Consider the following 113,350-nt stretch of genomic DNA (forward strand, 5'->3'; position numbering starts at 1 on the left):
CCGCGCCGGGCCTCGTAGCTGGCCAGCAGGGCGCGCTTCTCGTCGGCCCGCTGCAACTGCCAGGTGCCCAGCCAGAGCAGCACCGGCAGCAGGCCGAGGACCACCAGGGTCGGCAGCAGGCCGGGGCGGAACGCGCCACGCATGCTGCGTCTGTCATTGCGTCCGGCCTCCCCGAGGCGCTGGCTATACTGCATGAATCCCCCCATCGCCGGAGTCCCACCATGTTGAAAGTGGCGATCGTCCTGCTACTGCTGGCTACCCTGGTGAGCCTGTTCAGCGGCCTGTTCTTCCTGGTCAAGGACCAGGGCCATGGTTCCCGCGTGGTCAATTCGCTGACCGTCCGCGTGGTGCTCGCCGCGGCGACCCTGGCGCTGGTCGCCTGGGGCTTCTACAGCGGCGAGCTGAACAGCCACGCGCCCTGGCATTTCTGATTCCCCCGGTGGCGGTCAGATCACGTAGACGAAGATGAACAGGCCGATCCAGACCACGTCGACGAAGTGCCAGTACCAACTGGCGGCCTCGAAGCCGAAGTGGTGCTCGGCATCGAAGTGACCGCGCAGGATGCGGATCAGCATGATGCTGAGGATCAGCGCGCCGAGGGTCACGTGGGCGCCGTGGAAGCCGGTGAGCATGAAGAAGGTCGAGCCGTAGATACCGGCGCCGAGGGTCAGGCCCAGCTCGTTGTAGGCGTGCACGTACTCCTCGGCCTGCAGAATCAGGAAGGCGATCCCCAGCAGCACGGTCAACGCCAGCCAGGCCTTGAGCGGGCCGCGCTTGTTCTTCTTCAGGGCGTGGTGGGCGAAGGTCACGGTGAAGCTGGAGGTGACCAGCAGGATGGTGTTGATCAGCGGCAGCTTCCACGGCTCGATCACCGCGCTCGGCGGCGGGAACAGCTTCGGGTCCGGGGTCTGCAGCAGCGGCCAGCTGTACTGGAAGTTCGGCCAGAGCATGTGCGCCACGCCCTTGGCACCCTCGCCGCCGAGCCAGGGACCGGCGAAGTGGCGGACGTAGAACAGCGCGCCGAAGAAGGCGGCGAAGAACATCACCTCGGAGAAGATGAACCAGCTCATGCCCCAGCGGAACGAGCGGTCCATCTGCGCGCTGTAGAGTCCGGCGCGGCTCTCGCGGATGACGTTGCCGAACCAGCCGAACAGCATGTAGGCGATGATCAGCCCGCCGACGAAGAAGATCCACGGGCCATGGGACTCCTTGTGGCCGGCGGTGAGATCGTTGAACCAGGTACCCAGGCCGAACACCGTCACCAGCAGGCCGATGCTGGCGATGATCGGCCACTTGCTCTGGGCGGGGACGTAATAGTGTTCGTGGCTTGCCATGTTGTTCTCCTTATCGTCCCGCAACCGGTACGGGCGGCTTCCGCGCAGTGATATCGAAGAGGGTGTAGGCCAGCGTCACGTGCCGCACATCCTTGGGCAGATCGCGGTCGACGATGAAGCGCACCGGCATCTCGATGCTCTCGCCGGGTTGCAGCACCTGCTGGGTGAAACAGAAGCATTCGGTCTTGTGGAAGTAGGCGGCGGCCTCGGCCGGGGCGATGCTCGGGATGGCCTGCGCGGTCATCGGCTTGTCGCTCGGGTTGCGCGCGTAGAACACCATCTGGTTCACCGCGCCGGGATGCACCACCAACTGGTCGCCGGCGGAGCGGAACTCCCAGACCATGTCGATATTGTTCGAGGTCATGAACTGCACCTTCACCTCGCGCCCGACATCCACCTGCTGCTCGCCGCTGTAGGCGCTGCCGGCGGTCTTGCCGTTGATCCCCAGGGCGCGGCACATCACGTCGTAGAGCGGCACCAGGGCGAAGCCGAAGGCGAACATCAGCACGGTCACCAGCAGCAGGCGGCCGACCAGGCGGCGGGTATCGACCTTGGCATCGCTCATGGCGCGCTCCTCACTTGACCTCGGGCGGGGTGCTGAAGGTGTGGTAGGGCGCCGGCGAGGGGATGCTCCACTCCAGGCCCTCGGCGCCGTCCCAGGGCTTGGCAGGGGCCGGCTTGCCGCCGCGGATGCACTTGATGACGATGAACAGGAACAGCAACTGGGTGGTGCCGAACATGAAGGCGCCGATCGACGAGACCATGTTGAAGTCGGCGAACTGCAGGTTGTAGTCGGGGATCCGTCGCGGCATGCCGGCGAGGCCGACGAAGTGCATCGGGAAGAACGCCAGGTTCATGCCGATGAAGCTCATCCAGAAGTGCAGCTTGCCGAGGGTCTCGTCGTACATGTGGCCGGTCCACTTCGGCAGCCAGTAGTAGGCCGAGGCGAAGATGCCGAAGATCGCGCCGGGCACCAGCACGTAGTGGAAGTGGGCGACCACGAAGTAGGTGTCGTGGTACTGGAAATCCGCCGGGGCGATCGCCAGCATCAGTCCGGAGAAGCCGCCGATGGTGAACAGGATGACGAAGGCCACGGCGAACAGCATCGGCGTCTCGAAGGTCAGCGAACCCTCCCACATGGTGGTCACCCAGTTGAACACCTTCACCCCGGTGGGCACCGCGATCAGCATGGTGGCGTACATGAAGAACAGCTCGCCGGTGACCGGGATGCCGACCACGAACATGTGGTGCGCCCAGACCACGAAGGAGAGGAAGGCGATGCTGGCGGTGGCGTAGACCATCGAGGTGTAGCCGAACAGCGGCTTGCGCGCGAAGGTCGGGATGATCGCACTGACCGCACCGAAGGCAGGCAGGATCATGATGTACACCTCGGGGTGGCCGAAGAACCAGAACACGTGCTGGAACAGCACCGGGTCGCCGCCGCCGGCGGCGCTGAAGAAGCTGGTGCCGAAGTGGATGTCCATCAGCATCATGGTCACCACGCCGGCCAGCACCGGCATCACCGCGATCAACAGGAACGCGGTGATCAGCCAGGTCCAGACGAACAGCGGCATCTTCATCAGGGTCATGCCCGGGGCGCGCAGGTTGAGGATGGTGGCGATCACGTTGATCGCGCCCATGATCGAGCTGATCCCGGCCAGGTGGATGGCGAAGATGAAGAAGGTCACGCTGTGCGGGGCGAAGGTGGTCGACAGCGGCGCGTAGAAGGTCCAGCCGAAGTTGGGACCGCCGCCGGGCATGAACAGGGTGCTGACCAGCAGGCCGAAGGCCGCCGGCAGCAGCCAGAAGCTGAAGTTGTTCATCCGCGGCAGGGCCATGTCCGGCGCGCCGATCATCAGCGGGATCATCCAGTTGGCCAGGCCGACGAAGGCCGGCATCACCGCGCCGAAGACCATGATCAGGCCGTGCATGGTGGTCATCTGGTTGAAGAACGCCGGCTCGACGATCTGCAGGCCGGGCTGGAACAGCTCGGCGCGGATCACCATGGCCATCGAGCCGCCGAGCAGGAACATCATGAAGCTGAACCACAGGTAGAGGGTGCCGATATCCTTGTGGTTGGTCGTCAGCACCCAGCGCATCAGGCCCTTGGCCGGTCCGTGGTGGTGGTCGCCGGCATGGTGGTCGGGCGTATCGATCACAGCACTCATGGCGGTCTCCTATTGTTGTTTCTGCTTGTAGGCGACGACGTCTTTCGGGGTGACCATGTCGCCATCGTCGTTGCCCCAGGCGTTGCGCTCGTAGGTGATCACCGCGGCCAGGTCGACCTCGTTGAGCTGCTTGCCGAAGGCCGCCATGGCGGTGCCGGGCACGCCGTTGAAGACCACTTCCAGGTGGTGCTCCTTGGGCCCGGTGACGATCTTCGAACCCTTCAGCGCCGGGAACATCGGCGGCATGCCCTGGCCTTCGGCCTGGTGGCAGGCGGCGCAGATGGTGTGGTAGACCTTGTCGCCGCGCGCGACCAACTCTTCCTTGGTCCACTCCTTGCTGGTCAGTTCCTTGACCTTCGCCGCCTCTTCCTTGCGCTTGGCCAGCCACTGGTCGAACTCGGCCTTGGGCTTGACGTCGACCACGATCGGCATGAAGCCGTGGTCCTTGCCGCACAGCTCGGCGCACTGGCCGCGGTAGATGCCGGGCTCGTCGACCTTGGTCCAGGCCTCGTTGACGAAGCCGGGGATGGCGTCGCGCTTGACCGCGAAGGCCGGCACCCACCAGGAATGGATCACGTCGCTGGAGGTGATCAGGAAGCGCACCTTGGTGCCCACCGGCAGCACCAGCGGCTCGTCCACCTCCAGCAGGTAATGCTCGTCCTTCGCCTGCCGGTTGTGGATCTGGTCCTGCGGGGTGGCCAGGTTGCTGAAGTACTCGACGTCCTGGCCCAGGTACTTGTACTGCCACTTCCACTGGTAGCCGGTGACCTGCACGTCCAGCTCCGGCTCGGAAGTGTCGTAGATGTGGATCAGGGTGCGGGTGGCGGGCACCGCCATCACCACCAGGATCACGAACGGCACCACCGTCCAGAGGATTTCCACCGTGGTGCTCTCGTGGAAGTGCGCCGGCTGCTGGCCGGTGGAGCGGCGGTGGACGATCATCGACCAGAACATCGCGCCGAAGACCAGCACGCCGATCACCACGCAGATCCAGAAGATGGTCATGTGCAGGTCGAAGACGGACCGGCTCACCTCGGTAGCGCCCGGGGCCATGTTGACCGTCCAGGCGGCATTCGCCTGGCTGATCGCCGAGAGCAAAAGGAAGCCCATCCAGACTCGTGGATGTCGCAGCATTCGGGTTCCCCTTATCGTTGTTTTTATCCCGCCGGCAGACGCCAACGGCCAAGGGGTGGACCGCCAAGACAACGAACTTTGACCGTCGCACCTCGGCACACAGCAAGGCAGGCCGGGTTCATCAGGTTCAGCATTCGAGTGGGAGTATAGACAGCGGCTGCGACATAACAACGCAGCGTAAAAACGTCGCTGGAAAGTGCCGATTCTTCTCTAAAAGCCGCGAGCGGCGTGGCTTTGCAGGCGAATGGTGGCCGCCTGATATATCATCCTCGCATAACCACGAAGCGATTATGACAATCGCGTCTTAGCCGGCGCGCGCCGCCGGCTATGTTTCTCCTCTTCTTCACCATCCCCGTTGTATGGGAGAACCCATGAACACCGCCGCCCTCCGTGAACTCATCCAGCAGGCGCACCTCAGCGAAGCCCGCCACGGTCACCTGGCTGATCTGATAGCCAGCCGCCTGCCCCGCCTGCATCGCACCATCCAGCCGCAAGGCGAGAACACGGAAGACATACTCACCCGCTTCGTCCACGCCTACGTCGAACAGGTACCGGACCTGCTCGACGCCGCCAACAGCGTGGCCCGCGAAGCCGGCATCGAGGAACGGATCAAGCCGGTGCTGAAGGTCGCCGAGCAGTTCTTCCTCACCCCGCCGGCGTTGCTCGCCGGCCACGACGGCCTCGACGCCCTGCTCGACGAAGCCTACCTGGCGCACCGCCTGGTGGAAGAAGTGAACGACCGCTACATCGCCCACTTCGGCCAGGCACTGATCCCACTGGACACCACCGTAGCCAACCTGGTGGCCCACCAGTTGATCGGCGAGCCCTTCGCCAACCGGCTGGACGAAGCCGTCCACCATGCAGTGGAGAACATGCTCGACGCCACCACCTTCGACGCCGACTCGGCCCGCGCCTACCGCGAGAACCTGAAGAACCCGCGGGTGGTCGCCGCCTGGCAGCAGTGGCCGTGCCTGTCGAAGCAGCTCGGGGTGGAACTCAGCCTGGGCTGACCGCCCCGCCATTGCGCGCGCCGCCCAACCCGACGTTGCCGCGCAGGCGCCCTTCCAGGCGACGCTTCAAGGCGCGCGGTTCGATCACCAGGCGCGAGCCCTGCACCGGTGCCATCCGCCCCCAGTCCTCGAGCAGCTCCATGCAGGCATGGTCGACATAGCTGAGGTTATCCATCGGTACGTGCAGGGTGGTGCCCGGCTTGACCTCGTCGAGCACCCGCGACAGCGCCGGCACCTTGAGGAAAGTCGCGGCGCCGCTCAGGCGCAGCTCGGCTTCGTGGTCGCCGGTGTAGCGCAGGGCGATCTTCAGCCGCGCCGCCTTCAGCACCAGCTTCAGCAGGGTCAGGGCGAAGCCCACCAGCACGCCGGTCAGCAGGTCGGTGAAGACGATGGCCAGGGCGGTGGCCGCGTGCACCAGCATCGGCATCCGGCCGTAGCGAGAGAGGTTGCCGAGGGCCTTGAAATCGACCAGCTTGACCCCGGTATAGACCAGCACCCCGGCCAGGCTCGCCACCGGAATCTGCCGCAGCAGGCTGCCGAGCAGGAGGACGAAGGCGAGCAACCAGAGGCCGTGGAAGATCGCCGAGGCGCGGGTTCGCGCACCGGCGTTGACGTTGGCCGAGCTGCGCACGATCACCCCGGTCATCGGCAGCGCGCCGAGCAGGCCGCAAAGCATGTTGCCGACCCCCTGGGCGGACAGCTCGCGATCCATGTCCGAGCGCGGGCCGTCGTGCAGGCGATCCACCGCCGCCGCCGAGAGCAGGGTCTCCGCACTGGCGATGAAGGCCACCACCACCGCCGCCAGCAGCAGGGAGGGATCGGCCAGGGCCAGCAGGTCGGCCGGGCGTAGCCAGTCGATGGCCTCGCCGAGGTTGGCCGGTACCTCGACCCGCCGCACGTCCAGCGCCAGCCAGAGGCTGGCCAGGGTCGCCAGGCTCACGCCGAGCAGCGCGCCGGGTAGGAAGCGCAGGCGTTGCGGACGCAGCTTGTCCCAGCCCCACATCACCGCGATGGTGCCCAGCCCGAGCAGCGCCGCGTCGAGGCCGCTGTCCATGCCCAGCGAACCGAGCGCGGCGAACGCCGCCTGGGGGAATGCCAGCAGGTTGTCGAGGCCGGACGCCTTGGGCGCCAGGTCGAGCATCACGTGCAATTGCGAAAGGACGATGAGGATGCCGATGCCGGCGAGCATCCCGTATACCACCGCCGGCGAGGTGACCCGGAACCAGCAGCCCAGGCGCAGCCGCCCGGCGAGCAGCTGGATGGCGCCGGCGAGCAGCAGGATCGGCCCGAGCATGGCCACCCCGTAGGTACGCACCAGTTCGAAGACCAGCACCGCGAGGCCGGCCGCCGGGCCGCTGACCTGTAGCGGCGAGCCGGCCAGGAAGCCGACCACCAGGCCACCGACGATGCCGGTGAGCAGGCCCTTGGCCGGCGGCATCCCGGAGGCGATGGCGATGCCCATGCACAGCGGCAGGGCGACGAGGAACACCACCACGGAGGCCATCAGGTCCCGCGGCAACGTGTCCCGGAGGGACGGAAACACCTTTGAAACATGCATGGCACAGTTCTCCTGCGAATTTTTTCCACGACGAGGGAGCGACGCCAGGACCAGGCCCGGCGCCGGTTGTGTGTGCGCAGTGTGTTTTTTCTTGTAATAGCGACCCGTTCAGCCCCGGAACGGGGCTTCCCAGAGGTCGTCCATGGCAGGAACGGCGAAAGGTGACGCGAAAACGCTGTTGTTATCCGGCGGCCCGCACGGCCGCCGCTATCACGAGTTCAGGTAGCGCGGCGCGGGCGTGGCCATCGGCACCGGATGCTCGCCGTCGAGGGGCAGGAAGCGACCCTGTTTGGCGTCGTAGGCGCGGATCTGCGCACTCTCGATGTCGTACACCCAGCCGTGGATGAACAGTTGCCCACTGGCCAGGCGCGAGGCCACCGAGGGGTGGGTGCGCAGGTGATCGAGCTGGGCCACCACGTTCTCTTCGGTAAGCACCCCGAGGGTGTCGTGGCTGGCGCCGCAGTCGCAGTTGTCCGCCACCACCGTGCGCGCCACCTCGGCGTGCCGCAGCCAGGCCTTGACCGTCGGCATGCGTTCCAGGGTCTGCGGGTCGAGCACGGCGCGCATCGCCCCGCAGTCGGAGTGGCCGCAGACGATGATGTGGTGCACGCCCAGCGCCAGCACGGCGTATTCGATGGCGGTGGAGACGCCGCCGTTCATCTGCCCGTAGGGCGGCACCACGTTGCCGACATTGCGGGTGACGAACAGGTCGCCGGGGGAACTCTGGGTGATCAGCTCGGGAACGATGCGCGAATCCGCGCAGGTGATGAACATCGCCCGCGGCCGTTGGCTGTTGGCGAGCTTCTTGAACAGCGCCTGCTGCTCGGGAAAGACCTCCCGGCGGAAATGCTGGAATCCATCGACAATCCTTTTCAATGCGTCGTCAGCGCTTTCCTGCTCTGGAGAATCGGACTTAACGCCCCGCATACGGTCTGGCATGGTTCGGAACCTCGATGAATGGATCGATTGAATTTTCCCACGTCTGCCGACGCTTTCCCCATAGGAAAAAGGCACAACAAACGCAGAGCGACCTACGTGACCGACCGGTCACTTCTGGTGCTCAACGCTAATGCCCGAAGCTTAACCATAAATTAAAAAATCCCTCTATCTCGCACGTTGTCAGCTTTTTTCACGATATTTCCAGAGGATGTCGACAGGCTATCATGGCAAACGAGTGGCATTTCCATTCGTCCCGCATAAGTAGTGAAAGGTTTCAGTCAACCGGTTGGCTACGTGCAGGGAAATTCGTCGAATGGGAAAATCCGGCGCACCGCGCCAGCGGCCATGACCTGGCCGCCCGGCGCCAGCCAGCTATCAGAACAGGTCCAGTTGGCGGCGCACCGGCGCACCGGTGGGGAACAGCGGCAGGTTCGGCACGAAGCGCGCCAGCAGGCACGCCGCAGCCATTCGCTGGCGTTGCTGGCCGTCACGCAGGACCTGGCGGCAGCGCGCCTCGCCCAGAGGTTCGCCGAGCAGGTAGGCGCGCCCGGCGACGAAGCGTGCGCCGTGGTCCCGCCACCAGGCGGTAACCCGCGCCGCGTCCGGCCAGGTGAGGTTCTCATCGTCGTCGAGGGCGACGTCTTCGTCGTCGGGATCGTCGTTGGGGCCAGGGTCGTAGTCGGGCAAGGCCTCCAGCTCCAGGTCGAGCAGCGCCAGGTCGGCGCCGGTGATCAGGCTGAAGGCCTCGCCGGCGACCCGCGCCAGACTCTCGTCGCGCATCTGCTGGCTCAGCCAGGGCACCGCCACCGGATCGCCGAACAGGCCGGTGGCCTGGATGCCGATCCGCCGCGTGTCCGCCGCCTGCATCAGTTGGCGAATCCAGGCCATGCTGGTGTCGCGCGGCTGCCAGGCGAGCAGCACCCTGGTCGCCGGCAGCTGGAACGGGCCGGGCTGCCCGGCGAACGCACGCAATGGCCCTAACGCCTCCTCGTCGCCCATCTGCGCGGTGGCCCAGTTGGCCCAGAAGCGCAGGCTCGGGTCGTCGTGGGCGCGGTAGGCGCGGATATTCGCCATCAGGTCGCGCCGACGCAGCTCGCCGGCGGTGCGCGCGGCGCGCGCCAGCACCGCCGGGTCGGCGTGGCCAAGGGCGGACAGCAGCGCCGGCCCCGGGTCATGCCGGTGCATGCCGCAGGCGGCCAGGCCAATGGTGCGGAACAGCGGCTCGGGCGAGGCCAGCAGGCGCTCCACCCAGGGCCGCGCCTGGTCCCAGTCGAGCCAGCCGAGGGCTGCGGCGAAACCGCGCCGGGCTTCCGGAGACGCCGCAAGACAGGCGCGCATCCGTCCGATCAACGCATCGTCTCCTGCCTGCATGGCCAGCACCGCGAGGGCGAACGCCTCGCCCTGGGCGTGCGCGTCGAGTTGCTCGAGCAGGGCGTCATGGCCGGCCTGGCCGGCGATTGCCAAGCCGTCTAGGTGCGCCTCGATGCGCTGATCGAGTTCGGCCAGCTCCTCCAGGTCGTAGTGCGGCGCGCGCACGGCATAGTCGCGGAGCAGGGCGAGGAAGGCGGCTTCTTCGGCGTGCAGGGCGACCATGTCGCTCACGACGCTTTCCATCAGCCTTTCCAGGCGAACCGCTGGATCATATCCAGCACGCTGTATCCTCCCGCCTCGAAACAGCGCGGATCGTCATACGGCAGCGCCCACAGCTCACGCATGCGCTGCGCGCTCAACCAGGCCGAACGTACCCCGGTGATCGAGCCGGGCCGCCGACCGTGCAAGCTCATCTCGGGTTCGACCAGGCGCTGCAGCACCTCGTCCAGCTCGATACAGCGAAACCGGCCCTCGTCCTGAAGCAGGATGAACGCATCGGCGTCGACATGACGTACCACAGTCATGCAGACGGCCAGGAAGTCGCGCTTGACCTGGCCATCGAACTGGCCGCCGCTGCCATCCTCGAATTCATGGATCGCGGGATAGGCGCGGTCGCTGAAGTTGAACTGAAGGCCGCCGCGCTCCGCCTGCGCATCGACCGGAAAGCTGCACAGGGCGGCGAAATAGCGCCCCTGCCCGAGCCGAAGCTCCACTTCCAGCCGCAACCAGTCATAGCGCTGCAGGCATTGTTCCAACGACGCGCAATCGGTGGCGACGCTGCGGGTGTCGAGCCACTCCCCGGTGGCCGGGTCGACCACCAGCTCCGACACGCTTTCGCGCACCTGGGCGACCACCGCATGGCGGCGTCTCAAGGCCGCGACGACGGCCAACGCCTTCTCCTCCAGGGCCGCCCTGGGGAGCGATGGAAAGTGGATCGCGATCGGATACGAAAACGCCATGCGTCAGTGCTCCTGGATCTTTCCCGACATGTGTGCCTTGTTTTCCTTGCCGAACTTGCTTTCGAGATTGCCCCGCTGTCCCTTCGGAATTGCCACGTGCACCACGGTGCCCGGGCCGAATACATCCGACCGCTGCGCCAGCTGTTCTTCGCGCTTGAACTGCGAAAGCCCGACCTGGCCCCAACTGGCCTTGCACTCCTTGACCACGCCGTCGCGGGTAACCACATCGAACTCCTGGACCACCAGACCACAGTCGCGGCAGGTGATCTTTACCGCAACCTCTTTCGCCTGGGTCTGCTCGGCTACTTTCAGCTCGAAGCGCTCGCCCTTGATCAGGGTGTCGTAGGCCAACGCCGACTCGAACAGTTGTTGCTTCTGCGCTGGATTGCCAGCCTTGTCGGCTTCGTCCAGCATCCGGTCGAGCTTCTCCTCGTTGCGCTTCTGCACATTCTTCCGATGCTCGAGACGAGCCTGTTGATTGATCTCATGCTCCCCCTTGGGAGGATCGCGCTTCAGGTTGGCATGGGGACAGGAGGCGTCCTGGGCGACCCCTTCGGTAGTGGGCCCCGGAGGGGTCTGGGCCGGCATCGAGGCGTGGTTGTGCGTCGTCAGATCCATGTGCCGGTCGACGTTCTTCCCCTCGAACTTGACATCCATCGACCAGGAAACGAAGTACACCTTGCCCTTGATCCTGCTGGTGACGATGCCTTTCTTGGGCGCGTTGCCGGCTTCGTCGCCAGTGCTCTTCCGAAAGTAGCTCTTGTCCTTGAGCATCACTTCCTTGCCGTCGATCCGCACCGTCCGGCTGCCCCGCGTCATGTCCTTCGCGTAGCCGGTATTGGGATAGGGAATGGGTATCCCGGTCGGTGTCGCCGCAGTCTGCGGAGGCGTGAAACAGACGTCGGGAAACCTGGCGATCGACACCCCATCCCCCGCCTTGCAGGAAATCTCCCGATTGTTGGCGTACACCTCGTTGGCCATCAGGCAGCCCTCACCCGTCGATAGCTGAGCAGCGCGGCGGCGCGTTCGCCGGCGTCGTTGCCCAGGTGGCAGAACACGTTCGGCCCGTCGCCGTAGCCCTTGCGCGAAGCGGCCAGGGCCACGGCGAGCAACGCCGGGCCGATGGCCGCGCCGCATTCGCCGATGCAGTCGGCGGGGTGCCAGAGGTCGAACTTCGGCTTGCGCACGCGCAGGTTGCGGCTCAGGGCCAGCGAGGCCTCCTTGAAGTAGTACTGCTCGCCGGAAATGTCGCTGAGCCGGTAGTCCATCCGCTCCAGGCCGCAGCCGGCCTCGGCGAGGGCGGCGCGCACGGCCTGGGTCAGGCCGTCGGCGCGCAACGGCAGGTCCTCGCTCTCCACCGTGGCCATCTCGATGCCGAAGCCGAGGCCGATGCAGAGCAGCTGCGGCGCCTCCTCGTGGAGCGGCGCGGCGACCAGCACGGCGGCGGCGCCTTCGCCGGGAATGAAGCCGTTGGAGTTCTGGCTGCTCAGCAGCCGCTCGCGCGCTTCGTAGGCCGCCAGGGTCGGCCCGTTAAGGAAGGAGTCGACGCCGGCCACCAGGACCTGCCGGCAGCCGCCCTGGACCAGCTTGCGCGCGTTGAACAGGGCCACCGCACCACCGACCCGGCCACGGGCGATAAGCGCCGAGGAGGGGTGGAAGCGTCGTCCCAGCTCGTTTTCCAGGTCGCGCAGGAAGGACTCGTCGAGCCCCGCGCAGCGTCCGGGACGATCGCCCTCGGCGACGCAGAGCAGCAGCGGCAGCTCCGCGCAATCGAGACCGGGCTGGCCGTGCAAGGCCTCGTCGATGGCTCGCGCGGCCATCTTCAGCAGCTTGGCGCGGCCGCGCCAGGGCTGCTCCAGCGGCACGCTGGCGGCAAGCAACCATTCGCCGCCCTGGTCGATGAAACGGGTTTCCTGGAAGTTGTCCAGGGCGCAGCGGATCGCCGCGCAGCTGGCCGGCGCGCTGAGGCCGACCGCGCTGACCATGCCGGAGGCGACGATGCTCAGGACCTGGCTCATGCCTCGTCCTCCTCGGCCTGGCGGCTGCGTACCAGTGCGGCAAGCGAGGGGTAGTAGTCCTTGCCCAGTTCGCGGGCACGCCACCAGGCGCTCGACATGGTGCCTACCAGCACCTGGGCGATCTCGAACAGGTTGCGCCTCAACGGCCGGCGGATGCGCCAGGTGATTTCCACGCGACGGGCGTCGCAGTCCACCAGCAGGGTATCGATCCGCGCCTGCGCGGTTTCGTGGCCACCCTTTTTCAGGAAGAAGGTCACCGGCACCTCCCTGCGCGGCACGCGGAAGGCCGCGCGCTCCTCGCCGGTGAGGTTGAGCAGCAGGACCTCCTCGCCGCCGCGCAGATGGTCGGTCCACTGGTCGGCCGGCGCGGACTGGAAGTAACGCTCGTCGAAGTCGGCGGGCAGGAACGGGAAGCACTCGGCCAGCCAGGCGTCGTCGTAGCGGCCGGCAAAGCCGACCCGGGCCTGCCAGTGGCGGCCGAGCGGGCCGAGCGCCATCGGCGTGAAGCGGCCGTGGGGGCTGTCCACCGGCTCGCCGAGCTTTTCCGTGGCCGGCATCGGCGTGCCGACGATCGCGGCGGTGTCGGCGCTGCGCGGGAACCAGCCGCATCCGGCCGGATTGGCCATGTAGCAATCCATGAAACCGGGGTTGTCCGGCGAGGCGTGGCTGCCGCCGAAGGCACTGGCGTAGGAAATGTCCTGGCGCTGGAACGGCTGCGCGACGCCCGCGCCAGCACCGAGCAGTCCCGGTTCCCACTGGCGCGGCCCATGCACCGTCAGCGCCTTGCTGACCCGGCCGACACGGATGCCCGCGGTCAACTGTTGTACCGGCCGACCGCCGGGCGCCTGGGCGCTGCCCAGCACCAGCACGTCGCAGAACGGCTTGAAGGGGGCGAACTCGCACTCCCGGCGCGGTGCGGAAAGCCCCGGCTCGCCATAGAATTCATCGACCATCAGCAGCGCCTGCTGCTCGTCCAGCAGGCGTGCCTCGCGGCCGTCCAGCGGCAGGTCGAAGCTGCCCTTGGCGATCACCACCAGCGACTCCCGGCCCTCGGCGTCGAGCCCCTGGTTGTAGGCGGCGGCCAGCGGGGTGGCGTTCAACAGTTCCATGTCCGGCCCGCCGCGCTCAGTTGATCTGCACCGAACCGCCCTTGATCCGGTTGACCCCGGTGGAGCGGCTGGAGAGGTAGGCGCCATGGATGATCACCTTGCCGGCACGGGTCAGGGTGATGCTGGCCTTGCCGCAGCGCAGGACGATCTCGCGTTCGGCGCTGAACTCCAGGCGTTCGCCGTCCAGCCGGGCGGACGCTTCCTGCGGCAGGCGCTGGATACGCCCGATCACCAGTGGCTGGCGCGGGTCGCCGGCGACGAACAGCAACGCCACCTGGGCGCCGATATCGGCGCGGCCGAGCTGCGCGGTGGTGGTGGCGGCCAGGCCGTGCTCGCTGGGGCAGCCGGGGTAGGCGACCACCGGCGCGGCGGCGTCCGGTACGTCGAGGAGGATACCGATGACCACGCCGTCGAGGCGGGCGGGGAGGGCCGCCGTGACCCCAGGTAGATGGATTTCGACACTCATGCGCTGCACTCCCTGGCTCTGCGCCGCTTCAGTTCTGGAGAATCTTGCGACCCTTCACCACCACGTTCTTGTCCGCCAGGACGTTGACCTTGCCGGAACCATCGATGGTGATGTTCTTTCCGCTGATGATGATGGTCCCATCCTTCTTCAGGTGAATGCTCGCCGCGCCGGTCACCAGAGAAATGGCGTCTCCCGCATCGAGGCTGAAACTCCGTCCCACGTCCAGGCTGTCGGTCTTCGCCACCGAAGTATTGCGTCCCTGTCCGACACTGCGGGTCTCGCTCCCGCCGATCCGAGTGGTCTGGTCGCCGCCGATATCGATGGTCTCGTTGGCGCCCACCGACTCGCTGCGGTCGGCGCCGATGCTGATGGTTTCGTTGTTGCCCACCGACTCGCTACGGTTGGCGCCGATGCTGATGGTCTCGTCGTTGCCGACGTCCTCGGTGCGATTGGCACCGATGCTGATCTTCTCGTTGCTGCCGACCTTCTCGGTGCGGTCGACGCCGATGCTGATGGTCTCGTTGCTGCCGACGTCCTCGGTGCGGTTCGCGCCGATGCTGATCTTCTCGTTGTTGCCGACCTTCTCGGTGCGGTCGACGCCGATGGTGATGGTCTCGTTGTTGTCCACGGTCTCGGTGCGATCGTGCTTCACATGCACGGTCTCGTCGTGGTCGATGGTCTTGGTCCGGTCATGGCCGACCCAGTGGCTCTCGTCGTTCTCGACCTCGATGTCCTGATTCTTCTCGGCATGGATGAACAGCTGCTCGGCGCCCTTCTTGTCCTCCATGCGGATCTCGTTGAAGTTGGCCGGCGTGCCGCCCTTGCTCGAACGGCTCTTGGTGCCGCTCTGGGTGGCATTCGCCGGCAGCTCGTAGGGCACCGTCTGCTCGGCGTTGTAGACCCGCCCGGTGATGATCGGCCGATCCGGGTCGCCTTCGAGGAAGCTGACGATCACTTCCTGGCCGATCCGCGGGATCTGCACCGAGCCCCAGTTCTTCCCGGCCCAGGCCTGCGAGACGCGCATCCAGCAGGAGCTGTTCTCGTTCGACTGGTCGTGGCGATCCCAGTGGAAATGCACCTTGACCCGGCCGTACTGGTCGGTCCAGATCTCCTCGCCCTTGGGACCGACCACCACCGCGGTCTGTGGGCCGCGGACGATCGGCAGCGGGGTGCTCGGCAAGGGGCGGTAGGCCTGCCCGGCATCGATGCAGTCCAGCTCGCTCTCAAACTGCGCGCCCACCCCGCCGCCGCCGGTCTCGTAGAGTTCCTGGACCACCCGGTACTCGGCGCCGACCACCAGGTACTCGCGGTTCTGGTCCTCGCGCGGGTAGCCGCTGAGCTTGAACAGGTGGCCCGAACCCAGGCCGCGGGCGCGGCCGCGCAGGCGCACCCGTTCGTAGCGCGCCTGCAAGGCTTCGATACGGGTCCGCGCGTACTGCTCGCCGTCCTGGCTCTGTACGTATTCGCCGGGATAGTCGTACAGCGGGTAGTCGGCCGCCGCATGCGAACGGGCGATATTGGAGCGCACCTCCAGGCGCGCGCCGGGACGCTGGAAGTCGTAGTCGTTGAGGCTCAGCGAGCCGGACTGCACCTCGCGCGCCATGTGCCAGTCGTAGAAATGGTCGCGCTCGCGCTGCTCCAGGGTCGGCGGGTAGTAGGGCACGCTGGCGTAGTTCGGCGGGCTCTGGTGCGCGCCATAGGCGTCGGATAGAACCAGGATGTGCCGATTCCGCTCGTGGCGGAACCAGTAGTAGATGCCTTCCTGTTCCATCAGCCGGCTGACGAAGTCGAAGCTGGTCTCGCGGTATTGCACGCAGTATTCCCACTCGCGGTAGGAGCGGCTCAGGGCGTCCTCGAAGTCGGAGAAACCGAGGTCGCGAAACACCTGCTTGATGATGTCCGGGACCTTCTGGTTCTGGAAGATGCGGCAGTCGGAGGTGCGCGTCAGCAGCCACAGCCAGGGGCGCAGGGTGACCTGGTAGCTGGCGAACTGGCCGTTGCCGGAGCCCTGGCTGCAGGCGGCGACGATACCGTGGAAGAACCGTCGGCTGCCGTCGTGCAACTCCAGCGCCAGGCTGGTCGGCTTGCCCAGCAGCCCGTCGAATTGCAGGTCGGGGTCCTCCGAGATCAGCTCCAGCTCGTAGACGAATGGCCGGCCGAGTTCTTCGCGACCCTCCATTCGCTGCAATTGCAGGACGTCCGCGCCGAGCGGACTGTCCACCCGGACCAGGCGGTTTTGTTGCGCAAGTGCCATGAAATCATCCTTGATCCACGTACGGTCGGCGGTGCCGCGCACGCGGCTCCACCCAGCCAGCATAGGCGCTGATAGCGCGGGAAGGAGGGGTGCAAGGCACATATCCGACGAGCGCACGACCGACGGCGAGCAGGCAGAACGCCAGCATCCGGGCGTCCGCGCAACCAGTTAATCCTTGATTCCTCAGGAACATTCCTTGAAGATTTTCCCTCGCAACGACTCACGCAGAATCCTAGGGAAGGGGTTAACACTGTGACGCTCTATCGCCTCCACGAAGCCGATCTCGAGATTCCCGATGCCTGGCAGGACCAGAGCATCAACATCTTCAAGCTCCCCGCCAGCGGCCCCGCCCGCGAAGCCAGTTTCGTCATCAGCCGCGACGCCAGCCAGGGCGACGCGCCGTTCGCCGACTATGTCGCCCGCCAACTGGAGAACGCCGAGAAGCAATTGCCCGGCTTCAAGCTGCACAAGCGCTGGGACATCAACATCCACGGCCACGCCGCCGTGCTCCTCGACTACCAGTGGCAGCGCGAGGGCCGCGACCTGATGCTGCGCCAGGTGTTCATCGAGCGCCGCCCGGCGGTGCTGATCACCACCCTGACCACCACCCCGGGTGACCTGCCGCACCACGAGCCGGCCTGGAAGCAGGCGATGCAGACCCTGGTCCCGCGCCCGACCCCTAGCTGATTCGAGTGCCGACGCATGGATGCGCAAGCCGCCGCCCGACTGGGCGATGAGATAGCCCACGGTTTCGGTGTCGCCGCGATGGTCGCCGGAGCCGTGGCCGGAGCCCTGATCGGCGCCGCCGTGGTCGCCGCCACCGCCGCCACCGGCGGCCTGGCCGCGGTGATCCTGGCCGGCTCGATCGCCGCCGGCGGGCTGTCGATGTTCCAGATCGTCAAGGGCCTGACCACCATCTTCGAGCTACCCGAGCCGACCACCGGGGTGCTCATACGCGGCAGCTTCAACGTCTACGTGAACAGTCGCAACGCGATGCGCGCCGGCGACGACGTTTCCGCCACCTGCAGCGGCCTGCCGCTGAACCATCCGCTGTGGCCGTTCCCGGTGCTGATCGCCGAAGGCAGCGCGACCGTGTACATCAACGGCAAGCCGGCGGCGCGCCTGCAGAGCAAGATGGTCTGCGGCGCGCACATCAAGACCGGCAGCCAGAACACCTTCATCGGCGGCCCCACCGAGCGGGTGGCCTTCGTCCTCGATCTGGAGGAATGGCTGCACACCGGCCTCGAGGCGCTGGGCCTGGCGGCCCTTGCCGGCGGCCTGCTGCTGGCGGCGATGGCCGGGGTCGCGGCGCTGGTTGGAGTGGTCGCCATCGGCGGCCTGATGATGGGCGGCATGGCCCTGCTCGGCGACCTCGGCGACCGCCTCGGTCCCGGCTACCGCGACCTGTTCCAGGGCGTGGCCGGCATGGCGCTGCTGGGCTTCGGACCGAAGATGGCACGGCTCGGCAACGCACCCAAGGGCGCGCCGAAGACCCAGGTGCCGAAAGGCTTCGAGAAGGTCTATGGCAAGGCGCCGGCAGCCAAGGCCGAGATCGACGCGGTGGCCGACGGACTGGCGGCGAAGCACGGCGGCAGGGTCGCCAAGGCACCGATCAAGTCGCGCGAACGCGCCATGCAGAAGATCAACAACGACTACAAGGGCGATCCGACCAAGATCAAGGATCTGGCCCGCAACACCATCATCGTCGAAGGCGACAAGGTGAACACCGTTGCCGCCGAGCTGGCCAACCGCGGCGCCAAGGTCAAGGTGATCGACGGCAACGCCGACCCGCTCGGCTACAGCGGGGTGAACTCGACGATGAACACCAAGGCCGGGATACCCGGCGAGATCCAGGTCAACTCGCCGGAGATGATCTACGCCAAGGAGTCGGAGGACATGGCTCGCATCCTCCTCGGCAACGACACCTACGACGCGGTGGCGGCCAAGGCCGGCGTACCCGGAGGGCAGGGCCACAAGTACTATGAGGACTGGCGGGTACTGGATCCGAAGTCCCCGGAGGCCCAGGCCATCGCCGAGAAGAGCCGGGCGTACTACGACGCAGTGAGGAAAGGCAATGGCAATTGAAAAGGGCGAAGCGTTCGCCAGGCGCGATATCTACATCGACTACGACTTCGAAGACGTCACCTACCGCTGGGACCATCGGCAGGGCACGATCCACGTGCGCTTCTACGGCGAAGCCGAATCCCCCGAGCCGGTTGAGCACGACAACCGCCTGTTCAACGATGCGCTGCGTTTCGGCCGGGAAATCACCCGCGAGGAGTACGAGACGGGCTTTCCCAAGGGCTGAAGCGGCGCAGCCATGTCCCCCGTGAACTATGTCGAACGCGCCCTGGCGCTGGTCGCCGAGCGGCTGGCCCGGCATCCGCAATGCGGGATGCTGCTCTCCGTGGAAAAGCAGTTGCTGTACCTGAAAGCCGTGCTGCTCGACCGCAGCCTGGACCGTTCCGCGTTGCACCGGCTGAGCTTCGGCGGCATCGCCGGGAAAGAGTTCGAGGAGACCGACCCGGAACTCGCCAGGGCCCTCAAGGACGCATTCTACGTCGGCATACGCACTGGCCGCGGCCTGAAGGTCGATCTGCCCTGAGCGCAACACCATCGGTCTTGAGCGACCGCCGCTTCTGCCTGGCGAGGACATGCGCGAATCGTCAAGACTCCCGCGGCGTCCTGCCCAAGGGCGGGCAGCCAGGATGCCGCCGCCTCAGCCCTTCGCCGGCGGCGGAAACATCGCCTGTACCTGGCCGTCGATGGTGCCCTGCACGCCCTTGCCCTTGGCGTCGACCTCGCTGGCGCCGCCGGAATTGAGGTCGAGGCGGCCGCCGGTGTCGATGTTGCCGTTGCCGCTGGCGTAGAGGTTGAAGGCGCTGCCGGAGATATTGATGGTGCCGTCGGCGTTGAACTCCACCACGCTCTTGCCGCAGACCAGGCGGATCTGCGCGCCGGCCTCGATCAGGTAGGTGCCGGTGACGCTGTCGCTCTTCGCCCCGCCCACCAGCAGGGTGTCGTTGAGCTTCACCGCGCGGGTGCGGTTGTTGCCGATGCGCGCCAGCTCGTCGTGGCCGATGCTCTTGTTGCGGTCGTGGCCGACCGACAGCGAGGCATCGTTCTCGACCAGGTTGTCCTGGTTGCGCTCGGCGTGGATGTATAACTGCTCGGCGCCCTTCTTGTCCTCCATGCGGATCTCGTTGAAGTTGGCCGGCGTGCCGCCCTTGCTCGAACGGCTCTTCATCCCGCTCTGGGTGGCGTTCGCCGGCAGCTCGTAGGGCACCGTCTGCTCGGCGTTGTAGACCCGCCCGGTGATGATCGGCCGGTCCGGGTCGCCTTCGAGGAAGCTGACGATCACTTCCTGGCCGATCCGCGGGATCTGCATCGAGCCCCAGTTCTTCCCGGCCCAGGCCTGGGACACGCGAATCCAGCAGGAGCTGTTCTCGTTCGACTGGTCGTGGCGATCCCAGTGGAAATGCACCTTGACCCGGCCGTATTGGTCGGTCCAGATCTCCTCGCCCTTGGGACCGACCACCACCGCGGTCTGCGGACCGCGCACCACCGGCACCGGGGTCTGCGGCAGGAGGCGGAACGACTGGCTGGCGTCGATGCAGTCCAGCTCGCTCTCGAACTGCGAGCCGGCGCCGCCGCTGCCGGTTTCGTAGAGTTCCTGGACCACCCGGTATTCGGCGCCGACCACCAGGTACTCGCGGTTCTGGTCATCGCGCGGATAGCCGCTCAGGCGGAACAGGTGTCCGGCGCCGATCCCACGCACCACGCCGCGCAGGCGCACGCGCTCGTGCTGCGCCTGGATCGCCTCGATGCGGTTGCGCGCGTACTGCTCGCCGTCCTGGCTCTGCACGTATTCGCCGGGATAGTCGTACAGCGGGTAGTCGGCCGCCGCGTGCGGCCGGGCGATGTTCGAACGCACCTCCAGGCGCGCGCCGGGGCGCTGGAAGTCGTAGTCGTTGAGGGTCAGCGAACCGGGCTGGACCTCGCGTGCCATCTGCCAGTCGAAGAAGTGGTCGCGTTCGCGATGGCCGAGGGTCGGCGGGTAGTACGGCACGCTGGCGTAGCCGCCCGGGCTGCGATGCGCGCCATAGGCGTCGGAGAGCACCAGGATGTGGCGCTTCTGCTCATGGCGGAACCAGTAGTAGATGCCCTCCTGTTCCATCAGCCGGCTGACGAAGTCGAAGCTGCTCTCGCGGTACTGCACGCAGTATTCCCACTCGCGGTAGGGGCGCGTGAGGGCATCCTCGAAATCGGAAAAGCCGAGGTCGCGGAACACCTGCTTGATGATCTCCGGCACGCTCTGGTTCTGGAAGATGCGGCAGTCCGAGGTGCGCGTCAGCAGCCACGGCCAGGGCCGCAGGGTGGCCTGGTAGCCGGCGAACTGGCCGTGCCCGGCCACCTGGCTACAGCGCGCGACGATGCCGTGGAAGAAGCGCCGGCTGCCGCCGGGCAGCTCCAGCGACAGGCTCATCGGCTTGCCGAGCAGCTGTTCCAGCGGCAGGTTGGGGTTTTCCGAGACCAGGTGCAGCTCGTAGGCGAACAACCGTCCCAGTTCCTCGCGTCCCTCCATGCGCTGCAACAGCAGCACGTCCGGCCCCAGCGGGCAATCCACCTGGACCAGGCGGGTCAGTTGCATCAATCCCATCGACGACTCCTTCTACTGCGCTGCATGTCGCCGGCTGTCACTCGGTCTCGGCGAAGTCGTAGTGGAACTGGTTGTCGCGGCTACTGATGCGTACCCCGGCCAACGGCTTGCCTTCGAGCATGCGGGTGAGGAACTCGCGGCTCATGTCCGGCAACAGCGTGTTGGTGAGGATCGCATCGATCATCCGGCCGCCGCTCTCGGTCTCGGTGCAGCGCGAGACGATCAGCTCGACGACGCCCTCGTCGAACTCGAACGGCACCTTGTGGGTCGCCTCCACGCGCTTCTTGATCCGCCCCAGTTGCAGGCGCGAGATGGCCTTGAGCATGTCGTCGCTGAGCGGGTAGTAGGGGATGGTCACCAGGCGGCCGAGCAGCGCCGGCGGGAAGATCTTCAGCAGCGGTTCGCGCAGCGACTTGGCGATGGCTTCCGGCTCGGGCATCAGTTCCGGATCGGCGCAGAGGCTGGCGATCATCTCGGTGCCGGCGTTGGTGGTGAGCAGGATCAGGGTGTTCTTGAAGTCGATCACCCGGCCTTCGCCGTCCTCCATCACGCCCTTGTCGAAGACCTGGAAGAAGATCTCGTGGACATCCGGGTGGGCCTTCTCCACTTCATCCAGCAGCACCACGCTGTAGGGCTTGCGGCGTACCGCCTCGGTCAGCACGCCGCCCTCGCCGTAGCCGATGTAGCCGGGCGGGGCGCCCTTGAGGGTGGAGACGGTGTGGGCTTCCTGGAACTCGCTCATGTTGATGGTGATGACGTTCTGCTCGCCGCCGTACATGGCCTCGGCCAGCGCCAGCGCGGTCTCGGTCTTGCCCACCCCGGAGGTGCCGGCGAGCATGAACACGCCGATCGGCTTGCTCGGGTTGTCGAGGCCGGCGCGGGAAGTCTGGATGCGCTTGGCGATCATCTCCAGCGCGTGGTCCTGGCCGATGATGCGCTTCTTCAGGTGCCGGTCGAGGTTGAGCACGGTGTCGATCTCGTTGCGCGCCATGCGGCCGACCGGGATGCCGGTCCAGTCGGCGACCACCGAGGCCACCGCCTGGTAGTCCACGGTCGGCAGGATCAGCGGCTCTTCGCCCTGCAACGCGCTCAGTTGCGCCTGCAGTTCCGCCAGCCGCGCATGCAGCGCCTGGCGCTGTTCCTCGTCGAGACGCGCCTCGCCTTCGCCCAGCGGCGCGCCGCCGGCGTCCACCGCTTCGGCGGCGGCGCGCAGACGGGCGCGGGTCTCCAGCAGTTCGTCGACCAGGCGTTTTTCCTCGGCCCAGCGCTGCTCCAGGGCGGCCAGGCGCTCGCGCTCCTCGGCCAGCAGGATCTCGGCGTTGCGCTGGCGTTCGGCGGTGGCGACGCCGATGGCGCTCTCGCGGCGGATGATCGCCAGCTCGGTCTCCAGCGCCTCGATGCGCCGGCGGCTATCGTCGACCTCGGCCGGCACCGCGTGCAGGCTGATGGCGGTGCGCGCGCAGGCGGTATCCAGCAGGCTCACCGACTTGTCCGGCAGCTGGCGCGCCGGGATGTAGCGGTGCGACAGCCGGACCGCCGCCTCCAGCGCCTCGTCGAGTATCTGCACCTGGTGGTGCTTCTCCATGGTCGACGCGACACCGCGCATCATCAGGATGGCCTTGTGCTCGGACGGCTCGTCCACCTGCACCACCTGGAAACGCCGGGTCAGCGCCGGGTCCTTCTCGATGTGCTTCTTGTACTCGGCCCAGGTGGTCGCCGCCACGGTGCGCAGGGTGCCGCGCGCCAGGGCCGGCTTGAGCAGGTTGGCGGCGTCGCCGGTGCCGGCCGCGCCACCGGCGCCGACCAGGGTGTGGGCTTCGTCGATGAACAGGATGATCGGCTTCTCGGAACTCTGCACGTCTTCGATCACCTGGCGCAGGCGCTGCTCGAACTCGCCCTTCATGCTCGCCCCGGCCTGCAGCAGGCCGACGTCGAGGGCGCGCAGTTCGACGTCCTTCAGCGCCGGCGGGACGTCGCCGGCGACGATGCGCAGGGCGAAGCCTTCCACCACCGCGGTCTTGCCGACACCGGCCTCGCCGGTGAGGATCGGGTTGTTCTGCCGGCGGCGCATGAGGATGTCCACCAACTGGCGGATCTCCTCGTCACGCCCGACGATGGGGTCGAGCTTGCCGCTGCGGGCCTGCTCGGTGAGGTCCACGGTAAAGCGCTTGAGCGCCTCCTGCTTGCCCATCGCGCTCGGCGCCAGGGCGCCGCTGGCCTCGCCCGGGGCGGCGCCGACGTTGAAGCCGTCGCTGGCCGACAGGCCGTTCTCCGGCGAGGCGCCGACGTACTCGTCGAAGCGCTCGGTGAGCGCCTCGACCTTGAGCTTGGCGAGTTCCGCCGACAGCCCGGTGAGGGCATGGCGCAGGCTCGGCGTCTTGAGGATGCCGATCACCAGGTAGCCGGTGCGCACCTGGCTCTCGCCGAACATCAGGCTGCCATAGACCCAGCCGCGCTCCACCGCTTCCTCGACATGGGAGGACAGGTCGGTGATCGAGGTCGAGCCGCGCGGCAGGCGGTCGAGGGCCTCGGTCAGGTCCTTGGCCAGGCGCGCCGGGTCGATCCCGGACTGGCGGACGATCTGGTGCAGGTCCGAGTCCGGCAACTGGAGGATCTGGTGGAACCAGTGCACCAGCTCGACATAGGGATTGCCGCGCAGCTTGCAGAATACCGTGGCGGCCTCGATGGCCTTGTAGGCCAGGCTGTTCAGCTTGCCGAACAGCGCAACGCGACTGATCTCACTCATGTTCCTTCTCCTTGTGCTCGTGCGGCCGCGCAGTGGCGTACTGGCGGGCCAGCAGTAGATCCCTGGCGTCCTGGCCGGGATCGCCCAGCCAGGTGTTGAAACCGAGCCGCCCGCCGCCCTGCAGGCCCAGGGGGGGTACTTCGTGGCGTTGCAGGACCAGGTTGACGTCCCAGTCCAGCTCCTCGCCCAGGTATTCGGCGACCCAGGCGGCCAGCTCGACGAAATGGTCGCCGTCGGGCAGGAAGCGCTGGTATTGATCGAGGTCCAGCGGCCCCAGGCGCAGGCGGAACTTGTGCTGGCGGTCCCAGACGTGGGTGCCCAGGCAGACGTCCATGCCCAGGCTCGTCGAGTCGACGCCGAGGCGGCTGCGCTCGGGCAGCTCCAGCCACTGGCCGACGTATTCCTCGACCGCCACCGGGACCTCGAAATACTCCGCGAGGATCACCCGCAGGCCGTCCGGGTAGCGGGTCTGCGCGGCGAGGTGGCCGGTGTAGTAGTAGCGTGCGGTGTCCGCCAGCGGCTCGCGCCCCCGCAGGCTCGGCATGCCGCGCCCGGAGAGCGCGGCGAGGCGCGCCGACCAGTAGTCGTCGTCGATCCGGTCGTGGCTGACCTCCGGCCGCGCCTCGGCCCAGGCCCGGTAGAACAGGGTCAGCAGGCGGTGGTGGAAGACGTCCATGAAGCGCTTGAAGGTCGCGTCGTTGACGTTGCGCTGGCGTTCCCGGGCGTATTCGGTGAGGTGCAGCGGCAGCGGCCCGTTGGGGCCGGTGAGGCCGAAGAAGAACTGGTCCAGGCGCGGCGTCGCGGCGGTGCCGGCCTGGCTCACCGAGGCCAGGGTCGAGGGCGCGAAGGTGCAGTCGGGCTTCTGCCCGAGACGCAGCGGGTCGTCCGCCAGCCGCACCGAATGACCGAGGCGCGGCAGTTGCGGCGACTCGCACTCGATGCGCCGCAGCGCCTGGAAGAAGTCATAGTCCCAGGGCGCCGCCGCCATCCCGGCGAGCAGGTTCAGAGGTTCGGACGGCTGCCCGGCTTCGCCTGCCATCTCATCACCTCGCCCCGTTCGCCGGTGCGCAGCACCGTCTCGGTAAAGCTGTTGATCGACACGTAGCGTGCCAGGAAGCGCTCGAACACAGCGCCGAGAAGGAACACCCCGGTGCCGCGGAACGCGTTCTCGTCGAAGTCCAGGGTGATCTCCAGGCCACGGCCGAAGACGATCGGCCCGGGCATCGGCAGGCGCCGCGTGCAAGGCTTGCTGCTGACCTCGCGCAGGCCCTCGATCTGCAGTTGCAGCGCCGGATCGCCGCTGTCGCCGTAGAGCCGCAGCAGCTCGCGCAGGGCGGCGGCGCCCTGGCCGCGCTCGGCCAGCGACAGGTAGTTCAGCGACAGCTGGCTGATCAGCCGCCAGGCGCTGGCATCGTGGGCACGGCTGGCGCGCGGCCGGCTCGGTCCGGCGAGGCAGCGCACCTGCATGACCGGGGCGCTGTCCTCCAGGGTGAAGTCGCTCTTGTGCGCGCCGATCGGCATGAACAGCGGCAGGTCGCGGTTGGTGCACAGCGCGGCGATGCCGAGCTGGCGCAGGTCGTGGCGATAGGGCGCCTGGTTGGCGTCGACCAGGGCGACGAAGGTCTCGCTGCCGACGTAGGTCGAGCGCGGGCCCTTGCGCCGCTGCTTGCTGGACAGCACGCGCGGTTCGCGGCGCACGCTGAAGTAGGCCTGCTCGCGGCCGTAGCGCGCCGGGTCGCGCACCGCGTAGAACGGTTGGAAGGGTTGCTCCGGACCGCTGCCGTGGCCGCTCACCTGTTGCAGCGAATGCACCTCGAAATCCAGCGGACGGGTGCGGTCGACGATCACATGATGCTCATTGACCCGGTCGGACAGGTGGATGCGGTCGCAGCGGCGCGGGAACAGGTTGATCGCCGGGGTGCAGAACGGCACCAGTTGCTCCGCGTCCACCGTGCCCTCCAGGCGCTGGTCGTGCTTGCCGAACAGCACGACCAGTTCCAGCTCCTCGCCGTGGCATCGACGCAGGGCGCGGTTCAGGCCGGAGAACTCGACGAACAGGAAGCGCGCCGGCAGGGCGAAGTATTCCTGCAGCAGGCGGTAGCCCTGGAACGCCCGCGGCACCACCGGCAGCAGCGCGTCCTCGTCGTCGAAGCCACGCGCACGCAGGCTGCTCGTCGGCAGGCGTTCGACCCAGGCATTGTCCGGGGCGCGGACGAACACCGCGCAGGCGTTGCCGAGCAATTGTTCGTAGAGGCGGTAGGGTTGTTCGTCGGCGCCGTGCAGGTAGAGCGGCAGGGCGTCCAGCGACAGGCTGTCGAACGGGATACCGGCGCCGCTGCGCAGGCGGATGCGCAGGCCGGCCTTGGCCCGCGGCTCACTGGCGGCGAGGCGGCCGAGCACCGCGGCGGGATTGCCGAAGTAGTCGGCCTGGGCCACTTCCAGCGGCCACAGGGTCACCGGGTGGGCGGTGCGGTATTCGCAGGCGGTCTGGTCGTCGGGGCCGAGCTGGCCGCGCAGGGAGGCCCCGCGCTCGACGCTGAAGCCGCTGCTCAGGGCGCCTTCGTTGGGGTCCGGGCGCAGCTGCACCACGGTCATCGACGGAGTCGGCGCCAGGTAGTGCGGGTAGGCGATTTCCAGCAGGTTGTGGGTGAAGGTCGGGTACTCCGCGTCGAGCTTCAGCTGGACCCGCGCGGTGAGATAGGCGAAACCTTCCAGCAGGCGCTCGACGTAGGGGTCGGCGCACTCGAAGCCGGACAGCGACAGGCGCCCGGCGATCTTCGGGAACTCCTCGGCGAACTCCGCGGCGCTTTCGCGGATGTGTTGCAATTCCTGGTTGTAGTACTCGAGCAGGCGCGGGTTCATGTACGCCTCCGCTCGCCCTGGGCGACGCGCACGTGGCCGGTCTCCAGGTCCAGGTTGGTGGTCAGCAGCAGGCGCAGCGGCGCCGGTTCGGCCCAGAGATCACCCTCGATCTCGAAGCTCAGGGCGTTGTGGTCCATCTCGCCGGGCAGCAGTTGCGCGCGCACCCGCAACGAAGAACGGATGATGCGCGGCTCGAAGGTGGCGATGGTCTCGGTGAGCAGCGCCTCGATGGCATGCACGTCGACGCTCGACGCGGTGTGCCCGGCCAGCGCCGGCAGCCCGTAGTTGAGCACCGAGTTGCCGGCCGGCATCCGTGCGGCGGGGCCGGGGTCGAACAGCGAGGTGGTGTTGAACAGCCACGCCAGGTCGCGCAGCACCGAGGCCTTCAGCTGGCTCAGGGTCAGCACCCGGCGCTCCGCGGCTTCCTTGAGGTTGCCCGGCTCGTCGTCGGTGAGGCGGTCGAGCAGCGACGGCTGCAGGCGCTCCTGGAGGGTCAGTTCGGCCATATCAGGCGTCCGTCGGCTCGAAGTCCAGCTCACGCAGGTCGAACAGCGCGGTCTCGCCGGCATCGGTGACGAACAGCCGCTGGCCGACCGGCAGGCCGCTATCCAGCCATTCGGTCTTGCGCCCCAGGCGCGCGGCGTCGTCGCCGTGCTCGACGGTTTCCGCGTAGCGCGCCGGCAGCAGCGCGACGGTGGCGCCACCGTTGGTCAGGGTCAGTTCGGCCGGCAGCCAGACCAGGTCGCGCAGGTCGCTCGGCGCCTCGACCTTGAGGCTGCGCAGGTTGCTCATCGGCAACCAGGCATAGCGACCGTTGACGATTACCTCGAGCACCGGGCCGAGGCGCGTGTCGGCATCCGCCAGCCAGGCGAACGGCGCTTCGCCGATCCGCCCGGGCACCGCCGGCGCGGCGTCGAAGGCCTGCTCGCGCAGGGCCTGGGCGGCCTCGCCATGGCCCTCGGCGTCCAGGCTCAGGGCCTGCAACAGCGGCGCGATCCATTCCGCCGGCTGGCCGAGGATCACCGGCGTCAGGCGCCCGGCGAACACCTCGCGGCGCAGCGCCTCGCAGTCGATGGCGGTGGAGTAGGTCTGTACCATCGGCAGCGCCGAGGCATCCAGTTCGCCGACCACCTTGAGCTGGTTCTGCGCCCGCGCCCACTGGCCCATCACGGCCAGCAGCTGGAACAGGAAGATCCGCAGGGTGGCGTTCGACGGCTGGCTGCGCACCTGTTCCTGCAAGGCTTTCAAGGCATCGTCCAGGCGCCCGGCGCGCAACAGTTCTTCGGCGATCATCGCGATACTTCCCTGTAGCCGGGAGCCCAGGCGCCCGGATGCGAATGAAGGGTCGGCCATGGCGCCCGGCGGACGCGACGGACGACCCGGTGGAATTCAGTACCTCCGGCAGGAGGTCGGGCGGACGAGGTCCGCGGCGCGCCGCGCGCGCCTTCGGCACCCGGCATGGCGGGCGCTCGCACCGGCCACGGCATGGCCTGGCCACGCCATGACCGGCAGCCGGCTCATCAGGCCTGCACGTTCTGGCGGATGTTCCAGCCGTACTTGACCGGACCGCCGTCCTTCGCGCCATCCGCCTTCTGCGGCTGGTAGTCGACCTGGACCTGGGCGAAGTTCAGGGTCACGTTCTCGGTCAGGCGATCCTCGCCACCGCTGCCGCCGGTGCTCACCGAGGACACCAGGACTTCCTTCAGGGTGATGATCAGGTACTCGACCTGGTTCTCGCCGCCGGCCTTGCGGATGGTCAGCTTCGCCTGCGGATAGTGCTTGCCGCTGGAGCAGGCCATCATCAGGTTGGGCGTGGACTTGTCGATGTACTTGGTGAACGACAGGTCCTGCACGTTGACCTTGCCGGCGCCGCCGCCACCGCCCATGTGCATCGACCCGGACTGGGACATGCCCCAGCTCCATGCCAGCACGTCGATTTCCTCGGCGTGAGTCTTGTCCTTGGACTCACCCTTGACGTCGCCGATCTTGATGAACATATCAACAGCCATCTTTCCTCCCGTGTGGCTCGCGCCACTACGCTATGCAAGCGCCCGCCACCATGGCAGGCGCTGTCGTTGAATGCCTCAGGCCTCTTTGGCCGAAGGCAGCTTGGATACCAGGCGTAGCGATACCGTCAGTCCCTCGAGCTGGTAGTGCGGGCGAAGGAAGAACTTCGAGTTGTAGTAACCCGGATTGCCTTCGACTTCCTCCACCACCACTTCGGCCGCCGCCAGCGGGTGCTGGGCCTTGGTGGTCTCGGTGGAGTGGGCCGGGTCGCCGTCGACGTAGTTGAGGATCCAGTCCTGCAGCCAGCGCTGCATCTCGTCCTTCTCCTTGAAGGAACCGATCTTGTCGCGAACGATGCACTTCAGGTAATGGGCGAAGCGGCAGGTGGCGAACAGGTAGGGCAGGCGCGCCGCCAAGTTGGCGTTGGCGGTGGCGTCCGGATCGTCGTACTCGGCGGGTTTCTGCAGCGACTGCGCGCCGATGAAGGCGGCGAAGTCGGTGTTCTTCTTGTGCAGCAGCGGCATGAAGCCGTTCTTCGCCAGCTCCGCCTCGCGGCGGTCGGAAATGGCGATCTCGGTCGGGCACTTCATGTCCACGCCGCCGTCGTCGGTGGGGAAGGTGTGCGCCGGCAGGCCCTGCACCTCGCCGCCGGACTCGACGCCACGGATCCGCGAGCACCAGCCGTAGAGCTTGAAGGAGCGGTTGATATTGACCGCCATCGCGTAGGCCGAGTTGGCCCAGGCGTACTTGCTGCTGTCGGCGCCGTCGGTTTCTTCCTCGAAGGCGAACTCTTCCACCGGATCGGTCTTCGCCCCGTAGGGCAGGCGCGCCAGGAAGCGCGGCATGGTCAGGCCGATGTAGCGGGAGTCCTCGGACTCGCGCAGCGAACGCCAGCCGGCGTATTCCGGGGTGGTGAAGATCTTGGTCAGGTCGCGCGGGTTGGACAGCTCCTGCCAGGAACCCATGCCCATCACCGTCGGCGAGGCGGCGGAGATGAACGGCGCGTGCATGGCGGCGGAGATCTTCGCCATCTCGCCGAGCAGCTCGACGTCCGGCGGCGACTGGTCGAAGTAGTAGTCGCCGACCAGGCAGCCATAGGGCTCGCCGCCGAACTGGCCGTATTCCTCTTCGTAGAGCTTCTTGAAGATCGGGCTCTGGTCCCAGGTGGTGCCCTTGAATTTCTTCAGGGTCTTGTGCAGCTCCGGCTTGGAGATGTTCAGCACGCGGATCTTCAGTTGCTCGTCGGTCTCGGTGTTGTTGACCAGGTAGTGCAGGCCGCGCCAGGCGCTTTCCAGTTGCTGGAAGTCGGCGTGGTGCATGATCAGGTTGACCTGCGCGGTGAGCTTGGCGTCGATCGCCGCGATGATCGACTCGATCGACTTGATCGCGTCGTTGGAGATCAGGCTGGTCTGCTCCAGGGCATGCTCGGCGAGGGTCCGCACGGCGGTCTCCACCGCTTCGCGGGCGCGCTCGGTCTTGGGCTTGAACTCCTGCAACAGCAGGCTGGCGAACTCACTGGTCTGCTCGGTGGTGGTCTGGCCCTGGGCCAGGTTCTCGGTGCTCAATTCGGCCATGCTGGAATCCTCTTACGCCTGCGGCTCGTCGTCTTTGGGCTTCGGCGCGCTGGCCAGGGCCTGAAGCAGGGCCGGGTCCTTGATCGCCTTCATGATCATTTCCTCGGCGCCGGTCTTGCCGTCCATGTAGGTCAGCAGGTTGGCCAGCTGGGTACGCGCCTCGAGCAGCTTGTTCAGCGAATCGACCTTGCGCGCCACCGCGGCGGGGCTGAAGTCGTCCATGCTCTCGAAGGTGATGTCCAGGCTCAGGTTGCCTTCGCCGGTCAGCACGTTCGGTACGTTGAAGGCCACCCGCGGCTTCATCGCCTTCAGCCGGGCATCGAAGTTGTCCACGTCGATCTCCAGGAACTTGCGGTCGGCGACCGCCGCCTGGGGTTCGGCGGGCTTGCCGGCGAGGTCGGCCATGACGCCCATGACGAAGGGCAACTGGACCTTCTTCTCGGCACCGTACAGCTCCACGTCGTACTCGATCTGCACGCGTGGCGCCCGGTTCCTGGCGATGAACTTCTGACTGCTGGTAGTGCTTCCCATCTTGTTTCTCCCTCGCGCGACGGCGGTTGTTAGCGCCGTCGGAATCGCCCCGGCGGCTTGCAGCGTTGGCCCGGACGGCCGCTAGGCGTTACTCGCTTTCCGGGCCTCGCAGGGTTTCGAACTGGGAAATCCCATCGGGGATGAGATTCCTCACGATTTCGGCGAAGTCGGCCGTCACCAGTGTCTTGGCGCGCTTGAGCAGCACCGGCACCGGACTCGACGGCTCGTGGCGAACGTAATACTCGAGCAGGCGATCGAGCTGGCGCAGGACGTCTTCGCGGTTGGCGATCTCGCCGCTGGCACGCGGTGCCGGCGCGGCGACGGCTGCGACAGGCGCGGCGCCCCCCTGCTCGCCGGTGGCCGCTTCGGCGCCCGGCGCCAAGGGCTCGCCGGCGCCCTGCGGGCCGTACAGGTCGAACACCTGGAGGGCCTGGCGCAGCAGTTGACGAAGGGGACCGAGGTCGAGGCCCTGGGCCGAGCCGACCCGTTCGGCGACGCCGCTCTCGATGGCCAGGGCATGTTCCTGGGCGCCATCCAGGGCGCGCCGGGTGGCGGCCAGCGCATCGGCGTCGGCATCGGCGAAGGCGCCGGCGATCTGCTCGGGACTCAGGGTCTCGCTGGCGAAGCGTTGCAGCCCGGCGGCGTTCAGCGCGGCGCGCAGGTTGACCGGGCCGAACGCCCGCGAGCGCACCAGCGGGATCGCCCAGACCAGTTGCAGCAACGGTTCGGCGACCAGGCCGGTGAGGGCGTTGATACGGAAGGTGGGGTCGTTGTCGTCATCGGCGTCGAGCAGCGGATAGACGCCGTCCCAGTACTGGCCGAGCAGCTCGCGGACCAGCAGCAGGCCGTCGGCGAGCCCGTCCAGGCCGTCGAGGGCGACGTTGCTCTGCAGCAGCAGGTTGGCTACCCGCAGGTCCTTGCTACGGCCGAACAGCTCGCTGGCCAGCGCGCGTACGCGCGGCCACTCCGGCGGTTCGGCGGGCAGCACGGCATCGCCCATCTGGCGCTCGGGTTGGCCCTGGGCGATGCGTTCGAGTTCGAGGAACGCGGCGTCGTACTCCAGATCGTCGCCACAGGGCGAGTCCGGGGATACGGCGGCCAGCAAAACGGGTACATCCAGCACGGTGACGATCTCCCTATCATCGGAGCCGCTGCGCGGCCCTCACCTTCGCTTGTAAGATCCACTCCGTCGGATCTTGTAGGAGCCATTGATGAATATCGGATGACTCGAAAGGTTGGCAAAATTCTTGTGGCATGCCGCAAGGCTTGTCAAGGAAGGCACAACGCCACTAGTTGCATGACACCGCAGATCGGACAAATCTTTAAAAGACGTAGGATTAGTCTTTTATAATCCGGTACCACCCGATGTGTCTTCCCGAGGCGACGAAACGCCGGAAAGCCGTCGGGCCAGCCTGGATGCGAACCGAAATCCCTCGGGCACGGGGGTGAGCGCCTGGAAGAGCCGGGCGCTGGCAATGCAAGGAGTAGCAATGCCGCTGCGATTGACCATCACCAGCTACCACAAGCTGACCCCCGGTCAGTGTTCGGAAAAGGTACTGGACCAGGGACAGCTGACCATCGGTCGGGGCCCGGACAACGACTGGGTCCTGCCGGACCCGGAGCGCCTGGTCTCCAGCCGCCACTGCACCATCCTCAACCGCGACGGGGTGTACTACCTCACCGACACCAGCACCAACGGCGTGCTGCTGGTCAATGCCGGGCACCGCCTGCGCCGCGGCAACAGCGAGCCGCTGCAGGACGGCGAGACCGTCCGCCTCGGCGAATACGACATCCTCGTTCAGCTCGGCCATGACATCGCCCTGCCCGGCAGCGGCAATCCGCAGACCGATCCGTTCACCAGCTTCGACGCCCTGATGAGCCGGCAGGCCGCCGGATCGGCGCCTGCCTTCGCCGAACCGGCGCCCACCCCGCACCCCGCGGTGACGGCGCATTTCCAGGGCGGCTCGCCGCTGGACACCAAGCCCGACCTGTTCGACTTCCTCACCCCGCCGCCGCCCGGCGCGGCGCCGCGTCCGGACCATGTACCGGCCGAACAGCACGACTTCCGCCCGCCGGAACCGGTGATCCCGCCGCCCCCCGCGACCACCCCGGCGCCACCGCCCGCTGGCGGCGCACCGCTGATTCCGGCCGACTGGGACCCGTTCGCCGAACTGCTCGGCAACACGCCCGCGCCAAGCGCCACGCCCGTCGCCCAGCCGCAGCCAGCGGCCGAACCGACGCCGCTGGCGATGCCCTTCGCCGACCCTGGGATCACCCAACAGCCACAGCCACAGCCACAGCCACAGCCACAGCCACAGCCAGCCAGCGTGGCGGCGCCGACGCCACCGGCAAGCGCCGCCGCGACGGCCGGCGGCGACCTGCTGCAGGCGTTCCTGCGCGGCGCCGGCATGACCCAGTTGAAGGTCGACCCGGCCGGCGCCGAAGCGCAGATGGAAGCCATCGGCCGCAGCTATCGCGGCCTGGTGGAAGGACTGGTGGACGTGCTGCGCGCGCGGGCCAGCCTGAAGGGCGAGTTCCGCATGGCGCAGACCATGATCCAGCCGGTGCAGAACAACCCGCTGAAGTTCGCGCCGAACGTCGACGAAGCCATGCTGCTCCTGTTGCGCCGCGACAACCAGGCGTTCATGGCGCCGGATCGCGCGGTGGCCGACAGCTTCGAAGACCTCAAGGCGCACCAGCTGGCGGTGATGGCCGGCGTGCAGGCCGCCATCCGCCACCTGCTGGCGCGCTTCGAACCGGCCGCGCTGGAAGCCCGCTTCGGCAAGCCGGCCGGGCTTTCCGGCCTGCTGCCGGGAGCCCGCCAGGCACAGAACTGGGACAGTTTCACCGAGCTGTACGCGAAGATCCTGCGCGAGGCGGAGGACGACTTCCAGGAGCTTTTCGGCCGCGAATTCAGCCGCGCCTACGAGGAACACAGCGCTCGACTACGGCGTTCCTGACGCCAACGAACACCAGGAGAAACAACGTCAATGAGGACGACACCATGCAGAAACTGATCGTCGCGCTGTTCGGGCTGCTGCTCGCCGCCTGTTCGTCCGGCCCGCCGGAAACCCCGCCGACGCGGGTGGTGATCTGGCTCCACGCCGCACCGAACCTCAACCCGTCCGCCGCCGGCCAGGCGGCGCCGCTGCGCCTGCGGCTGTACGAGCTGAAGAAAGACACCGCGTTCGGCCGCGCCGACTACTTCGCCCTCACCGACAACGCCCAGTCGACCCTCGGCGGCGACCTGGTGGAGCAGGACGAGTTCCTCCTGCGTCCGGGCGAGGAACGGCGCATCGAACGCACGCTCGACGAGCAGACCCGCCAGCTCGGTTTCGTCGCCGCCTACCGCGACCTCGACCGCGCCACCTGGCGCCAGGTCCTCGACGTGCCGGGGCAACGCACCAGCCATCTCGACATCACGCTCGGCGCGCAGGCCATCGGCATCGTCGCGCGTCCCGCGCCCTGAACCTTCGGAGTCCCTATGTCCTGGAATAACCGCGTGGTGTGGTCCGAAGGCATGTTCCTGCGGCCACAGCATTTCCAGCAGCACGACCGCTACCTGGAAACCCTGGTGGATGGCCGCTGCCGCTCGCTTCTGGCGGGCGGCTGGGGCTTTTCCGAGCTGAAGCTGGACGAGGCCCTGCTGACCCAGGGCAAGCTGGCCATCGTCAGCGCCCGCGGCGTGCTGCCGGATGGCACGCCGTTCAACATCCCCGCCGACGATCCGGCGCCGGCGCCGCTGAATGTCGAGGAAAGCCTGCGCGATGGCATCGTCTACCTCGGCCTGCCGCTGAAGCGCGTCGGCACCCGCGACACGGTGGAGGAGGGCGAGGCCCTCGGCGGCGCCCGCTACGTCAGCCAGGTGCAGGAAGTGCGCGACGACAATGCCGCCTTCGAGAGCCGCGCGCCGGTGGCCCTGGGCAGCCAGGCGTTCCGCCTGCTGACCGAGCGCGACGGCCTCGGCGAATACGCCGCGGTGGGCGTCGCGCGGGTCCGCGAGAAGCGCGCGGACCAGGCCCTGAGCCTGGACGAGGACTACCTGCCGCCGGTGCTCGACATTGCCGCCGCGCCGCCCCTGGCGTCCTTCGCCAAGGAGCTGCTGGGCCTGCTCCACCAGCGCGGCGAAGCCCTCGCCGGGCGGGTGGTGGCCTCCAGCGCCGGGGGCGCCTCGGAAATCGCCGACTTCCTGCTGCTGCAACTGGTCAACCGCGCCGAGGCCCTCACCGGCCATCTGTCCCGCGTGCGCCCGCTGCACCCGCAGGAGCTGTACCGCGAACTGGTGGCCCTGGCCGGCGAGTTCTGCACCTTCACCGCCAGCCAGCGGCGTCCCGAGGAGTACCCGGTGTACAACCACGACGACCTGGCCGCCAGCTTCGCCCCGGTGATGCTCGCCCTGCGCCAGGCGCTGGCGACGGTGATCGACGCCAAGGCGATCGCCATCCCGATCGTCGAGAAGGCCTACGGCGTGCACGTCGCGATGCTCAGCGACCGCAGCCTGATCGACAACGCCAGCTTCGTCCTGGTGGTGCGCGCCGACGTCCCCGGCGAGAGCCTGCGCGGGCACTTCCCGCAGCAGGCCAAGGTCGGCTCGGTGGAGCACATCCGCGACCTGGTCAACCTGCAACTGCCGGGTATCGGCCTGCTGCCGATGCCGGTGGCGCCGCGGCAGATCCCCTACCACGCCGGCTCCACCTATTTCGAACTGGACCGCGGCAGCGCGCATTGGAAGCAGCTGACGCACTCCGGCGGCTTCGCCTTCCACATCGCCGGCCAGTTCCCCGGGCTGAACCTGGCCTTCTGGGCCATTCGAGGATAAGCAACGATGCCTCCCATCGACGATCCCTTCGGCACCCCGACCGGCGGCGGCAACGGAAGCCCGCCCGACGACCGCACCATGATCATGCCGCGTCCCGGCGGCCGCGCCCCGGAACCGGCCGGCGGCCCTCGCGGCGGCGACCCCTACACGCCGCCGCCGATGGCCAGCCTGGCGCCGCTGAGCGGCCGCGGCGACGGCCTCAACCCGCTGGAGCAGGCCGCCGGCCCGCTGCTGGCGATGCTCACCCGCCTGCGCAACACCATCGCCCATCCGGCGCCGGCCAGCCTGCGCGCGCAACTGCTCGGCTACCTGCGCCAGTTCGAAGAGAAGGCACGCCAGGCCGGCGTGGCGCCGGACGAAGTGATGCTGGCGCGCTACGTGCTCTGCACCGCCCTCGACGAAGCGGTGCTCAGCACGCCGTGGGGCAGCACCAGCGACTGGGGCAAGCAGAGCCTGCTGATCACCCTGCACAACGAGGCCTGGGGCGGCGAGAAGGTCTTCCAGTTGCTCGAACACTGCCTGCAGAACCCGCACCAGCGCCTGCACCTGCTGGAGCTGCTGTACCTGTGCACCAGCCTCGGCTTCGAAGGCCGCTACCGGGTCATGCACGACGGCCGCAGCCAACTGGAGGCGCTGCGCGAGCGCACCGCGGCGGTGATCCGCAACACCCGCGGCGAGTACGAGCACGAACTGTCGCCGCACTGGCGCGGCCTCAGCGTGATGCGCGATCGCCTTTCGCAATACCTGCCGCCGTGGGTCGGTATCGCCATCGGCCTGGCCTTGCTGCTGGCCTTGCTATTCGGCCTGCGGATGAAGCTGGCCGCCGACGCCGAGCCGGTGTTCAAGCGCATCCACGCCATCGGCGAGATCCCGGTGCAGGCCATCGACCGCCCGGCGGTGCAGCCGCGGGTGATCGAACGGCCACGCCTGGCGCGCTTCCTCGCCGACGACATCAAGGCCCAGCGAGTGGCGGTGGAGGACGCCGTCGACCGCTCGGTGGTGACCATCCGCGGCGACGAGCTGTTCGCCAGCGCCAGCGCCAGCGTGCGCGACGAGTTCCAGCCGCTGCTGCTGCGCATCGCCGACGCCCTGCGCAAGGTCAAGGGCCAGGTGCTGGTCACCGGCCATAGCGACAACCGGCCGATCGCCACGCTGCGCTACCCGTCCAACTGGAAACTGTCCCAGGCCCGCGCCCAGGAGGTCGCCGACCTGCTCGGCGCGACCACCGGCGACGCCGGCCGCTTCACCGCCGAAGGGCGCAGCGACACCGAGCCGGTGGCGACCAACGCCAGCGCCGAAGGCCGCGCACGCAACCGCCGGGTGGAAATCACCGTATTCGCGGAGGGCGCGCAATGAAAGGCTTCCTCAACTTCTTCGCGCGCTGGGTGGTGCCGGTGCTCGGCCTGCTCGCCCTGAGCCTGATCATCTGGTTCCTCGGCCCGCTGCTGCGCCTGGGCAACTACGAACCGCTGGCCTCGGCGACCAGCCGCTGGGTGCTGATCGTTCTGCTGTTCCTGGTCTGGATCGGCTTCCGCGTGCTGCGCATCGTGCAGGCCCGGCGCAACGCGGCGAAGGTCATGCAGAGTCTCGCCGAGGTCAGCGCGCCGGACGCCGCCAGCGTCGCCACCGCCGAAGAGCTGGCGACCCTCAAGCAACGCATGGACGAGGCCCTGGCCCTGCTCAAGCGGGCCAAGCTGGGCGGCAGCGAGCGGCGCAACCTGTACGAGTTGCCCTGGTACGTGATCATCGGCCCGCCCGGTTCGGGCAAGACCACCGCGCTGATGAATTCCGGCCTGGACTTCCCGCTCGCCGCACAGATGGGCGCCGGGGCGATCCGCGGGGTCGGCGGCACGCGCAACTGCGACTGGTGGTTCACCGACGAAGCGGTGCTGCTGGACACCGCCGGCCGCTATACCACCCAGGACAGCCACGCCCAGGTGGACAAGGCCGCCTGGCTGGGCTTCCTCGACCTGCTCAAGACCCAGCGCAAGCGCCGTCCCATCGATGGCGCGTTCATCGCCATCAGCCTTTCCGACCTGCTGCTGGGCAGCGACGCCGAACGCGCCGCCCATGCCCAGGCGATCCGCGCGCGCATCCAGGAGCTGTACCAGCAGCTCGGGGTGCGCTTCCCGATCTACGTGATGCTGACCAAGTTCGACCTGGTGCCGGGCTTCATGGAGTTCTTCGACAGCCTGAACCGCGAGGAACGCGCGCAGGTCTGGGGGATGACCTTCGCCCTCGACGACGGCAAGAGCGCGGAAGGCCCGCTGGCGGTGTTCGACAGCGAATTCGCCCTGCTCGAACAGCGTCTCACCGCGCGCCTGGTGGAACGCCTGCAGCAGGAGCGCGACCCGGCGCGGCGCGACCTGGTCTACGGCTTCCCGCAGCAATTCGCCGCCCTGCGCGAATGCCTCGGCGAGTTCCTCAACGGCGTGTTCAAGCCCAACCCCTACGAGGAACGCCCGCTGTTGCGCGGCCTGTACTTCACCAGCGGAACCCAGGAAGGCAGTCCGATCGACCGCCTGATCGGCAGCATGGCGCAGTCGATGAACCTCGACCGCCAGCACCTGGCGCGGCAGACCGGAACCGGGCGCAGCTACTTCATCGAGCGGCTGTTCCGCGAAGTGGCGTTCGGCGAACGCGGCCTGGTCGGCACCAACCCGAAGGTCGAGCGCCGCCGCAAATGGCTGACCATCGGCGCGCTGAGCGCCACCGCGCTGGTGGTGCTGGCGGTGACGGCGGTATGGATCGCCAGCTACCGCGCCAACCAGAGCTACATCGCCGCGGTCGACCAGCGCGTCGACCCGCTGGCGCGCGGCATCGAGTCGCTGAGCCCGGCCCAGCGCGACGTCCTGGCCGTACTGCCACAGCTCAACGCGGTGCAGAATCTCGCCGGCGACGCGCCAAGCTGGGCCGAAGGCTACGGGCTGTACCAGGGCGACATGCTCGGCGAGGAGTCCACCAGCGTCTACCGCAAGCTGCTGATCGCGGTGTTCGCCCCGCGCCTGGTGACCCGCATCGAGGAACAGTTGCGCTCCGGCGGCAGCAGCGATTTCCTCTACGAGGGCCTGAAGGCCTACCTGATGCTCGGCAGCCCGGACCATTACGACGCCGACTTCATCAAGGCCTGGATCAGCCTCGACTGGGAACGCAACCTGCCGCGCGACCTCTCGCCGGAACAGCGCCAGGCGCTGCACGCGCACCTCGACGCATTGCTCGAACGACGGCCGCCGTCGGCGCGCCTGGACCAGGACCTGGTCGAGGACCTGCGCCGCCAGTTGCAGCAACTGCCGGTGGCGCAGCGGGTCTACGACCGGGTCAAGCGGCAGAAGCTGCCCAAGGACGTGCCCGACTTCCGCATCAGCGACGCCGCCGGCCGCGACGCGCCGCTGGTGTTCGCGCGCAAGAGCGGCAAGCCGCTCACCGACCCGCTCAGCGGCTTCTTCACCTACCGCGGCTATCGCGAGGTGTTCCTCACCGCCAGCCTCAGCCAGGCCGGCACCATCGCCGAGGAACAGTGGGTGCTCGGGCGCGACCTGAACGATGCCGGCGATGCCGCCAACCTGGCCCTCGACGTGCGTCGCCTGTACTTCCAGGACTACCTGCGGCAATGGGACGACCTGCTCGCCGACCTCACCGTGGTGCCGATCACCAACGTCACCCAGGCCGCCGACGTGCTGCGCATTCTCTCCGGGCCGACCTCGCCGTTCCGCAAGCTGCTCGAGGCGGTGGCCCGCGAGACCGACCTGCAGAAGGGCGACCGGCTGGTCGCCGCGCAAGTGAAGAAGGCCGCCGACGGCACCGTGGACAAGCTCAAGCAGCGCCTCGGCTCGCTGGTCGGCCAGGAGGAGGAAGGCGCCCGCGAACAGCCGCAGCAGGCCGACAGCGACCCGATCAGCGCCCACTTCGCCGAACTCAACAGCCTGGTCAGCAAGGGCGAGGGCGGCAACGAGCCGGCGCCGATCGACAGCCTGCTGGAGGACATGAACGCGCTCTACGTACAGGTCAGCGCCATGGCCGGAGCCAGCGGCGACTCGCTGCTCGGCGACGCCAAGAACCAGGTGGCCGCCGCCGCCTCGCGCGTGGCCCTCAGCGCCGAGCGCCAGCCGCCGGTGGTCCAGGGCCTGGTGAAGAACGTGGTCAACTCCACCACCAGCAGCATGATGGGCAGCGTGCGCAACCAGCTCAACGCGGCCTGGATCAGCGACGTGGTCAGCGTCTACCGGCAGTCCCTGGCCGGGCGCTACCCGATCGCCGCCGGCAGCTCGCGCGACGCCACCCTGGAAGACTTCGGCCACTTCTTCGGTGCCGGCGGGGTGATGGACAGCTACTTCCGCCAGTACCTGCAACCCTACGTCGACACCTCCGCCAGCACCTGGCGCTGGCAGCCCGGCGCGGCGCAGAAGCTCGGCATCAACCCCGGCGTGCTGCACACCTTCCAGCGCGCGGCGGCGATCCGCGACGCCTTCTTCCGCTCCGGCGGCATGCAGCCGGCGGTGCGCTTCGAACTCAAGCCGGTGACCATGGACGCGGCGATCAGCCAGTTCATTCTCGACCTCGACGGCCAGCAGCTGACCTACGACCATGGCCCCGCCCGCCCGGTGGCGATGCAGTGGCCGAGCGCCAACGGCCTCGGCGTGGTCCGCCTGACGGTGACGCCGCCGCCCAGCAGCGGCCGTTCCGGCCTGACCCTGGAGGGCCCCTGGGCCTGGTTCCGCCTGCTCGATCAGTCGGACCTGGAACGCGGCAACTCGCCGGACCGCTTCACCCTGCGGCTGCGCATCGACGGCTCCAGCATCGCCTGCGAGCTGCGCGCCAGCAGCGCCTTCAACCCCTTCAAGAGCCGGGTCGTGTCCGGCTTCAGCCTCCCGGAGCGCCTTTGAACAGCGTCGGTTTCTACGGCAAGCTGGCCGGCCGCGGCGATTTCGTCAGCCGCGGCCTGCCGAACACCTTCGTCGAACCCTGGGACGCCTGGCTGGCCAGCGGCATGCGCGCCAGCCAGGACGAACTCGGCGCGGCCTGGCTCGACGCCTACCTGACCAGCCCGCTGTGGCGCTTCGCCATCGCCCCCGGCCTGCTCGGCGGCGAAGCGGTGGCCGGGGTGGTGATGCCGAGCATCGACCGGGTCGGTCGCTATTTCCCGCTGACCGTCGCCTGCCTGCTGCCGGCGAACGCCGACCTCGGCGGGCTGGTCGGCGGCGACGACGGCTGGTTCGAGCAGGTCGAGAGCCTGCTGCTCTCCACCCTCGAACCGGAGGCCGAGGTCGAGGCCTTCGAGCAGGCGGTGGCGCAGCTCCCGGCCCCTCCCTGCGGACCGCGCATCGAACAATCGCTGATCAGCGGCAACCTGCTGCGCAGCGAAGCGGTGACCCCGGCGCAGCGCCTCGCCGCGCTGGCCCAGCATGCCTGCGACGGCGCCAGCCACTGGTGGGGACGCGGCTCGGCACGGATCTCCGCCGGCCTGATGCGCTACCAGGGCCTGCCGCCGGCGCCGGCGTTCGGACGATTCCTCACCGGAGAGGGCGAGGTGATCCCGCTCTTTCCCGGCATACCCGGTTAAGGACAACTGATGGTGCCCAACTCAGTCAGCTACTACAGGTCGGCCAGCTACAGCCACGTCGGCATGGTCCGCAAGGTCAACGAAGACGCCAGTCTCGACGCCCCCGAGTCGGGACTCTGGGTGGTCGCCGACGGCATGGGCGGCCACGCCGCCGGCGACTTCGTCAGCAGCCTGATCGTCGATACCCTGCGGCGCATCCCGGCGGCCTCCTCGCTACCGGCCTACGTCGGCGCGTTGCGCACCGGCCTCGCCCAGGTCAACGAGCGGGTTCGCCAGGAGGCCGGCCTGCGTGGCGTCAGCGTGATGGGCAGCACCCTGGTACTGCTCGCCGCGCGCGGCAACCAGGCGAGCTGCCTGTGGGCCGGCGACAGCCGCCTGTACCGCCTGCGCGGCGGCGTGCTGGAAGCCATCTCGCGGGACCACAGCTACGTCCAGGAGCTGCTCGACAACGCATTGATCAGCGAGGAAGAGGCGCGCCACCATCCGCGCGCCAACGTGGTCACCCGCGCGGTCGGCGTGCACGAGCAACTGGAACTGTCGGAAGCCGCGCTGCACGTGCTGCCCGGCGACAGCTTCCTGCTCTGCAGCGACGGACTCAACAAGACCGCCGACGACAGCGAACTACGCGACGTGCTCAGCCACAGCGATCCCTATGCGGTGGTCCGCAGCCTGGTCCACCTGGGCCTGACCCGCGGCGCCCCGGACAACATCACGGCCCTGGTGGTCAGGGCCTTCTGAGACGGACATGGACATAGAACTTCCGGGATTCGACATCGAACGCGAGCTGGGCGAAGGCGCCATGGCCACGGTCTACCTGGCCACCCAGCGCTCGCTGCAGCGCAAGGTGGCGCTGAAGGTGATGGCCGCGGCGCTGGCCGCCGACCCGAGCTTCGCCGAACGCTTCCTGCGCGAAGGTCGGACCCTGGCGCGGCTGTCGCACCCGAACACGGTGACCATCCACGACATCGGCAACGTCGGCAGTTGCTACTACATGGCCATGGAATACCTGCCCAACGGCACGCTCAAGGAGCGCATCCAGCAGGGCCTCGATCCCGAGCAGGGCCTGGCCTACGTACGGCAGGTGGCCGCCGCGCTCGGCTACGCGCACTCCCAGGGCCTGGTGCATCGCGACGTGAAGCCGGCCAACATCCTGTTCCGCGCCGACGGCACCGCAGTGCTCTCGGACTTCGGCATCGCCAAGTCGATCGAGGACAATACCCAGTTCACCCAGGTCGGCTTCGCCGTCGGCACCCCCAGCTACATGAGCCCGGAGCAGGCCCGCGGGCAGGAGATCGACGGCCGCGCCGACCTCTACGCGCTGGGCGTGGTGCTCTACGAGATCCTCACCGGCAAGCTGCCCTACAACGGCAAGGACTCGCTCTCCACCGCCCTGGCCCACCTCACCGAGCCGCTGCCGGAACTGCCGATCGAGCAGGGCCGCTACCAGGACATCCTGCGCCAGTTGCTGGCCAAGGACCCGGCCGAGCGCTTCCCCACCGCCGGCGCGCTGATCGCCGCCCTCGACCGCCTGGCGCCGAGCGCCCTGGAAGCCACCCAGATCCGTCCGCTGGCGACGCCGCAGGGCTCGCCGCGAGCGAGCAACCCGCCGCCGGCCGAACCCGCGCCCCTGCCGCCCGCCGACCTCGGCGGCCTGCAACCGGTGTCGATCCAGTTGCCGCCGGTCACGCCCAGCGCCGGCGGCGCCACGCCGCCTCCGCCTCCGCCGTCGCAAGCGGCGAAACCGCCATCGCCCCCGCCGCCTCCGTTGCCGCCGGCGAAGCCACGTGCCGGCGGCAGCCGCACGCCGTTGATCGCCGCCGCCGCGGCCGCCGTGCTCCTGGCGATCGGCGGCGGCGCCTGGTGGCTGCTGGGCTCGGACGACGCACCGAGCCCTGCCGATCCAGCGCCGCTGGGACAGACGCCGGCGGACAAGCCGCAGCAGCAGACCCCGGTGGCCGATGCCGAACAGGACGGCGGCGACCGTCCGCTGCTGATGCCGGGCAAGAAGACGCTGTTCCAGCGCGTCCTGACCAAACCCGGCGCGGCCATCTCCGCCGAGGCTGGCGGCCCGCCCCGGGCCGGCGCGGTGCCGGCCTTCTCGGTGCTCTACGTGTACGCCCGCAAGCAGGTCGGCGGCAGCCCCTGGCTGCGCGTCGGCGCCTCCAGCAACGGCGAGGGCGACGGCTGGCTGCCGGCCAGCGCGGTGAGCGACTGGAAGCAGAGCCTGGTGCTGAAGTTCACCGAACGCTCCGGCCGCGCGCCGGTGATGTTCCTCAACAGCGCCGAGCAGGTCGAGCGCCTGCTCGGCGATACCCGCGCAGCGCGCGACACCCTGACCCAGGCGGTGGACCACAAGGGCGATCCGCAGGTGGTCGCGGTCGAGCCCAACGACCGGGCGATCCCCCAGGACCAGTTCTACCTGCTGCCGATCTTCGACTCGAAGGAGAGCTTCGACGCCGACGGCCAGCCGGCGCAGTTGCTGGAGGTCGCCTCGATCGACCCCGGCGGCAGCGCCACGGCACCCCAGGCGCCGGGCCAGGCCGGGCAGGGCAGCGCCAGCGGCGCGGCGAGCGACACCTTCCGCACCGGCATCGTCCTGGTGGTGGACACCTCGGTGTCGATGCAGCCCTACATCGACCGCGTGCGCGAGGTGATCGACGGCCTGCAGCGGCAGATCGGCGAGCGCGGCGACCTGGACAAGGTCAGCTTCGGCCTGGTCGGCTTCCGCAACAACACCGACAAGACCCCCGGCCTGGAATACGTCAGCAAGACCCTGGTGCCGCTGCAACCGGGCAACGACGCGCAGCGCTTCGCCGAGTTGAGCAGCCAGGTGCGCGCCACCGACGTCTCCAGCCACTCGTTCAACGAAGACGCCTTCGCCGGGATCATGCAGGCGGTCGACGAAATGGACTGGTCGCCCTACGCCGGGCGCGTGGTGCTGCTGGTCACCGACGCCGGCGCGCTGCGCAAGAACGACCCGCTCGGGCGCACCCAGATGAACGAGGCCGAGGTCCGCCAGGCGGCGCTGCGCAAGGGCGTGAAGATCTATGCCCTGCACCTGCGCACCCCGGCCGGTAAGAACAACCACGGCTACGCCGAGCAGCAGTACCGCAGCCTCACCGCCGACGCCAACCCGAAGATCGCCGACCTCTACATCCCGGTGGCCGGCGGCGAGGTGAACGCCTTCGGCAACACGGTGAAGGAGATCGGCACGGTGTTCGCCGACCTGGTCCACGACGCCGGCAACCGCAAGCCGCAGGCGCCGCGCTTCGACGCCGCGCCAAGCGTGGCGAGCAAGTCGGCGGCCATCGGCTACGCCATGCAGATGGAATTCCTCGGTCGCCGCGACCCGGTGCGCGCGCCGCAGGTCGTCACCGCCTGGACCGCCGACCGTGACCTGACCAACCCGGCGCTGCCGGCGTTCCAGGTCTGCGTGCTGCTGAGCAAGCTGCAACTCAACGAACTGCAACAGTCGCTGAAACTGATCGTCGACGCGGCCAAGCGCACCCAGACCTCGCCCAAGGACTTCTTCCAGGAAATCGCCAGCGCCAGCGCCTACATGAGCCGCGACCCGGCGCAACTGGTGAAGGGCAGCAACCTGGCGCAGAGCGGCGTGCTCGGCGAATACCTGGAAGGCCTGCCGTACCGCAGCAAGTCGCTGAACATGACCCAGGACCTCTGGCTGTCGCTGAGCGTCGCCGAACAGCAGGACTTCATCGACGAACTGGAGTCGAAGATCCGCCTCTACGAAACCTTCCACAACGACGTCGCCAACTGGGTCCGGTTCGGCGACGCCGACGCCGGCGACGCGCTGTACCGCGTGCCGCTGTCGACGCTGCCATGATCCTGCGCCTGCACGAGGTCGCCCGCAGCCACGGCGCCGGTCGCCAGCGCTACCGCCTGCGGGTGCCGGCGCTGGAATTGCGCGCGGGTCGCCAGCTGGCCATCGTCGGCCCCAGCGGCTGCGGCAAGAGCACCCTGCTCGACCTGCTGGCGCTGGCCCTGGCGCCGGACCCGGGCGGGCGCTTCGAATTCCTCGCCGGGGAACGCCCGCAGGACATCGCCGCGCTCTGGCGCGACGGCCGCCAGGACCGCTTGGCGGCGCTGCGCCGGCAGCACTGCGGCTACGTGCTGCAAAGCGGCGGATTGCTCGAGTTCCTCGATGTGCGGCGCAACATCGGACTGCCCTGCGCATTGCTCGGCGCCCCGTCCGCCGAGCGCGTGCAGGCGCTGGCCGAGCGGCTGGAAATCGGCGACCAGCTGGACAAGAAACCGGCGGCGCTGTCGGTCGGCCAGCGCCAGCGGGTCGCCATCGCCCGCGCCCTGGTGCATGCGCCGCGCCTGTTGCTGGCCGACGAGCCGACCGCGGCGCTCGACCCGCTGAACGCCGAACGGGTGATGCGCCTGCTGGTGGAACAGGCCCGCGAGCGCGGCGCCTGCACCGTGGTCGCCACCCACGACGAGCGCCTGGCCCGCGCCGCCGGCCTGGAAGTCCTGGCCATCCGCTGGCAACGCGAGGCCGACGACAGCGTCGGCGCCTGCCTCGAGGACGTTGGCTGATGCGCGCCGGCCTGCTGCTCTCGCTGGCCTGGGCCGACTATCGCGGCGAGGCGCGCCTGTCGCTCTGCGCGATCTTCGCCCTGGCGGCGGTGATCACCCCGCTGCTGGTGCTGTTCGGCCTCAAGTACGGCCTGGTCAGCACCCTCACCGAGCGGCTGGAGCGCGCGCCTTCGGTGCGCGAGATCATTCCGGTCGGCGGCGCCCGCTACCGTGCCGAGGACATCGCCGCCCTGGCCGCACGCGCGGACGTCGCCTTCGCCGTGCCGCGCACCCGGCAGATCGCCGCCACCGCCGACCTCAGCGGCGGCGGCGAGACCGCCCTGAGCGTCGAGATGATTCCCAGCGCCGCTGGCGACCCGCTGCTGGCCGGCCTGCCGCAACCCGACCGGCCGACCCGCGTGGTGCTCAGCCACGGCGCCGCGGAAAAACTCGGCGCCCAGCCTGGCGAGCGCATCGTCGCGCGCATCGGCCGGCGCATGGATGGCCAGGCACAGAGCCAGCGCCTGGAGCTGGAAGTGCTCGCAGTGCTGCCACAGGAGCGTTTCGCCCGCGACGCGCTGTTCGCCCCGCTGGCCCTGCTGGAAGCCGCCGAGGACTATCGCGACGGTCGCGCGGTGGCCGCCTATGGCTGGCCGGGGAAGGCCGGTGAGGCGCCGCGCGCACGCATCTACCCGGGCTTCCGCCTGTACGCCCGCGACCTCGATGCGGTGGAAGGGCTGCGCCGGCACTTCGTCGCGAGTGGCGTGGAAGTCGCCACCCAGGCCGAGGCCATCGCCCAGGTGCGCAGCCTCAGCCGCAACCTCGGCCTGGTGTTCTGGATCGTCGCCGCGCTGGCCATCGGCGGTGCCTTCGCGGCCATCGCCGCCAGCAGCCTGGCCGCCGTCGAACGCAAGCGCCGCGCCCTGGCAGTGCTACGTCTGCTGGGCTTCCCGACCGCCGCGCTGGTCGGCTTCGTCATGCTCCTGGCGCTGTTCAGCGCCGTCTTCGGCCTGTTCCTCGCCGGGCTGCTGTACGCCGCCACGGCCGGCGCGCTGAACCACCTGTTCGACAACCAGAGCGGCGAGTTCGTCTGCCGCCTGCTGCCCAGCCACTACCTGACGGCGCTGCTCGCCACGCTGCTGTGCAGCGTCCTGGCCGCCGCCAGCGGCGGCTGGCGCGCGGCGCGGATCGAAGCCGCAGAGGGATTACGCGATGTTTGAGAAAGCCATTCTTCCGCTCGCCCTCGGCGCCTGCCTGGCATTTGCCGCGCCGGCCTGGGCCGAAGGCGACTCGCCGGACAATCCCAAGCCGCTGGCCGACGACGTCGCCCTGCCGCTGCCGTGTGGCGGCGAGATGGTCTTCCGGCATGTCTACGTACTCGCCGAAGGCGCCCTCGACGATCGCGAGGTCAACCTCGGCTACGCCTTCAACGAAGGCGAGGCGGGCTACCAGCAGTCGTTCATCTCCGGCTACCGGCGCGACTACGTGAACGGCCAGTTCAGCCTCGCCGACCTGGCACCGGCCTGGCAGCAGAAACTCTCCGCCAGCCTGCCGAAGCCCGCCGCCGGCACCCCGCTGAAGCCGATGATGTACTTCATCGGCAAGTACGAGGTGACCGCCCGCCAGTACGCCGCGGTGATGAGCCAGGCGGCCGCGCTCTCCGGCCAGGGCGAGGCGCCGGCCTGCGACGTGCCGGACGGAATGGCCGCGCGGCTGCCCAAGGTCGACCTCTCGCGCTTCGACGCCGAACGCTTCGGCGCGGTGTACAGCGCCTGGCTGCTGAAGAATCACCCGGAACTGCTGCCGGTCAGCGGCCGCGGCAAGAATCCCGAGGACGGCGGCATCGGCTTCGTCCGCCTGCCCACCGAGGTAGAGTGGGAGTTCGCCGCGCGCGGCGGCCAGGCGGTCAGCCGCCAGGAACTGGAAGGCCGGCTGTTCCCGCGCAAGGTCGAGGGCAGCGACCAGGAAGGCCCGCTGGGCGACTGGGCGGTGTACAACCAGGTCGCCGGCGGCACCGGCCAGGCCGCGCGACTGTTGCCGGTAGGGATGAAGCGGCCGAACCCGCTGGGCCTGTTCGACGTGATCGGAAATGCCGCGGAGATGGTCCAGGAGTCCTTCCAACTGGTCCACGCCGGTCGCCGGCAGGGCACATATGGCGGTTTCGTGGTGAAGGGCGGGAACTATCTCGAAGGCGAGATGACTCTATTCACCGGGATGCGCCGCGAATACCCGCTGTTCGCCGCCGACGGCAGCGAACAGCGCAACGAGACCACCGGTTTCCGTGTCGCCATCGGCGCGCTGTCCGCGCCGCGCTCGCGCTATCCCGAGCTGTTCGCCCAATGGCAGAAGGAAGGCCGACTAGCGGCATTGACCGATGCCATCGATGACGCTCAAGATCCCACCAAGCAATTGGACGGAATCATTGCCGCCACCCGCGACCCGCAGATGCAGGCGCAGTTGGCCCAGATAAACGAGGAACTCAAGCGTAACGTTTCGTTGATCGCCCGGCAGCGCGAAGAGGCCGCCGGAAACCTGATACAGTCGGCGGCACTGGTCGCCGAGACGATCAACAACTACAACATACGCCTGACCAACCTCAAGAAGGACAGGGAGAAAGCCGTGGCAGCCAGGGATCAGGCGACCGCCCAGCTCTATGCCGGCGCCATCGCCAACGGGCGCAGCGCCCTCGATGGCGCATTGGCCATCTACATCGACAACCTCGCCACCGGCACCCGTTACACCGACGCGGTGATCCAGGCGCAGTTCCAGCGCATCCAGGAAGAACTCAATCGCAACCCGGTTCTGGGCAAGAGCCTGGTCAAGCGCGCGACCCTGTTCGTCAAACACGTCGGAGATTATCGCCAGCAGCACCGGGCCGAGCCGGAGGCGGTATTGAAGGAATTGCTCGCGTCCAGCGGGCGTTGAAGGAGTTCCGTCCGGCACCTCTCGGCAGCCGGGCGGTTCATCAAACCAGGAGTGAGATGCAATGAGCCAACCCAGCGAAAACCGTTTGATCACCTCGGCGCGCTACGCGCTCTGCCTGTTGACCGCCAGCGGCGTGCTGCTCAGCGGCTGCGCCAGCAGCGGCGTCGGCTCGGTCGCCCAGACCACCCGCGCGGAATACTACCCGTCCTGCTACGAGCCGGTGTCGCACCTGCGCAGCACCGATAACGCGGTGCGCAACTCGGCCATCACCGGCGCCATCACCGGCGGCCTGCTGGGCGGCCTGGCCGGCGGCCTGGCCAGCGACGAGAACCGCGGCCGCAATGCCGCCCTCGCTGCCGCAGGCGGCGCCCTGGCCGGCGGCGCGGCGGGCTACTACATGGAGAAGCAGAAGCAGATCAGCGACGACCGCGCGCGCATCGGCTCCTACGCTACCGACGTCGACCGCAGCACCGTCGAGATCAACCGTAGCGTGGCCTACGCCAAGTCGGCGCAAAGCTGCTACCAGAGCCAGTTCAAGGCCCTGCTCGACGGCCGCAAGAACAAGTCGATCAACGAAGCCGAAGGGCGCAAGCGCCTGGCCGAGATCGTCAGCGGCCTGCAGGAGACCAACGCCCTGCTGGTCGCCGCCAACGGCCGTGCCGGCGAGAACATCAACAACTACACCCAGGCCTACGAGAAAGACCTGCAGCAGGTCGGCGTACCGCGCACCGAAGTGACCAAGGTCGCCGAGGCCGAGAACCGCGCCAGCACTACGAAAGGCGGCAGCAAGCCCAAGACCGGCAGCAATCCCAAGGTGCCGAAGGAAGCGGTCGCCACCGAGCAGACCATCCGCAAGGCCCAGGACGCGCAAAGCGAAGGCAACAAGGTGGCCTCCCGGGGCCAGGGCATGATCCAGGAAGTCTGCAACAGCCCGGACATGGGCGACTGGGCACCGCCGAGCTGCGCCAAGGCCTGATCGGCCTCGTTACCAGCACGAACGCGACGGCGACCTTCGGGTCGCCGTTTCGTTGAGGGGCCTGGCGCGCTGACCCGGCCGGCCTGAAGGGCGAGCGTTCGCCGGGACGGCTGCTTCCGACGTTTCCGGCTTCCCCGGCGGCAGCGGTTCTTCCCGCAGGGCGGATACCGCCACCGGCACGCTGCGCCGCTACTCCGCCCTATACGAAATGCTGCGCCGCGGGGAAAACGCTAGAACAACGCCATCTGCGCCCCCGGCACGGCGAACCGGCTGCAATCCAGCCCGAAGCCCTCGCGGCGGTCCAGCCCGAGGCGCTTCATCGCCACCGCGAAACGCTGCGCCAGCAGGTCGGCGAACGGTCCCTGGCCGCGAAAGCGGTGGCCGAAGCGGCTGTCGTAGACCTCGCCGCCACGGCATTGGCGGACCAGGCTCATCACATGCTCGGCGCGTTGCGGGTAGTGCGCCGCCAGCCATTCCTCGAACAGCGGGCCGACTTCGCGCGGCAGGCGCAGGAGCATGTACGCGGCGCTGCGCGCGCCGGCGTCCCGCGCCGCCTGGAGCAGGCGCTCCAGCTCCATGTCGTTGACCATCGGGATCATCGGCGAGCAGAGCACGCCCACCGGGATGCCGTTGCCGCTGAGCGTGCGGATCGCCCGCAGTCGCGCCGAGGGCGCCGCCGCGCGCGGTTCGAGAATGCGCTTCAGCTCGTCGTCGAGGGTGGTCAGGCTGATCATCACCGCCACCAGGTTCTGCTCCGCCAGTTCGCGCAGCAGGTCGAGGTCGCGAAGGATCAGCGAGCCCTTGGTGACGATGGTCAGCGGGTGACGGAAGCGCAGCAGCACCTCCAGCACCTGGCGGGTCAGGCGGCGTTCGCGTTCCAGCGGCTGGTAGGGGTCGGTATTGGCACCCAGGTTGATCGGCGCGCAGCGATAGCCGGGCTTGCTCAGTTCCTGCTCCAGCGCGCTGGCGACGTTGCTCTTGGCGATCAACCGGGTCTCGAAATCGATCCCCGGCGAGAGGTCCCAATAGGCATGGCTGGGCCGCGCATAGCAGTAGATGCAGCCATGCTCGCAACCACGGTAGGGATTGATCGAGCGATCGAAAGGGAGGTCCGGCGACTGGTTGCGGGAGATCACCGTGCGGGCGATCTCCTCGCGCACCTCGGTGAGCTGGATCGGCGGCACGTCCTGCTCCCAGCCATCGTCGAAGGCCTCGCTGTGGGTCGGGGCGAAGCGGTTGAGGGGGTTGCTGGCGGTACCGCGACCGCGCGGGGGCAGGGGAGCGCTCATGAGGGGAACCCGGCGAAATACTGTATACAAATACAGTATCGCACCGGACCCCAGCCCACAGCCATCGCCGCCGGTCGGCGGCGAGCGGTCAGGCGTCGGGCTTCTTCTTCAGCTTGGGATTGGGGAAGAACTGCACCGACTGCACCTTCGGGTTGGCCGGCTTCGGCGCGTTCTGGTTGACCCGCGTACCCAGCTCCTTCGGGATCGACTGGCCCTGGGCGTTGAGCGTGTCGGCGTAGCCGCAGGCCACGCATTCGCGGTGCGGCACGCCGTCCTCTTCCCACATCTGGATCTTGTCCTGTTCGCTGCACGCCGGGCAGACCGCCCCGGCGATGAAGCGCTTCCTGGTGATCGCCGGGCTCATGCGGCCTCCCCGACCAGCCCGGAGTGACGCAGCAGGGCGTCGATGGACGGCTCGCGACCGCGGAAGTCGACGAACAACAGCATCGGCTCGCGGGAGCCGCCGCGGGCCAGGATCGCCTCGCGGAAGGCGCGCCCGGTATCGGGGTTGAACACACCTTCTTCCTCGAAACGCGAGAAGGCATCGGCGGACAGCACCTCGGCCCACTTGTAGCTGTAGTAACCGGCCGCGTAGCCGCCGGCGAAGATGTGCGCGAAGCTGTTGGCGAAGCGGTTGTACGCCGGCGGACGCATCACCGCCACTTCGTCGCGGATGCCCTCGAGCACCTGCAGCACGCTGCGGCCGTCGCCGTGGGTGGCGTGCAGCTCGAAGTCGAAGAGGGAGAACTCCAGCTGGCGGACCATCATCATCCCGGACTGGAAGTTCTTCGCCGCCAGCATCTTCTCCAGCAGGTCCTGCGGCAGCGCCTCGCCGGTCTCGTAGTGGGCGGAGATCAGCGCCAGGCCTTCCGGCTCCCAGCACCAGTTCTCCATGAACTGGCTGGGCAGCTCGACGGCGTCCCAGGCCACCCCGTTGATCCCCGAGGCGGCGGCATGCTCGACGCGGGTCAGCAGGTGGTGCAGGCCATGGCCGAACTCGTGGAACAGGGTAGTGACCTCGTCGTGGGTCAGCAGCGCCGGCTTGCCGTTCACCGCCGGGGTGAAGTTGCACACCAGGTAGGCCACCGGGTCGATCAGCCGGCCCTGGGCGTCGCGCCGGCGGTCGCGGGCGCCGTCCATCCAGGCGCCGCCGCGCTTGTTGGCGCGGGCATAGAGGTCGAAGTAGAAACGGCCGACGTGCTCGCCGTTCTCGAGGATCTCGAACAGGCGCACGTCGGCGTGCCAGCGCTCGAAATCGTGCAGTTCGCGGATCTGGATGCCGTAGAGGCGCTCGACGATGGCGAACAGGCCGGAAAGCACCTTGTCCACCGGGAAGTAGGCACGCAGCGCCTCCTGGGACACGCTGTAGCGCGCCTCGCGGAGTTTCTCGGCGTAGTAGCCGGCGTCCCAGCTCTGCAATTCGGCGCAGCCCTGCTCGGCGGCGTAGGCGCGCAGCTGCTCCAGGTCGCGGGCGGCGAACGGCTTGCTGCGCACCGCCAGGTCGCGGAGGAAGCTGAGCACCTGGTCGCTGGACTCGGCCATCTTGGTCGCCAGCGACAGCTCGGCGTAGTTGGCGAAGCCGAGCAGGCCGGCCAGCTCCTGGCGCAGGTCAAGGATCTCTTCCATCACCGGACCGTTGTCGTTCTGCCCGGCGTTCGGGCCCTGGTCGGAGGCGCGGGTGCAGTAGGCGGCGTATACCTCTTCGCGCAGGGCGCGGTCATCGGCATAGGTCATCACCGCGTAGTAGCTGGGGAACTCCAGGCTGATCAGCCAGCCGTCCAGGCCCTTGGCCTCGGCGGCCTGCTTCATCTGGGCCTTGGCCGAATCGGTCAGGCCGGCCAGCGCGGCTTCGTCGGCGACATGCTTGGTCCAGGCCTGGGTGGCGTCGAGCAGCTGGTTGGAGAAACGGCTACCCAGCTCGGACAGGCGCGACTGCACCTCGGCGTAGCGCTTCTGCTTGTCCGCCGGCAAGTCGATGCCGGACAGGCGGAAGTCGCGCAGGGCATGTTCGAGGATGGTTTTCTGGGCCACGTCGAAGCCGGCCGCCTCGGGGCTCTTCGCCAGCGCCTCGTAGGCCTCGAACAGGGCGCGGTTCTGCCCCAGCTCGGTGGAGTAGGCCGACAGCTCCGGCAGGCAGGCCTCGTAGGCCTCGCGCAGCTCGGCACTGTTGCACACCGCGTTGAGGTGGCTGACCGGACTCCAGGCGGCGCCCAGGCGGTCGTTGAGTTCGTCCATCGCCAGCACCAGGCCCTTCCAGGTCGGCTGCTCGCGCTGGGTTTCCAGCAGGCGGGCGATGGCGGCGCGGTTATCGGCGAGGATCCGCTCGATGGCCGGCTTCACGTGTTCCGGGCGAATGGAGGAGAAAGGCGGCAGGTCGTAGGCCTGCAGAAGGGGATTCGCGCTCACGTTGGCAACCTTGGCTAAGGAAATACCCGACCATCTTAAATACAATCGGCGGCATCCGCAGCCTGAGGAAAACTATCGTGACCATTCGTTCCTACCAGGGCAAAACGCCACTGCTCGGCGAGCGGGTCTTCGTCGATCCCTCGGCCGTGCTCGTCGGCGACATCGAGATCGGCGCCGACAGCTCGGTCTGGCCGCTGGTGGTGATCCGCGGCGACATGCACCGCATCCGCATCGGCCAGCGCAGCAGCATCCAGGACGGCAGCGTGCTGCACATCACCCACGCCGGCCCCTTCAACCCGGACGGTTTTCCGCTGAGCATCGGCGACGAAGTGACCGTCGGGCACAAGGTCCTGCTGCACGGTTGCAGCATCGGCAACCGGGTGCTGGTGGGGATGGGCTCGATCGTCATGGACGGCGCGGTGATCGAGGACGAAGTGATCCTCGGCGCCGGCAGCCTGGTGCCGCCGGGCAAGGTGCTGGAGAGCGGCTTCCTCTACGTCGGCAGCCCGGCGAAGAAGGCCCGTCCGCTGAGCGACAAGGAGCGCGGCTTCTTCGCCTACACCGCCGGCAACTACGTGAAGCTCAAGGACCTGCACATCGCCGAGGACTACCATGCGTGACGCCACGCTGCGCTACCCGAACATCCTCTTCGATCTCGACGGCACCCTCACCGACCCGCGCGAGGGCATCACCCGCTCGGTGCAGTTCGCCCTCGCCCGCCTGGGCATCGACGAGCCGGACCTGGCGCGCCTGGAGCACTTCATCGGCCCCCCGCTGTTGCAGTGCTTCATGCAGACCTACGGCTTCGACGAAGCGCGCGCCTGGGAGGCGGTGAACCACTACCGCGAGCGCTTCAGGGTCACCGGTCTCTACGAGAACCGCGTGTTCGACGGCATTCCCGAGCTGCTCGAAGCCCTGGTCGGACGCGGCCACACGCTCTACGTCGCGACCAGCAAGCCCGGCGTGTTCGCCCGCGAGATCGCCCGCCACTTCGCCTTCGACCGTCACTTCAAGGCGATCTACGGCAGCGAGCTGGACGGCACGCGCACGCACAAGGACGAACTGATCCGCCATCTGCTCGACAGCGAAGGCCTGGCAGCGGAGCATTGCCTGATGATCGGCGACCGCATGCACGACCTGCTCGGCGCCAGCCGCAACGGTGTCGCCTGCATCGGCGTCGGCTACGGCTTCGGCAGCGAAGACGAACTGCGCGCGCACCAGCCGACCCATTACTGCGCCGACCTCGCCGCCCTGCGGCAGGTGTTGGAATCCCACTGACCCATGCTCCGTTTCAGACAAGGACGCCTGACATGACCGACAATCCCTTCGCCACCCCCACCGCCCCGGTGCAGCCGCCGGCCAGAGAGGTGCCCGCCACCACCCAGCCCTATGCGTTCATCGCGGTGCTGGCGCTGGTCACCTGCCTGTCCTTCGCCGTGAGCCTGGGCATCCAGTGGTACAACGACATCGGCGAGATCCGCCAGCGTTTCTCCGAGCACCTGCAACTGATGGCGCCGCACTGGTTCACCGGCCTGGTGTTCTACGCGGCGGCCAACCTGCTGGTGCTGCATGCCTACCGCGAGAAGCGGCAGCTCGTCGAGTTCCGCCCGCTGGCGCTGCTGCTGATCGGCTACGGCCTACTCAACCTGGTCTGCGGCATGCTCGCCGGGATCGGCCTGGCACCGTTGACGCTGCCGTTCTACCAGTGGGTGACGGCGCAATCCAGCTACGGCGTCTGGCTGATGGCGTTCAACGAAGCGATGAGCTGGGTCTACCTGCTCCTGGGCAGCCTGCTGCCGTTGGGGCTGGTGCTGCTCGGCAGCCGGGTGAACTCGCCGCGCCTGGCCGAAGGGGAAGAAGCCCGCGTCGCTGCCTGGCAGGTCGCCCTGGGCGCCGCGCTGTGTTTCGCCACGCTGTGTTTCAAGCTGATGCAGTTCCTTCCCTACGCCCTGCTGCGCTACGACGAGCCTTGGCTATACGGCCTGTACCTGAGCGGCGTGGCGCTGCCCGCGGCGCTGCTCTTCGGCGCCGTCTGCACGCGCCTGCCGGCGCGCCTGCAACGCTTCGCCGCCGGCCGCGCGCTGCTGCTCGCGGTGGTCGCCATGCTGCTCTGGAGCGTGGCGCTGCTGGCGGTCGGCGGGGGGCTGGCGCTGCTGATGATCCTCGGCCTGGCGCCCGCTGGCATCGGCTATACGCTGCTGGTGGCGCTGCTCGGCGTCGGCCTGTTGGCGCTGCTCTGGCCGATCGGCCGGCTGGCCACGCGCTGGTGCTACGCCGACCAGCTCGCCGCCTGAGCAGGCGTCAGGGCGCTGCGGCGGCCAGCCGCTGCAACGCCGCCTGGCGCTCCGCCAGGGGGAGCTGGCCAAGGGCACGGACCCGCGCATAGAACGCCGGCCAGTTGCCGCCGACCTGGCGGAACAGCGCGGCGAACGCCGCCACCCATTGGTCGTAGAGGCCGAAGGGAAGCAGCTTGGCATTGTTGAACGGCGCGTCGATCCAGGCCTTGAACGGCGACTCGCCGCCCCATTCGCGCTGGCTCAGCGCCGCGTACTCACGGCGCAGGCGCTGGAATTCGGCAGCCTTGCCGGCACGCTTGGCGGCATCGTCCAACGGCCCGGCATAGAGTGCTTCGAGGCGCGCACGACTGGCCAGGACCAGCGCGGTGAACTGCTCGCGGCGCTTCTCCTCGCGGCCGTCCGCCGGCGGCAGTCCACGATACTCGCGCCACTGGCGGGTACCTTCCTGTTCGACGAAGGTGGCGAAGGATTCGTTGAAGGCGGTGTCGTCGCGCAGGTAGAACTTCTGGTGCGCCAGTTCGTGGAAGATCAAGGTCGCCAGCCGTTCGTCGTCCCAGCGCAGCATGCTGCTGAGGATCGGATCGTCGAACCAGCCGAGGGTCGAGTAGGCCTGCACCCCGCCGACGTAGACGTCGTCGCCGAGCGCCCGCTGGCGCGCCGCCTCGGCGCGCGCGGCGGCCTCGCTGTAGTAGCCGCGGTAGGCCACGCAGCCGGCGATGGGGAAGCAATGGGTGACCGGCTGCAGCGACAGCTCCGGGGTGGCGAACACGTTCCATACCACGTAGGGCCGGCCGATATCGGCGTACAGGCGATAGCTGCGGTTGTCCGGCAGGCCGAGGCGTTCGCTGGCGAATTGCCGGGCCTTTTCCGCCTTCGCCAGGCGTTCGCGCAAGCGCGCGTCGCGCTGCGGGTCGGCGATCACCGCGGCGGCCGGCTCGCGGGCGCGCAGCAGGGCGAACTGGCCGCTGGCCAGTTGCCCGTAGTAGGAGACGGTCGAGCAACCGCTCAGCGCCAACAGCGCCAGGCAGGGAACCCAACGGGGCAGTCGAAGGTCAGCAAGCGGATGGCGAAGGCGGCGTGGCATGGGCGGAACATAGCACAGCACGCGGACCGCCCGCCGCCCTACCAGCACCGGTCCGCGATCCGGCGAGGCGGAGGAACGCAAGGCGTTTTTCCAAGGCGCGACGGATGGCGGCCGGGTTAAAGGAGCTTCGGAGTCTTCTATGCGTACGCTGCTGCTTGCCGGTGGCCTGCTCGTCCTGAGCGGCTGCTCACTGCTGATGCCCACCCCCGACCCGAACCGCGCCTGGGTCGACCTCGATACCCAGCCCGACGCCGATCTCGCCGCCGTGGAAGTCGACGACAAGAGCTGGGACCGCACGCGCTACTTCGAGGTCGATCCCGGCACCCGCGAACTCACGGTGCGCTACCAGTTCACCGTCGACCCGACCAACATCGGCCCCGTGGACAGCCCGCTCTGGCGCGATTGCCAGCTCAACCTCAAGTTCAAGGACTTCAGCGCCGGCCAGCGCTACCGCCTGGAGGCCGGGCACATCGGCTTCCGTCCCTGGGCGAAGCTCTACGACCAGGACAACAGGGAACTGGCGCGCGGCCGCGAGGGGCGCTGCGCGAAGGTCTGAACGGCGCAAGGCGAGGGCGCTATGCTAGGAGCTGAACGCCCTCCGGAGCCCGCCCCATGCGTCCACTCACCCGTCTCGTCCCGCTCGCGCTGCTGCTCCTCGCCGGCTGCGCCGGACCGCTGCCGCAGCCGGACCCGCAGATGGCCTGGGTCGAGCTGCGCAGCGCGCCGGCCAATACCCTGCTGGCCGAGCGCCTGGACGGCGAGCGGTTGAGCGACGGGCGCTACTTCCAGGTCACTCCGGGACGCCATGTGCTGGAGGTGCGCTTCCAGTACGAACTCTATGGCGGTTCCGGCGGCGGGGGCGGCGGCTTCGGCGAGCCGGTGCAGATCAACTGCTACCAGCAGGTGGTCTATGACGGCTTCGAGGCGGGCCGGCGCTATCGCCTGGAGGTGCGCCCGCAATTGCGCAGGGCGCTGGCGCTACTGAGCGACGAGCGCGGCGAGGTGGTCGCCCGTTCGAACTTCCAGACCAGCCGCTGCCCGCCGTACTGAAACGCAGCGGCTCAGTCGTCGTTCTTCTGGTAGATGATCTTCTTGGTGCCGTTCTCGCAACTGCCGACCACCATGTTCGGGTCGCTGACTTCGTCGTTGCGCACGATCTCCAGGGTGTAGGAGGTCACCCCGGCCGACTGGATCTTGGTCTCGATCTCCGCCTTGAGTTCCTCGCACGGCTTCGGCGCGGCCAGCGCCGTGGCGCTGAACAGCAAGGCGGCAATCCCCAGCCCGATGGTTTTCATGACCCGTCACTCCTCGTCGATGCCTGGCAGCCGAGTGCTGCGCAGCGCATCCTGCCGCATTCGACTGCGGCAGGCCAGGGCCAGTTCGCCGGGCTGGGGAAGCGTTCCGCTCAGCCGTCGAGGCTGGCGTCCAGGCTGATCTTCGCGTTGAGCACCTTGGATACCGGGCAACCGGCCTTGGCCTTGTTGGCGATCTGCTCGAAGGTCTGCGCGTCCGCCCCCGGCACGCGCGCCCTGAGCACCAGGTGCACGGCAGTGATGGCGAAACCGTCGGACTGCTTGTCGAGGGTGACCTCGGCGCGGGTCTCGATACGTTCGGCGGTCAGGCCGGCCTCACCGAGCATCATCGACAGGGCCATGCTGAAGCAGCCGGCGTGGGCCGCGCCGATCAGCTCTTCCGGGTTGGTTCCCGGTGCGCCCTCGAAGCGGGTATTGAAGCCATAGGGGTTGTCCTTGAGCGCGCCGCTTTCGGTGGAAAGGGTGCCCTTGCCGTCTTTCAGGCCGCCTTGCCAGACCGCCGATGCCGTCTTCTTCATGTCGACTCCTCCGGAGCTGTGGATGGACATCCGCTCGCGTCGGCGAGCGGGCATGTCTACATGGGAGGACGACGCAGCCGGACAAGTTCAGTCCGCTTGCGCGGCGGCGGGATTCAGGCGCAACCGTCGATGCGGCAGAGCGGCGCCGCGGCCCCGCCCAAGGCACCGCTGCCGCCGGCAAGGCGCAGCTGCGTTTCGAGGAAAGCCCGCCAGTCGTCCGGCTGGCCGAGGTAGCGCCCGGTGTCGAGCACCTGCAGGCGGCCGTCGCGCTCCAGGGCGAAGGTCGGGAAGCCAGCGGCGCCGAGACGGTTCATCAGCCGCCGACTGTCGGCGAAGTGCGCGCGCAGCGGCTCGCCGGAGCAGGCGTCGAACGCCTCGGCGAAGCCCTCGCCAAGCCCCAGTTCGGCACCCAGCTCGAGCAGCACCGGACGCTCGGCGATACGCCGGCCCTCGACGTAGTGGGCACGCTGGATCCGCGCCAGCATCGCCGCGCCGAGGCCGTCGAGCGCTTCGGCGGCAAGCACGGCGGCGGTCGGCGGGGCCGAGTCGAATACCGCGCTGGTGTCGCGCAGCAGACCGTCGAAGTAGTCCTTGCCGAACGGCTGGCCGGTCAGTTGGGCGATCCGCAGGTCATGGGGCATCACGTAGTGGCGCAGACCGGCGCCGACCGGCTGGCGGTTGGCATCGGTCATCATGCCGCCGCCATGCAGGCGTACGTCCAGACCCGTCACCTCGCGGGCGGCGGCGAGCAGCGGCGAGGCGCCGTAGCACCAGCCGCAGAGCGGATCGTAGAGGTAATGCAGGGTGAGGTCGTTCATCTCCGTCTCCACGAGACGCCCCGCAGGGGACGCCTCGATCAGCGGCTATCGGCGGGCGCGGCTCAGGGCCACTGCATCTCGCCCTTGAGCACCTTGGCGCTCAGCTCCAGGCCTTCCTCGCCCGGCAGGTTCGGATAGCGGCGCTTCATCGCCTCGACCAGCGCGGCGGAATCCCTGGCCGTGGGCAGTTCGGCTTCCAGGGCCTTCAGGTAGTCACGGGTGAAGCGCACGCCGTCCAGGCCCTTCGGCTCCTCGCCGGTGAAATGGCCGGGCACCACGCGCCGCGGTTGCAGCGCCTCGATCCGGTCGAGCATCGCCACCCAGGCCTGGCGCGAGGCCTTGGTCTGGGTATCGGCGGTCCAGACGTGCGAACCGGATTCCACCAGCACGCCACCAACCACCGTCTTCAGCGACGGAATCCACAGCACCGTGCGGTCCGGGCTCGGCCCCTTCAGGTCGACCACCTTCAGGGCATGGCCTTCCAGCTTCAACTGGTCGCCCTTCAGCGGCTCCGGCACCACCAGCGACGTCGGCGCGTTGTCCTTGAGGATCGGCCCCCAATAGGCCAGCTTGGCGTCCTTGGTCGCCTGGATGTGTGCGACGGTCTGCGCCGTCGCGAGGATCTTCGCCTCGGGGAAGGCGGCCTTCAGCACGTCGAGGCCGAAGTAGAAGTCCGGGTCGCCGTGGCTGATGTAGATAGTGCTGAGGGTCTTGCCGCTGGCCTGGATACGCTTGACCAGTTGCTCGGCGTCGGCGCGGGAGAACTGCGCGTCGATCAGCATCGCCTCGCGCTGGCCCACCAGCAGTTCCGAGGACACGGCGAAGATCGCCTTCTCGCCGGGGTTGTAGACCTCCAGCCGCAGCGGTTCGGCGCTGGCGGCGAAGACGCCGGCGGCACCCAGCAGGGCGGCGGCGGCGAACAGGGAACGAAGCAATCCATGGCGCGACATGAGCGGTTCTCCAGGCAGTGGGATCAGAGGCTTGCCATGTTAGTTGCTTGAAAGCGCGCAAAAAGCCCCGCAATAATCACAGCTTTGTTGCATGGATCGAGCGAATCATGGACCGCCTGACCGCCACCCGCGTCTTCGTCGAGGTCATCGACAGCGGCAGCCAGACCGCCGCCGCCGAGCGTCTGGACATGTCCCGGGCGATGGTCTCGCGCTACCTCGCCGAGTTGGAGGAGTGGGTCGGCGCACGCCTGCTGCACCGCAGCACCCGCCGCCTGAGCCTGACCGACGCCGGCGCGGAGCTGTTGCCGCAGTGCCGCGAGATGCTCGCCGTGGCCGACGCCATGCAGGCCACCGGCCAGACCCGCCGCGACAGCCCGCGCGGCACCCTGCGCATCACCAGCAGCCTGTCCTTCGCCCAGGCCTGGCTGACCCGTGCCGCCGCCGCCTTCGTCGAGCGCTACCCGGGCACCGCCATCGACCTGCAGGTCAACAGCCAGGTGGTCAACCTGGTGGAGGAGCGCATCGACCTGGCCCTGCGCATCGCCAACCAGCTCGACCCCAACCTGATCGCCCGCCGCCTCGGCGAATGCCGCTCGGTGATCTGCGCCGCGCCGGACTACCTGCGCCGCCACGGCACCCCGCGGCGCCCGGAGGACCTGGCGCTGCACAACTGCCTGACCTATTCCTACTTCGGCCGCAGTCTCTGGCAGTTCGAGCGCGACGGCGAGCCGACCAGCGTGCCGGTGGGTGGCAGTCTCAGCGCCAACGAATCCACCGTGCTGCTGGAGGCCGCCGCCGCCGGTGCCGGGATCAGCCAGCAGCCGCTGTACTCGGCAGCCCCGCTGATCCGTAGCGGACGCCTGGTGGCGCTGCTGCCGGAGTGGTCGCCGCAGGTGCTCGGCATCCACGCGGTGTACGCCTCGCGCCGGCAGATGCCGCCGGCGCTGCGGGCGCTGCTGGACTTCCTGGTCGAACGGATGGCGGCCGATCCGCACTGGGACGAGGCGGGCCCCCTGGCGCTGGCGTGAAAGCCGGGTAGACTGCTGGACGCGCCGCCTTCGGCGCACCTTTATCCCCTGTCTGGAGCACGTCCATGTCCCTGTCGATCTACCAGGCTTCGATCCCGACCTTCCTGCGCACCCTCGGCAACCTCTCGGCGATCCTGAAGAAAGCCGCCGCCCACGCCGAAGCGAAGAACATCGATCCGCGCATCTTCATCGACGCCCGGCTGGCGCCGGACATGTTCCCCCTGGCGCGCCAGGTACAGATCGCCAGCGACGCCGCCAAGGGCGCCGGCGCGCGGCTGGCCGGGCTGGAAGTGCCGAGCTACGCGGATACGGAAACCACCTTCGACGAACTCCAGGCACGCATCGCCCGCACCGTCGAGTTCCTCGAGGGCATCCGCGAGGAACAACTGGACGGCGCCGAAGAGCGCAACGTGACCCTCAAGGTGCGCGGCCAGGAGATCAGCTTCAACGGCCGCGACTTCCTCTTCGGCTTCGCCCTGCCCAACTTCTTCTTCCACGTCACCACCGCCTACGCCATCCTCCGCCACAACGGCGTCGAACTGGGCAAGATGGACTTCCTCGGCGGCGCCTGAGGTTCCCGCGCCGGGATGGCACGCACAAGGACCATGGAATGGATCGGAAAACCCTCGACGACACCAGCAAGTTCCTCAGCTATGTCCTTCGCCACCAGCCCGAGGCCATCGGCCTGACGCTGGACGGCGAAGGCTGGGCCGACATCGACGCCCTGATCGCCGGCGCGGCGCGGGACGGCCGCGCCCTCGACCGCGCGCTGCTCGGCGCGGTGGTCGAGAACAACGACAAGAAGCGCTTCGCCCTCTCCGCCGATGGCCAGCGCATCCGCGCCGTGCAAGGCCACTCGCATGCCACGGTGGCCATCGCCTACGCCCCCGCGGTCCCGCCCGCAGTGCTCTACCACGGCACCGCCAGCCGCTTCCTCGACTCCATCCGCGAGCGCGGCCTGGTCCCCGGCAGCCGCCACCACGTCCATCTCTCCGCCCGCCGCGCCACCGCCCTGGAAGTCGGCCGCCGCTACGGCAGCCCGGTTCTGCTGGAAATCGACGCGCGCGACATGCACCTGGCCGGGCACCTATTCCACCAGGCGGAGAACGGCGTCTGGCTGACCGAGCGGGTACCCGTGCGATTCATCCGCGAGGCTTGAGAAGGCATCGCCTCTCATCGGGAAGCCGTAGGGCGCATAACGCGCAGCGTTATCCGCCGATACGCCGAGGCTAAAGGAGGAAGCCGCCGCCTGCGATGAACCAACCGCCTCCTTGATGGCCCGCTGCCGCCTAGCAGAAGCGGCAGTGGAGCAGGCGGTGAAAGCCGGCTTGACTGAGGAAAAATACCGACAAGCGCAGGACGCCCGATGGACCTTCGCCCCAGCCACGTGCATGTGTTCCCACCCAGCCGCGACCTCCCGGCCGCAACCAGTCCGCACCGCGAAACCCTGCTGCGCAGCGGCTGCGCCTGGAACGGCTCGCTCTACCTCGGCTATCCCCTCGGCCAGCCACAGCTCACCGTGCAGCGCCTGAGCCTGGCCGCCCACGAACGCCTGGACTGGCAGGTCCATCCGATGCCCAGCGCGCTCTATGTGCTCAAGGGCGAACTGCGCCTGGAGACCCGCGACGGTGCTCAGAGCACGCGGGTGCTGGAAGGCGAGGCGGCGGGCTGCCTGATGAACATCATCCATCGCCTGATAGCCGGGGCCGAACCGGTGGAAGCCCTGCTGTTCCATGCCGGCGTGGAAGGCATGCCGGTGGGGCTCGGCGAACGCGGCGAAATGCCCGACGCCTGAAGACGCCGGCGGGCCGGACAGCAGCCCGGGCCCGCCACGCCCCGCGTCACGCTCAGGCGGAGAGCCCGTACAACCTGAGCCAGCCTTCCAGCGCCAGCGCGGTTTCCAGGTTGTGGCGGCTCACCTGGGTGTTGAAGTACCCCTCCGGATGCTCCAGTTCGGCGGCCAGGAACTCCCGCGAAACGATGCCGAACACCGGGTTCGCCGCGTCCTCCAGCAAGCGCCGCACGCTCCCGCGCAGGAAACGCTCGTAGCCGAGGTTGGCAGAAGTCGGATAAGGGCTCTTGCGGCGCTTGAGCACGGCTTCCGGGACATAGTCGGCGCAGGCCCGCTTGAGCAGCCACTTCTCCTCGCCGTCCCGGCTCTTGATCGACCAGGGCACGTTGTAGACGTACTCCACCAGTTCATGGTCGGTGTAGGGCACCCGCACCTCCAGGCCGTTGCACATGCTCAGGCGATCCTTGCGTTCGAGCAGCAGCACCATCCAGCGCTTCAGGTGCAGGTGGCTGAACTCGCGCATCCGCCGCTCCTCCGGGCTGTCGCCGGCCAGGTGTTCAACCTGGCGCAGCCCATCGTCGTAGCTGGCCTGCTGGTACTGGAGGAGATCGCAGCGGCGGTTGAAACCGGCGTCGATGAAGCCGGCCGGCAAATGCACCCTGGAGGCCCAGGGGAAGCGCGCCGCAGCCACCGCCTGCGGATCGCGGAACCAGCCGTAGCCACCGAACAGCTCGTCGGCGCCTTCACCGGAGATGGCCACCGTGGAATGCCGACGGATCTCGCCGAACATCAGATGCAGCGAGGTATCCATGTCGCCGAAGGTGAAAGGTACGTCCTTGGCCCGGAATACCTCTTCGCGCGCTCGTTCGCAGACCAGTTCGGCATTGTCGATGAGCACGGTGCGGTGACGGCTGCCGATGTACTGCGCGGCCAGCAGAGCGAACGGCTGGTCCTGGTCGGGACGCAGGTCGTCGCTGCGGAACTGCTCGGCCTGGCCGACGAAGTCCACCGAGAACGAATTGATGTCGCCGCCGTGCTCCGCCTTCGCGATGCGCTGGGCGATGCCGGTCAGGGCGGACGAATCGAGCCCACCCGATAGCAGCGAACACACCGGAACGTCGGCGTGCAATTGCGACCCCAGGGCGCGGGTGACCAGTTCGCGGGTGCGCTGCACGGTGCTCTGCAGGTCGTCGGCATGCTCCTGGCGGCGCACCTCCCAGTAGCGGCGCAACTTCGCCTGGGAATTGGGACGCCAGGACAGCAGGTGGCCGGGCAGCAGTTCCTGGACCTCGCGGAACGGCGTCTGCGAAGTGCCCCGGGACAGCGTCAGGAGGTCGACCAGGCCGACCGCGTCGAGCCTGGCGGCGAATTCCGGATGCGCCAGGATGGACTTGATCTCCGAGCCGAACAGCAGTCCCTCGCGGTGCCGCGCGTAATACAGCGGCTTGATGCCCAAGCGGTCGCGCACCAGCAGCAGGTGGCCGTCGCGGCCATCGAAGACGGCGAAGGCGAACATCCCGGTCAGGTACTCGCAACAACGCTCGCCCCATTGCAGATAGGCGTGCAGGACCACCTCGGTATCGCTGCGGGTGCGGAACTCGTGTCCGGCCCGGCGCAACCGCTCGCGCAGGGCATCGTGGTTGTACACCTCGCCGGTGTAGACGAGGGTGACCTCCTGGCCGGTGGGAAAGCGATAGGACATCGGCTGCACGCCGCCGCTGAGGTCGATGACCGCCAGCCGCCGGTGACCCAGCAGGGCGTTGCGGTGCTTCCAGATGCCCTCGGCATCCGGCCCGCGCAAGGCGAGCGTATCGGTCATGGCGAAGATCGCCGGAAATTCGTCGTCGAGCTTGCGCGTGTAATCCACCCAACCCGCGAGACCGCACATAGGGAAACTCCTCTAATTGATGTTTTATCGGGAAATTCATCCAGAGAACATGCTGAAAACATCCGTGCGGCCGGCCAGATTGCCGGCGTACGAATGCTTCGCCCAAGGCGGTCGATGTATGAACTTTTCGAGGACCTGAAGATAAGCAGTTTCGGCAGGCCTGCGCCCAAGGAAGGCCAATGATAGAACAGGAAAAAACGTGGCCGAGTTAATTAATATCTATCTAAATCTGGTAGCTGTTTTTAAAAAAACAAAGGAAAAACAATAATCTACAAAATTAATGAAACATCCTGAAACATCATTACGCGGCTCTACAACCAGATATTACAGGGTCGTTCACGGCTCTTTCCAAAGACTTAGAAAGCTAATCCAATTAAACTTATAATTGCTTTACGGCAATCATATGGATAGCCAACTAAGCAAATGACTACAACAAACTCAGATCGTACAACTATTGAATATAAGAGTTGTCCACCGACGCTGATTTCGTGGCAACGTTCGACGCGACGATGGACGAGCGGGAAAAGTAGGGCGGCGCGGGGAATGGAGAATTAAAGCAGGCAACTTCGAGCGATCCATCCGGAAGCGGGCCCGCTGCACCGGGCCCGCCAGACGACCTACCTCAAGGGCATTCGCAGGTCGACGGACCGAACACCGGCCCGCTGCACGGGTCCTCGGATGGGCCGAAAACCGGGCACGCGGCCTGGGCGGTAAGAGAGAAGCTACAGAGCAGGAACACAGCCAACAGTACTTTCTTCATTTGCAACCTCCTGGTTGGTAATCGAACGCTCCCTGTCCCTGGTCGAGGGTACAGTCGGTCATCACGGGCACTCGCAGACGGTCGGTCCCAGCACCGGGCCCGCGCAGGGATCTTCCCCCGGCCCGAGCACCGCGCAGTCCGCCTGCGCCGTGAGCGAGAACATCCACAGCAGCAGCGAAGCCGCCAGCATCTTCCTTTTCATCTGACCTCCTTGGTCGAAACAGCGATCAACGATCCGTGTCCTTCTCCGAAAACAAGGGCATTTGCCTGCAGAAGGACCGAACGCCCGTCCGCTCGCGGCGCACCGCAAGACTCGCCGGCGAGCCGCCGGACCCCAGAGAGCAAAGACCAGCCCGAGCGAACGCGCCAGTGCGGTGGATTGCCGCAGCGCCAGCGAAAGTACCGGGGCAGGGGGCTTCGGCACCGGTTCGCCATCAACTTTTCCTATCCCCGGCGGCCACATAAATTCGTTGGACGCCCCGCTCCGGCGCCTCCAAGAATGCCGCACGGGTGCGAAGTCCGGCCGTGCACCCACCGACGCCCCACAACAGCAAGAACAACGATCGGTGCATCCATGGCAAAGGACCTGACTTCCCCAGACGCCTCCGCGTCGTCCCGCAACCCTCCCTCCGCGCGCCTCCGTCTACCGGCGACACGCGCCCCCTAGCACCGCCCTCCCGTCCGCCACCGCAGCAACCCGCGACGCACCTTGCGTCGGCCCCGGCTCCGGCCCCGCGCCGCCGGCGGGCGCCGTTCGCCCGCGCTCCGCCCGCCGCACCGATCGACCCATGAACCGAACAAGAACAGGAGTCCACCCGATGCGCTACGCCCCTCACGCAAGCCGATACTCCCTCTTCACCCTGGCCGTCTCGGCGGCCCTGCTGCCCGGCGCCGGCTGGGCCGCCAACGGCGACCTCGCCGGCGCCCGCACGCCGCCCAGCGTCGCCTGTTCCTGGGACCGCGAGGCAGCGTTGTCCTACGAGGAGCGCCGGCTCGACACGCCGCTGCCGTTCAGCGGCGCCAACGTCGTCACCCACGACCAGACGCCGCTGGCCGAGCGCATCGTCAAGGGCGCCGGCTTCGACGGCTTCGAACCGGCCTTCGCCAAGCGCCTGTGCGCCGCCGACGGCCGCACCCCGGTCACCAGCTACGCCAAGGCACTGAAGCTGGTCACCGAAGAGGGCCGCGCGCTGTGGCGCGCCGCCGTCGACCGGGCCCAGGGGCGCCGTGCCATTCCCGCCGGCGCGCTGCCGGCCAGCGATGACCGCATGCTCTACTGGACGCGCCTCTACATGACCCGCACCCTGCGCCAATGGGCGCCATCCTTCCGCCTCGGCAAGGCCCAGGCCCAGGCGCTGCAATGGCGCTTCGAACGCGCCTCGCGCGGACAGTTGGACATCGACCTGCCGCGCCGCTACGCCGCCGACGGCTCGCGCTACCGGCGGATGATCATCAGCGGCTTCGACGTCTTCACCCTGGGCACTCCCGGGACGGCGAACACCGGCCTGCGCAACGGCAACCCCTCGGGCGCCACCGCCCTTGCGCTGGACGGCCGCGAGTTCAGGCTGGCCGACGGCAGCCTGCTGCGTATCGAGGCCTACCTGTTGCCGGTCAGCTACGACCCGTTCAACCGCGGCATGCAGGAAGACACCCTGGGCCCCTGGTTCCGCCCCGGCCCGCGCCGGGTCGACGCCTCCATCACCATCAGCCAGGGCGGCGCCAACCAGTTCTGGCTGGAGGCCTGGAACGGCCGCTTCCACGGCTCCTCCGCCGGCAACGACGGCATCGTCTACTGCCCCGCCGACAGCGCTTTGCCCAACTACGTGCTTCCCCTGGGCAGCGTGACCAATCCCGGCACCGCGCCGATTTCCCTGCGGGGCTCCGGCTGCAATATCAACCCGCCGCGCCGCTGGCTCGGCTACGACAGCGCCAGCCGCTGGCGGCAGAACCTGCCGGCGCAGTTCTCCAAGGCCTCGCTGCCGGTCCGCCAGTTGCTCGCCGCCGATACCTGGCGCGGCATCGAGCGGCCGCCGGGCGCTACCAGCCAGGCCGCGGAAGGCTTCGACGTCACCTGGCACACCAACTACGACTTCTTCCCCGATTGCGCCAACCCGCGCACCGAAAACGTGCCGACCAACGGGGTGATGAACGCCATGCCCGATCCCTCCCTGGTGCTCCCGCCGAACCGACGGATCTGCGCGCGCAACGGCGGTGGCGGCGACTACCTGTCCAACGAGAGCGCCTACCGCAACACGGTGCTGCGCGACGCGTTCCGCCTGGAGATTCCCGCCGGGCACATCCATGTCCCGGTGATGAACAACTACTACACTGGCGTACCGGCGAGCGGCGGCGGCGCGCGCAACGACAACGCCATCAGCGACGCCCGCTACGAGGCCTACCGCAGCGCCATCGTGGCGCAGACCCGGGCGCTGCTGGTGGGCGTCGGCAACGCCCTGGCGCAGGGGGCGCAAGCGGACTAGTCCTCGCCAGGCGCAAGGCCCTCGCGACCTATCGCTTCGCCGCGGAGCCGAACTGCCGCCGACGCAGGCCAACGGGACGGTAGCCCGTCGCTTCAGCCTCTACTGAATCGAAAAAGGCGGCACGCGGGGAAACCTCGGACTCACGACCCGGAGCTTTCCCAGGCCCGCGCCGGAACGGTAGGGCAGAGTCGAAGAGTGCGAACGCCGATGATGGAGACAACCGCCATCGCCCGCATCACCGGGGCGGTGGCAAGGATTTCCCCTGACTTGGAGAGTTTTCCATGAGCTTCGCGCAGAATCTCCTACGCCTACGCCAGCAGAACGCCCTGACCCAACGGCAGATGGCCGAGCGACTGGGCGTCACCGTGAGCCAGTTGCGGCACTTCGAAACCAAGGGCGGGCAGCCGTCGCTGGCGGTGCTGCAAACCATCGCCGGACGTTTCGCGGTGCCCCTCGACTGGCTGGTCTGCGAGCGCAGCGAGCGGCAGGCGCTACCGGAAGACCTGCGCCTGCAGTTCGAGGCCATCGGCCGCCTGCGGCTGGACGAGCGGCGCGCCATCCGGGCGTTGCTCGACGACCTGATCCGCCAGTACATGGCCAAGCGCAACGCGGCGGCCAAGCCCCTCCCGGCGGCTTGCACCGAGGCCACGGAGACGTCCCCGTAGCCCCGGCGCACGGCTCAGTCGCTGCCGTACCTCGGCGAGCGCGGGCCGTACAACAGTCCGCCCGGCTGGCCGGCCGAGAGCAAGCGCGCACTGGTCATCCCGGCGATCGGATAACCGGCGTCCTCCACCGAACTGTTGATGATCTGCTTGACCGCCGCGGTGATCAGCATGCCCACCAGGCCGCCGTTGTTGCCGCCGTTGCCTTCCTCGCTGGAGGCGGTCGCCGAGCCGGTCCACAGGGTGGTGCCGGATCGCAGGTCGACCAGCTTGGCGCTGGCGGTGACGATGGTCGCGCTGCTGATCACCATGTAGCGCGTGCCGTAGTCGCTCACCGTGACGTACAGCGCCGCGTCGGCGCCATAGATCTCGCGCAGCTTGGCCGGGGACACCTGGTGCACGTCGCCGGCGCTGGTCAGGCCGTTCTGGCGGAAGGTCTCGTCGGCCAGCGCCACCGGCACCACGTAGTAGCCGGCCTCGGCCAGCGGGAAGGTGACCTGCGAGAGCATGCTGTAGGTCGCCTTCACGTCGGGCGACTCGTTCAGCGGCGGCAGGACCAGGATCGAGCGCGGCTTGGCCTGCTTGAACGCCGAGTAGTCGACGCTCTTGGTCGGCGCGCAGCCGCCGAGCAGGGCCAGCAGGGTGAAACCGGCCACCAGGCCGGACAGTCGGGCGAGTTTCAACGGGCACCTCCACGGGCGTTGTTCAGGAGGAAGTCCATGTAGGTCGCCGACTCGGGAAACAGCGCCTTCTCGGTCTCGAACTCGCGGACCATCTGGTCGTCCTTGCCGATGCTGGAATAGAGCAGCCCCAGCTGGGCGTGGTAGCCCGGCGGCACCGCGCCGTTCTTCGCCCGGATCTTCTCGAGGTCGGCTTCCAGCGCCTGCGCCTGGGCCTCCTTGGATTCACCCTTGAAGTATTCGTGGACCTGGGCCTGGTAGCCCTCCCACTGGTACAGCGTCTTCGGTCCGCTGCACCCGGCCAGCGCCATGCTCCCCAGCAGCGCCGCCGTCCATGTGATCGTCTTGCTCATGTGTGCCGTGATTCCCTGGTTTCTGGTGGATTATTGGTTCTGTGGCTTCCAGGCGCCGCTATCGACCGCGTTGACCAACTTGTTCACCGCCTCGCGCATGGCCAGGTCGAGGACCTTGCCGTTGAGGGTCGAGTCGTAGCTGGCGGTGCCGCCGAAGCCGATCACCTCGCGGTTGGACAGGGCGTACTCGCCAGCGCCCTGGGTCGAATAGACGACCTCCGAGGTAGAGATGTTGACGATGTTCAGCGCCACCTTGGCGTAGGCGATCTGCGACTTGCCGCGGCCGAGGATGCCGAACAGCTGGCGGTCGCCGACTTCCTTGCGGCCGAACTCGGTGACGTCGCCGGTCACCACGTAGTCGGCACCCTTCAGGCGCTGGGCCTGGCCCTTGATCGCCGCTTCCTGCTGGATCTCGCTCATGTTGTCGCGGTCCAGCACGTTGAAGCGATTGGTCTGCTGCAGGTGGGTGATGAGAATGGTCTTGGCCTGGCCGCCGAGGCGGTCGACGCCATCGGAGAAGATCCCGCGCATGTAGCTGGAGCGGTTGTCGAACTTGCCTACCGCAATCGGCGAACGCACGCCGCTGTAGGGTCGGTTGACGCTCTCGACCTGCTGTACCGGCAACGCGGTGGAGGTCTCGGTGGCGCAGCCCGCCAGGCCGGCCAGGGTGGCGACGGCGAGGAGCGGCAGTAGTGCTTTGTTGGCGCTGTGACTCATGGGGTTCTCCTGGAAAAAAACGCTATCGACGCGGAGCGGCTTCTAGCCGACCCGTGTGCGGAAAAGAGGGCGTAGTGAAAATCGAGGAAGGCCAGGCGGCACGGCGGCGCGCCAAGGCGAGGGGCGAAATGGGGTGGCCACGTTTTCTTTCCTTGAAATACGAATGTGTCGATCAACCGGCGCTCCCGGCCGGCCTTTGGAAATCCGAAACAATCGTGCGGGAAGCGATGCACGAACCGTATGAGCCATCAATAGGCCATCTCGGTGGGCGGCAAAGTTACCACAGTTATTCCGATCGTTTCGTTATGCAGGAAGCATACTCGGAGAATTCTGACTGCGTCTCGTTCGCAGGATCGAGGTGGGACGCCGGGCACCGGTGTCCGCCACCCACCAGTGGCAGCCAGGCAGGCATCCTTGCCGCCCATTGCGCCCGACGCTGTACGGCGCAAACGAAAACGGACACCCCTTGGGAGTGTCCGTCTCTGCCGTCGACCGGTCAGGCCAGGTCGAGGCCGCGCATTCTCAGGCGCAGGTCCTGTTCCTGGGGCTTGCCTGAACGATCCGTCCCGGTTGCCAGGTCCAGGGCATCGAGCAGTCCCTCACCGTGGCCGCTCCGTTCCCCCAGCGTGGCCTCTTCGAGCACCCGACGGGTCACACCCTGCCCATCCTTGGCGCTGAGAAGCACGCGCATGTCGGTCCCCTTGTCGTAGAGCATCTCCTGCTCATCGCCCTCGATCGATATCTCGCTGACATCGATCCCGGATCTGCCGAACAGGGTGGTTATCGTGCCCTGACCCGCGAAGCTCCTGGCAACGCCGGGGTCCCGGGAGGTGGAGAGATAGCCGGCGTCGTGGCCGACCTGGCCCTCTTTCACCGCCTCGAAGGCATCCCTGCCCTGGGTGCCGCGGAAGGTCTTCACGACCTGTTCAGCCGGTCCGCTCTTTTCGAACGCGGCAGACATGCCCCGGTCGATCAACGCCTGGCCCGCATCCAGCTCCCGTCCCTGACGCAGGGACCAATTCAGGTGCTGGTACTCGCCGTTGGTATAGAGACCGAGCGCCATCACCTCGGCATCGCTGTACGGCCCGTCCGGGTGTTCGCCGAGGTACTGCTCCGCCTCCAGCCCGAAGTGCTCCACCAGGCTTTCCGCCAGCGCCTTGTCGACAGGCTCGCCCTTTACCTCGCTCTCTACCGCGTGGCGCAACAGGGCGACCTTGTCCATTACCGCATGCAGTTGGACGGCGATTTCGCGCAGTTGCTCCGGGCTTGCGCTGAGTACATGCTGGCTGGCGGCACCGCCCGCGGTCCCCCACTGTTGCAGCGCGATCCCCCCAACGCTCTGTTCGAGCAGGCGGGCAGCCTGGGTACGGGAAGCCTCGATCAGGCTGCCATCGCGAATCCCGACCAGGGCGGTGGCCAGCGAGCGCAGGGCGCCGTCGCCGCTGGCCAGGCGCGTGTGATCCTTCGCCAGCCTCTCCGCTGTCAAAGTCGCCAGCTCGCTCGCCTTGCCAAGTCCGCCCAAGGTCAGGGGCAGTGCCTTTTGCAGCATCATCTGCTTGATCTCGGCGGCAGAGAGACTGGCGGCAGGCGGCGCGTCCTGACGGGAGAGCGGCGCCTGGGTGGCGGCGTGGGCACGGCTCCCCAGCAGTTTGCCCAGCCACTCGATGATCGCTACGAAGGGACGCGCGAGGGCGGCCCCCAGGCGGGAGAGCAGGCCCTCGCCCTTCGGTGCTTCCTGGCGCTGGGCCAGTTGTTGCGCCTCCCGGGGAGTGGCCACCTGGCGGGCCTCGACCTGTCCCAGGCGCCCGGCCACGGCCTGGCTCAACTCAGCCACGAAAGACGGGTTCTGCTGAGATGATTGAATATGCATGATGATTGACGTCTCCTGATGTTTCCCCGCCAGTCTAGGAACGAGGCGCCCCTCCGCCTATCAGGATTGGCCGTGGTTTTTTTACTGTTGGCGGCCGTCGGAGCACGCGGAAAGAGAACCGTCAGCGGCCGAAAAACAGCGGACTTTCCCTACGCCAGCTCCCGTGCGCCTACACCGGGGCGGAGAACCCGATGGATACCGGCGGCAGCGCCGGCCTCATGGCGGACGGCGTACCACCGTGCAGGCACCTCGGGGTCGTCTGCTGCTATGGTGCGCACAGGCACGTCGCCATCCTCTCTCCCGGCGAATGGAATCGAGCATGACGCTTTCCCTGGATCTGTTGTTGAGCCTGTGCACGGCCCTGGCCATCGGCCTTCTGATCGGCGCCGAGCGCGGCTGGCAGGAGCGCGACCACGAAGATGCGCGGCAGATCGCCGGAATCCGCACCTTCAGCCTGGCCGGCCTGCTCGGCGGCTTCGCCACCCTGCTCGCGGGCGAACTGGGCAGCGCGGTCTGGGTAGCCTTGCTGCTGGCCCTCGCGGCGCTGGCCGTGGCCGGCTACGTGAGCGACGTCAGGCGTGGCGGCGACCAGGGCATGACCACCGAGATCGCCCTGCTGATGACCTTCCTCCTCGGCAGCCTCGCCCTCACCGAACAGCGCCTGCTGGCTGCCGCCGGCGGCATCGTGCTGACCCTGCTGCTGAGCCTCAAGGACAAGCTCCACGCCCTGCTGAAGCGCCTGACCGCCGAGGAACTGTCGGGCACCCTCAAGCTGCTGTTCATCTCCGTGGTCCTGCTGCCGGTGCTGCCCAACCAGGGCTACGGTCCCTGGGCGTTCTTCAATCCCTACCTGACCTGGTGGATGGTGGTGCTGATCGCCGCCCTCGGTTTCTCCGCCTACCTGGCCATCCGCCTGATCGGCTCGCGCAAGGGCCTGTTGCTGACCGCGGTGCTCGGCGGCCTGGTGTCCTCCACGGTGATGACCCTGACCCTGGCGCGCCTGCGCGAGCGCATGCCCGACGCCCTGTTGGCGTGCGCCCTGCTGGCGACCTCGGCGCTGATGTTCCCGCGCATCCTCGTCGAGATCGGCGCGATCCACCCGGCCTTGCTGAAGGAACTGGCCCTGCCATTCGCCGCCACCACCCTCGTCTACCTTGGCGGCACGCTGTTCCACGCCCTGCGCGGCGGCCGCGCCAGCCAGGAGGCGCCCGACGAGCCAGGCCTGCGCAACCCCTTCGAACTGCTCCCGGCCCTGCGCTTCGCCGCCCTGCTGAGCGCGATCCTGCTGTTGGTGGAGGTCGGCCGGCGGCTGTTCGGCGATGCCGGCATCTACGCGGTCGCGCTGCTCTCCGGCCTCGCCGACGTCGACGCGATCACCCTGTCCCTGGCCCGCGCGGCGCAGGGCGAACTCGATCCAGGCGTGGCCAGCCGCGGCATCGCCCTTGCCGCCCTGAGCAACAGCCTGGTCAAGGCCGGCCTGGTCGTGCTGGTGGGCGGCAAGCGGCTGGCCCTGCAAACGCTACCCTTCAGCCTGGCGGGGCTGCTGGTAGGAGCGCTGCTGATCCTGCTGTGAGGCGCCGGGGAAACCTCGGAGCGCCGCTGGACGAACGCGACGACAACCGCCTGGCGCCCCGCATCAACCTCCGCGGCTACTGGCTGCAACGGCCGGGTTTCAAGGCCAAGGACCGGACCAGGACCCGGGTGAGGCAGGGCGGCCTGGCGATCACGGCGGAGCGAGGGGAGGGGACGCCTCCGCGTTGGACTGAGGCGTCTCTGCGACGTCGGAGACAAGGCGGTGGCTGGCTGAGCCAATCGCCCTTTGCGGCGTGAAGGGCGCCTGGAACTAGCGGCACTCACCCCGCGCGGTCGCATCGACCACCCTGCCCGAGGCGTCGGCAAAGAACTCGTAGATGCAGGTGTAATAGCCGCTCTGGTTGGCCGTGCCGGTCTTCTGGTTCAGGACCGAGCTGTTGGGCGTATTGCCATGGCCCTGCTCGTAGTAGGTGTAGTCGTAGTCGTGGCTATAGTTCTCGTACTCCTTCCACACGTACTTCTGCCTGGCGGCATCCCCCGTCACGCGTTCCGGCTCGCCGAAGCGCTTGATCACGTCCTGGATCGGCAAGCCGATCCAGGACTGCGCATCGCTACGCGCGCGACTGCCATAGGCCTCCATGACGCACCCCGACACGCTGATCGCAAGGGCCGCCAGGGCGGTGAGTCTCAGAGCCAGTACCGGCATATGTGCTTCTCCTTCCATGGCGGTCTGCCTACGCGGCATCCCGCTCCCTTTGCGCGGGTCGGTGTGCTGCGAATGGTAGGGGGCCGGGGCCCGCCCGTTCAACGGGAGACGGCGGTTTCCGGTGTACTAGTACATTGGGGCGCTGTGGGACGGGGCAGTAGAAAGGAGGGCCGGCAAGCCGCCAGGAGCAGATGGATATGGGTGGCCATTCGGCAAAATGCATGGAGCTTGTTATCGAAGGCATCCTCGAGGTCTTGAGGATCGGAGAGGTAGCGTTGGTAGTCCTCGTCCTCGGCGAATACCACTTGCCGATTGTGTCCCCGCTGGACCATGTGAAGCGGATAATCGGTAAAACCACTTGCCCTTGCCTAGGCATCGCGGAGCCTCCTTACGGCGTCTGCGCTGGAGCCTCCCTGCTTAGAAAATTAGAGTAGAGAAAATAAATCTGTCCCCTTTATTCTTAAGATCAACAAACTCTTGCCGTTCGACTACATGTTTCTGGAACGCGTGGCCATTCGCAACCTCCTCAGACAGGAGCTGAGAATTAAGCCTGCCTTGATTGATAGCACTTTCTGCGCCGGAGCTACCTTTTGCCCCAACTAAATATCAAAAGACTCTCTGCGACGGTATACAACCCTACCCACCTCCGAAAGCCCCGGAAGGCGTTCACGCCCCACGATCAACTCAGACCTGCATCTCAAACTAGAGCCCTGATATGCCGTATATTGGCAAACAACATCCTCAATCTCCTCAACCTCCTCTTCGTTGCTCTCTTCAAGATAAAATCTCAATACCCACTCATCGCCATCCCATAACAATGCAATCATTCTAAAATTGGCAGATATCGCACCTACCAACGCTTGAATTAGCATTAACACTTGAAAATTCCATTCTTCCAACGTTGGCTGGCTACTCATTTGGGGCTCCAGTTTGGATTTGTAGGGACAATACTTGGACTCTTTGTGCCCTTGATAATAAATACATTGGTTGCCTGATCAGTTATACCAACGCCGAGATTAAGAGAAAAGGGGAAAGATTTATTTTTACTACTCTAATTTCGGCGACTGCGCCCACTCTGAAACGCTCAAAGCAAATAATTCGCTAAACCATGCGCCCTTACCTAGGCATCGCGAAGTTCCTTTACGGCATCTGCGCTGGAGCCTTTGCTCAGAAGATTAGAGTAGGGAAAATAAACCTGCTCCCTTTATTCCCTTTATTCCCTTTATTATTTCATTTACGTTGAAACATTAAACCCACACATCAGAAGACACTTCCCTCTCTAGCAAAAATTTTTTGAAACAATTACATATCAACCCAAAATTTTCTGTCACTGCCGCCATAGGATATGCCTCGCCTAAAATATAAGTAAATCCATTACCTTCACCAGCCCCTCTTAACGTGAAAACCTCATGCTCACCATCTTCAGCATGCTGGCTAAGCATAACTATAAATCGTCCACTCTCTGCATGAAGCGCCACTTCATAAGCGCCAATCTCAGGTTCCGGCTTAACTCTTAGAACCAACACCCCCGAACTGTGGCGAAGCTTAGAAAGCGCTGCCAGAACTTCTTCTTCGTCAGGATCAGACACCACCGGAAATTGAGTTCTTTTAGCCTCAGGAGCAATCAAATACCCACCAAGAACAATCATATTTTTTTCTCTCTAATTGACTTCATTCCTACCTCCCAGTAATACGTCTTCGGCAAACCTGTAATATCATCCTTGGCTTGAATAGTTAAGACAGGAAAAGGGACAGATTTATTTTTACTACTCTAATTTCAGCGACTGCGCCCACGCTGAAACACTCTAATTCGCTAAACCATGCGCCCTTACCTAGGAATCGCGAAATTCCTTTACGGCATCTGCGCTGAAGCCTCCATGCTCAGGAAATTAGAGTAGGGAAAATAAATCTACCCCTTTACTTATTCTTTATTTAATAAAGTATTTTTATTTCTGGAAAAAAGTAATAGTAGGGCCATAATCTTGATCTGAGCAAGATAGCAAAACCGAAAAATCTCTATCTGGAAATTTCTCTTTTAAAATTAAGCGCCATGATAGAGAAAGCATATGAGCAAGCTGCTCAAAAATTTCATCTTCTACATCCTCACTACACCCGGAAAAAATGTCATAAATATGAGTATGATTAACAAATCTCTCTACAGACTGGATATCATCTTCGAATCTTGCCATCCAGCCATTAAACTTTTCTGCCTCATAGTTCATCTCCAGTATTACCGCCCCCCTATCCAAGATAAAATCAGGAAAAACCAATTTCCCCAAGATCAATAAATCTTCTGGCCTGATTTCATAGGAAATATATGAAAAAATATCAATCTCATTCTTATTCTCCCAACCGGACTTCCATAATTCATAATTACTCAAACACTTTAAATCTTTAAAAGATACTATTTTCTTCATGGTATCTCATCCGAATTGGGAAGGGGACAGATTTTATTTTTACTACTCTAATTTCGGCGACTGCGCCCACTCTGAAACGCTCAAAGCAAATAATTCGCTAAACCATGCGCCCTTACCTAGGCATCGCGGAGCCTCCTTACGGCGTCTGCGCTGGAGCCTCCCTGCTTAGAAAATTAGAGTAGGGAAAATAAATCTGTCCCCTTTATGCTCCCTTGGGCTCCTTTACCCCTTATGGTCATAGTGATTCGTCATCCAAAGGTTTCCTGACGTTTTTTAAAAATTCCCGCTTTATCGCTCCATATTTAAAAAAGTTCTCTTTGGCATTGTTCAGACTTATCCCGTTAGCACCACCATCATAATCAGGGTCTTTATTCTGAGCAATGTCATCTTCCCAGTAACACACGGGACATATTTCATAAGTTCCGCACGGCTCCTCATCAAAAGTTAAGTATCCACAGCACGGGCAAGGATATCTCACTGGGCTCTCCTTACTGCCTATTCCAATAGTTAATGCCGTCCTGAGGCCTGAACATGGTACGCGGCGCACCATTTGCGTCCTTTACCCCGAAGGTATTGGTTTTTGGATCGAATAGTAGTGTATCACCATTTGGGCGTGTCTTGGTTAACGTCCCCGGGGGCGGACTACTCAAGAAATTCTGCGTACCTTCAACGTACTGCTTGGCATTTTTAAACTCTGGAAACTCGCCCTTGTGCTTCTGCCAATGTCCAAATGCATTTTCAATGGCTGATTTACTTTTCGTTGAAGTCCATAGTGCATTCTTTAAAGCATCAGAAGAAAACTTCTTCTCCAGAGCCTCCAACGCCTCTTTAGACAGCTTACCACCAGCCTTCTCAATAGCTGCTGCCTTCCCCCCAGGCGTTGGATAAAGTACATCGACGGCTATCGCAGCATACTCTTCCCAGGACTCCGGCTCAAACAACGTTTCTCTCAGGCTCGCAGGAGAAAACTCACTATTCAGAAACTGAACCACTTTCGGGTTCAAATCTGAAACGCTTTTGGCTTCGCCACTGGCTATTTTTTGCAGGTCAGCAAGCACTGTCTCCGGCTCGAGATCAGCATACTTGCCTTGTTCATGAAGCGCACTCATTCCTCTTTTCAGTCGACTCAGAGCGTCCCGGTGAACCTGCTGATTGTAGGCCGTTGCATTCTTGGCAATCTCTGCCCCTTTCGCAACATCTCCATCAACTACAGTAGCAGCAAGAAGACCTGTTAGCTGTGAGGCCATAAGCTCTAGCTTTTCTTCGCCACCGGCCATGTTAGACAGCACATTGACAAGCGCTTCGTTAGCCCCTGCTGCCATAGCCCCAGTTTTGAAGTCTCCACCTGTTGCCTGAGCGAGCAATCCTCCCATCAAGGCATGCGCCATAACTTTTTGCGGAGAGCCAGAATCAAACTTTCCATCAGCCCAATCACCGATGAGATTGAACCCAGCAGCCATAGCCAAGTTTGTTGCTTGACCGGCCATTGCATCACCTAAGTTGTCTGCAAAACTTCCACCAAACGCGGCAGTTTGAATACCCGCTTGAGAGAGACCTTGAATGATAGAATAGGTGGCGAACCCACCTAGACCACTCATAGTGCTCAGGTCAAATCCTTTAGTGACTTTATTGACGTTGTCGGTGCTTACACCAAACATCTCATCCAGTTGCGGACTGACCAAATAAGCTGTCGCACCCGCAACGGCATATCCCTTCAAAGCATTGGAGCTCGTCGCAAACTTCAGCCCCTTTCCGAAGTCACCGCCATTGTTTATGGTCCCGGTCGCAAGATTGCTGGCCATTGCGCCATACACCGGGCCGAGGTAAGCAGCTGCAACGATGGCAATGGCCAGTGACGGCGCAGCCCCCAACCCCGAGTTGCTGTACTTCCAGCTATCGTGCACCTCCTGCACCCTGCGCCAGTCCACATCCCCGCGCTGCTCGGCCTCCTTCAGCCACGCCAGTTGCGGATCCGCCTGCACCATCGCGTCGATGGTCTGGCTCACGGTCTTCTGGTCGATATGCTTGAGGTCGATCTTCAGCCCTTCCACGGCCTTGATCGCCAGATTCCCCTGGACCACGATCTGGCTCTGGCGCACGGTTTCGTCGGTCTGGCCCTTGCCCTTCGACGACTGCCACGCCAGGTCGCCCTTGCTCTTCTCGTGGCTCTCCTGGTGCAGGTCCTTCACCGCCTCGAAGGTCACCGCGCCGCCGCTGACGATGGCCAGGTCGTTGCCCGATTCCAGCTTCGCGCCCTGGTAGGTCTGGTCGCCGCCGCTGAGCAGGGTGAGGTCGCCGCCGCTGCTGATCTGGCTGCCCACCGCCTTGACGTCGGTGACTTCGTCTCGCCGGGTTTCCTTGCGGCCGAAGTCGCCTTTCTTCTTCTTGTCGTACAGGTAGTAGTTGCTGTCGTTGGCGGCCAGCAGTTCCAGTTTGTCGCCGGCCACCAGGTAGGCTTCGTCGCCGGCGCTGGCCTGGCTCGCGATCAGGCGCAGGTCCTGTCCGGCATTGATCGCCAGGTCGCCGCCGGCATCCACGCGGGTGCCTTGCTGGGCGACCTTGTCTTCCTGGTAGGTGACCTTCCTGGTCTTGCTGTAGGCATGCTCCTCGTTCGCCGCCGCCGCCAGGGTCACGTCACGCCCGGCGGAGAGGGCGATGTCGCGGCGCGCTTCGAGGGCGCTGGCCACTGCGCTGAGGTCGCGCCCGGCGCTGACGTTCAGGTCCCGCCCGGCGCTGACTTCGGCGCCAAGCTGGGTCACGCTCTGTAGCCGCGACGTGCTCCAGCGGGTCTGGCCCTGGCGGTCCTCGACGGCGGCGACGGTGACGTCGCGTCCGGCGTCGAGGCTGAGGTCGCCGCGGCTCTGCAGCACCCCGCCGAGGTTGGCGATGTCGCGTCCGGCCTGGACGTTCAGGCTGTTCGCCGCCTCCACCCGCGCGGCGCTGTCGGCGAAGCTGCGCTCCCAGGTGCGGCCGTCGAGCGCGCTGTCGTAGCGGGTCACGCTGCGTTCGTTGATCACGTCGCCGGTCAGCGCGGTGAGGCTCACGTCGCGCCCGGCGATGACCCCGCCCTGGCGGTTGCGGATCGAGTCGCCGGCGAGCAGGTCGAGGCGCTTGCCGGCCTCGATCAGGCCGCTGTTGTCGAGGTTGTCGGCCGTCGCCGAGAGGTCGTTCCGCGCGCGCAGGGTGCCGACGTTATGCAGGTCGCCGCCGCTCACCAGCTTCACGTCGCGGCCCTGGATCAGCGCACCGTTGGGTGCCAGCCGACCCTCCGCCTGGGCCAGGTAGACCACCGGCGCGAGGACCTTCTCGCCGTTCACCTCGACCTCTTCCAGCCAGACGATGTCGTGGGTCAGCGCCGCCATCTGCTCCGCGCTCAGACCCACACCCAGTTGCAGGTGCAGTTGGTCCTTGTAAGCGATGGCGTTGTCCATCAGGTAGCGGAACAGTGCCTCGTCGCTGCTCAGCCCGTCGATGTAGCGCTGGCCGGTGCGCGCCACCACCGCGTCGCGGATCAGCCGCTGCTCGTAGAGACCGTCGCCGAGACGCTTCTTGCTAGCGTCCGGGTTCATGCCCAGGCCGCTGAGCAAGTAGTCCGAGTTGAGGAACTGCTTCAGTTCGGTGAGCGCCGGGTTGGTCTCGATCAGGTACTTGTGGCTGGCGCTCGGCGTGGCGTTGCCGGGCACGCCCTGGACCCGGGCGACGCCCGGCAGGCTACCGCCGAGCGCGCTGCCGCCCTGACCCTGGACGTTGGCCGCGCCAGCCAGGCCATCGACTCGCACGCCCTGGCCCTGCCAGGTACCGGCGACGTTGCCGGCGCCTTGCTGGCCGACCGAGACGCCGCTACCGCCCTGGGTGCGGTCGGCGCCGGCACCGAGCGCGGCGCTGCCATTGCCGTCCTCGGCGAAGCGCGAGCTGAGACGGAACAGGCCGTTGTCGCCCTGGGGCAGGCTGAAGCCGGGCAGGGTAACCGGGTTGACCTGGCGCCGCGCCAGGTCGGGCGGCAGTTGCGAGGTCAGCGGCACGACCACCGAAACCCCGCTGCCGCCCACCGCGCTGTCGCCCACCTGGCGGCCGCTGCCGACGAAGGTGTAGCCGGGGCGGGTGACGCCGTTGTCGATGCGCGTGCTGGCATTGACCGTGACGTCGCCGGCGGCCTGGATCACCGCTGCGTAGGACTGGTCGCCACTGCTGATCGGGGTCGGCCCCTTGCTCGGGAATTCGTACTCGAAGGACCAGTCGCTGAGGATCGCGTTGAGCGCGGCGGGGATCTCGCCCGCGCGCGCCGGGTCGAAATTGGCGCTCTGGTACCAGTAGAGGTTGGTGAAGTTGCGCGACTTCAGGTCGATGCCGCCGATATCGCCGCCGCGAGCGGTACGCAGCACGCGGATGGTTTCCAGCTCGCCGGTTTCCAGGCCCTGGTTGTCGAGGACTTCGAGGTTGGCGGTGAGGTTGCCGCCGCTGCCGATCAGGCTGGAAAGGTTGTTCAGGGTGCCGCCGTCGATGGCGAAGTCGCCTCCGGCCAGCAGTTGCCCCATGGCGCTGCTGGCGGTGACCTCGGTCTTGTCGCGCTGGGTGATGGTCCAGATGGCGTTGCGCTTGCCGCTGCAGTCGCCCGCGTTGACGCCTTCGATGCAGGCGGTCTGCTCCATCTTCGCGGTGTACAGACCCGACTTGCTTTCCAGCACGGCGCGACGGTTCTCGATCAGGCTGGCACGCAGGCTGAAGTCCTTGCCGCTCTCGATCACCCCGGAAAGGTTGCGCAGGCTGGCGGCACGGTTGCCGGCATCGTCGCGGGCGATATCCAGCCTGCCGAGGCTGTACACATCCCCGTAGAGGTTGGTGATGTCGCCGGCGCGCAGGGTCATGTCGGCGCCACTGAACAGCAACCCGCGCTCGTTGAGCAGGGCGTGCGCGTTCAATCGCAGGTTGCCGCCGCCGCCCAGGGTGCCGTAGTTGTTCAGGCTCGCGGCGCTGGCCACGAGGTCGCCGGCAGCGGTGATCCGCCCACGGTTGACCAGCAGGTTGCCGGCGCCAAGCGTGACATTGGCGCCGCCGGCGAGGCTGGCGGCATTGCCGAGGTCGAGGCTGGCGGCGTTCAGGGCGAAGTCGCCGAGGCTGGTGGCGCGGCCGTTGCCACGGTAGCCGCCGCTCAGGTCGAGTCGCAAGCTGCCGTCGCTGGCCAGCAGGCCGTCGTTGCTCCAGTCGCCGCCGCGGCCAGTGAAGGACTGCACCGCCAGCAGCTTGCCCTCGGCCGTCTGGCGGAAGGTGCCGATGTCCAGGTTCAGGCGTCCGGCTTGCAGCACGCTGCTGTTGGTCCATTCGCTGGCGCGGATGTCCAGCAGGCCATTGGTGGTCAGTTCGCCGCCGGCGCGGATCACCTGCGCGGAATCCAGGCCGAAGGTGCCGTTGCCAGTGTGGAGGATGCGCCCGCCGGCGTTGGCCAGGCTGCCCAGTTGCAGGTCGAGGTCCTGGTTGGCGCTTTCCAGCACGCCGTAGGCGTTGTTCAGGCCGCCAGCGACCAGCCGTGTACTGCCGCTGCGGCCGAGGGCGCGCAGGCTGCCGCCGCTGTTGTCGATCGCGGCGGCGCGCAGGTGCAGCTCGCTCTCGCTTTCCAACTGGCCGAAGCGGTTGGCCAGCGCGCCGGCCAGGCTGAAGTCGATGCGCCCGGCGCCGACCTTGCCGCCCTGGCCCGCCGCCGCGCCCTGGTTGAGGAAGCGCTGGCCGTCGAGGCTGAGCAGGCCGCTGGCGTAGAGGCCGCCGCCCTGGTTGTCGAAGTCGGCGGTGACGATGCGGTTGTCGCCGCCCAGCGCCGAGAGATGGCCCTGCTGGTTGCGCACGCCTTGCCCGGCGCGAATCTCCAGCGACTGCGCCTGGGTGACGCCGGCGCTGTTGTCGAACAGCCCGGTGACCAGCTTCAGCCAACCCTTGGCGCTGTTGAGCACGCCGCCGGCGCCGTTGTCGAGGCTGCCGCTCTGTAGGTCGAGGTTGCCGGCCCGGCTGTCCAGGCGGCCGCCCTGGTTGTCCAGCGCGCCGCCGATACGCAGCCGGTTGTCGCCCTGGGCCTGGAGCGTGCCCTGGCGGTTGTCCAGGCTGCCGGCCTGCACCTCGAGGGCGCCGGCCTGGCTGAAGATCAGGCCGTCCTGCTGGTTGCGCAGGGCGCCGCCGCCCAGGCGCAGGCTCATGCCGGCCTGGCTGGCGAGGGTGCCGGAGGCGCTGTTGCCGAGGCTGCCGGCGCTGATCTCCAGCAGCCCCTGGCTTACCAGCTTGCCGCCGCGGTTGTCGACGCTGGCGCTGCGCAGCAGCAGGTCGCCGCCGCTGGCCAGGCGCGCCGCGCCGGTGTTGACCAGGGCGCCGCCGAGGATGGCGTCGAGCCGGCCCTGGCTGATCAACTGGCCGTCGCTGTTATCCAGGCTGGCGCCCTTGAGCAGCAGGCTGCCGCCGTTGATCCGGCCGCCGGCGTTGTTCAGCAGCGTATCGTCGCGCTCGAAGCTCAGCGCGCGCTGCGCCGAGACCAGGCCGCCCTGGCCGTTGTCCAGCTTCCCGGCGATGCTCAGGGTCACGTCGCTTTCGCCGGAGACGATGCCCTGGGCGTTATCCAGGCTGGCGGCGTCGATCCGTTGCGCGCCCTTGCTGACCAGGGCGCCCTGGCCGTGGTTGTCCAGCGCGCCGCCGAGGCTGATGGCCAGCTCGCCGTCCTTGCTCGAAAGGGTGCCGCCGGCGCTGTTGTCCAGGCTCCCGCCTGTCACCGTCAGGCCCTGCCATCCGGAGAGCAGGCCGGCGCCGGCGTTGCCCAGCGCGTCGGCGTCCAGGCGCAGTTTCCCGGCGCTGATGATGCGCCCCTGCTGGCCGTTGTCGATGCGCCTGGCCAGCAGCTCGAAGCCCTGCTGGCTGGAAATCTCGCCGCCCTGGCGGTTGTCGAGGACGTTCAGCCGCTCGATGCTCAGCGGGCCGCGGGCACTGATCAGGCCGCCCTGGTTGTCCAGGTCGCCGCCTCGCAGGTCGAGACTGACGCCGCGCTCGCCGATCAGCCGACCCTGGCGTTGCACCAGGCGCTCGACCGTCAGGCGCAGGTCGCCCCGGGCGGAGATTTCGCCGCCGTCGGCGGAGTCGACGCGCCCTGCCGCCAGTTCCAGTTCGCCGTCGCTGGTGAGCAGGCCGCCACGGTTGTCCAGGTTGGCGGCGCTCAGGCGCAGCGACTGCTTGCCACTGAGGGCGCCGCCACGGTTGTCGAGGTCGGCGCTGCTGACGTCCAGCACTCCCTGGCTGATCAGTTGGCCACCCTCGGCGTTGTCCAGCGCGCCAGTGACGACGCTCAGGCCGGCGTTGCCGGAGAGCAGGCCCTTGCCGCTGTTGTCCAGCGAGGCGCTGGCGAGCGTCAGGCGGGCGCCGGAGACGGTGCCTTCGGCGTGGTTGTCCAGCGCGCCGTCGACGCGCAGGTCGATGCCGGCGCGGCTGGCCAGGGTGCCCTTGGCGCTGTTGTCCAGGCGAGCGGCCGCGATGTCCAGGCCGGCGGCGCCGGAGATCACCCCGGCCAGGCTGTTGTCCAGGGCCTGGGCGATGCGCAGGGTCAGGCTGTCGGCGCCGATCAGGCGCCCGCCGCGGTTGTCCAGGCTGGCGGCGGCGAGGGTGAAGGCGCGGTCGCTGGAGATTTCCCCGCCGGCGCCGTTGTCCACCGCGCCGAGCTGGCGCAGCAGCAGCGCGCCGGGCGTGGCGATCAGGCCGCCGTCGCGGTTGACCAGCGTGCCGCCATTGAGGTCGAGGGTGACGCCGGTTTCGCTGACCAGAACGCCGCCTCCGCGCTGGTCGAGGCCTTTCAGGTTGGCGTCGAGCAGGCCCTTGGCGCTGATCCGGCCCTGCTGGCCGTTGTCCAGCCGGGCGGCCACCAGGGTGATGCCGGCGTTGCTGCCGATGCCGCCGTTGCGGCTGTTGTCCAGCACGCCGGTGCGGATATCCACCGCGCCCTTGGCGCTGATCACGCCGGAACGGCTGTTGTCGAGGCTGGCGCCCTTCAGCGTCACGCCGGCATCGCTGAGCAGCCTGCCGCCCTGGTTGTCCAGCGCGGCCTGGCTGGTCAGCGCCAGCGCACCGGCGCTGGAGAAGGTTCCGCCACGGTTGTCCAGGCGCGCGGCGCGCGCCGTCAGGCTGCCTTCGCTGACCAGCGCGCCGCCCTGGTTGTCCAGCACGCCGCCGAGGCTCACGCTCAGGCTGTTCTGGCTGTCGAGCCGACCGCCGTCGCCGTTGAACAGTTCGCCGCCGTCCAGGCTCAGGCCGTCGCGCCCGGCCAGCACCCCCTTGGCCTGGTTCAGCAGGCGCTGCACGGTGAGGCGCAGGCCGCTGTCGCCGATGACCTTGCCGCCGCGGTTGTCCAGTTGCTCGCGGGCGTTCACGGCGACCTTCGAGGTGCTGGAAATCTCGCCGGCGCGGTTGTCGACCTGCCGCGCCTCGATAGCGATGCCGCCATTCGCGGCGATCAGCCCGGACTGGCTGTTGTCGAGCGTGTCGGCCGCGACCTTCAGGGTCTTTTCGCTGACCAGTTCGCCACCTTGCTGGGCCAGGCTGCCAAGCGTCGCCTGCAGGTCGCCCTTGGCGGCGATACGCCCTCCGGCGTTGCCGACGGCGTTCGCTGCGAGGTCCAGGCGGCCATCGCTGAGCAGCTTGCCACCCTGGTCGTTGCGCAGGCTGGCGACCTCCACGCGCACGCCAGCCTTGCCGCTGGCGCTGCCGCCGTCGCGGTTGTCGAAGGCTCCTCCCGTGGCGCTCAGGCCAGCGTCGGCCACCAGCACGCCGCCACGGTTGTCCAGGCTGGCGCCGTGGACGTTCAACTCGCTGCGGCTCGACAGCAGGCCGCCGGCGCGGTTGTCCAGTTGCCCCACCGTCACGCGCTGCGCGCCCTGGCTGAGCAGGTTGCCTTCATCGCGGTTGTCCAGCAGGCCGCCGAGGCTGACCTCCAGGCCGCCCCGGCTGCTCAGCGTGCCCTTACCGCTGTTGTCCAGGCTGCGCGCCCGCAGGTCGAGGCGGTTGGCCGCGGAGAACAAGCCGAGGCGGTTGTCGATGGCACCGCTGGCGACCACCAGCAGGTCGTCGCCGATCAGCTTGCCGCCGCGATTGTCGAGGCTGCCGACGCGGGCCTCGACGCGCTTGCCGGAGACTTCGCCGTCCCCCCGGTTGACCAGCGCCTGGGCGCTGATGCGGGTGGACTGCTGGCTGCCGAGCAGGCCTTGCTGGCCGTTGTCGAGCGTCGCCGCGCCGACCTCCAGGTCGTTCAGGCCGATCACCTGGCCGCCACGGTTGTCGAGATCGCCACGGGTCTTGACCACGGCGCGGTCACGGCTCTGCAACAGGCCGTCCTGGCGGTTGTCCAGGCTGCTCGCCTCGACCCGCAGTTCGCCCTCGGCGAGCAGCTTGCCGCCACGGTTGTCCAGGTGCCCGGCGTCGACCCGGACGGTCGCCCCCTTCAGGCTGCCGCCCTGGTTGTCCAGCGCCTGGCTCGCCTTCGCTTCCAGCGCGCGGCTGGCCACCAGGCTGCCGGCGTTGCGCAGGGTGCCGCTGCGCAGCTCGAGGTCGCCGCGCGCGTTGCGTCGCTCGTCTGGCTCGACGCCGGCTTCGATCACCCCGGCGTTGTCGATATGCGCCGCCTCCAGCGCGATGCGTTCGCGCGCCGCCAGGCTCTGCCGGTTGACCAGTTCCTCCGCGCTGCGAATCTCGGCGCTGCCGCCGGCGTAGGTCTTGCCGTTCAGCTCCACGGCCTGGGCCGCGATCTTCAGGTCGCCCTGGCTGGAGGCCTGGGCCAGGCTCAGCTTGCCGCTGGCGTCGATGCGGATGTCGCCGCCGCTGGCGGCCATGTCGCCGGCCAGCTTCACCCCCACGCCCTGCTCGGTGCCGACCAGGCGGATCGCCCCGGCGTACATCCCGCCCAGCGCCGAGCTGTCGATCGCCAGCTGTGGCTTCTCGCTGCCATCGGCGGCGCGCGGCGTGGCCTGCAGGCTGTCGGCCTGGACGTCGTTGCGGCCGGTGACGATGTTGAGGTTCTTCGCGTAGAGCTTGGCGTTGAGCTTGGCGCTGCGGGTGATCAGGTCGAACTGTTCGAGGTTGCCGACGTTCAGTTCGGCGCCTTCGACGACGATGTCGCCGCCGTCCACCTGGAAGCGCTCCAGGCGCTGGCCGTCCATGATCGGCTTGCCGGTGGTGAGGGTCGCGCGCGGCGTGTTGATGAAGCCGCAGCCCTGGCAGGTGATGCCGTGCGGGTTGGCGACGATCACCCGCGCCGACTGCCCGGCCACCTCGGTGTAGCCGGCCAGGGTGCTGCGGTTGCCGCCGGTGACCTGGTTGAGGATCACCTGCGCCGCCTGGCCCTTGAGGTTGGGGTTGCCGAGGATGATCCCGCCGAGCTGGGTACCCTGGGTCTTGCCGGTGGCGTTGTTGAGGATCAGCCCGTTGGCGCCGACGTTGTAGTCGCGGAAATGGTTGTTCGACAGTCCGGCGCCGTTGGGCGTGGCGATATTGACGACGGGCACGCCGTTGCCCGCCTGGCCCAGGCCGGTGTTGCCGCCGGCGGCCTTGTCCAGCGCCAGCCCCGCCGCCGTGGCGACGATCGGGTTGAGGAACAGGATGCCGGCCAGGGACAGGGCGATGCACTGGTTCAGCGGGCTGCGGATGTCCATATCGTTACTCCTTGGCGGGTAGGGGCCCGGCGAGGTTAAGCAAGGTTTTCCAAGGAAAGGGCCTCGATGCAGGTAGGCGCTTTCCTAAAGCGTTCAGGAGGTCGCCGCGTCTTCAGAAGAACGCGTCGACCCGGAAATAGATGGGGTGCTCGCGCCGCTCGATGGCGCTGGGCCGCTCCAGCGAGCGGGCGAAGCCGACGCTGGCGGCGAAATAGCGGCCGCGGGCATCCAGTTCGATGGCGTTGCCGCTCATGCGCCCGCTGGCGCCGTCGTTGTAGCGGTCGTGGCGGATCACGCCGACGTCGTAGGCGAAGGCCACGCCGTATTCCTGCAGCCAGGGCCGCAGCGGCGCCCATTCCACCGCGCGCCGCCAGCGCAACTGGTTGCGCCAGTAGCCGCCGCTGTCGCCGGTCAGGGTCTGGTCCTTGAAGCCGCGCACCGAGCTGTTGCCGCCGAGGCTGATGCGCTGCGGGCTGAACAGCACGTCCTCGCTCCTTTGCCCGGTGGCCAGGCTGTCGAAGCTGAAGCGCTCGCCCCATAGCTGGAACGGCTGCAGGTAGCTGAGGGTCAGGCTGTACTTGTCGTAGCGCGCATTCGGATCGCCCGCGTGCGGGTGGCCGCGACCTTGCGCGCCAAGGGCGCCGATGCCCTGCTGCCAGCCGAGGTCGAGGTTGACGAAGCCACTGCCGATCCGCCGGCCATGGTTGAAGCCGAGCTGGGTCTCGGTGATCCGCGTGCTCTGGTCTTCCAGGCGGGTGTCTTCGACATAGTTGTTGGTGCGCTGGTGGCTGAGCCCCAGGCTCATGGCGGTCTTGCTCACGCCGTCGCGGTGCAGCACGCGTTCGGCGCGGAACTGATGGCTGCGGCTGTCGCCATCGAGCTTGAAGGGGAAGCCGCTGGCCTCGTTGCGCGTGCGGTAGTCGCTCTGGCTGTAGCCGTAGGTGAAGGTCCACCAGCCCCAGGGCAGGGTGTAGAACAGGCTCTGGCTGTCGGAATGGCGCCAGCGGTCGGTCACCGCGTCGCGGTTGGCGCGCAGGTTGAGCTGGTCGGCCAGGCCTAGCGGGCTGTCCCAGTCCAGGCCCAGGCCCATCTGCTGCTCGCCGGTGCTGACGTCGCCGTCGTTGTTGCGCGTGGCGGAGACCCGCCAGGGCTTGTCGCGCTCGCCCTTGAGACGCACCCGGCTGCCGCCGACCTCGCTGCCGGGCACCAGCTCCAGTTGCGCCTGGCGCGACGGCAGACGGCTCAACTGGTCGACCAGTTGCTCCAGTTCGCGCAGGTCGAGCAGCTCGCCGGTCCTGCCCGGAAAGCTCATCGCCAGTTCGCGCGGGCTGGCCAGCGCGGAGCTGTCCAGGCCCTCCAGGCGGCCTTCGACGACGATGATGCGCAGGGTCCCGGAGGCCAGGTCCTGCTGTGGCAGGTAGGCGCGGGTGGTGACGTAGCCGCGATCCAGGTAATGGTCGGTGACGGCCTTGAGCAGCGCATTGAGCTGGCCGACGCCCAGGCAGCGCCCCTGGTAGGGCGCCAGCAACTGGCGACGCGCGCTTTCGCCAAGGTGCCCGGCGCCTTCCAGCTCGATGCGGCGAATCTCGAAGCAGCGCTCGTCGTCGCCGGAGGCATCCGCAGCGGCGGGCGCTCCCTTGCCGGGCAGTTGCTGGAGTTCCTCCAGGCGCTTGCGCTGTTCGTCCAGCAGGCGCTGCTGGCGGTCGCGGATCAGGTCGCGGTCACCGGGGGAGGTGAAGGGGGCGGCGCTGGCCATGAGGGGCAGGCACAGGAAGATAAAGGCCAGGCGATGGAGAGCCACGATTTCATTCCTTGAAATACAGAAAGGCGCGATGTTGGCCCAGCGGCTACAGCGGGTAAGCAGGAATATTCCGAAATCCGTCTTCCATGAGTCGGACAATCCGGAATTAAGGCACAAGGCCATCTGGGCGTGCCGAAAAACCTAACACAGACTTTTGGATTAATCCGTTAGATGGCACGCTTTCTCGACGAACTGCAACAAGACCCATCGTTGGTAAGGTACTCATCGCGGCAAAAAGAAAGGGCCGGCTCCCATGGGAAAGCCGGCCCCGGATACTGCTCGTCGCAGGCGCTGCATCAGCCGCGCTGGTAGACGATTTCCTTGGTGCCGCCGTCGCAGGTGCCGACTAACTTCTTGTCGGTGACGCTGCCCTTGTCGACGATTTCCAGGGTGTAGGCAGGAACGCCGTTGGCCTTGATCTTCGCATCGATCTCGGCTTTCAGTTCCTCACAGGGCTTGGCGGCGAATGCGCTGCCCGCCACGGCAAACAGGCCGACTGCCAACATCAACTTCTTCATGAACACATTCCCTCGTTGCATGGATGAAGACCCGAACGGGTCAGGCTTGCCAAATGCGGCAAGGTTGAGACGAGCGCGCCGCCCATGGAGGCACGCCGCCCTCATAGCCTGTGCATGATCCGGCGAAGCGGAAAGACACGGCGGCCTTTCCAGGGCGCAGGCGATCGTGGACAGGTTTCCAGGGTGCCATCAGCTATTGGCGATACGGAACCCTACTTTCAGGGTCACCTGGTAATGGCCGACGGCGCCGTTCTCGATGTGCCCGCGGGTATCCACCACCTCGAACCATTCCAGATGCTGGATGCTCTTCGCCGCTTCGGCGAGGGCGTTGTTGATGGCGTCCTCGATGCTGGTCTTGGACGAGCCGACCAGTTCGATCTTCTTGTAGGTGTGGTGATTGGACATGAACTCTCTCCCCGGACGATGCCTGGTTCTTCGCGCCCGACGGGCGCCTCTGTTCAATGGACACTAGCCGAGCCGGAAAAGTGCAGCAAATCGCCAGCGCTCAGCCTGCCAACTGCTCCCGCAACCATTGCGCCAGGCGCCCGGCACGCGGATCGTGCAGGCGCGCCGGTACCCACAGGGCCAGGCGCGCATCGGTCTCGATGAAGCCCCAGGGCGCCGCCAGGCGGCCCGCGGCGAGATCGTCGCGGACCAGCGCCTCCGGGGCGATGGCCACGCCGAGGCCCGCCACCGCCGCTTCCAGCAGGTAGTAGAGATGCTCGAACCCCTGGCCATAGCGCAGCGCCTCCGCCGCCAGCCCCTGGCTCGCGGCCCAGGCCGGCCAGGCCTGGGGCCGCGAGGCGGTATGCAGCAGCGGCTCCTGCAACAGCCGCGCGGCGGGCGCCTGGGCCAGGCCGGTTTCCTGCGCCAGGCGCGGGCTGACCACCGGGCCCATGCGCTCGGGCGCCAGTTCGAAGACCTGCATGTCCGCCGGCCAGGGCGGCTCGGCGAACCAGAGCATGGCGTCCAGGCCGGGACGACGCGGATCGAACTCGCCCTCGCTGGTGGACAGTTGCAGGCGCAGGTCGGGGAGGGCACGGTTGAGCCGGTCCAGCCGCGGGATGAACCAGCGCGCCAGCAGGCTGCCGGGTACGCCGAGGACGAACGGGGCCTCGGCGGTCTGCCGGCGCAGCTCGGCACAGACGCCACGCAGTCGCTCGAACGCATCGCCGCAGGCGTCACGCAGGCGAACGCCGGAATCGGTGAGTTTTACGCCGCGTCCATCCTTGCCGAACAGGGCCACCCCGAGATCGTCCTCGAGCAACCGCACCTGCCGGCTCACGGCGCCATGGGTAACGTGCAGTTCCTCGGCCGCCAGGCTGATGCTGTGCAACCGGGCAGCGGCTTCGAAAGCGCGCAGGGCATTCAGGGAGGGCAGGTCGCGGCTCATGGCTATTCGTGAGTTTTCCTGACAGGTTTGCGCAATCTTATCGGTTTCTTTTGCCCGGCGGGGGGATTAGATTCTGCCCATACGTCATTTCCTGGAGCCCTCCATGACTTCCTATCGCAACGGCCCCGACGCCAAGGGCCTGTTCGGCCGCTTCGGCGGCCAGTACGTCGCCGAGACCCTGATGCCGCTGATCCTCGACCTCGCCCGCGAGTACGAGAAGGCCAAGGACGACCCGGCGTTCCAGGAGGAACTGGCCTACTTCCAGCGCGACTACGTCGGCCGGCCGAGCCCGCTGTACTTCGCCGAGCGCCTGACCGAGCACTGCGGCGGAGCGAAGATCTACCTCAAGCGCGAGGAGCTGAACCATACCGGCGCGCACAAGATCAACAACTGCATCGGCCAGATCCTCCTCGCCCGGCGCATGGGCAAGAAACGCATCATCGCCGAGACCGGCGCCGGCATGCACGGCGTGGCCACCGCCACCGTCGCCGCGCGATTCGGCTTGCAGTGCGTGATCTACATGGGCACCACCGACATCGACCGGCAGCAGGCCAACGTCTTCCGCATGAAGCTGCTGGGCGCCGAGGTGATCCCGGTGACCGCCGGCACCGGTACCCTGAAGGACGCCATGAACGAGGCGCTGCGCGATTGGGTGACCAACGTCGACAGCACCTTCTACCTGATCGGCACGGTCGCCGGCCCGCATCCGTACCCGGCGATGGTCCGTGACTTCCAGGCGGTGATCGGCAAGGAAACCCGCGAGCAACTGGCCGAGAAGGAAGGGCGCCTGCCCGATTCGCTGGTCGCCTGCATCGGCGGCGGCTCCAACGCCATGGGCCTGTTCCACCCGTTCCTCGACGACGCCGGGGTGCAGATCGTCGGCGTGGAAGCCGCCGGCCACGGCATCGACACCGGCAAGCACGCGGCCAGCCTGAACGGCGGGGTTCCCGGCGTGCTGCACGGCAACCGCACCTTCCTGCTGCAGGATGCGGATGGCCAGATCATCGACGCACACTCCATCTCCGCCGGCCTCGACTATCCCGGCATCGGCCCGGAACACGCCTGGCTGCACGACACCGGCCGCGTCGAGTACACCTCGATCACCGACGACGAAGCCCTGGAGGCCTTCCACACCTGCTGCCGCCTCGAAGGCATCATCCCGGCACTGGAAAGCTCCCATGCCCTGGCCGAGGTCTTCAAGCGTGCGCCCAGCCTGCCCAAGGAGCACATCATGGTGGTGAACCTGTCCGGTCGCGGCGACAAGGACATGCAGACCGTCATGCACCACATGCAACAGGAGTCGAAAGCATGAGCCGCCTGCAGACCCGCTTCGCCCAGCTCAAGCAGGAAAACCGCGCCGCCCTGGTGACCTTCGTCACCGCCGGCGACCCGGACTACGCGTCTTCCCTGGAAATCCTCAAAGGCCTGCCGGCGGCCGGAGCCGACGTGATCGAACTGGGCATGCCGTTCACCGATCCGATGGCGGACGGCCCGGCCATCCAGTTGGCCAACATCCGCGCCCTCGACGGCGGCCAGACCCTGGCCAGGACGTTGCAGATGGTCCGCGAATTCCGCAGCGGCGACAGCGAGACACCCCTGGTGCTGATGGGCTACTTCAACCCGATCCACCACTACGGCGTCGAGCGCTTCATCGCCGAGGCGAAGGAGGTGGGGGTGGACGGCCTGATCGTGGTCGACCTGCCGCCGGAGCACAACGAAGACCTCTGCCACCCGGCCCAGGCCGCCGGCCTCGACTTCATCCGCCTGACCACCCCGACCACCGGCGACCAGCGCCTGCCGACGGTGCTCGAAGGCAGTTCCGGGTTTGTCTACTACGTGTCGGTGGCCGGCGTCACCGGCGCCAACGCGGCGACCCTGGAACACGTCGAGGAAGCGGTGGCGCGCCTGCGCCGGCATACCGACCTGCCGATCGGTATCGGCTTCGGCATCCGCAGCGCCGAACACGCCGCCGCGGTCGCGCGGTTGGCCGACGGCGTGGTGGTCGGCTCGGCGCTGATCGACCGGATCGCCAAGGCCCGCGACAATGCCCAGGCGGTCAAGGATGTCCTCGCCCTGTGCGGCGAGCTGGCCGAAGGCGTGCGCAACGCACGCTGACAGACCCTGACAGCGGCATTCGCCAGGCGCAGGCAACCCGCTGCGCCTGGCCTTGCGTTGCACGCTGCCAGAACCGTGAGGAAAAATTCACGGTCACTTTCAGAAACGTCTTATTGTCCGCCGACTCTGCCGAAGCCTTGAATAGCGCCTCACCCAAATAGCCAACGCATTCAAAGAAGGTTCGCATGAGTAAGGTGCTGATCGTCGATGATCATCCCGCTATCCGCCTGGCCGTGCGCTTGCTGTTCGAGCGCGACGGTTTCACCATCGTCGGCGAGGCCGACAACGGTGCCGAAGCCCTGCAGGTAGCCCGCAAGAAGTCTCCCGACCTGGCCATCCTGGACATCGGCATCCCCAAGATCGACGGTCTCGAAGTGATAGCCCGCCTGAAGTCCCTGAAGCTGGACACCAAGGTCCTGGTCCTGACCCGGCAGAATCCGGCGCAGTTCGCCCCGCGCTGCCTGCAGGCCGGCGCCATGGGCTTCGTCAGCAAAAGGGAAAACCTCTCCGAGCTGCTGCTCGCCGCCAAGGCCGTGCTGGCCGGCTACATCCACTTCCCCACCGGGGCGTTGCGCAGCATCAACCAGCAGAGCCGCGACAACGAGGCCCGCATGCTGGAAAGCCTTTCCGACCGCGAGATGACCGTGCTGCAGTACCTGGCCAACGGCAACACCAACAAGGCCATCGCCCAGCAGCTGTTCCTCAGCGAGAAAACCGTGAGCACCTACAAGTCACGCATCATGCTGAAACTCAACGCCCATTCCCTGGCCGGCCTGATCGATTTCGCCCGCCGCCACGAGCTGATCTGAGGATCCCATGCGAACGTTCGACCTGACCGCCGCCCTGGGCGACCGCGCCAACCAACCGGAAATCAGCCGCCTGCTCGTCGCGCAGCTGATGACCAGCAACAACGAAGACACCCGCAAGCTGCGGCGCGCCCAGGAGCGCGAGCAGACCCAGGAACTCAACGAGCTGGCGCACCGCCTGGCGGGCATGGCCTCGCTGATCCACGCCCACGCCGTGGAACGCGCCTGCCACCAACTGGAGATCGCCTGCGGCGAAAGCTCCGTGCGCAAGCTCGCCGATGCCGTCGACGACCTGGTGACGGCACTGGGCGAGCTGCAATGCGAACTGCACGACTGGATGACGATGACCGCGCCTCAAGGCACGGCGAAGTCATAGCGTTGCGGGCCTTCGTCCAGGATCGACAGGTCCAGCGGGCGAATGGCTCCCATCCAGATGGCTCGGTCGCGATGGTCGAGCAGATCGTTGCCGGTGACCGGGTGGATGAACACCACCAGGTCCTGCCGATGGATGGCCAGCCAGGGCACCAGCTCGCCGAACACCTCGGGAGCGAACGCCAGCTGGCAGCTCCAGTCCGGATGCGGCCCTACCGGCCGCTCATGGACCCGCCCCATCTTCAGCGGAAAGCGCCGCGCCGCCTCTTCGCAAAGGACGCGGGCTCGCTCGATGCTCTGCGCATCGAAATAGACGTGAGCATGGAAGCCCTGGATGCGGGGGGTGGAATACTCGTTCATCGTCACCTCTTCAAGCGCCGCCGGCCTGCAACTCGGCCTGCAGCCAGTCGACGAAACCGTCGACCAGCCGCTGGCGCCGCTTGCGCTCCGGCAATACCGCATAGTACCCGTATCGCGACAGGCAGCTCTCGCCAATGGGCCGGCAAAGCAGCCCCTGTTCGAGCAGGCCGTCGACCAGGTGGCGCCAGCCGATGGCCACGCCCTGGCCGGCGATGGCCGCCTGGATCAGCAAGGTGTAGTTGTCGAAGCTGAGCACCGCCGGAATCGGCTGCCGATCGATGGCCAACGCTTCGAACAATGCCGGCCAGTCGAACCAGCGGGCGTGCTGCGCCGGCTTCAGATGCAGCATCGGCAGGCGCGCCAGGTGCGCCTTGGCCAGCGGCAACTGCAATCCCTCGACCAGGCGCGGGCTACAGACCGGGAACACCTCCTCGCGAAACAGCCGGTGCGCTTCGCCGTGCTTGGAACGACCGTCGCCGAACAGAATCGCCACGTCGATATCGCCGCGCTGGCCGGCCAGGCCGCGCTCGCTGGTCACCAGGCTCACGTCCAGGTGCGGATGGGCCTGGTGGAAGCGCGGAAGGCGCGGCATCAGCCAGTAGGCAGCGAAGGCGTAGTCGGTGGCCACCTGGAGCACCTCGTGGCGCTGGCGCGCGCCCAGCGCGGCGATGCCGGCATCGATCGTCTCGAGGCCGGCGGCCACGTGGCGGAGCAGGAGCTGGCCGGCGTCGGTGAGCACGATGCCTCGATGGACGCGCTGGAACAGAGGGGTCGCCAGCTCCTTCTCCAGGCGTTTGATCTGCTGGCTGACCGCAGGCTGGGTGGTCCCCAGCTCCTCGGCGGCAGCGGTGAAGCTGAGCTGGCGGGCGGCGGACTCGAATACCCGGAGCAGGTCGAGGGACAGCGGCATGAGGCGTTCTCCCATAAGCCAGGCTTATCCAACGCATCCAGCCCCATGCGGTTTACCAGGGATTTCGATGCACTGATGATCGACGCAGCACTATCGCATAACCCAATCGCATGGGATAAGCCGCCCGATGAAGACCTCGCCGAACATCCTGTTCATCATGGCCGACCAGATGGCCGCGCCGCTGCTGCCGCTTCACGATCCGCGCTCGGTGCTGCGCATGCCTCACCTCTCGCGCCTCGCCGAACGGGCCGTGGTGTTCGACTCGGCGTACTGCAACAGCCCGCTCTGCGCGCCGTCGCGCTTCACCCTGGTCAGCGGTCGCTTGCCTACTCGCATCGGCGCCTGGGACAACGCCGCCGACTTCGCCGCCGATACCCCCACCTACGCCCACTACTTGCGCAACCTCGGCTATCGCACGGCGCTGTCGGGCAAGATGCACTTCTGCGGTCCCGACCAGTTGCACGGCTACGAGGAACGCCTGACCAGCGACATCTATCCGGCGGACTATGGCTGGGCGGTGAACTGGGACGAGCCGGAGGTGCGCCCGAGCTGGTACCACAACATGTCCTCGGTTTTGCAGGCCGGTCCCTGCGTGCGCACCAACCAGCTGGACTTCGACGAGGAGGTGGTGTTCAAGGCCCGCCAGTACCTCTACGACCATGTTCGCCAGCACGCCGGCCAGCCATTCTGCCTGACCGTGTCGATGACCCATCCGCACGACCCCTACAGCATCCCGGCGAGCTACTGGAATCTCTACCGCGACGAAGACATCCCGCTGCCGCGCCAGCGCTTCGCCCAGGAGGAGCAGGACCCTCATTCGCAACGCCTGCTGAAGGTCATCGACCTGTGGGACAAGCCGTTGCCCGAGGAGCGCATCCGCGCCGCCCGGCGTGCCTACTTCGGCGCCTGCAGCTACGTCGACGCGCAGATCGGTGCGCTGCTGGCGACCCTGGAGGAATGCGGGCTGGCCGACGACACCATCGTGGTGTTCTCCGGCGACCATGGCGACATGCTCGGCGAGCGCGGCCTCTGGTACAAGATGCACTGGTTCGAGATGGCCGCGCGCGTGCCGCTGCTGGTCCATGCGCCGGCGCGCTTCGCGCCGCGCCGCATCGGCGCTTCGGTATCCACCGTGGACCTGCTGCCGACCCTGGTGGAGCTGGCCGGCGGCCAGGTCGATCCACGCCTGCCGCTGGAAGGCCGCTCGCTGCTGCCGCACCTGCGCGATGGCAGCGGGCATGACGAGGTGATCGGCGAATACACCGCCGAGGGCACCCTCAGCCCGCTGATGATGATCCGCCGCGGCGACTACAAGTTCATCTACTCCGAGCAGGACCCCTGCCTGCTCTACGACCTGCGCAACGACCCGCAGGAGCGCGAGAACCTCGCCGCCAGTCCGGCCCATCGCGGAACGTTCGAGGCGTTCCTCGACGAGGCCCGGCGACGCTGGGACATCCCCGCGATCACCCGCGCCGTACTCGACAGCCAGCGCCGCCGACGCCTGGTGGCCGCCGCGCTGGCGCGAGGGCGGCTGGCCAGTTGGGACCACCAGCCGTGGGTCGACGCCAGCCAGCAGTACATGCGCAACCATATCGACCTGGACGATCTCGAGCGCCGCGCGCGCTTCCCGCAACCCTGAGCACGAGGGCACTTCCATGAACCGGCTTCCCACCTGCCTGCTGGCCGCCACCCTGTTCCTGGGCAGCGCCTCGCTATACGCCGAAGACCCCGCCTGTGCCCGCGTCAGGCTGGCCGATCCAGGCTGGAGCGATATCGCGGTGACCAACGCCACCGCCGCGTTTCTCCTGGAAAGCCTCGGCTACCAGGTGAAGATCGATACCCTGTCGGTGCCGATCATCTATGGCGGCCTGCGCGACGGCCAGGTGGACGCCTTCCTCGGCGGCTGGATGCCCGCGCACCAGGACTATCACGACAAGTTCGTCGCCAGCGGCCAGGTCGAACGCCTCGCTCGCAACCTCGATGGCACCCGCTTCACCCTGGCGGTGCCGCGCTACGTCTGGGACGCCGGCGTACACCGCTTCGAAGACCTCGCCGCGCAAGGGCAACGCTTCAACCGCAAGCTGTACGGGATCGGCTCCGGCGCGCCGGCCAACCAGTCGATCCAGAAGATGATCGACGCCAACCAGTTCGGCCTCGGCGACTGGAAGCTGGTGGAGTCCAGCGAGCAGGCGATGCTCGCCGAACTCGGCCGGGCCGAGAAGCGCCAGCGCTGGCTGGTGTTCCTCGGCTGGACGCCGCACCCGATGAACATCCGCCATGACCTGCGCTACCTGGAAGGCGGCGAGCAGTACTTCGGCGACCGCGGCCAGGTCTACACCCTGGCACGCAAGGGCTACGCCGCGCAGTGCCCGAACCCGGCGCGGCTGCTGGCCAACCTGCGCTTCGACCTGGACATGGAGAACCGCCTGATGAGCGACGCGCTGGAAGGCACGGCGACTCCGGCCTCGGCGACCCGCGCCTGGCTCAAGGCCAACCCGCGGGTGCTCGAGGCCTGGCTGCAAGGGGTGACCAGCCGCGACGGCGGCGACGCCCTGGCCGCGGTACGCGGCCAGCCATAGCGCCATGTGGACGCGCTTGCTGCCGTTCCTCGCCTGGCTACCGGGGCTGCACCGGGGCATGCTCGGGCGCGAGGCCTGGGTCGGCCTGAATGGCGCAATCCTGGCACTGCCGCAATCGATGGCCTATGCGCTGATCGCCGGCCTGCCAGCGGAGTACGGCCTGTACGCTGCGATGCTGCCAGTGGCGATCGCCTGCCTGTGGGGCTCGTCGCGCTACCTGGTGAGCGGTCCCACCGCGGCGATCTCGGTGCTGCTGTTCAGTTCGGTGGCCCCGCTGGCGCCGCTGGGCAGCCCGCAATACGTCCAGGCCGTGCTGCTGCTGACCTTTCTCGCCGGCGCCTTCCAGTGGCTGCTCGGCGTCCTGCGCGTCGGGTCGCTGGTCAATTTCGTCTCGCATTCGGTGATGCTCGGCTTCACCCTTGGCGCGGCGCTGCTGATCGTCCTCGGCCAACTGCCCTATCTTCTCGGCCTGGCCGCGAGCGGGGAGGGCGCAGCGCCGGGAAACGGCTGGCGGCTGCTGGCGCGGTTCGCCGAGTTCGATGGCCCATCGCTGCTGGTGGGCGGCTTCAGCTTCGCGCTCAGCCTGCTGGTCAGGAGCCTGCGACCGCGCTGGCCGGCCCTGCTGCTTGGCTTGCTGGGCGGTGCCACGCTGGTCTGGGCGCTACCCGGGACCTTCGCCTCGGTAGCCCATGTGCAGGCCTTATCGAGTGCACTGCCGGGTTGGAATCCGCTGGTCTTCGATTCCCGATCGATCCTCGACCTGCTACCTGCGGCGGTGGCCTGCGGCATGCTCGGGCTGGTCACCAGCCTATCGATCGCCCGCGCCCTGGCCGCGCGCCAGGGAGACGCGTTCGATGCCAACCAGGAGGTCCGCGCCCAGGGTCTGTCGAACCTGCTCGGGCCTTGGCTGTCGGCGAGCCTGTCGGCGGGTTCCTTCACCCGCTCCGGGCTCAATCTGGAAGCCGGTGCGCGCTCCCCGCTGGCGGGTGCGTTTTCGGCGCTCTGGGTGGCCCTGCTGGCCGTGCTCGGTGCGCGCCTGATCGAACATGTACCGTTGCCGGCGATGGCCGCAGGCATCCTGCTGATCGCCTGGGGCCTGATCGACCGCCCGGCGCTCCGCGCGCTCTACCGCAGCGGCCGCGCCGAATGCCTGGTGGCCGGCCTAACCGCCCTGGCCACGCTGCTGTTGCCGCTGCAGAACGCCATCTACGCGGGAGTGCTGGCGTCGCTGTTCTTCTACCTGCGGCGCACCTCGACACCACGCGTACTGCGCCAGCGCAACGACGAGGAAGAAGTGCTACGCATCGAAGGCTCGATCTTCTTCGGCGCCTGCGACTACCTGCAACGCCTCATGCGCCAATGTGACAGGCCACGGCTGGTGCTGGACGCCCGCCAGGTGAACTTCATCGACTTCGCCGGCGCAGTGCTGTTGCAGCAGGAAGCCCGGCGCCTGCACGCCGAGGGACGCCGCCTGGTATTGCGCCACGCTCGCCCGCAGGTCCGCGAAGCGCTGGGCCGGCAGGCCGACGAAGGCTGCCGCCTGCACTACGAAGGCTGACGCTCAGGGCGCGGCCGGCGATGTCGGTGCGCTGTCGCCGGGCAGCAGTTGCGGCGATTCCCGCTGCAGCTTGTCGCGCATCATCTCCAACTGTCCAAGGGCGGCGCGAGCCTCGTCGATTTCCTCGGCGCTGCGCTCGCCACCCTGTTCGGCCGCCTCGATCCGCGCACGGATTTCCGGGATCTGCTGTACGCCGCTGGTGTAGGCCTGTACCAGTTCGCGGGTCTGTCGTTCCTCGAAGGCCTGGTACTGCTTCGGATCGGCCAACTCCTGCGCCGTCGCGCCCTGGCGTGGTTGCAGGCCGCCGAGCGGCGGGCTGCGCGGGTCGCCCTCGTCGCGCAGCATCTGCATGAACTGGATCGCCTGCTCGCGATCCAGTTCCGCCACCGGCGGCTCCGCCTCGTACGCCGGTGCCACCGCTTGCGATCGTACCGGCGCCAGCGGCGGCGGACGGTCGTCGACCGCGGGCAGCGCCGCAACCGTCCTGGCTGGCGGCGGAGAAGACGAGGAAGCGGCCATATCGGCGGGCGCCAGCAACACGCCGGCGCAGGCCAGGGCGATCGCCAGCCCGCTGCAGCCGAGGGCAACGCCGAGCCAGCGCTTCACAGGCCTTCCACCCTGGCGCCGGCCAGCAGGTTGCGCAGGCGCGTCTCGAACTGTGCTGCCAGTTGCTCGCGCGCCACCGCCTGGTTCACCTCGAAGCGCACGCTGCGGTCGTCGAGGGGCAACTGGCGATCCTCGCGGCTACGCACCCGGACGATCTCGAACGCGCCGTCGATGCGCATCGGCTGGGAAACCGTATCGGCCTTCTGGATCAGCGCAGTCTTGTGCAGCAGGTCGAGCCGGCCGTCCTGGGGCCGTATCAGGCCTAGGTCGCCGGGCGGGTCGCGGTCCCTGTCGTCGGCCAGGGAATAGCGGCGTACCGCCTCGTCGAAGGCCAGGCCGTTGCGCAACTCGGCGTAGACCTTGTCCGCGCTCGCCTGGTCGGCCAGGCGGATATGCGCCGCCTGCACCTGCGCGACGTTGCGGTAACGCTCCAGGTTGCGCCGATAGTAGGCCTCGGCGTCCTTGTCGCTGACCTTGCCGGCGAGTTCCCGCAGCGCCTCGGACTCATGGTGGAAATCACTGTAGAGGCCGATCTGGTGCAGATAGCGATGGCGCACCAGCTTGTCCCGCACCAGGGTCCTCACACCCTGCCGCTCTGCCGGGCCGAAGCCGTCCCGGGCCAGGCGGTACCAGAGGTAGTCGCGGCGGATGCGGGTCTGGACCTGGCGCGCCAGGTAGGCGAGGTTGCCCTGTTGCAATTCCACTTGGCCCTGGACGTTGTCGCCTTCGTACAGCGATAGCAGGTCGAGGACCTGTGCCGGCTGGCCGGGAAACTGCCAGCCGATCAGCTCGACCCCGACCGCCTCGCGGCGCTGCGTCTCGTCCAGCAGCAGGCTGTTTTCCACCAGGCCGCGGCTCCTCGGCGCCAGCACCTCGCGCAAACGCTCCGCGCTCAGGGCCCGGGGCTGGCGCAGGTATGGCCCGAGGTCCTCGCGGTAGCGCCTGCCGTATACCTGTTCGAGCAGGTTGCCGGCCTCGATCTCCACGCTGGCGTCGAGATCGGCGCGGCTCTGCGCGGTGAGCTGGTCTTCCACCGCGCGTGCCAGCAGGCGGTTTTCCACCAGGCCACGGCGCAACTGCAGCGGGTCGGTGTTGAACTTGACCCGCGACAGGGCCTGCTCGAGCAGGTCGACGCTTTTCCCCGGCAGCACCTCGCCGTCGATCCGCAGATCCTGCGGCGCCTTGGCGGGGACGCCATGGGCGCTCCACGCCAGCAGCCCGAAGGCGACCCCGCACAGTGCGCGACGCCAGCCCCGAGCGCGGTCAGAGAGCAGTCTGTGCATCGAAGCTGTTGGCGCCCTTGGTCAGTACGGTGACGGTCAGGGCGATGGACTCGGGAATCAGCTCCTTCGCCACCCGCAGGCGCGTCTCGTAGCTGGTGTCGTAGAGCGGCTCGGGGCGCGCGTAGGCGACCTGGCCGGTCTGGGTGAGCAGGTCGCGGATGCTCTTGCTCGGATCGTAGCGCCCCACCAGGTTGGCCACCGCCGCCGGGTCGTTGAGCTTCTCGCTGGCGTAGTGGTCGTCGACCCAGCCTTCCCAGCTGGAATGGCCGTTGGCCGAGGTGATCCACACATGGTGCGGCTGGGCCACGTCGCCGGTGGCGTGCAGGGCATAGCCGATGGTTTGCAGCGAAGGCGCGGCGCGGAACTGCTCGAACCAGTAGGTGGCGAGGTTATCGATCGGCTGGAAGGCGGCGGTCTGGAAGTCGCCGTAGTGCTCCTGCCAGTCCGAGCGGGTGCCCTGGCGGTAGTGCGCCTCGGTGGTGTCGAAGTCCTCGCGCTTCAGCTCGCGGTTGTAGAGGTAGACCATGGCGTACCAGTCGACGTCGGCGATGCCGCCGTCGACCTTGTGGTAGCGGTAGTCGTAGCCGCCGTGGGGATTGCCGTGGGAGTCGCCGTCGCGGGCCAGGTTGAGGAAGTGCCAGTACGAGGTGTAGTTGACGATGCCCGAAGCCGCGCCCCACAGCGGCGCGTGTTCGTAGCCGACCCACCAGCCACCGAGACGGGTGTCCTTGAAGTCGTCCACGTCGAAGGCCGCCTGGCCGAGGATCTCCCCGGCCTGCGCCTCGCTGCCGGCGGCGCTCACGTAGAACCGGTAGGCCTGACGCATCTCCTCGGTGGCGTAGGAGGAGTTCATGAAGGCCAGGGCGTCCTTGACGATGTTCTTGTGGGTCGGTTGCGACCAGGCGTTGGCCTGGCTGGCGATGGCGCAGATGCAGAGACCGGCAGCCAGGCGGGCGAAGGTTTTCATCGGCAGCGCTCGAGAGTGAGTGAAGCCTGAAGTCTTAACCCGGTTTTGTGATTCCTACATGTCAGATGGAAACCGATTTGAGACGTACGTCTCAAATGCTGCCTGACAACTCAGACAGTTGCCAATTGCCGGCGCAGCGTCTCCAACACCGGCGCCGAGGCAGGACGCACGCCACGCCAGAGGAAGAATGCCTCGGCGGCCTGCTCCACCAGCATGCCCAGGCCATCCAGGGTACGCGCCGCACCGCGTTCGGCGGCCCAGCGGTTGAAGGCGGTCGGTTCCTTGGCATACATCATGTCGTAGCAGACGGTACGGCCGGGCTCGATCACGCTCTGCGCCAGCGGCGGCACGTCGCCGGCAAGACTGGCCGAGGTGCCGTTGACGACCAGGTCGAAAGGACCTTCGACCTCGGCGAAACCGCAGCCGCGCACCGCGCCGAGATCGGCGAACCGCTCGGCCAGATCCACGGCCTTCCGCGCCGTGCGGTTGGCGATCAGCAGCTCCGCCGGGCACTCGCCGAGGAAGGGTTCGAGCACCCCGCGCACCGCACCGCCGGCGCCGAGCAGGAGAACCCGCTTGCCGCGCAGCTCGACCCCGGCGTTCGCCGTCAGGTCCCGCAGCAAGCCCGCGCCGTCGGTGTTGTCGCCGCGCAGGCGACCGTCGGCCAGGCGGATCAGGGTGTTCACCGCCCCGGCCCGGGTGGCCCGCTCGCTCAATTCGTCCACCAGACGATAGGCCTCTTCCTTGAACGGCACGGTGACATTGGCGCCCTTGCCCTGCTCGAAGAAGCGCCGGGCGAACCCGGGGAAATCGTCCAGCGGCGCCAGCTGCGCGTCATAGACCAGCGCCTCGCCGGTCTGCTCGGCGAACAGGCGGTGGATCAGCGGCGACTTGCTGTGGCCGATGGGGTTGCCGAATACGCAGTAGCGGTCCATGGGTCGTTCCTTTGCCGGGGTGGGACGGGGCGAGCGGACTCGTCCCCTGCGGGCGGGTCAGGGCTGGCCGGCGAGCCAATCGCGGTCGGCGAGGAAATACTCGGTCAGGCGCGCTTCCTCGCTGCCCGGCTCGGGTTTCCAGTCATAGCCCCAGCGCACCTGCGGCGGCAACGACATCAGGATCGATTCGGTACGGCCGCCGGACTGCAGGCCGAACAGGGTGCCACGATCGAAGACCAGGTTGAACTCCACGTAGCGACCGCGACGATAGGCCTGGAACTCTCGCTGCCGTTCATCGAACGGCGTGTGCTTGCGGCGCTGGACGATCGGCAGGTAGGCGTCGATATAGGCGTCGCCGATGGCGCGGATGAAGGCGAAGCAGGTGTCGAAGTCCCACTGGTTGAGGTCGTCGAAGAACAGGCCGCCGATGCCGCGCGGCTCGTTGCGGTGCTTGAGATGGAAGTAGCGGTCGCACCATTCCTTGTAGCGCGGGTAGACGTCCGCGCCGAACGGCGCGCAGGCGTCGCGAGCGACCCGGTGCCAATGCACGCAGTCTTCCTCGTGGGCGTAGTAGGGGGTCAGGTCGAAGCCGCCGCCGAACCACCAGACCGGCTCCTCGCCTTCCTTCTCGGCGCAGAAGAAACGCACGTTGGCATGGGAAGTCGGCACGTGGGGGTTTTCCGGATGGATCACCAGCGACACGCCGAGCGCCTGGAAACCGCGCCCGGCCAGTTCCGGCCGATGGGCGCTGGCCGAGGGCGGCAGGCTATCGCCGAAGACGTGGGAAAAATTCACCCCGCCCTTCTCGATCAATGCGCCGTCGCCGATTACCCGCGTCCGTCCGCCGCCACCGGCCGGACGCTCCCAGGCGTCCTCGGCGAAGCGGGCCTTGCCGTCCTCCGCCTCGAGGGCGGCGCAGATGCGGTCTTGCAGGTCGAGCAGGTAGGTTTTGACAGCGGCGATACGGTCGGTCACGGAGTTCACCTTGGAGCGGGGAGGCCGCGCGGGGCGCGGGCTGGCGACGAAACGAGGGCGCAAGCATACCACCCTGGATGGGTAGCCGGCGCTTGACGGCCGTCAAGGGGAAGGCTTGGATGAAGGCCTTTACCCAAGGTCGCCCACCCGGCGCGACCGTCCGAAACCCTGACGAAGCAGGAGTTCCAGCATGGCCAAGCGCATCCAGTTCGCTGCCTACGGCGGCCCCGAAGTCCTCGAATACCGCGACTACCAACCCGCCGAGCCGGGCCCCCGGGAAGTCCGCGTGCGTAATCGCGCCATCGGCCTGAACTTCATCGACACCTACTACCGTAGCGGCCTCTATCCGGCCCCCGGCTTCCCTTCGGAGCTGGGTAGCGAAGGCGCCGGCGAGGTCGAGGCGGTGGGCAGCGAAGTGACCCGTTTCAAGGTCGGCGACCGCGTCGCCTACGCCACCGGCCCGCTGGGCGCCTACAGCGAACTGCATGTGCTGGCGGAGGAGAAGCTGGTCCACCTGCCCGACGGCATCGACTTCGAACAGGCCGCCGCGGTGATGCTCAAGGGGCTCACCACCCAATACCTGCTGCGCCAGACCTACGAACTGCGGGGCGGCGAAACCATTCTCTTCCATGCCGCCGCGGGCGGCGTGGGCCTGTTCGCCTGCCAATGGGCCAAGGCCCTTGGAGTGCAACTGATCGGCACCGTCAGCTCGCCGGAAAAGGCGCGCCTGGCCAGGCAGCACGGTGCCTGGGAGACCATCGACTACAGCCACGAGAACGTGGCGCGGCGGGTGCTCGAACTGACCGACGGGAAGAAGTGCCCGGTGGTCTACGACTCGGTGGGCAAGGATACCTGGGAAACCTCGCTGGACTGCGTGGCGCCGCGCGGCTTGCTGGTCAGCTTCGGCAACGCCTCGGGGCCGGTGACCGGGGTCAACCTCGGCATCCTCTCGCAGAAGGGTTCGCTGTACGTGACCCGGCCGACCCTGGGCAGCTACGCCGATACCCCGGAAAAACTCCAGGCGATGGCCGACGAGCTGTTCGGCCTGATCGAGCGCGGTGACATCCGCATCGAGATCAACCAGCGCTTCGCCCTGGCCGAAGCAGCCAGGGCGCATACCGAACTGGCCGCACGGCGAACCACCGGCTCGACCGTACTGTTGCCCTGAAGCGCGTACTCAGGCCGGGCGGATGACCTGCCCGGTCACCAGGTCGCGGATCAGGCTGGGGTTGCGGCGCCCGCCAAGGGCGCCGCCGAGGATAGCGTCCAGCTCGTCGTGGAAGTATTGCTCCACCCGCAGCCGCGTGCGCGCCGCCGGGCGCCCGGCCGGATTGGCCGAGGTGGAGATCAGCGGACCGGTGAGATGGCACAGTTCCTGTACCAGGGGGTGGTCGGTGACCCGCACGGCGACGCTGTCATGGACGCCGGTGACCCACTCCGGCAGGCGCTCCTGGTGCGGCACCAGCCAGGTGTTCGGCCCCGGCCAGGTACCGGCCAGGCGGTCCAGCCAGACGTCCGGCAGGTCTTCGAGAAGGAAGTCGAGCTGGTGGATGTTCGCCGCCACCACGATCAGGCCCTTTTCCACCGGCCGCGCCTTCAGCGCCAGCAGGCGATACACCGCATCCTCGTTCCACGGGTCGCAGCCGAGCCCCCATACCGCCTCGGTGGGATAGGCGATCACGCCGCCCTCGCGGACGACCCGGGCGGCGCATTGCGCACGAAAGCTGCTGATCATCGACTCACTCCAGCGGACAGGGTGCGCGAAGTGTACGGTTTCAGCCGGAGCGATGCACCCAGGTGCCGGCCTCGCAGGCGACCCGGCCGTCGAGTTCCAGTTCGCTGAGCGTCGCCAGCACGTCGGGCAGCGTCATGCCGCTGGCGGCAGCCAGGCCTTCGCTGGTGTAGGGCGCGGCGCGCAGCAGCGCCAGCAAAGGGTGGGGCAGGGGCTGCGCCGGCGCTTCCGCTGGCTCCGCCTGCGCCCAGCCGCGCAGTGCTTCGAGCACGTGCCCGACGCTTTCCACCAGCAGCGCGCCATCGCGAATCAGTTGGTGGCAGCCACGTGCGCCGGGATGGTGGATGGAACCCGGAATGGCGTACACCTCGCGACCCTGTTCCGCCGCCAGCCGCGCGGTGATCAGCGAGCCGCTGGCAGGACTTGCCTCGACCACCAGCACACCCAGCGAGAGTCCGCTGATGATGCGGTTGCGCCGGGGAAAGTTTGCCGGCAGCGGCGGGCTGTCCAGCGGCAGTTCCGAAACCAGCGCGCCGCCACCCTCGACGATGCGCCGCGCCAGCGCCTCGTGGCGGCGCGGATAGAGCCTGCGCAGGCCGGTGCCGAGGACTGCCACGGTCGCGCCGCCAACCTCCAGCGCGCCCTCGTGGGCGGCGCCATCGATGCCCAGGGCCAGCCCGCTGGTGATGGCGAAGCCGCCCTGCGCCAGGCTGCGCGCAAAGCTCCGGGCGGCGCCCAGCCCGGCGGGGCTGGCGCGGCGGCTGCCGACCATCGCCAGTTGCGGCCGTTCCAGAGTCTCCGGAGCGCCTTCGACGTACAGCAGCGGCGGAGCATCGGCGACTTCGGCGAGCAGTGCCGGGTATCCCGGGTCGTCCCACATCAGCAGCTGCCTGCGCGGACCTTCCAGCCAGCGCAGGGCTTCACCCGCCGCTTCCCGCACCGCCGGGCTGCGCCGCGCGGCGGCGGCCTCGGCAGGCACTCCCAGGGTGCGCCAGGCGCCGGCTGGCGCGGCAAGCGCGGAAGAGGCCGAACCGAAGGCCTCGATCAAGCGCAGGAAGCGCATGGGTCCCAGTTCGGGCAGGCCATGCAGGCGCAGCCGTGCTTCCAGTTCGGCTGGAGAATGGTTCTTCATCGCGACTCATCCATAGCAGGCAGGTCCATCGCTGACAGGAAGAGGGGAAGGGTCCGGCCTCCATCCTGGAAACCGTCGTATGAAATTTCCTTCCCCCAGAAACGCGAAACCCCCGCCGAGGCGGGGGTTTCGAGTCAGGGATTCTGCACCCTGTCGGTTACCGAGAGCGGCCTGCTGGCCATCAGAACCAGGGCGTAGCTCAGCTTCTTGTAGGTACGGAACACCATCAGCAGGCCGGCGCGTTCGTCGGGAATCTTCACCGACTCACCGGTAACGCGGTCGCGCACCGTCTCGCCGACCTTGTAGATCGCCAGCACGTTGCCCTCGGCCAGCCCGTCGCGCTGGCCACGGTTCAGGGTGACCACGTCGAACTGGCCGATCTGGGTCACGCCACGCGGTACGTCGATGATTTCGCCCTTCACCTCGCGGCTCGGCTCGCCGGGCATGAAGGTGGAATTCACCGCACGCTCCTCGGTGGGGAACAGGCGGTCGCCCAGGCGCACTTCCTGGGTGGTGCGGGTCAGCACCAGGGTCGCGACGTCGCCTTCGGTGGCTACCACCTCGCCGCCGCCGATGTCGTCGGCGTTGATGCCGAGGACTTCCTTGGTCTTCGGATCGATGTAGACCTTGCCCTGGCGGAAGATGCCATAGGCCGGCTGGCCGTCGGCGAACTTGCCGCGGGCGTAGATGCGGTCGCCGGTGCCGCTGACGATCCGCTCGGCGTTGCCGGCGACGATGTACGGCGCGCTGGTGAAGGTCTTCTCGTCATCGACGATGCGGTTGGCCAGCAGGAAGCTGTTGATCTTGTCCAGCGGGATGGTCGGGATGGCCTCGGCGATCGGCGTGCTGCGGATCTTCGGCGACAGCTTGATGGTCCCGCGCGATTCGCCACGGTTCAGCACCAGGCGCGGCTGGCCATCGACGTAGACCAGGCTGAGGGTGTCGCCGGGGTAGATCAGGTGGGGATTCTGGATCTGCGGGTTGGCGTGCCAGAGTTCCGGCCACTTCCATGGTTGGCGGAGGAATTTCCCCGAGATGTCCCACAGGGTATCGCCCCTGACCACCGTGTAGCGGTCCGGATGCCCTTCCCTGAGGTCGACCTGGGCCTGCGCCAGACCGCTCGCGGCAAGGAGCAGAAGGGCGACTAGTGATTTCCTCATGCAGTGAATCCCTTTATCATGTCGACATACGCGAAACGCCCGAAGCCCGCGAGAAACGCGGTCTGAAGCCGTTTTCAAGCTGCGCGCCATCTTAGCAGCGGATTTTCAATCGATTCCACAAGTGCATCACAAACGCATATGGCCATCCTGAACATTCTCGAATTCCCCGATCCGCGCCTGCGGACCATCGCCAAACCGGTGGAGGTGGTCGACGACGCGGTGCGCCAGCTGATCGACGACATGTTCGAAACCATGTACGAAGCCCCGGGCATCGGCCTCGCCGCGACCCAGGTGAACGTGCACAAGCGCATCGTGGTCATGGACCTCAGCGAAGACAAGTCCGAGCCGAGGGTATTCATCAACCCCGAGTTCGAACCGCTGACCGAGGAAATGGACCAGTACCAGGAAGGCTGCCTGTCGGTACCCGGCTTCTACGAGAACGTGGACCGACCGCAGAAGGTCCGGATCAAGGCCCTCGACCGCGACGGCAACCCCTTCGAGGAAGTCGCCGAAGGCCTGCTGGCGGTATGCATCCAGCACGAATGCGACCACCTCAACGGCAAGCTGTTCGTCGACTACCTGTCCACCCTCAAGCGCGACCGCATCCGCAAGAAGCTGGAAAAGCAGCATCGACAGCAGGCGTGACCCCATCCCCCAAAGGCTTGCCCCGGCAAGCCTTTTTCTTTTAGCGAGCCCCGCATGAGCCAAGCATTGCGCATCGTCTTCGCCGGAACCCCGGAATTCGCCGCCGAGCATCTCAAGGCCCTGCTCGACACCCCACATCGGATCGTCGCCGTCTACACCCAGCCCGACCGGCCGGCCGGCCGCGGGCAGAAACTGATGCCCAGCGCGGTGAAGAGCCTGGCCCTGGAGCATGGCCTGCCGGTCATGCAGCCGCAGAGCCTGCGCAATGCCGAGGCCCAGGCGGAGCTGGCGGCGCTGCGCGCGGACCTGATGGTGGTGGTCGCCTATGGCCTGATCCTGCCCCAGGCGGTACTCGATATCCCGCGCCTGGGCTGCATCAACAGCCACGCCTCGCTGCTGCCGCGCTGGCGCGGCGCCGCGCCGATCCAGCGCGCGGTGGAAGCCGGCGACACAGAGAGCGGCGTCACCGTGATGCAGATGGAAGCAGGGCTCGACACCGGCCCGATGCTGCTCAAGGTGAGCACGCCGATTTCCGCCGCGGACACCGGCGGCAGCCTGCACGACCGGCTCGCCGCGCTCGGCCCGAAAGCGGTGGTCGAAGCCATCGCCGGCCTGGCCGCCGGCACCCTGCATGGCGAGGTCCAGGACGACGCCCTGGCCACCTACGCGCACAAGCTGAACAAGGACGAGGCACGCCTCGACTGGAGCCGTCCGGCCGTCGAACTGGAGCGCCAGGTCCGCGCCTTCACCCCCTGGCCGGTCTGCCACACCAGCCTCGCCGATGCTCCGCTGAAAGTCCTCGGCGCCAGCCTAGGGCAGGGCAGCGGGGCGCCCGGAACTATCCTTGAGGCCAGCCGCGACGGCCTGCTGGTCGCCTGCGGCGAAGGCGCCCTGCGCCTGACCCGCCTGCAAGTGCCGGGCGGCAAGCCACTGGCCTTCGCCGACCTCTACAACAGCCGTCGCGAGCAATTCGCCACCGGCCAGGTGCTCGGCCAATGAACCCGCGTCTCGCCGCCTGCCAGGCGCTGGCCGCGGTGCTCGCCGGACGCGCCTCGCTGTCTGGCGCGTTGCCGCCGCAACTGGACAAGGTCACCCCGCGCGATCGCGGCCTGACCCAGGAGCTGGCCTTCGGCGCGGCGCGCTGGCAACCGCGCCTGCAGGCCCTGGCCGCGCGCCTGTTGCAGAAGCCGTTCAAGGCCGCCGACACCGATATCCACGCCCTGCTGCTGATCGGCCTCTACCAGTTGCTCTACACGCGGATTCCGCCGCACGCCGCGATCGGCGAGACCGTCGGCTGCGCCGACAAGCTGAAGAAGGGCTGGGCCAAGGGCGTGCTCAACGCCGTGCTGCGCCGCGCGCAGCGCGAAGGCGAGACGCTGCTGGCCGAGGTCGACCGCGATCCCTCGGCGCGCCTGGGCCATCCGCGCTGGCTGCTGAAAGCGCTCAAGCAGGCCTGGCCGGAGCAACTCGACGCGCTCTGCGCGGCGAACAACGCACACCCGCCGATGACCTTGCGGGTCAATCGGCGCCACGGCGAGCGCGATGCCTACCTGGCCGAACTCGCCGAAGCCGGGATCGAGGCCCGCGCCTGCGACTACAGCCGCGACGGCATCCAGCTCGCCGCGCCGCGCGACGTACGCGAACTACCGGGCTTCGCGGAGGGCCGCGTCAGCGTCCAGGACGAAGCCGCGCAACTGGCCGCCGAGCTGCTCGAAAGCGCGCCCGGCCAGCGTGTCCTCGACGCCTGCTGTGCGCCTGGCGGCAAGACCTGCCACCTGCTGGAAACCCAGCCGGGACTGGCCGAAGTGATCGCCGTCGACCTCGAGGAGAGCCGCCTGGTAAGGGTTCGGGAAAACCTCCAGCGGCTCGGCCTGCAAGCCAGCCTGGTCGCCGCCGACGCCAGGGCCACCGGGGCGTGGTGGGACGGCAAGCCGTTCCAGCGCATCCTCCTCGACGCCCCGTGCTCGGCCACCGGGGTGATCCGCCGCCACCCGGACATCAAGCTGGCGCGCAAGCCGGAAGACATCGCCGCCCTGGCGCACCTGCAAGGTGAATTGCTCGACGCGCTGTGGCCTACCCTGGAAGTCGGCGGCGTGCTGCTCTATGCCACCTGTTCGGTGATGCCGGCAGAAAACAGCGACAGCATCGCCGCCTTCCTCGCCCGTACGCCCGGCGCCCGCGAACTGGACCTTCCCGGCCCCTGGGGCATGAAACAGCCCCACGGCCGCCAGTTGTTGCCGCAGGTGGAAGGCCACGATGGCTTCTACTATGCCAAGCTGATCAAGATATCCGCCCGTTGATCGAAACCTGACGAGCCGTTCCTGCCATGAAAATCATCATCCTAGGTGCCGGCCAGGTCGGCGGCACACTGGCCGAGCACCTGGCCAGCGAAGCCAACGACATCACCGTGGTCGACACCGACGGCGACCGCCTGCGCGACCTCGGCGACCGCCTCGACATCCGCACCGTGCAAGGCAAGGCCTCGTTCCCCACGGTGCTGCGCCAGGCCGGCGCCGACGACGCCGACATGCTGGTGGCAGTGACCAATAGCGACGAGACCAACATGGTCGCCTGCCAGGTCGCCTACACCCTGTTCAACACCCCGACCAAGATCGCCCGCGTCCGCGAGCCGGCCTACCTGACCCGTACCGGCCTGTTCGACAACGAGGCGATCCCGGTGGACGTGCTGATCAGTCCGGAGCAGGTGGTCACCAACTACATCAAGCGCCTGATCGAACATCCCGGCGCGTTGCAGGTGATCGACTTCGCCGAAGGCAAGGCGCAACTGGTCGGCATCAAGGCCTACTACGGCGGCCCTCTGGTAGGGCAGGAGCTGCGCCAGCTGCGCGAGCACATGCCGAACGTGGATACCCGCGTCGCCGCGATCTACCGCCGCAACCGGCCGATCATTCCCCAGGGCGACACGGTGATCGAGGCCGACGACGAAGTCTTCTTCATCGCCGCCAAGGCCCATATCCGCGCGGTAATGGGCGAGATGCGCAGGCTCGACGACAGCTACAAGCGGATCATCATCGCCGGCGGCGGCAATGTCGGCGAGCGCCTGGCCGAGGCCATCGAGAGCCGCTACCAGGTAAAGATCATCGAGCGCAGCCCGCTGCGCTGCCGGCACCTCTCGGATACCCTGGACAGCACCATCGTGCTCAACGGCAGCGCTTCCGACCGCGACCTGCTGCTGGAGGAGAACATCGGCGAGACCGACGTGTTCCTCGCCCTGACCAACGACGACGAGGCCAACATCATGTCCTCGCTGCTGGCCAAGCGGCTCGGCGCGAGCAAGGTGATGACCCTGATCAACAACCCGGCCTATGTCGACCTGGTGCAAGGCGGCGAGATCGACATCGCCATCAGCCCGCAACTGGCGACCATCGGCACCTTGTTGGCCCACGTTCGCCGCGGCGACATCGAGAGCGTACACTCGCTGCGCCGCGGCGCAGCCGAAGCGATCGAGGTGGTGGCCCATGGCGACGCCAAGTCGAGCAAGGTGATCGGTCGCTCGATCAACGAGATCAAGCTGCCGCCGGGCACCACCATCGGCGCGCTGGTGCGCGACGAGGAAGTGCTGATCGCCCACGGCGACACCCACATCGAGAGCGGCGACCACGTGCTGCTGTTCCTGGTCGACAAGAAATACATCCGCGACGTCGAACGACTGTTCCAGGCCGGCCTGACGTTCTTCTGAGGCAAGCCCTATCGCGAACGGCGATAGGGCTTCGGCCTACGAGCACGAAGGGGCCGCGCGCC

General features: G+C 67.4%; 101 protein-coding genes and 1 pseudogene (1 of these 102 cut by a window edge). 42 read left to right on the plus strand and 60 right to left on the minus strand.

The features are described 5' to 3' along the window. A protein-coding gene (locus AC4OR5_RS00775; RefSeq protein WP_003128316.1) for an SURF1 family protein crosses the window boundary here: on the minus strand, positions 1-206 show its start. 589 nt of this gene lie to the left of the window's left edge; the window shows 206 of its 795 coding nt (coding positions 1-206); its start codon is at positions 204-206; the stop codon falls past the left edge of the window. 15 nt (positions 207-221) lie between these two features. On the opposite strand from AC4OR5_RS00775, the gene AC4OR5_RS00780 reads away from it, so the two are divergent. Further along, positions 222-431: a twin transmembrane helix small protein gene (locus tag AC4OR5_RS00780; protein ID WP_003110653.1), complete on the plus strand. Its 210-nt coding sequence runs from the start codon at positions 222-224 to the stop codon at positions 429-431. 15 nt (positions 432-446) lie between these two features. Here the strand turns inward: AC4OR5_RS00780 and AC4OR5_RS00785 are convergent, their stop codons facing one another. Genes AC4OR5_RS00785 through coxB form a run of 4 tightly spaced genes read right to left on the minus strand, consistent with a single transcriptional unit; the run spans position 447 to position 4,636 of the window. Then, positions 447-1,334, minus strand: a complete 888-nt coding sequence (locus tag AC4OR5_RS00785; protein WP_003083728.1) for a cytochrome c oxidase subunit 3 — start codon at positions 1,332-1,334, stop codon at positions 447-449. A gap of 10 nt (positions 1,335-1,344) precedes the next feature. Then, positions 1,345-1,899 carry a cytochrome c oxidase assembly protein gene (locus AC4OR5_RS00790; RefSeq protein ID WP_003083725.1) on the minus strand — a complete coding sequence of 185 codons (555 nt, stop codon included), beginning with the start codon at positions 1,897-1,899 and terminating at the stop codon, positions 1,345-1,347. A gap of 10 nt (positions 1,900-1,909) precedes the next feature. Continuing rightward, on the minus strand, positions 1,910-3,502 hold the full coding sequence (gene ctaD / locus AC4OR5_RS00795) for a cytochrome c oxidase subunit I (protein WP_003083723.1): 1,593 nt from the start codon (positions 3,500-3,502) through the stop codon (positions 1,910-1,912). Positions 3,503-3,511: 9 nt separating this feature from the next. Beyond that, a complete protein-coding gene (gene coxB, locus AC4OR5_RS00800; RefSeq protein WP_003101203.1) occupies positions 3,512-4,636 on the minus strand; it encodes a cytochrome c oxidase subunit II in 1,125 nt (374 codons plus the stop codon). A 371-nt stretch (positions 4,637-5,007) separates the two neighbouring features. Between coxB and AC4OR5_RS00805 the strand changes: the two genes are divergently transcribed. Then, entirely contained in the window at positions 5,008-5,646 is a 639-nt protein-coding gene (locus AC4OR5_RS00805) for a hypothetical protein (RefSeq protein ID WP_003083705.1), read from the plus strand. Here the strand turns inward: AC4OR5_RS00805 and AC4OR5_RS00810 are convergent. From AC4OR5_RS00810 to vgrG1b, 9 genes are all read right to left on the minus strand, one after another. Further along, entirely contained in the window at positions 5,633-7,204 is a 1,572-nt protein-coding gene (locus AC4OR5_RS00810) for a SulP family inorganic anion transporter (RefSeq protein WP_116271272.1), read from the minus strand. The genes AC4OR5_RS00805 and AC4OR5_RS00810 overlap by 14 nt on opposite strands. Positions 7,205-7,414: 210 nt before the next feature. Further along, on the minus strand, positions 7,415-8,143 hold the full coding sequence (locus AC4OR5_RS00815; protein WP_003083701.1) for a carbonic anhydrase: 729 nt from the start codon (positions 8,141-8,143) through the stop codon (positions 7,415-7,417). 375 nt (positions 8,144-8,518) lie between these two features. Beyond that, positions 8,519-9,757: a TIGR02270 family protein gene (locus AC4OR5_RS00820; protein ID WP_058159894.1), complete on the minus strand. Its 1,239-nt coding sequence runs from the start codon at positions 9,755-9,757 to the stop codon at positions 8,519-8,521. Next, positions 9,757-10,473, minus strand: a complete 717-nt coding sequence (locus tag AC4OR5_RS00825; RefSeq protein ID WP_033984525.1) for a hypothetical protein — start codon at positions 10,471-10,473, stop codon at positions 9,757-9,759. Before AC4OR5_RS00825 ends, AC4OR5_RS00820 begins: the two co-directional genes overlap by 1 nt. A 3-nt stretch (positions 10,474-10,476) precedes the next feature. Beyond that, positions 10,477-11,454 carry a DUF4150 domain-containing protein gene (locus AC4OR5_RS00830; protein ID WP_079866799.1) on the minus strand — a complete coding sequence of 326 codons (978 nt, stop codon included), beginning with the start codon at positions 11,452-11,454 and terminating at the stop codon, positions 10,477-10,479. Then, entirely contained in the window at positions 11,454-12,491 is a 1,038-nt protein-coding gene (locus AC4OR5_RS00835; protein WP_058159893.1) for a beta-ketoacyl synthase N-terminal-like domain-containing protein, read from the minus strand. The genes AC4OR5_RS00830 and AC4OR5_RS00835 overlap by 1 nt, the downstream gene beginning before the upstream one ends. Then, on the minus strand, positions 12,488-13,600 hold the full coding sequence (locus AC4OR5_RS00840; protein WP_033984523.1) for a DUF2169 family type VI secretion system accessory protein: 1,113 nt from the start codon (positions 13,598-13,600) through the stop codon (positions 12,488-12,490). The genes AC4OR5_RS00835 and AC4OR5_RS00840 overlap by 4 nt, the downstream gene beginning before the upstream one ends. 16 nt (positions 13,601-13,616) lie before the next feature. Further along, positions 13,617-14,066, minus strand: coding sequence for a DUF6484 domain-containing protein (locus tag AC4OR5_RS00845; RefSeq protein ID WP_023126819.1), 450 nt, complete (start codon positions 14,064-14,066; stop codon positions 13,617-13,619). 28 nt (positions 14,067-14,094) lie between these two features. Beyond that, positions 14,095-16,320 (minus strand): type VI secretion system spike protein VgrG1b, encoded by a 2,226-nt coding sequence (gene vgrG1b, locus AC4OR5_RS00850; RefSeq protein WP_058159912.1) that lies wholly within the window; start codon positions 16,318-16,320, stop codon positions 14,095-14,097. A gap of 252 nt (positions 16,321-16,572) precedes the next feature. On the opposite strand from vgrG1b, the gene eagT6 reads away from it, so the two are divergent. The 4 genes from eagT6 to AC4OR5_RS00870 are packed head-to-tail and all read left to right on the plus strand — an operon-like array spanning position 16,573 to position 18,925. Continuing rightward, positions 16,573-17,007, plus strand: coding sequence for a type VI secretion system effector EagT6 (gene eagT6 / locus AC4OR5_RS00855; protein WP_021263788.1), 435 nt, complete (start codon positions 16,573-16,575; stop codon positions 17,005-17,007). A gap of 15 nt (positions 17,008-17,022) precedes the next feature. Beyond that, positions 17,023-18,405, plus strand: coding sequence for a T6SS effector (p)ppApp synthetase Tas1 (tas1, locus tag AC4OR5_RS00860; RefSeq protein WP_003083691.1), 1,383 nt, complete (start codon positions 17,023-17,025; stop codon positions 18,403-18,405). Then, positions 18,395-18,628: a T6SS immunity factor Tis1 gene (gene tis1, locus AC4OR5_RS00865; RefSeq protein ID WP_003083689.1), complete on the plus strand. Its 234-nt coding sequence runs from the start codon at positions 18,395-18,397 to the stop codon at positions 18,626-18,628. The genes tas1 and tis1 overlap by 11 nt, the downstream gene beginning before the upstream one ends. 12 nt (positions 18,629-18,640) lie before the next feature. Beyond that, positions 18,641-18,925: an immunity protein Tsi6 family protein gene (locus AC4OR5_RS00870; protein ID WP_003111794.1), complete on the plus strand. Its 285-nt coding sequence runs from the start codon at positions 18,641-18,643 to the stop codon at positions 18,923-18,925. A 114-nt stretch (positions 18,926-19,039) separates the two neighbouring features. Here AC4OR5_RS00870 and vgrG1a read toward each other — a convergent pair whose 3' ends face one another. The 10 genes from vgrG1a to tssA all read right to left on the minus strand — a co-directional run bounded on the left by vgrG1a (position 19,040) and on the right by tssA (position 31,823). Continuing rightward, complete coding sequence (gene vgrG1a / locus AC4OR5_RS00875) at positions 19,040-20,971, minus strand: type VI secretion system spike protein VgrG1a (protein ID WP_079388569.1); 1,932 nt, start codon at positions 20,969-20,971, stop codon at positions 19,040-19,042. Between the two features lie 46 nt (positions 20,972-21,017). After that, positions 21,018-23,726 (minus strand): type VI secretion system ATPase TssH, encoded by a 2,709-nt coding sequence (gene tssH, locus AC4OR5_RS00880; protein ID WP_116271271.1) that lies wholly within the window; start codon positions 23,724-23,726, stop codon positions 21,018-21,020. Next, on the minus strand, positions 23,719-24,765 hold the full coding sequence (tssG, locus tag AC4OR5_RS00885; protein ID WP_058159891.1) for a type VI secretion system baseplate subunit TssG: 1,047 nt from the start codon (positions 24,763-24,765) through the stop codon (positions 23,719-23,721). Before tssG ends, tssH begins: the two co-directional genes overlap by 8 nt. Beyond that, positions 24,729-26,588, minus strand: coding sequence for a type VI secretion system baseplate subunit TssF (gene tssF, locus AC4OR5_RS00890; RefSeq protein ID WP_003083676.1), 1,860 nt, complete (start codon positions 26,586-26,588; stop codon positions 24,729-24,731). The genes tssG and tssF overlap by 37 nt, the downstream gene beginning before the upstream one ends. Continuing rightward, a complete protein-coding gene (gene tssE, locus AC4OR5_RS00895) occupies positions 26,585-27,094 on the minus strand; it encodes a type VI secretion system baseplate subunit TssE (RefSeq protein ID WP_003083674.1) in 510 nt (169 codons plus the stop codon). The genes tssF and tssE overlap by 4 nt, the downstream gene beginning before the upstream one ends. A gap of 1 nt (position 27,095) precedes the next feature. Then, entirely contained in the window at positions 27,096-27,941 is an 846-nt protein-coding gene (tagJ, locus tag AC4OR5_RS00900) for a type VI secretion system accessory protein TagJ (protein WP_079382334.1), read from the minus strand. 167 nt (positions 27,942-28,108) lie between these two features. Next, a complete protein-coding gene (gene hcp / locus AC4OR5_RS00905; protein ID WP_003083670.1) occupies positions 28,109-28,597 on the minus strand; it encodes a type VI secretion system receptor/chaperone Hcp in 489 nt (162 codons plus the stop codon). 75 nt (positions 28,598-28,672) lie between these two features. After that, on the minus strand, positions 28,673-30,169 hold the full coding sequence (gene tssC, locus AC4OR5_RS00910) for a type VI secretion system contractile sheath large subunit (protein WP_003104973.1): 1,497 nt from the start codon (positions 30,167-30,169) through the stop codon (positions 28,673-28,675). 12 nt (positions 30,170-30,181) lie between these two features. Then, positions 30,182-30,700 carry a type VI secretion system contractile sheath small subunit gene (gene tssB / locus AC4OR5_RS00915; RefSeq protein ID WP_003083666.1) on the minus strand — a complete coding sequence of 173 codons (519 nt, stop codon included), beginning with the start codon at positions 30,698-30,700 and terminating at the stop codon, positions 30,182-30,184. Between the two features lie 88 nt (positions 30,701-30,788). Next, positions 30,789-31,823 carry a type VI secretion system protein TssA gene (tssA, locus tag AC4OR5_RS00920; RefSeq protein WP_023100711.1) on the minus strand — a complete coding sequence of 345 codons (1,035 nt, stop codon included), beginning with the start codon at positions 31,821-31,823 and terminating at the stop codon, positions 30,789-30,791. Between the two features lie 367 nt (positions 31,824-32,190). On the opposite strand from tssA, the gene tagH reads away from it, so the two are divergent. The 12 genes from tagH to tagQ all read left to right on the plus strand — a co-directional run bounded on the left by tagH (position 32,191) and on the right by tagQ (position 49,519). Next, a complete protein-coding gene (gene tagH, locus AC4OR5_RS00925; protein ID WP_074207618.1) occupies positions 32,191-33,660 on the plus strand; it encodes a type VI secretion system-associated FHA domain protein TagH in 1,470 nt (489 codons plus the stop codon). A gap of 44 nt (positions 33,661-33,704) precedes the next feature. Beyond that, positions 33,705-34,169 carry a type VI secretion system lipoprotein TssJ gene (gene tssJ / locus AC4OR5_RS00930; RefSeq protein WP_033984516.1) on the plus strand — a complete coding sequence of 155 codons (465 nt, stop codon included), beginning with the start codon at positions 33,705-33,707 and terminating at the stop codon, positions 34,167-34,169. A gap of 15 nt (positions 34,170-34,184) precedes the next feature. Further along, entirely contained in the window at positions 34,185-35,519 is a 1,335-nt protein-coding gene (gene tssK, locus AC4OR5_RS00935; RefSeq protein ID WP_023083850.1) for a type VI secretion system baseplate subunit TssK, read from the plus strand. Positions 35,520-35,525: 6 nt separating this feature from the next. Continuing rightward, positions 35,526-36,875, plus strand: coding sequence for a DotU family type VI secretion system protein (locus AC4OR5_RS00940; protein ID WP_058159890.1), 1,350 nt, complete (start codon positions 35,526-35,528; stop codon positions 36,873-36,875). Continuing rightward, positions 36,872-40,402, plus strand: a complete 3,531-nt coding sequence (gene tssM, locus AC4OR5_RS00945) for a type VI secretion system membrane subunit TssM (RefSeq protein WP_058159889.1) — start codon at positions 36,872-36,874, stop codon at positions 40,400-40,402. Before AC4OR5_RS00940 ends, tssM begins: the two co-directional genes overlap by 4 nt. Then, complete coding sequence (tagF, locus tag AC4OR5_RS00950) at positions 40,399-41,079, plus strand: type VI secretion system-associated protein TagF (RefSeq protein ID WP_003083642.1); 681 nt, start codon at positions 40,399-40,401, stop codon at positions 41,077-41,079. The genes tssM and tagF overlap by 4 nt, the downstream gene beginning before the upstream one ends. Positions 41,080-41,088: 9 nt before the next feature. Further along, a complete protein-coding gene (pppA, locus tag AC4OR5_RS00955; protein ID WP_003083639.1) occupies positions 41,089-41,817 on the plus strand; it encodes a serine/threonine phosphatase PppA in 729 nt (242 codons plus the stop codon). Positions 41,818-41,824: 7 nt separating this feature from the next. Further along, on the plus strand, positions 41,825-44,923 hold the full coding sequence (ppkA, locus tag AC4OR5_RS00960) for a serine/threonine protein kinase PpkA (protein WP_057386037.1): 3,099 nt from the start codon (positions 41,825-41,827) through the stop codon (positions 44,921-44,923). Next, positions 44,920-45,639, plus strand: coding sequence for a type IV secretion associated ABC transporter ATP-binding protein TagT (gene tagT / locus AC4OR5_RS00965; RefSeq protein ID WP_023126808.1), 720 nt, complete (start codon positions 44,920-44,922; stop codon positions 45,637-45,639). The genes ppkA and tagT overlap by 4 nt, the downstream gene beginning before the upstream one ends. Continuing rightward, positions 45,639-46,838 (plus strand): type IV secretion associated ABC transporter permease TagS, encoded by a 1,200-nt coding sequence (gene tagS / locus AC4OR5_RS00970; protein WP_003128189.1) that lies wholly within the window; start codon positions 45,639-45,641, stop codon positions 46,836-46,838. Before tagT ends, tagS begins: the two co-directional genes overlap by 1 nt. Next, positions 46,831-48,543, plus strand: coding sequence for a type VI secretion system-associated regulator TagR (tagR, locus tag AC4OR5_RS00975; protein ID WP_031756565.1), 1,713 nt, complete (start codon positions 46,831-46,833; stop codon positions 48,541-48,543). The genes tagS and tagR overlap by 8 nt, the downstream gene beginning before the upstream one ends. Before the next feature lie 61 nt (positions 48,544-48,604). Next, positions 48,605-49,519, plus strand: coding sequence for a type VI secretion system-associated lipoprotein TagQ (gene tagQ, locus AC4OR5_RS00980; protein ID WP_003083630.1), 915 nt, complete (start codon positions 48,605-48,607; stop codon positions 49,517-49,519). A 230-nt stretch (positions 49,520-49,749) separates the two neighbouring features. Here the strand turns inward: tagQ and AC4OR5_RS00985 are convergent, their stop codons facing one another. From AC4OR5_RS00985 to prlC, 3 genes are all read right to left on the minus strand, one after another. After that, positions 49,750-50,808, minus strand: coding sequence for a PA0069 family radical SAM protein (locus AC4OR5_RS00985; RefSeq protein ID WP_003083628.1), 1,059 nt, complete (start codon positions 50,806-50,808; stop codon positions 49,750-49,752). Between the two features lie 88 nt (positions 50,809-50,896). Then, a complete protein-coding gene (locus AC4OR5_RS00990) occupies positions 50,897-51,172 on the minus strand; it encodes a YheV family putative zinc ribbon protein (RefSeq protein WP_003083624.1) in 276 nt (91 codons plus the stop codon). Continuing rightward, the gene (gene prlC, locus AC4OR5_RS00995; RefSeq protein WP_034026057.1) at positions 51,169-53,214 is read right to left on the minus strand and encodes an oligopeptidase A; all 2,046 of its coding nucleotides are present in this window, start codon (positions 53,212-53,214) and stop codon (positions 51,169-51,171) included. Before prlC ends, AC4OR5_RS00990 begins: the two co-directional genes overlap by 4 nt. 77 nt (positions 53,215-53,291) lie before the next feature. Here prlC and AC4OR5_RS01000 point away from each other — a divergent pair, with 77 nt between their 5' ends. From AC4OR5_RS01000 to AC4OR5_RS01010, 3 genes are read left to right on the plus strand one after another with little or no spacing between them, the layout of a single operon-like run. Next, positions 53,292-53,834 (plus strand): gamma carbonic anhydrase family protein, encoded by a 543-nt coding sequence (locus AC4OR5_RS01000; RefSeq protein ID WP_003083618.1) that lies wholly within the window; start codon positions 53,292-53,294, stop codon positions 53,832-53,834. Continuing rightward, positions 53,827-54,492: an HAD family hydrolase gene (locus tag AC4OR5_RS01005; protein ID WP_003106611.1), complete on the plus strand. Its 666-nt coding sequence runs from the start codon at positions 53,827-53,829 to the stop codon at positions 54,490-54,492. The genes AC4OR5_RS01000 and AC4OR5_RS01005 overlap by 8 nt, the downstream gene beginning before the upstream one ends. Positions 54,493-54,524: 32 nt before the next feature. Continuing rightward, complete coding sequence (locus AC4OR5_RS01010; RefSeq protein ID WP_003114660.1) at positions 54,525-55,508, plus strand: hypothetical protein; 984 nt, start codon at positions 54,525-54,527, stop codon at positions 55,506-55,508. Between the two features lie 7 nt (positions 55,509-55,515). On the opposite strand, the gene AC4OR5_RS01015 is transcribed toward AC4OR5_RS01010, so the two are convergent. Continuing rightward, positions 55,516-56,643 carry an aminopeptidase gene (locus tag AC4OR5_RS01015; protein ID WP_020750957.1) on the minus strand — a complete coding sequence of 376 codons (1,128 nt, stop codon included), beginning with the start codon at positions 56,641-56,643 and terminating at the stop codon, positions 55,516-55,518. A 91-nt stretch (positions 56,644-56,734) separates the two neighbouring features. Between AC4OR5_RS01015 and AC4OR5_RS01020 the strand changes: the two genes are divergently transcribed. Further along, entirely contained in the window at positions 56,735-57,151 is a 417-nt protein-coding gene (locus tag AC4OR5_RS01020; RefSeq protein WP_003083614.1) for a PA0061/PA0062 family lipoprotein, read from the plus strand. Between the two features lie 56 nt (positions 57,152-57,207). After that, the gene (locus tag AC4OR5_RS01025) at positions 57,208-57,645 is read left to right on the plus strand and encodes a PA0061/PA0062 family lipoprotein (protein WP_003083612.1); all 438 of its coding nucleotides are present in this window, start codon (positions 57,208-57,210) and stop codon (positions 57,643-57,645) included. A gap of 11 nt (positions 57,646-57,656) precedes the next feature. Here the strand turns inward: AC4OR5_RS01025 and AC4OR5_RS01030 are convergent, their stop codons facing one another. The 4 genes from AC4OR5_RS01030 to AC4OR5_RS01045 form a co-directional block, all read right to left on the minus strand. Then, entirely contained in the window at positions 57,657-57,890 is a 234-nt protein-coding gene (locus AC4OR5_RS01030) for a DUF1161 domain-containing protein (protein WP_003083610.1), read from the minus strand. A 110-nt stretch (positions 57,891-58,000) separates the two neighbouring features. Continuing rightward, positions 58,001-58,456: an OsmC family protein gene (locus AC4OR5_RS01035; protein WP_003118563.1), complete on the minus strand. Its 456-nt coding sequence runs from the start codon at positions 58,454-58,456 to the stop codon at positions 58,001-58,003. A gap of 83 nt (positions 58,457-58,539) precedes the next feature. Then, positions 58,540-59,244 (minus strand): disulfide reductase DsbM, encoded by a 705-nt coding sequence (gene dsbM, locus AC4OR5_RS01040; protein ID WP_003136951.1) that lies wholly within the window; start codon positions 59,242-59,244, stop codon positions 58,540-58,542. A gap of 62 nt (positions 59,245-59,306) precedes the next feature. Further along, positions 59,307-60,194: an MBL fold metallo-hydrolase gene (locus AC4OR5_RS01045; protein ID WP_058159888.1), complete on the minus strand. Its 888-nt coding sequence runs from the start codon at positions 60,192-60,194 to the stop codon at positions 59,307-59,309. Positions 60,195-60,301: 107 nt separating this feature from the next. Between AC4OR5_RS01045 and osaR the strand changes: the two genes are divergently transcribed. The 4 genes from osaR to AC4OR5_RS01065 all read left to right on the plus strand — a co-directional run bounded on the left by osaR (position 60,302) and on the right by AC4OR5_RS01065 (position 63,017). Then, entirely contained in the window at positions 60,302-61,222 is a 921-nt protein-coding gene (gene osaR / locus AC4OR5_RS01050) for an oxidative stress response transcriptional regulator OsaR (RefSeq protein WP_003083596.1), read from the plus strand. A 65-nt stretch (positions 61,223-61,287) separates the two neighbouring features. Next, a complete protein-coding gene (locus AC4OR5_RS01055) occupies positions 61,288-61,794 on the plus strand; it encodes a DUF1993 domain-containing protein (RefSeq protein WP_003083593.1) in 507 nt (168 codons plus the stop codon). Between the two features lie 38 nt (positions 61,795-61,832). Further along, entirely contained in the window at positions 61,833-62,381 is a 549-nt protein-coding gene (locus tag AC4OR5_RS01060) for an RNA 2'-phosphotransferase (protein WP_023107495.1), read from the plus strand. Positions 62,382-62,588: 207 nt separating this feature from the next. Next, entirely contained in the window at positions 62,589-63,017 is a 429-nt protein-coding gene (locus tag AC4OR5_RS01065) for a cupin domain-containing protein (RefSeq protein WP_003083588.1), read from the plus strand. A 52-nt stretch (positions 63,018-63,069) separates the two neighbouring features. Here the strand turns inward: AC4OR5_RS01065 and asnB are convergent, their stop codons facing one another. From asnB to AC4OR5_RS01080, 3 genes are all read right to left on the minus strand, one after another. Beyond that, on the minus strand, positions 63,070-64,902 hold the full coding sequence (gene asnB / locus AC4OR5_RS01070) for an asparagine synthase (glutamine-hydrolyzing) (protein ID WP_058159887.1): 1,833 nt from the start codon (positions 64,900-64,902) through the stop codon (positions 63,070-63,072). A gap of 622 nt (positions 64,903-65,524) precedes the next feature. After that, entirely contained in the window at positions 65,525-65,662 is a 138-nt protein-coding gene (locus AC4OR5_RS01075; protein ID WP_016254349.1) for a PA0050 family protein, read from the minus strand. A gap of 61 nt (positions 65,663-65,723) precedes the next feature. Continuing rightward, positions 65,724-65,864, minus strand: coding sequence for a PA0050 family protein (locus tag AC4OR5_RS01080; RefSeq protein ID WP_003083582.1), 141 nt, complete (start codon positions 65,862-65,864; stop codon positions 65,724-65,726). A 616-nt stretch (positions 65,865-66,480) separates the two neighbouring features. On the opposite strand from AC4OR5_RS01080, the gene AC4OR5_RS01085 reads away from it, so the two are divergent. Together AC4OR5_RS01085 and AC4OR5_RS01090 are read left to right on the plus strand one after the other, a co-directional pair. Further along, positions 66,481-68,142, plus strand: a complete 1,662-nt coding sequence (locus tag AC4OR5_RS01085; protein WP_003142340.1) for a PA0049 C-terminal domain-containing protein — start codon at positions 66,481-66,483, stop codon at positions 68,140-68,142. 281 nt (positions 68,143-68,423) lie between these two features. Continuing rightward, positions 68,424-68,807, plus strand: coding sequence for a helix-turn-helix domain-containing protein (locus tag AC4OR5_RS01090; protein WP_023100071.1), 384 nt, complete (start codon positions 68,424-68,426; stop codon positions 68,805-68,807). A gap of 14 nt (positions 68,808-68,821) precedes the next feature. Here AC4OR5_RS01090 and AC4OR5_RS01095 read toward each other — a convergent pair whose 3' ends face one another. The 4 genes from AC4OR5_RS01095 to exoT form a co-directional block, all read right to left on the minus strand. After that, positions 68,822-69,487, minus strand: coding sequence for a DUF799 domain-containing protein (locus tag AC4OR5_RS01095; RefSeq protein WP_003083573.1), 666 nt, complete (start codon positions 69,485-69,487; stop codon positions 68,822-68,824). Then, positions 69,484-69,837, minus strand: a complete 354-nt coding sequence (locus tag AC4OR5_RS01100; protein WP_003083569.1) for a DUF4810 domain-containing protein — start codon at positions 69,835-69,837, stop codon at positions 69,484-69,486. The genes AC4OR5_RS01095 and AC4OR5_RS01100 overlap by 4 nt, the downstream gene beginning before the upstream one ends. Before the next feature lie 30 nt (positions 69,838-69,867). Then, the gene (locus AC4OR5_RS01105; RefSeq protein ID WP_003083559.1) at positions 69,868-70,554 is read right to left on the minus strand and encodes a CsgG/HfaB family protein; all 687 of its coding nucleotides are present in this window, start codon (positions 70,552-70,554) and stop codon (positions 69,868-69,870) included. 496 nt (positions 70,555-71,050) lie between these two features. After that, positions 71,051-72,424: a T3SS effector bifunctional cytotoxin exoenzyme T gene (gene exoT / locus AC4OR5_RS01110; RefSeq protein WP_058159886.1), complete on the minus strand. Its 1,374-nt coding sequence runs from the start codon at positions 72,422-72,424 to the stop codon at positions 71,051-71,053. A gap of 163 nt (positions 72,425-72,587) precedes the next feature. Here exoT and AC4OR5_RS01115 point away from each other — a divergent pair, with 163 nt between their 5' ends. Continuing rightward, the gene (locus AC4OR5_RS01115) at positions 72,588-73,997 is read left to right on the plus strand and encodes an MgtC/SapB family protein (RefSeq protein ID WP_031285743.1); all 1,410 of its coding nucleotides are present in this window, start codon (positions 72,588-72,590) and stop codon (positions 73,995-73,997) included. 270 nt (positions 73,998-74,267) lie between these two features. On the opposite strand, the gene AC4OR5_RS01120 is transcribed toward AC4OR5_RS01115, so the two are convergent. The 11 genes and pseudogenes from AC4OR5_RS01120 to trpI all read right to left on the minus strand — a co-directional run bounded on the left by AC4OR5_RS01120 (position 74,268) and on the right by trpI (position 91,453). Beyond that, the gene (locus AC4OR5_RS01120) at positions 74,268-74,663 is read right to left on the minus strand and encodes a hypothetical protein (protein WP_003083536.1); all 396 of its coding nucleotides are present in this window, start codon (positions 74,661-74,663) and stop codon (positions 74,268-74,270) included. Positions 74,664-74,842: 179 nt separating this feature from the next. Beyond that, positions 74,843-75,039: pseudogene (locus tag AC4OR5_RS01125) on the minus strand (transposase); the annotation flags it as partial. Between the two features lie 223 nt (positions 75,040-75,262). Then, a complete protein-coding gene (locus tag AC4OR5_RS01130) occupies positions 75,263-75,580 on the minus strand; it encodes a MafI2 family immunity protein (RefSeq protein ID WP_071536153.1) in 318 nt (105 codons plus the stop codon). A 330-nt stretch (positions 75,581-75,910) separates the two neighbouring features. Beyond that, a complete protein-coding gene (locus AC4OR5_RS01135; protein WP_124097176.1) occupies positions 75,911-76,312 on the minus strand; it encodes a DUF6911 family protein in 402 nt (133 codons plus the stop codon). Positions 76,313-76,609: 297 nt separating this feature from the next. Then, entirely contained in the window at positions 76,610-77,080 is a 471-nt protein-coding gene (locus tag AC4OR5_RS01140) for a hypothetical protein (RefSeq protein WP_153549580.1), read from the minus strand. Between the two features lie 235 nt (positions 77,081-77,315). Continuing rightward, on the minus strand, positions 77,316-77,630 hold the full coding sequence (locus AC4OR5_RS01145; RefSeq protein WP_099887517.1) for a CPCC family cysteine-rich protein: 315 nt from the start codon (positions 77,628-77,630) through the stop codon (positions 77,316-77,318). Continuing rightward, positions 77,569-87,741, minus strand: a complete 10,173-nt coding sequence (gene tpsA2 / locus AC4OR5_RS01150; protein WP_058159884.1) for a two-partner secretion system putative hemagglutinin TpsA2 — start codon at positions 87,739-87,741, stop codon at positions 77,569-77,571. Before tpsA2 ends, AC4OR5_RS01145 begins: the two co-directional genes overlap by 62 nt. A 112-nt stretch (positions 87,742-87,853) precedes the next feature. After that, the gene (gene tpsB2 / locus AC4OR5_RS01155) at positions 87,854-89,542 is read right to left on the minus strand and encodes a two-partner secretion system transporter TpsB2 (RefSeq protein ID WP_031628933.1); all 1,689 of its coding nucleotides are present in this window, start codon (positions 89,540-89,542) and stop codon (positions 87,854-87,856) included. A gap of 296 nt (positions 89,543-89,838) precedes the next feature. Beyond that, positions 89,839-90,066 (minus strand): DUF1161 domain-containing protein, encoded by a 228-nt coding sequence (locus AC4OR5_RS01160; protein WP_079992385.1) that lies wholly within the window; start codon positions 90,064-90,066, stop codon positions 89,839-89,841. A 183-nt stretch (positions 90,067-90,249) separates the two neighbouring features. Then, a complete protein-coding gene (locus AC4OR5_RS01165) occupies positions 90,250-90,465 on the minus strand; it encodes a dodecin (protein ID WP_003097345.1) in 216 nt (71 codons plus the stop codon). Between the two features lie 100 nt (positions 90,466-90,565). After that, complete coding sequence (gene trpI, locus AC4OR5_RS01170) at positions 90,566-91,453, minus strand: trpBA operon transcriptional activator TrpI (protein ID WP_003111191.1); 888 nt, start codon at positions 91,451-91,453, stop codon at positions 90,566-90,568. A 103-nt stretch (positions 91,454-91,556) separates the two neighbouring features. Here trpI and trpB point away from each other — a divergent pair, with 103 nt between their 5' ends. From trpB to AC4OR5_RS01190, 4 genes are all read left to right on the plus strand, one after another. Then, positions 91,557-92,765, plus strand: coding sequence for a tryptophan synthase subunit beta (gene trpB / locus AC4OR5_RS01175; RefSeq protein WP_003097340.1), 1,209 nt, complete (start codon positions 91,557-91,559; stop codon positions 92,763-92,765). Then, the gene (gene trpA, locus AC4OR5_RS01180; RefSeq protein WP_003097337.1) at positions 92,762-93,568 is read left to right on the plus strand and encodes a tryptophan synthase subunit alpha; all 807 of its coding nucleotides are present in this window, start codon (positions 92,762-92,764) and stop codon (positions 93,566-93,568) included. Before trpB ends, trpA begins: the two co-directional genes overlap by 4 nt. Before the next feature lie 185 nt (positions 93,569-93,753). Then, positions 93,754-94,377: a response regulator transcription factor gene (locus AC4OR5_RS01185; RefSeq protein WP_003111192.1), complete on the plus strand. Its 624-nt coding sequence runs from the start codon at positions 93,754-93,756 to the stop codon at positions 94,375-94,377. Positions 94,378-94,384: 7 nt separating this feature from the next. Next, the gene (locus tag AC4OR5_RS01190; RefSeq protein WP_003097330.1) at positions 94,385-94,750 is read left to right on the plus strand and encodes an Hpt domain-containing protein; all 366 of its coding nucleotides are present in this window, start codon (positions 94,385-94,387) and stop codon (positions 94,748-94,750) included. On the opposite strand, the gene AC4OR5_RS01195 is transcribed toward AC4OR5_RS01190, so the two are convergent. Continuing rightward, a complete protein-coding gene (locus AC4OR5_RS01195) occupies positions 94,729-95,106 on the minus strand; it encodes a DOPA 4,5-dioxygenase family protein (protein ID WP_022580753.1) in 378 nt (125 codons plus the stop codon). The two genes, AC4OR5_RS01190 and AC4OR5_RS01195, sit on opposite strands and share 22 nt — an antisense overlap. Before the next feature lie 10 nt (positions 95,107-95,116). Further along, complete coding sequence (locus AC4OR5_RS01200) at positions 95,117-96,031, minus strand: choline sulfate utilization transcriptional regulator (RefSeq protein WP_003122286.1); 915 nt, start codon at positions 96,029-96,031, stop codon at positions 95,117-95,119. 112 nt (positions 96,032-96,143) lie between these two features. Between AC4OR5_RS01200 and betC the strand changes: the two genes are divergently transcribed. The 3 genes from betC to AC4OR5_RS01215 are packed head-to-tail and all read left to right on the plus strand — an operon-like array spanning position 96,144 to position 100,153. Next, entirely contained in the window at positions 96,144-97,655 is a 1,512-nt protein-coding gene (gene betC, locus AC4OR5_RS01205; RefSeq protein ID WP_003097323.1) for a choline-sulfatase, read from the plus strand. 16 nt (positions 97,656-97,671) lie between these two features. Beyond that, entirely contained in the window at positions 97,672-98,595 is a 924-nt protein-coding gene (locus AC4OR5_RS01210) for a choline ABC transporter substrate-binding protein (protein WP_003097322.1), read from the plus strand. Between the two features lie 4 nt (positions 98,596-98,599). Beyond that, on the plus strand, positions 98,600-100,153 hold the full coding sequence (locus AC4OR5_RS01215; protein WP_023874760.1) for a SulP family inorganic anion transporter: 1,554 nt from the start codon (positions 98,600-98,602) through the stop codon (positions 100,151-100,153). Positions 100,154-100,156: 3 nt separating this feature from the next. On the opposite strand, the gene AC4OR5_RS01220 is transcribed toward AC4OR5_RS01215, so the two are convergent. The 5 genes from AC4OR5_RS01220 to hemF all read right to left on the minus strand — a co-directional run bounded on the left by AC4OR5_RS01220 (position 100,157) and on the right by hemF (position 104,919). Further along, entirely contained in the window at positions 100,157-100,759 is a 603-nt protein-coding gene (locus AC4OR5_RS01220; RefSeq protein ID WP_023092228.1) for a hypothetical protein, read from the minus strand. Next, entirely contained in the window at positions 100,756-102,042 is a 1,287-nt protein-coding gene (locus tag AC4OR5_RS01225; RefSeq protein WP_058159882.1) for a peptidylprolyl isomerase, read from the minus strand. Before AC4OR5_RS01225 ends, AC4OR5_RS01220 begins: the two co-directional genes overlap by 4 nt. Continuing rightward, complete coding sequence (locus AC4OR5_RS01230; RefSeq protein ID WP_003097316.1) at positions 102,023-103,009, minus strand: phospholipase C/P1 nuclease family protein; 987 nt, start codon at positions 103,007-103,009, stop codon at positions 102,023-102,025. Before AC4OR5_RS01230 ends, AC4OR5_RS01225 begins: the two co-directional genes overlap by 20 nt. A 110-nt stretch (positions 103,010-103,119) precedes the next feature. Then, positions 103,120-103,944, minus strand: coding sequence for a shikimate dehydrogenase (gene aroE, locus AC4OR5_RS01235; protein WP_003097314.1), 825 nt, complete (start codon positions 103,942-103,944; stop codon positions 103,120-103,122). A gap of 57 nt (positions 103,945-104,001) precedes the next feature. After that, positions 104,002-104,919: an oxygen-dependent coproporphyrinogen oxidase gene (hemF, locus tag AC4OR5_RS01240; RefSeq protein ID WP_003097311.1), complete on the minus strand. Its 918-nt coding sequence runs from the start codon at positions 104,917-104,919 to the stop codon at positions 104,002-104,004. A gap of 190 nt (positions 104,920-105,109) precedes the next feature. Between hemF and AC4OR5_RS01245 the strand changes: the two genes are divergently transcribed. After that, on the plus strand, positions 105,110-106,087 hold the full coding sequence (locus tag AC4OR5_RS01245; RefSeq protein ID WP_058159881.1) for an NADPH:quinone reductase: 978 nt from the start codon (positions 105,110-105,112) through the stop codon (positions 106,085-106,087). Positions 106,088-106,096: 9 nt separating this feature from the next. Here AC4OR5_RS01245 and tsaC read toward each other — a convergent pair whose 3' ends face one another. From tsaC to AC4OR5_RS01260, 3 genes are all read right to left on the minus strand, one after another. After that, positions 106,097-106,654 (minus strand): L-threonylcarbamoyladenylate synthase type 1 TsaC, encoded by a 558-nt coding sequence (gene tsaC, locus AC4OR5_RS01250; protein WP_003097300.1) that lies wholly within the window; start codon positions 106,652-106,654, stop codon positions 106,097-106,099. Positions 106,655-106,694: 40 nt separating this feature from the next. Continuing rightward, entirely contained in the window at positions 106,695-107,783 is a 1,089-nt protein-coding gene (gene dprA, locus AC4OR5_RS01255; RefSeq protein ID WP_058159879.1) for a DNA-processing protein DprA, read from the minus strand. Positions 107,784-107,917: 134 nt separating this feature from the next. Further along, positions 107,918-108,943, minus strand: coding sequence for a LysM peptidoglycan-binding domain-containing protein (locus AC4OR5_RS01260; RefSeq protein ID WP_058159876.1), 1,026 nt, complete (start codon positions 108,941-108,943; stop codon positions 107,918-107,920). A 138-nt stretch (positions 108,944-109,081) separates the two neighbouring features. Here AC4OR5_RS01260 and def point away from each other — a divergent pair, with 138 nt between their 5' ends. Genes def through trkA form a run of 4 tightly spaced genes read left to right on the plus strand, consistent with a single transcriptional unit; the run spans position 109,082 to position 113,288 of the window. Continuing rightward, entirely contained in the window at positions 109,082-109,588 is a 507-nt protein-coding gene (gene def, locus AC4OR5_RS01265) for a peptide deformylase (protein ID WP_003097293.1), read from the plus strand. A gap of 54 nt (positions 109,589-109,642) precedes the next feature. Further along, entirely contained in the window at positions 109,643-110,587 is a 945-nt protein-coding gene (gene fmt, locus AC4OR5_RS01270; protein ID WP_058159874.1) for a methionyl-tRNA formyltransferase, read from the plus strand. Next, complete coding sequence (gene rsmB / locus AC4OR5_RS01275) at positions 110,584-111,888, plus strand: 16S rRNA (cytosine(967)-C(5))-methyltransferase RsmB (protein WP_058159872.1); 1,305 nt, start codon at positions 110,584-110,586, stop codon at positions 111,886-111,888. Before fmt ends, rsmB begins: the two co-directional genes overlap by 4 nt. A 26-nt stretch (positions 111,889-111,914) precedes the next feature. Further along, positions 111,915-113,288 (plus strand): Trk system potassium transporter TrkA, encoded by a 1,374-nt coding sequence (gene trkA / locus AC4OR5_RS01280; protein ID WP_003111375.1) that lies wholly within the window; start codon positions 111,915-111,917, stop codon positions 113,286-113,288. Positions 113,289-113,350: the final 62 nt, after the last annotated feature.

The sequence above is a fragment of the Pseudomonas sp. YA1 genome, assembly GCF_058680555.1.

Bases quoted from the DNA above. Each gene is read 5' to 3' on its own strand.
- AC4OR5_RS01025 (WP_003083612.1), top strand. From the start codon at position 57,208: ATGCGTCCACTCACCCGTCTCGTCCCGCTCGCGCTGCTGCTCCTCGCC.
- tagJ (WP_079382334.1), bottom strand. From the start codon at position 27,941: ATGGCCGACCCTTCATTCGCATCCGGGCGCCTGGGCTCCCGGCTACAG.
- tssC (WP_003104973.1), bottom strand. From the start codon at position 30,169: ATGGCCGAATTGAGCACCGAGAACCTGGCCCAGGGCCAGACCACCACC.
- AC4OR5_RS00805 (WP_003083705.1), top strand. From the start codon at position 5,008: ATGAACACCGCCGCCCTCCGTGAACTCATCCAGCAGGCGCACCTCAGC.
- tagR (WP_031756565.1), top strand. From the start codon at position 46,831: ATGTTTGAGAAAGCCATTCTTCCGCTCGCCCTCGGCGCCTGCCTGGCA.
- AC4OR5_RS01145 (WP_099887517.1), bottom strand. From the start codon at position 77,630: ATGGTGCGCCGCGTACCATGTTCAGGCCTCAGGACGGCATTAACTATT.
- tagQ (WP_003083630.1), top strand. From the start codon at position 48,605: ATGAGCCAACCCAGCGAAAACCGTTTGATCACCTCGGCGCGCTACGCG.
- coxB (WP_003101203.1), bottom strand. From the start codon at position 4,636: ATGCTGCGACATCCACGAGTCTGGATGGGCTTCCTTTTGCTCTCGGCG.
- AC4OR5_RS00845 (WP_023126819.1), bottom strand. From the start codon at position 14,066: ATGAGTGTCGAAATCCATCTACCTGGGGTCACGGCGGCCCTCCCCGCC.
- AC4OR5_RS01135 (WP_124097176.1), bottom strand. From the start codon at position 76,312: ATGATTGTTCTTGGTGGGTATTTGATTGCTCCTGAGGCTAAAAGAACT.
- AC4OR5_RS01195 (WP_022580753.1), bottom strand. From the start codon at position 95,106: ATGAACGAGTATTCCACCCCCCGCATCCAGGGCTTCCATGCTCACGTC.
- AC4OR5_RS00810 (WP_116271272.1), bottom strand. From the start codon at position 7,204: ATGCATGTTTCAAAGGTGTTTCCGTCCCTCCGGGACACGTTGCCGCGG.
- tssJ (WP_033984516.1), top strand. From the start codon at position 33,705: ATGCAGAAACTGATCGTCGCGCTGTTCGGGCTGCTGCTCGCCGCCTGT.
- AC4OR5_RS00825 (WP_033984525.1), bottom strand. From the start codon at position 10,473: ATGGCGTTTTCGTATCCGATCGCGATCCACTTTCCATCGCTCCCCAGG.
- AC4OR5_RS00940 (WP_058159890.1), top strand. From the start codon at position 35,526: ATGCCTCCCATCGACGATCCCTTCGGCACCCCGACCGGCGGCGGCAAC.
- AC4OR5_RS00840 (WP_033984523.1), bottom strand. From the start codon at position 13,600: ATGGAACTGTTGAACGCCACCCCGCTGGCCGCCGCCTACAACCAGGGG.
- dprA (WP_058159879.1), bottom strand. From the start codon at position 107,783: ATGAAGAACCATTCTCCAGCCGAACTGGAAGCACGGCTGCGCCTGCAT.
- AC4OR5_RS00835 (WP_058159893.1), bottom strand. From the start codon at position 12,491: ATGAGCCAGGTCCTGAGCATCGTCGCCTCCGGCATGGTCAGCGCGGTC.
- fmt (WP_058159874.1), top strand. From the start codon at position 109,643: ATGAGCCAAGCATTGCGCATCGTCTTCGCCGGAACCCCGGAATTCGCC.
- tssG (WP_058159891.1), bottom strand. From the start codon at position 24,765: ATGGCAGGCGAAGCCGGGCAGCCGTCCGAACCTCTGAACCTGCTCGCC.
- AC4OR5_RS01260 (WP_058159876.1), bottom strand. From the start codon at position 108,943: ATGAGGAAATCACTAGTCGCCCTTCTGCTCCTTGCCGCGAGCGGTCTG.
- tssM (WP_058159889.1), top strand. From the start codon at position 36,872: ATGAAAGGCTTCCTCAACTTCTTCGCGCGCTGGGTGGTGCCGGTGCTC.
- AC4OR5_RS00815 (WP_003083701.1), bottom strand. From the start codon at position 8,143: ATGCCAGACCGTATGCGGGGCGTTAAGTCCGATTCTCCAGAGCAGGAA.
- tssH (WP_116271271.1), bottom strand. From the start codon at position 23,726: ATGAGTGAGATCAGTCGCGTTGCGCTGTTCGGCAAGCTGAACAGCCTG.
- asnB (WP_058159887.1), bottom strand. From the start codon at position 64,902: ATGTGCGGTCTCGCGGGTTGGGTGGATTACACGCGCAAGCTCGACGAC.
- AC4OR5_RS01035 (WP_003118563.1), bottom strand. From the start codon at position 58,456: ATGTCCATCCACAGCTCCGGAGGAGTCGACATGAAGAAGACGGCATCG.
- AC4OR5_RS01060 (WP_023107495.1), top strand. From the start codon at position 61,833: ATGGATCGGAAAACCCTCGACGACACCAGCAAGTTCCTCAGCTATGTC.
- exoT (WP_058159886.1), bottom strand. From the start codon at position 72,424: ATGCATATTCAATCATCTCAGCAGAACCCGTCTTTCGTGGCTGAGTTG.
- AC4OR5_RS01230 (WP_003097316.1), bottom strand. From the start codon at position 103,009: ATGAAAACCTTCGCCCGCCTGGCTGCCGGTCTCTGCATCTGCGCCATC.
- AC4OR5_RS00990 (WP_003083624.1), bottom strand. From the start codon at position 51,172: ATGAGCCCGGCGATCACCAGGAAGCGCTTCATCGCCGGGGCGGTCTGC.
- AC4OR5_RS01190 (WP_003097330.1), top strand. From the start codon at position 94,385: ATGCGAACGTTCGACCTGACCGCCGCCCTGGGCGACCGCGCCAACCAA.
- tssE (WP_003083674.1), bottom strand. From the start codon at position 27,094: ATGGCCGAACTGACCCTCCAGGAGCGCCTGCAGCCGTCGCTGCTCGAC.
- tas1 (WP_003083691.1), top strand. From the start codon at position 17,023: ATGGATGCGCAAGCCGCCGCCCGACTGGGCGATGAGATAGCCCACGGT.
- betC (WP_003097323.1), top strand. From the start codon at position 96,144: ATGAAGACCTCGCCGAACATCCTGTTCATCATGGCCGACCAGATGGCC.
- AC4OR5_RS01065 (WP_003083588.1), top strand. From the start codon at position 62,589: ATGGACCTTCGCCCCAGCCACGTGCATGTGTTCCCACCCAGCCGCGAC.
- AC4OR5_RS01185 (WP_003111192.1), top strand. From the start codon at position 93,754: ATGAGTAAGGTGCTGATCGTCGATGATCATCCCGCTATCCGCCTGGCC.
- trpA (WP_003097337.1), top strand. From the start codon at position 92,762: ATGAGCCGCCTGCAGACCCGCTTCGCCCAGCTCAAGCAGGAAAACCGC.
- ctaD (WP_003083723.1), bottom strand. From the start codon at position 3,502: ATGAGTGCTGTGATCGATACGCCCGACCACCATGCCGGCGACCACCAC.
- AC4OR5_RS00870 (WP_003111794.1), top strand. From the start codon at position 18,641: ATGTCCCCCGTGAACTATGTCGAACGCGCCCTGGCGCTGGTCGCCGAG.
- AC4OR5_RS01105 (WP_003083559.1), bottom strand. From the start codon at position 70,554: ATGAGTCACAGCGCCAACAAAGCACTACTGCCGCTCCTCGCCGTCGCC.
- tssF (WP_003083676.1), bottom strand. From the start codon at position 26,588: ATGAACCCGCGCCTGCTCGAGTACTACAACCAGGAATTGCAACACATC.
- AC4OR5_RS01075 (WP_016254349.1), bottom strand. From the start codon at position 65,662: ATGAAGAAAGTACTGTTGGCTGTGTTCCTGCTCTGTAGCTTCTCTCTT.
- AC4OR5_RS00830 (WP_079866799.1), bottom strand. From the start codon at position 11,454: ATGGCCAACGAGGTGTACGCCAACAATCGGGAGATTTCCTGCAAGGCG.
- AC4OR5_RS01165 (WP_003097345.1), bottom strand. From the start codon at position 90,465: ATGTCCAATCACCACACCTACAAGAAGATCGAACTGGTCGGCTCGTCC.
- AC4OR5_RS00790 (WP_003083725.1), bottom strand. From the start codon at position 1,899: ATGAGCGATGCCAAGGTCGATACCCGCCGCCTGGTCGGCCGCCTGCTG.
- AC4OR5_RS01090 (WP_023100071.1), top strand. From the start codon at position 68,424: ATGAGCTTCGCGCAGAATCTCCTACGCCTACGCCAGCAGAACGCCCTG.
- AC4OR5_RS01030 (WP_003083610.1), bottom strand. From the start codon at position 57,890: ATGAAAACCATCGGGCTGGGGATTGCCGCCTTGCTGTTCAGCGCCACG.
- tsaC (WP_003097300.1), bottom strand. From the start codon at position 106,654: ATGATCAGCAGCTTTCGTGCGCAATGCGCCGCCCGGGTCGTCCGCGAG.
- AC4OR5_RS01080 (WP_003083582.1), bottom strand. From the start codon at position 65,864: ATGAAAAGGAAGATGCTGGCGGCTTCGCTGCTGCTGTGGATGTTCTCG.
- AC4OR5_RS01085 (WP_003142340.1), top strand. From the start codon at position 66,481: ATGCGCTACGCCCCTCACGCAAGCCGATACTCCCTCTTCACCCTGGCC.
- AC4OR5_RS01010 (WP_003114660.1), top strand. From the start codon at position 54,525: ATGACCGACAATCCCTTCGCCACCCCCACCGCCCCGGTGCAGCCGCCG.
- AC4OR5_RS00780 (WP_003110653.1), top strand. From the start codon at position 222: ATGTTGAAAGTGGCGATCGTCCTGCTACTGCTGGCTACCCTGGTGAGC.
- tssK (WP_023083850.1), top strand. From the start codon at position 34,185: ATGTCCTGGAATAACCGCGTGGTGTGGTCCGAAGGCATGTTCCTGCGG.
- osaR (WP_003083596.1), top strand. From the start codon at position 60,302: ATGGACCGCCTGACCGCCACCCGCGTCTTCGTCGAGGTCATCGACAGC.
- AC4OR5_RS00785 (WP_003083728.1), bottom strand. From the start codon at position 1,334: ATGGCAAGCCACGAACACTATTACGTCCCCGCCCAGAGCAAGTGGCCG.
- AC4OR5_RS01200 (WP_003122286.1), bottom strand. From the start codon at position 96,031: ATGGGAGAACGCCTCATGCCGCTGTCCCTCGACCTGCTCCGGGTATTC.
- AC4OR5_RS01005 (WP_003106611.1), top strand. From the start codon at position 53,827: ATGCGTGACGCCACGCTGCGCTACCCGAACATCCTCTTCGATCTCGAC.
- vgrG1b (WP_058159912.1), bottom strand. From the start codon at position 16,320: ATGGCACTTGCGCAACAAAACCGCCTGGTCCGGGTGGACAGTCCGCTC.
- hcp (WP_003083670.1), bottom strand. From the start codon at position 28,597: ATGGCTGTTGATATGTTCATCAAGATCGGCGACGTCAAGGGTGAGTCC.
- ppkA (WP_057386037.1), top strand. From the start codon at position 41,825: ATGGACATAGAACTTCCGGGATTCGACATCGAACGCGAGCTGGGCGAA.
- tagH (WP_074207618.1), top strand. From the start codon at position 32,191: ATGCCGCTGCGATTGACCATCACCAGCTACCACAAGCTGACCCCCGGT.
- AC4OR5_RS01045 (WP_058159888.1), bottom strand. From the start codon at position 60,194: ATGTCGCGCCATGGATTGCTTCGTTCCCTGTTCGCCGCCGCCGCCCTG.
- aroE (WP_003097314.1), bottom strand. From the start codon at position 103,944: ATGGACCGCTACTGCGTATTCGGCAACCCCATCGGCCACAGCAAGTCG.
- tssB (WP_003083666.1), bottom strand. From the start codon at position 30,700: ATGGGAAGCACTACCAGCAGTCAGAAGTTCATCGCCAGGAACCGGGCG.
- tis1 (WP_003083689.1), top strand. From the start codon at position 18,395: ATGGCAATTGAAAAGGGCGAAGCGTTCGCCAGGCGCGATATCTACATC.
- AC4OR5_RS01140 (WP_153549580.1), bottom strand. From the start codon at position 77,080: ATGAAGAAAATAGTATCTTTTAAAGATTTAAAGTGTTTGAGTAATTAT.
- AC4OR5_RS01225 (WP_058159882.1), bottom strand. From the start codon at position 102,042: ATGCACAGACTGCTCTCTGACCGCGCTCGGGGCTGGCGTCGCGCACTG.
- pppA (WP_003083639.1), top strand. From the start codon at position 41,089: ATGGTGCCCAACTCAGTCAGCTACTACAGGTCGGCCAGCTACAGCCAC.
- tpsA2 (WP_058159884.1), bottom strand. From the start codon at position 87,741: ATGGACATCCGCAGCCCGCTGAACCAGTGCATCGCCCTGTCCCTGGCC.
- AC4OR5_RS00985 (WP_003083628.1), bottom strand. From the start codon at position 50,808: ATGAGCGCTCCCCTGCCCCCGCGCGGTCGCGGTACCGCCAGCAACCCC.
- dsbM (WP_003136951.1), bottom strand. From the start codon at position 59,244: ATGAACGACCTCACCCTGCATTACCTCTACGATCCGCTCTGCGGCTGG.
- trkA (WP_003111375.1), top strand. From the start codon at position 111,915: ATGAAAATCATCATCCTAGGTGCCGGCCAGGTCGGCGGCACACTGGCC.
- tagS (WP_003128189.1), top strand. From the start codon at position 45,639: ATGCGCGCCGGCCTGCTGCTCTCGCTGGCCTGGGCCGACTATCGCGGC.
- vgrG1a (WP_079388569.1), bottom strand. From the start codon at position 20,971: ATGCAACTGACCCGCCTGGTCCAGGTGGATTGCCCGCTGGGGCCGGAC.
- AC4OR5_RS01055 (WP_003083593.1), top strand. From the start codon at position 61,288: ATGTCCCTGTCGATCTACCAGGCTTCGATCCCGACCTTCCTGCGCACC.
- tagT (WP_023126808.1), top strand. From the start codon at position 44,920: ATGATCCTGCGCCTGCACGAGGTCGCCCGCAGCCACGGCGCCGGTCGC.
- AC4OR5_RS00820 (WP_058159894.1), bottom strand. From the start codon at position 9,757: ATGGAAAGCGTCGTGAGCGACATGGTCGCCCTGCACGCCGAAGAAGCC.
- AC4OR5_RS01210 (WP_003097322.1), top strand. From the start codon at position 97,672: ATGAACCGGCTTCCCACCTGCCTGCTGGCCGCCACCCTGTTCCTGGGC.
- trpI (WP_003111191.1), bottom strand. From the start codon at position 91,453: ATGAGCCGCGACCTGCCCTCCCTGAATGCCCTGCGCGCTTTCGAAGCC.
- rsmB (WP_058159872.1), top strand. From the start codon at position 110,584: ATGAACCCGCGTCTCGCCGCCTGCCAGGCGCTGGCCGCGGTGCTCGCC.
- AC4OR5_RS01020 (WP_003083614.1), top strand. From the start codon at position 56,735: ATGCGTACGCTGCTGCTTGCCGGTGGCCTGCTCGTCCTGAGCGGCTGC.
- AC4OR5_RS01215 (WP_023874760.1), top strand. From the start codon at position 98,600: ATGTGGACGCGCTTGCTGCCGTTCCTCGCCTGGCTACCGGGGCTGCAC.
- AC4OR5_RS01100 (WP_003083569.1), bottom strand. From the start codon at position 69,837: ATGAGCAAGACGATCACATGGACGGCGGCGCTGCTGGGGAGCATGGCG.
- def (WP_003097293.1), top strand. From the start codon at position 109,082: ATGGCCATCCTGAACATTCTCGAATTCCCCGATCCGCGCCTGCGGACC.
- trpB (WP_003097340.1), top strand. From the start codon at position 91,557: ATGACTTCCTATCGCAACGGCCCCGACGCCAAGGGCCTGTTCGGCCGC.
- AC4OR5_RS01245 (WP_058159881.1), top strand. From the start codon at position 105,110: ATGGCCAAGCGCATCCAGTTCGCTGCCTACGGCGGCCCCGAAGTCCTC.
- AC4OR5_RS01130 (WP_071536153.1), bottom strand. From the start codon at position 75,580: ATGAGTAGCCAGCCAACGTTGGAAGAATGGAATTTTCAAGTGTTAATG.
- AC4OR5_RS01120 (WP_003083536.1), bottom strand. From the start codon at position 74,663: ATGCCGGTACTGGCTCTGAGACTCACCGCCCTGGCGGCCCTTGCGATC.